Genomic DNA, 115,343 nt, shown 5'->3' on the forward strand with positions numbered 1-115,343 from the left:
AAGATTCTAAGCTAGAATAATTAGAGGGGTTTAGCCAGATGTCTGCATCTTTTGCTTTTACAAGAACAGATTCAAAATTTAATTTCAAACTACCAGAACCTTTAGTATCGCTCCAAAGATAATTTACATTGGCATCCTTTAAAAGTTGAGCTTCTGTGCTAGTTCCGTTTGGTAAATACCAAATATCGCTGTGCATGGCTCCACTCAAAATACTTGGTTTGGTTTTTACATTTTGGGCTAATAACTTTGCATCCATATAGTTCTTTTCAATATGGTTAAAAATAGAATCAGCTTCCTTTTCTTTATTGAATAAAGCACCAAAAAACTTTATCCATTCAGCTTTTGCTAAAGGTGAATTTTCAACCCAATCGCCATTAAAAACTACAGGAATTCCTGATTTTTTAATAGTTTCTAAAGAACGATTATTACCATCAATGCCAAAGCCTACAACCAAATCGGGATTTAATTCTAATAGTATTTCGGTGTTTAATCCATCATTTTTTCCAAGCTCTCTTATCTTTTTCTTATGTATTAGCTGCCTTACTTTTTTAGATGAAATAAAATCTATTCCAGGAAACCCAATTAAAGTTTGCGCTTCATTCAATAATTCTAAAGCAGGAATATGTGTGGTAGAAGTAACTACTATTTTTCTGATTGGTAGATGTATGATATTATCAAAACGGTTTTTTTTAGAATCCCAAAAAGCAACATCAGAATTATCTTTTAATAAAGCAAAACGATATTCTTTTTCTGATTGAGGCCATGGCCTTTTTATTTCTAAAACTTTATAGGTTCCGTAATCTTTGATAGAAAAACCTTTGGCATACTTTAGATTAAGAGTAGTGCTTTTTACGGGTTTTTTTGATTGTTTTCCAAGTTCGTTTTTACAAGAAATAACCAGCAATACTATTAATATAAAAGTAATCTTCTTCAATGTTAATTTTTTTATTGATTCAAAAGTAAGATTATTTAATGTTTTTAATGAAAGATTAAACATAATGTTTACTTTCGCAGAGAATTTTGGTTTCGTTCAATTTTAATTGAATGAATTAAAAGGGAATCTGGTGAAGCCATTTACGATTACCGATTTTAGATTTACGATTTTTATTGAGTATTAATTCGAAAATCGTATATCGTAATTTCTAATTCCAGAACTGTTCCCGCAACTGTAAGCTATCAAGCTTCATGTTCAACTTCAAGTCACTGAAGATTTATGCTTTGGGAAGACAAACATGAAGACGCAAGTCAGGAGACCTGCCATTTTTCACAATTCAAAACAACTTTCGGGAGAAAAGTATTTGAGATTATGAAATTAATTATTGGCATCTTATTTATTTCTGTTTTTAGCATATCAATTCATGCTCAAACTTTTGTGGATTCTATTCAGAAGCTAGATGAAGTTGTATTGAGTGATGTTAAACTAAAACGTTATGCTACAGGGTATAAAGTAACAGTGCTTAGCGATTCAATTCTTAAAAAAAACAATACGTCTTTAACAGATGTTCTGCGGTTTAACTCAAATATTTATTTAAAAGAAAATGGTTATGGTATGGTGTCATCTCCCTCATTTAGAGGGACTAATGCCTCACAAACTGCCGTTGTTTGGAATGGTATAAATATTAATTCTCAACTTAATGGGCAAACGGACTTTAATACCGTAAGTACATCAAATTATAATGCCATAGCTATTAGAAGTGGAGGTGGAAGTGTACAATATGGTAGTGGTGCTATTGGAGGAAGTATTCATTTAAATAATGAATTAAAGTTTTATTCACATGCTGAAAACAGATTAAAATTGGCTTATGGAAGTTTTAACACCAAACAAATCGCATTAAATTCTTCTTTTGGTAACAACTTATGGACTGCCACTATTGGTGCCGCTTATAATCATTCAGATAATGATTATAAGTTTTTAGGAACAAATATGAAAAACGAAAATGCGGCATTTGATAATTTAGATTTAAACTTCAATCTTGGTTATGTGGTTTCCAAAAAAGATGTTTTAAAATTGTATCATCAAAATTTTAAAAGTGACAGGGAGTTTTCATCAACATTAGTAGCGCCCTCAGATAGTAAATATATAAGCAAAGACTATCGTACCATGCTGGAGTGGGTAAGAATTTCTGGGAGTGTAAGTTCTAAGTTGAAAGCTGTTAATTTACTAGAAGAGTTTAAGTATTTTGAAAATAAAAATAGTTCTAATTTTTCCAAAGGAAAGGCAAATACATGGTTGTTTAAGTATAATTTTAACTATAAGTTTTCTGAAACTCTAGAGTTAAATGCTATTTCAGATTACAGCTATATTACAGCAAGAGGAAATAGTTTTAGTAATCCCAAACGCAATGCATTTTCCGTTACTACTATTTTAAGTCATAGACCCTTACCAAAACTACAATATGCGTTAAGTGTTAGACAAGATGTTATTTCGAATTTTAAAAGCCCACTTGTTTATTCCGTTGATGCTAGTTTTAAAGCAACAAAGCATTATACCTTAAAAATCAATGCTTCTAAAAATTATAGAGTACCAACATTTAATGATTTGTATTGGCAACCTGGTGGCAATTTGGATTTAAAACCAGAATCATCCTTTCAAATAGATTTAGGTCAGGAGGTTTTTGTTAAAGATTTTAATTTTAGCCTGAATGGATTTTACATCAAGAGTTCAGATTTAATTCAATGGCGCCCAAATAGTAGTTTAGGTTATTGGAACCCTGTTAATATTGCAAATGCCGACCATTATGGAATCGAATTTGGCTTAGATGTTAATAAGAAAATTAATAAACATAGTCTTAATCTAAATTCTAATTACTCCTATACGATTGCAAGAGATTTAGATAAAGCACAAGATTTATTTTATGTGCCAACTCATAAGGCAAATGCAGCTGTTTCGTATAACTACAAATTCTTCACAATGTTTTACCAGCATTTATATAATGGAGAAGTTACCATTATTGGCGATGAATTAAAGGGTTTTGATGTGGGTAATCTTGGACTTTCTTATGCATTTAATGCAAATAATTCCTGGGAGTATATATTGGATTTTAAGCTTAACAATTTATATAACGTCTATTACGAAAATGTGTCATTAAGACCCATGCCAAACAGAAATTTTACTATACAATTAACATTTAAATTTTAAACTATGAATTTTAAAAGAATTACAGTATTACTATTAACAATAACATTTATTTTTACGTCTTGTAGTAGTGATGATGATGCGAATATACCAGTTCCTAAGGGCGATTATGAAAATGGTATTTTAATTTCTCATGAAGGGAATTTTGGACAAGGAAATGCTTCAGTTTCATTTGTGTCTTATGATTTAGACACCGTTGAAAACAATTTATTTAACACCATTAATGGTTCGCTTTTAGGAGATACTGCGCAAAGTGTAGCATTTTATAATGATTTGGCATATATCGTTTTAAATGTTTCTAATACAATAGAAATTGTTAACCGTTATACGTTTGAATCGGTTGCAACGATTAATTCTGGATTAAGCAACCCAAGATACATTGCTTTTTCAAACGAAAAAGGCTATGTTACGAATTGGGGAGATGGAGGTAATGCAGCAGATGATTATGTGGCTATTATAAATTTAAGCACGAATACTTTAGAGGCTAATTCCATTTCAGTTGTTGAAGGACCAGAAGAAATTATTGCCACAGGTAATACAATTTATGTAGCGCAACAAGGAGGGTTTAGCCAAAATGATAAAGTATCTGTTATTGATACAACAACCGATACCGTTACAGCAACTATTACTGTAGGTGATGTTCCTAACTCCTTGCAATTTGATACTTCTGGAAATTTGTGGGTACTTTGCGGTGGGAAACCTTCATGGACAGGAAGTGAAACTGCTGGAAAACTATTTAAAATAAATACAGCTAATAATGATACGACGTCAATAGATTTTGCTACTACAGAGCATCCAAATTTTTTATCTGTTGAAAATGATAATATATACTATCTTCTTGGTGGGGCTGTATATAAAATGGCTGCTTCTTCAACCGTTTTACCAAATGCTTCAGAGATTACAGGACTTAATTTATATAATATGAATGTAAATAATGGAATATTATATGGTGTTGATGCAGGAGATTTTACAAGTAATGGAACGGTAACATCTTACGATTTATCCACAAATACATTAATCAATACAGCTACTGTAAATATTATTCCAGGAGGTATATATTTTAATTAAAAGTCTAAGATTAAATATAAATTGATAACCTACAGGGGATTAAAGCCTTGTAGGTTTTTTATTTTAGGAGTCTTTAAAACTTTAAATAATTTTGATTTATAACGATTCAGGAATCAAATCACAATACCAAACCCCATATTTTTCAGAATCACTTTTACAAATAGAATCGTTATTAGATTTAGGGGCGTTATATTCACGATACACTTTTTCGCCTATGCTAAAAGCTATAGGGTTTTTAAAAATAGGACCATCAAAACAAAAGGTGTGAAATTCGCCATTTTCCCCACAAGGGTCAACGCCTTCCGGTAAATTATCAATAAAGTGTTTGTCTATAATTGTTCCAACAAATTCTTTGCCAAAATATTTAGAATTGGCACAAACAATAATGGTTTTAAACCCCAAATCTAAAAACGTATTAAGAAGTTCTTTAGTGTCTCGTTTCCAAATAGGGAAAACAGCTTTAAAACCTTGTTTGTCTAATTGTTCTTCTCTATAAACCCTGAGGTCTTCAAGAAAAATATCACCAAAAGCACTATGGGTATAACCATCGTTTTTTAACTTGGTAACAGTTTCAAGCATTTTTTGTTCATAGATGTTCATACTTGGCATTTCTGGCAATTCTATTAAACTGGCAGGAATATTTAAAGCCTTGGTTTGGTCTATTAAGAGTTCTTTTCTTAGCCCATGCATAGACACCCGATTATAATGGCCATTTACAGTGGTAATCAGCTCACCAACACTATAATGTTCATCTTGCAATAAATAATATAATGCTAAAGCGGAATCTTTGCCTGAACTCCAGTTGAAATAGGTTTTGTGTTTATTCAACTAAAAAGCGATTTAAAAGATCTAATGGTATTTCTTTTTCAGTATACATGCCTACTTCAAAAGGTTCAAAATCTTCACTTCCATGGGTGACTTTAAGAAAACTGGATTTTAATTTAGGAAAACGTCCCGTACCCATAATACGAGAAATAGCAGCTGCCAAAAGTGGTTCATTTACATTTCCTAAAATACCTAAATTATTAAATTGTTCCCCTAAAACAATATCAGGATCAAGACCATTAAAATAGTCTGTAACCCCATTAATATTAAGTGATTTGTAAATTAAAGGCTGCATAGCATAAGCATGACGCTGATTAACACCTTGTCGTCTAAAATTTGGGGAGTCATATACGGTAATTGACGCTTGGTATTTTCCAGCCGTTGCTGTACCTATTTGAACAACATCAATATAAGGCCTTAACGAATTAATAACCAGTTCGCTTGCAGAAGCACTGCTTTTAGTTGTTAAGACATAAACTTTAGTAAGGTTTAAGTTATTTAAAGACGCGTCATTATCATTATTTAAAAATCTATTTATTAATTGCTCAGGATTTTGGTCTTGTAACGCTTCTTGGAACTCTGGATTCCACTGTTCCGTATTAAAAATAGCGCCAGCAAATTGTCCAGTAATTAAACTTGATAGCAAAGTGGCTGTGTATACAGACCCACCAGGGTTATAGCGTAGATCTAAAACCAATTCATTGATGTTGCCACTTTTAAATGTTCCAAAAACAGCATTTAATTCAGAATTAAATTGGTCTGTACCTGTAAATCCATTATACATTAAATATCCAATTTTTGTGTTACTAAGATCTAGAATGGAATGTATTAGAATTGGATTTTCAGTATAAGTTGATTTTGATAACGAAATACTTTCTGAGGTTTGATTTACAGAATCATCATTGGTTTCAGGGGTGCTATTATCATCATAAGCCCCTAAATTGATAGTGTAACTGTTCTGCCTTAAAAGTTGTGAGGAATTGCTGCTTGTAAGCGGTATACCGTCAATTCCATAAAAAATATCACCGCGTTTAATGCCCTTAGATTCGGCATCCGTATTCGGTAATACATGCGTAACAACACCATATCGATTGGTATCTGTTTCCGAAAATTTAAAAAGCTGATACTCCATACCATTATTGCTTGTAGTACCACTTAAGAATTGCTCTAAAGCAATATAATCATCAACGATCCAACTAAACCTATCTACATTTTCTCGATTATAAATTAAGTCTTCAAATAAGCTTTTGGGGTTTTGAAAACCATCCAAATAATCTAAATAGTCATTACTGGTCGAAAAACGATTATTTGCTAAATTGGGAACATCCTCTTTATATAAATAATAAAGGTTCATCCCTTTCCATACAAAGTCATTTATTTCAGCTGTAGTAATTGGAATATCATCATTATCTTCAAAACAACCAATATTAGAATATGTAACTAAAAGGAGTAGGGCCAGGGCTTTAAAATTTTTCATAGCGTTTTCAATTTCAAGTTTAGTCCTTAAAACCCTAAATTTACTTACATTATTGTTTAATACCAATTATTATTTAAAATTGTTATTTAAGACTATTTAACCAATACACGAGGACTTAGAGTGATTGATGGTGTTTAACCATAACCTTTAGGCAGCCCTCTGCGTAAGGGATTGAGCAATTGTTGGAGCTCCTCGCAGAGAGCGACTTGTGAAAGCCCGACCCGATAGGGTTACGCCCTAATATTTATTTTTTTTATTAGTGATGTAACAAAACATATATGTGGTCGTCGTAATATCAAATAGCCATAACTAAGCTGTTTTAATTAAACCAAACCAAAATGACTCAAACAGAGTTTTTAAATATTGTAATGCCTTTTAAGGATAAAGTATTTCGTTTAGCTAAGCGATTGCTCGTATCTACAGAAGAAGCTGAAGATGCAACGCAAGAGGTTTTGTTGAAATTATGGAAAAATAAAGCAAAAATACAAGATTATAAAAATGTAGAAGCGTTTTCGATGACCATGACCAAGAATTTTTGTTTTGATAAATTAAAATCTAAACAAGCACAAAACTTAAAAATTGTTCATAGTAATTATGAAGAGAAAAATACACCATTACAAAAACAAGTTGAATTAAATGATAGTGTAAACTGGGTAGCAAAAATTATAGAAGATTTACCTGAACAACAAAAAATGATCATTCAACTTAGAGATATAGAAGAATATGATTATGATGAGATTGCCAAAATGCTGGATATGAACAATACAGCAGTACGTGTAAACTTATCTAGAGCAAGAAAAACAATACGAGAAAAATTAACTAATACACATAATTATGGTATTAAATAATATAGAAAATTTACTTGAAAAATACGAGAACGGGGAAACCACTCTACAAGAAGAGCAAGTGTTGAAAAACTATTTTTCCAGCGACACTGTAGCACCTCATTTAGAAATGTACAAACCCATGTTCGACTATTTTTTGGTAAACCAGCAAGAACAATTTACTAAAGACGTTCCATTAAAAACTAAGACAATTTTTAATTACAAATGGATTTCTGTTGCAGCAGTAGTAGTTCTTACATTAGGGTTTTATTTTGGCAAATCATTTAACAATGATTTAGGTACCATTGAAGACCCACAATTAGCTTTTAACGAAGTTTCAAAATCATTAGAAATGATTTCCAGTCACTTTAATAAAGGCACATCAACCGTTGGATATTTAAATGAAGTCAATAAAGGTACTTCAACACTTGGGTATCTTAACGAAATTGAAAACACAACAGGTATAATTTTTAAAAATTAGTTAATCAAAAAATGATGAAAAATTTAAATACATTAAAAACAAGAACAATGAAAAATAAATTAATAGTATTCGTAATGGCCATAATGTTATTACCATTAACAGGGATGGCTCAAAAAAATATCTTTGAAAAATATAGTGATGACTCAGATGTTACCTATGTGTCTATAAAACCCAAAATGTTTCAAATGATAGCCAAAATGGGTATTAATGTTGAAGATGAAGAAGCAAAGGCGTATATGGATATGGTAAAAAGTATCACGAGTTTTAAAACTATAGTAACAGATAATACATCCATTTCAGCAGATATTTCAAAGTGGGTAAAATCGCGTTCAAGTGCCTTAGAAGAATTAATGGAAGTTAAGGATGATGGTACCGAAGTGAAGTTTTATGTAAAAGAAGGTAAAGATGCAGACCATGTAAAAGAACTTTTAATTTTTGTAAATGGTGTTGATAAAGTTATGGAAGATAAGATTGAAATTAACGGAAAGGAACGTAAAATTGAAACCGTAATAGTTTCACTTACTGGCGATATTGATCTTAATGAAATATCTAAGCTTACCGATAAAATGAATATCCCAGGCGGAAAGCATTTAAACAAAGCTAACTAAGTAAGTCATCAATCATGAAACGAACAATCATATATTTAGTATACACCTTATTAACCGCAGTTGTTTTAACAAGCTGCGGTAAAGGTGAAAGCTTACAGCGTTATTATGTAGACCATCAAGAGGCAAAAAACTTTATATCGCAAGATATTCCTCTGTCTATGATGAAAATCGATAAGACCAATTTTACAGAAGATCAAAACGAAGCTTATAAGTCTGTAAGTAAGTTGAATTTTTTGGGTTACAAAACCAATGAAACAGATACTGAAACATTTAACGCAGAATTTGCAAAAGTTAAAACGATTTTAAGTGATAGTAAGTATAACGATTTAATGGAGTTTAGCGATAAAGGCAATAAAATTTCAGTAAAGTATATTGGTACAGATGATACTGCCGATGAAGTGATTGTTTTTGGAAGCTCTAAAGAACTAGGTTTTGGAATTGTTAGGATTTTAGGTGATGATATGAGTCCTGATAAAATGGTAACCTTAATAGGAGCGTTACAAGAAGCCAATATTGGCGAAGATCAAATAGAAGATATTATGAATTTCTTTAAGTAATTTATAGTCCATTATATCAATAAAAAAGCTTCCATTTTGGAAGCTTTTTTATTTTATCTCTTTTTGTTTATCAACATCTTTTTTGGGTTTGTAGTTCAAATAAAAAAGGTTGATAATAATGCTAAAAAATATAATGGTAAGAGCTGTTAAAACCACAAAATTATTTAGAACATCTAGTATGCCGAACACAAAAAAACTTATGGTCAAAATACCCGTAAGAATTAAAGCTTGCTTATCGTTTAACATAAATATTATATTCCAGTATAGTTACTAGGTGTAATACGCTTTAATTCTTCTTTTATTGTATCAGAGACCTCTAAAGTGTCAATAAAATTGGAAATAGAATCTTTATTTATTTTAGAATTTGTTCGCGTTAAGCCTTTTAAAGCTTCATAAGGATTTGGGTAAGCCTCACGACGCAAAATGGTTTGAATGGCCTCGGCCACAACAGCCCAGTTGTTTTCTAAATCCTCAGCAAACTTACTTTCATTTAGCAATAACTTATTTAAGCCTTTTAAAGTAGATTTAAAGCCAATTAGAGTATGCCCAAATGGAACACCAACATTACGTAAAACGGTGCTGTCCGTTAAATCACGTTGTAATCTAGAAACAGGTAGTTTAGCAGAAAGGTGTTCGAAAATGGCATTGGCAATCCCTAAGTTTCCTTCAGAATTTTCAAAATCTATAGGGTTTACTTTGTGCGGCATTGCCGAACTTCCAACTTCACCAGCTTTAATCTTTTGCTTAAAGTAATCCATAGACACGTAAGTCCATATGTCTCGGTCTAAATCAAGGATAATGGTATTAATACGTTTTAAAGTATCAAACAGGGCAGCCATGTGGTCGTAATGCTCAATTTGAGTTGTTGGGAACGAGTGCTGTAACCCTAGTTTTTCTTGTACAAATGTACGACCAAAAGCTTTCCAGTCAATATTAGGATAAGCCACATGATGTGCATTAAAATTACCCGTTGCACCTCCAAATTTTGCTGCGCTTGGTATATCATTTAATAAATTAAATTGTTCTTCAAGACGTACTACAAAAACCTCAATTTCTTTACCAAGTCGCGTTGGGGAGGCTGGTTGCCCGTGTGTTCTTGCCAACATGGACACTTCAGTCCAATCTTTAGATAATTCCTTAAGTTTCCTTAAAACTATTAAATATTCAGGAACATAAACCGTGTTCATGGCTTCCTTAATACTTAAAGGAATAGCTGTATTGTTAATATCTTGAGAGGTAAGTCCAAAATGAATAAACTCTTTGTATTCTGATAAACCTAAGGCGTCAAATTTTTCTTTTATAAAGTACTCAACCGCCTTAACATCATGGTTAGTAATGCTTTCGATTTTTTTAATAGCCAGCGCATCTTCCGATGAGAAATCGTTATAAATAGCTCTTAAATTATCAAAAATATTAGTATCAACAGATTGAAGTTGTGGTAACGGGATTTCACAAAGTGCAATAAAATATTCTATTTCAACTAAAACACGATATTTTATTAAGGCTTCCTCAGAAAAATAAGGAGCTAACTCGCTAACTTTACTTCTATATCGTCCATCAATTGGAGAGATGGCGTTTAATGCTGATAATGACATATTAGTTTGATTTTTTAAAGTTGCAAAGATACGTTTTTGATTTACGTTTTACACTTTTTGATTTACGATTTTTGACTCAAATATTGGAATGAATAGAATTTGATATTTAAGGCTTGGGATTTTTTTTGATTTTTTTTAAAATATGTTTGGCTCTGGCCTTAAAACCAGAACTTTGCATTTGGAAATCGCGTTCAAGAATAAGTGCCAATTCAGGATGTACCCAATCGTATTCTTTTCCAAATAAAAATAAGGTATTCATAGAATAAGCCTTTGGTGCGATTTTTTCATCATTAATCATGTAATCAAAACAGGTTTCAATAATACGCTCCTTGTGTATTTCGGTAAGTGCTTTTTTGATGTTATTATCTGTTTTAGAGGTGTAGGCTTTTGCCAGAAATTCACAAATTTTAGCCACTGGTCGAACCGCAGAGTCTAAATGAATTTTTTGCATGTTTTTGGTAAATATATCTAAGTACGGTATTATGGTGTCAATATCATTGTTACACATAAATTCAAAGACCCATGCGGCTCGAGGCGATATTTTGTCATCAACCATAAAGAGAATCTCCAATAATTTGGGAACCAAACTAGGATTGTTTTGCATTAAATGGGCATAATGTAACCGTTTTTCACGTGAGTGATTTACATAGTTTAATTCTTTGTATAGTTCAGTTGTAGTCAAAACGATTTTCTTATTTTTATACAATAAAAGTATTAAAATGAAAATTATAAAAAAAGGAGGCATTCTATTGTTAATTGTGTTTGTGCTAATCCAATGTTTTGGCCCTGAAAAAAATGTTGGTGATTTAAGTTCTATAGATGCTTTCTTAGTTGAAACTAATCCGCCAGAAGACGTAAAAAATATTTTAAAAGAAACGTGTTACGATTGCCATAGTAATGTAACCAGATACCCTTGGTATAATAGTATAACTCCAGTAAATTATTGGTTGGCAGGACATATAAAGGACGGGAAAAAGCATTTTAATATGTCTAACTGGGCAGACAATTCTACAAATCGAAAAGACCATAAATTTGAAGAACTTATAGAAATGGTTGAAGCTAAAAACATGCCTTTAAAATCATATACATGGACGCATACTAAAGCCAAATTGACAGATCAACAAATAAAATCTGTTTTGAATTGGGCCAAACTCGTGAGGCTAAAATACACTTTAGCCCCCAAACCTGAGTAAAGCTCTAATATCAAAAATATAAACTTTAAACTCCAATATGGACTGTTTTTCATTTTGAATTTAGTTTTTTTGAAATTTGGATATTTTGGAATTTTTTATGAATAAAAAATTATTGATTATAGGTTTTGTATGGCCAGAGCCCAAAAGTTCTGCAGCTGGTAGTAGGATGATGCAGCTTATTGAAGTTTTTCAATCTGAAAACTATCAAATAACTTTTGCGAGCCCTTGTGCGAAAAGTGATAATGCTTTTAATTTAGAGAGTATTGGTATTTTACAAGCGGCTATAGAATTAAATAATTCTTCTTTTGATGGTTTTGTAAAAGGCTTAAATCCCGATGTGGTTCTGTTTGACCGTTTTATGATGGAGGAACAATTTGGATGGCGAGTTGTGGAGCATTGCCCTAATGCTTTACGACTTTTAGATACCGAAGATTTACATGGTTTAAGAAAAGGGAGACAACAAGCTTTTAAGGATGGTAAACCATTCGATACAACCTATTTATTCAATGATACCGCAAAACGCGAAATAGCAAGTATTTATAGATGTGATTTAAGTTTGATTATTTCTGAAGCTGAAATGGATATTCTTAAAAATGATTTTAAAGTTGATGAATCCTTATTGTTTTATTTACCTTTTATGTTAGACAAAATTTCAGATGAAGCCATTAAAAGCTTACTAGAATTTGAAGACCGAAGTCATTTTGTAACTATTGGTAATTTTTTGCATGCCCCCAATTATAATGCCGTTTTGTATTTAAAAGAAACTATTTGGCCATTAATTAGAAAGCAATTACCTGAGGTTAATTTAAAAATATATGGCGCTTATGCATCTCAAAAAGTAAATCAGCTTCATAACGAAAAGGAAGGTTTTTTAATTATGGGTTTTACTGAAGATGCAAGTGAAGTTATGCAACAGGCTAAAATTTGTTTGGCACCCGTTCGTTTTGGAGCAGGTTTAAAAGGCAAATTAGTAGATGCTATGCAAAATGGAACACCATGTATTACATCAACAGTTGGAGCAGAAGGGATGTTTGGTGATATTGAAACTAATGGTTTTGTTGAGGACAGTCCACAAGAATTTGCAAATAAAGCTCTACTGTTATATGAAAATAAAAACCTTTGGAATGAAAAGCAGGCAAATGGGTTTAGTATTATTAATACACGTTTTTGGAAAGCAGCACATCAAAACAAATTTTTAATTTCAATTGAAGAAACGGTTCAACAACTCAATGAAAAACGACTTAACAATTTTACAGGTCAAATGTTGCAACACCATACCTTACAAAGCACTAAGTTTATGAGTAAATGGATTGAAGAGAAAAATAAAAATTAGACACCGAATTGTAATGAAAAACACATTGTTTATCCTTAGTTTTTTGATTTTATCGTCATGTGCTTCATATAAATTAAAAACTATTAAAGTTGTTAAATTAGCCGAGACTTCTAAAAGTTGGAATGGTGATGTGCTTCCTAATTATCCAAAGGGTAAACCAAAAATTACTGTACTAAAAATCACTATTCCTCCTAAAACAAAACTTCATAAACACTATCACCCAGTAATTAACTCAGGGGTTTTGCTAAAAGGAGAATTAAAGGTTGTAGATATTAATAATAATATTTTAATTTTAAAGGAAGGTGATGTTATTGTTGAACTTGTAAATAAAATACATTATGGTATAAATGAAGGTAAAAAACCTACTGAAATTGTTGTGTTTTATGCAGGCACACAAGATTTGCCCATTACTGTTTTAGAAGTAGATTAATTTTTTAAAAAGGTATTTAATATTTTCATTCCAACCGTAGCGGTTTCAGCAATAACCGTTAAACCTGTTTTGCTATCTATATTAGGTTTGGGATCAATAAAATAAGCAGGTGTATTTTCAGGAACATAATGCATCAAACTTGCTGCTGGGTAGACTTGCATAGACGTTCCAATAATGATTAATATATCAGCGGTTTCACAAATGCTTACTGCTTTTTCAATCATGGGAACATCTTCACCAAACCAAACAATATGAGGTCTAAGTTGATGCCCTTTATCACATAAATCACCTAAAACTAAATCAGATTTCCATTCCTGTATAGCGTTTGTATCAATAGTACTTCTAGCTTTAAGCAATTCGCCGTGCAAATGAATCACATTCGTGCTTCCGGCACGTTCATGTAAATCATCAACATTTTGGGTAATAACAGTGACTTTAAAATCGGTTTCAAGTTCAGCTAACTCATAGTGTGCTTGGTTGGGTTTAACTTCAAAAAGCTGCCTTCTGCGTTGATTATAAAAATCTAAAACCAATTCTGGATTTGTAGCAAAACCTTCAGGTGTAGCAACTTCCATAACATCGTGACCTTCCCACAACCCATCAGCATCCCTGAAGGTTTTAATACCGCTTTCTGCACTTATACCAGCTCCTGTAAGTACTATGATGTGTTTCATAAAATTGTTCTTTTGTCATTCCTGTGACGATGATAATCTCATCAAATTTAATAACTTAGATAAAATTTTACTAATAATGACAGACTTAAAGCTCCTAAATCATCTCGAATCTTATCTAACTGAACATAGAAAAGATCGCTTTGAAAGCGTTTTATTGCAGCGTACCAAGCATTTTACGGTAGCTACAGAAGATGTGTATCAGCTCCATAACACAAGTGCGGTAATACGCAGTTGTGATGTATTTGGTATACAGGAAGTCAATATTGTGGAAGAACAAAATTCAAAACGTATTGATAAGGAAATTGCTATGGGAGCTCAAAAGTGGGTTGATTTAAACCGATATCATTCTGTAAATAATTGTATTTCGGATTTAAAAAATAAAGGTTATCAAATTGTGGCAACAACACCGCATGCTAATAATTGTGAATTACAAGATTTTGATGTTACTAAAAAATCATGTTTTTTCTTTGGAAGAGAAACGGAAGGGTTATCTCAAGACGTTTTGGACGCTGCCGATTGTTTTTTAAAAATACCTATGGTTGGTTTTACCGAGAGTTTGAATATTTCGGTATCTGCAGCTATAATTTTACAGTATGTTACTTCAAAACTAAGACAAACGGATGTTAATTGGCAATTATCTAAAAACGAAATGCATGATAAGCGTTTAGATTGGTGTGAAAAAACAATAAAGAGTTATGATGATATTGTAGATCGTTTTTATAATCCGTAATAAATTTATTAACTTTAAAGCTTTAATTAACAAGTTGTTATCATGTATATTGTGCTTTATGCTATTATTGTCATTGTTACTGTATTTGTGTTTTTAGTGTTAATAGCACCGAAAAGTTATGAGGTGAATAGAAGTATTGTTATTAAAAGGCGACTTTCGGAAGTGTTTCAATATTTAAAGTATATTAAGAACCAAGACTATTGGTCGCCTTGGAAAAGAAAGGATCCAAATATGAAACAAGAGTATTTGGGAAATGATGGGGAAGTAGGGTTTATTGTAAAATGGGAAGGTAATCATGATGTTGGAATTGGTGAGCAGGAAATACTTGAAATTAAAGATAATGAAGAAATAAAATCGCAATTAAGGTTTTTTAAACCTTGGAAATCAGTTTCAGAGGCCCATATAAGGGTTCTTAAACTCGACAGAAACCAAACTGAGGTTACTTGGGGCTTTTCTGGAAATAACCCTATTCCGTTTAATATTTTCATGTTGTTTTTTAACTTTGAAAAAACAGTTGGAAAAGATTTTGAGGAGGGTTTAGCTAGCCTAAAAAACATATTAGAAGATAACTAATTAAGCAATGAATATGCTAGGCTAGTTTCAAGACATACTTTCTTAAATGTTTTTTAGAATTATAATCTTTTACTTCGGCCTCTACTAAGTAATTTATACTCTTCATAACATTCGCTAATGGCATCTAGAATTTGTAAATCGTTAGCAGTTTGTATAAACCCTTTTGAATAGTTGCACTGGCTTACAATTTCATCTAAATCAACACGATCCACTTGGAGTAGTACGGTAAGCATTTCCCTATCAAATCGCGATGCTAATAAATTTCTTATTTCATCATCTTGCTTCATTTTTTTAAGTTTACGCAACTCGTTTGGTTTCTTACCAAACATACGATGTAAAAAGTCTGCAGGGTTAAAAATAGAACCTATGACTTTGGTTAAACCCGATTTTTTGCTAGCTTCATATCCAGTACCTTCTAATCCAGAAATACTGTAGCGGTAATTATCATTAATGATAGGGACTTGTTTTATATCAACTTCTAGATAACCTGTTAATTTTAATTGATTTACAACAACTTCTTCAAGAGCAAGCGCTAATTCCGTTAATTCAATTTTTGAACTTCCAAATTTTAACCAGTCATTGGTTACCCTAACTTTAATGGATTTAAAACCTAAATATGAAAAGTGAAGAGTATCGTTAACTTCAGCAGAAATACTAAATTCTCCTTTATTATTAGTAGTTGTACCTATAACCTGATTAAGATTAACGATGTTTACGCTTTCAAGAGCGGAATCGTCTGCTGAATTAATTACAACTCCTAAGACTTTGTCTGCTTCTTGAGCTATACAAATAGTAGAAGTTAACAGAAAAGTAACGAATAAGATGTAATTCTTCATAGGCTTAAGTTCAATACCAAAAATACTAAACAAAACGGCAAAAAATACGGTAATGTTTTATTTTTGACTTAAAATTAACAAAAAAGTTTAGGCTTATCTTCTAGAACGCCTCGGTCTAGAGCTTCCAAAATCACTAGAATTTGAACGTCTAGGTTTTGAGTCGCTTTCGTTTCTGCGTCTATCACCTCGGTTTCCAGAAGCTCCTTTTTTATCATCGCGTTTACCACCACGTCTATCGTCACGTCTTCTTCCATCATCACGTTTTCCACCTCGTTTTCCGTCACGACGTCTTCCGCCGCCGCCACGGTTTTCAGACACTTCAACATTTACAAAACGCCCTTCGTGCTTAAAGTCGGTAAAATGTGCTAAGACTTTCTCTTTTAATTCATTTTCAGTATTAAAAAATGAGAAGCTATCTTTAGTTTCCACTTTAAAAACATCATCTCTACCCAGGTTTAATTGTTCTTTTAAGAAGTCTTTTAACTTCATCCAATCAAAGCCATCTTTACCGCCAACATTTATAAAATAGCGCGTAGAATTTTTACTGCCTCCAAAATCGCGTCCGCCTTCTCTGTCTCTAGAGTCTTCAGAAACATTTAAGTTTTTAGATTTGTTATAGTAGTTATAAAAACGTGTAAACTCAACCGAGAAGAATTTTTTAATCAATTCATCTTTATCCGTATCAGCAAATAGCTCGTTAATGTTAGCTAAATGTTTATCAATTTCATGATTAATCTCTGTGTTGTGTATTTTGTTAGCAAGTGACATTAATTGCACTTCGCAAATATCAGCACCATCAGGAATTTCTTTTTTATCAAATTGGCGTTTAATAATGCGCTCAATACTTTTAATTTTACGCACTTCACTTTTAGAAACAATGACCATTGAAATCCCGTTTTTACCAGCACGTCCAGTTCTACCAGAACGGTGAGTGTAGGTTTCAATCTCGTCAGGTAATTGGTAATTTATAACGTGTGTAATATCATCAACATCAATACCACGAGCAGCTACATCTGTAGCTACCAACATTTGGATTTGTTTATTTCTAAACGATTTCATCACGATATCACGCTGATTTTGACTCAAATCTCCATGTAACGCCCCAGCGCTATACCCATCTTCAATCAGTTTTTCAGCAACCTTTTGTGTATCACGTTTTGTTCTACAAAAAATAACCGAAAATATATCAGGATTAGCATCACTTAAACGTTTCAACGCTTGGTATCTATCTCTAGCATTTACTAAATAATATTCATGAGACACATTACTTGTACTCTCATTCTTATTTCCAACAGTAATTTCCTGTGGGTTATGCATAAAGTTTTTAGCAATTCTAGATACTTCTCTGGGCATAGTTGCTGAAAATAACCACGTGTTTTTATCTTCTGGTGTGTGCGATAAAATATCAGTAATATCCTCTTTAAAGCCCATGTTTAACATCTCATCAGCCTCATCTAAAACCGAATACTGGATTTTAGAAATATCAACCAAACGTCTGTTAATCATATCTTTCATACGTCCCGGAGTCGCCACAATAATTTGTGCACCACGTTTAATCTCACGTGCTTGGTCTGTAATACTAGACCCACCGTAAACTGCCACCACGTTAAGTCCTTTACAATATTTACCATACAATTTCATCTCGTTGGTAATCTGTAAACAAAGCTCTCTGGTAGGCGATAAAATTAAACCCTGCGTGGTTCTGCTAGCCACATCAATTTTCTCTAACATCGGAAAACCAAATGCTGCTGTTTTGCCTGTTCCTGTTTGGGCTAAAGCCACTAAGTCGGTTTCAGATTCTAATAAAATGGGGATTGCTTTTTCTTGTACTTCACTAGGTTTTTCAAATCCTAAATCTGTAATAGCTTGTAATAGGTCGTCATTAAGACCTAAATCTTGGAATGTGCTCATTCTTGTTTAATGTATGCGATTATGTTATGTTGTGTTACATAAAGAAGTGCATCGACATACTTAACCTTAAACTTCTAGCAACACATCCTCACCCTGAGGAATTTAAACTCGTCTTGAGTTTCAAGGCGCAAAGATACACTATTATTTGGATTATTTTTATTTGGGTGTTTTAACACGCTTTACTCATAGATTTCTATTGTAAATTTTGGAATTTGTGAATATGAATATTTCACTACTCAATCTTTTTGCTGAAAAGTAAAAAGAATTTCAAACATGCCGTTCAATCGTTAACGCACTTGTCCGCTAACCAATAGTTTTAATTATATGTATTTTCCTTTATAGAGGGGGTTCGTTTAGTGCAAAGATAAAGTTTCATTTCAATGAACTTTATCGATTGTTAAACGAAGTTAGCCGAATTTTTTTATAAAACTAAATTTCAACCAAAACAAAAACGACTTAGCTAAGCACATATGCACTAGAAATCTACTTTCTCAAATTCATAATTCGTTCCAAAAGCGTTGGATGCGAATAATGCATAAATACATAAGCAGGATGTGGTGTTAAGTTGCTTAAGCTGTTTTTAGAGAGTTTTTTAAGCGAGGTAATAAGTGGTTCGCCTTTATAGGTGTTTTTAGCATAATCGTCTGCTTGGTACTCAAACCTTCTAGAAAACAGATTCATAACTAAACCTGTAATTTCAGAAATAGGTGAGTAGAGGAGTCCAAAAGCAATCAATCCAATATGAAAACTAGGCGTCTCAACACCCAAAGCCTGAGATAATAAAGGGTTCGAAATAAATAAGGATAAAATATATAGTGTTAATCCTGTCAATAAAATAGAGGCGAACAAGTTAAAAATGATGTGTTTCTTTTTATAATGTCCAACTTCATGTGCTAAAACAGCAACAATTTCTTCATCATCTAAATCATTAATCAAAGTGTCGTAAAGTGTAACGCGTTTTTCACTGCCAAATCCAGAAAAATAGGCATTGGCTTTGGTACTGCGTTTAGAACCATCAATCACAAAAATTTTATCCAGCTTAAAACCAACTGTTTTGGCATAGGCTGAAATTTTATTACGTAAAGTCCCTGCTTCTAAGGGCACTTGCTTATTAAAAAGTGGTACAATAAGTTTAGAATAAAACATATTCATAAACAAGGTAAAAACGGCAACTAATGCCCAAGCATATAACCAAAAGTGTTTACCTGTTACTTGATAAAACCAAATAATCAAAGCTAAAATACCACCACCAACAATAGCCATCATAAGCCACCCTTTTATCTTATCTAATAGGAATGTTTTAATGGTTGTTTTGTTAAATCCAAATCGTTCTTCAATAACAAAGGTGCTGTAATAGGAGAAAGGTGTGGTTAAAATATCGCTACCAATCATAATAATACCAAAGAACATAAGGGCAACTATAATTGGGTTTTCGCTGTAACCTCTAGCTATGTTATCTACAAATTCAAAGCCATCAAATAGTAAAAATCCTAAGGTTAATAAAATAGAAAAGGTTGATGTAAGTAATCCAAACTTATAATTAGTCGCTTTATAATTTTGCGATTTTTTATATTCTGATTCATCATAAACATCCTGTAAATCTTCAGGAAGTGTATCGTTAAAATGTTTGGCGTTTAGGGCATCTAAAATTTTATCAACTATGAAATTGATTATAATAATACCGATGATTATATAAAATAAAGTGTTTGCTGTCATATAGTTCAAATTCCAATGATTAAATTCCAAACTCCAAAAGTGTACTTAATTGAAATTTGTATTTTGGTTATTACGATATTTTCAAATAAAATTTCGCTGTCTTTTGGCTTCAAAAATAAGAATTCCTGCAGCAACAGATACATTCATAGAATCTATTTCACCTTGCATTGGAATAATAATGTTTTGAGTAGCATGTTCCAGCCATTCGTCACTTAAGCCTGTAGCTTCAGTTCCCACAATAATAGCTGTAGGTTTCTTGAAATCTTGAGTATGATAATTTACAGAAGCTTGTAACGCAGCACAGTAAATATTAATGTTTTTGGATTTCAAAAATGTAATAATTTCAGATGTATTTCCAGTAGCAATTTGATTTGTAAACAGACAACCCACACTAGAACGAATAATGTTTGGGTTGTATAAATCGGTTTTTGGGTTGGCTATAATAACCGCATCCACATTAGCTGCATCTGCAGTTCGCAAAATCGCACCTATGTTCCCAGGTTTTTCTGGAGCTTCAGCAACTAACACTAATGGTTTTTTAGTTTTGAATTCTATATCTGAAACCGAATGACTTTTGTTTTTTGCTATAGCTAAAACACCTTCAGTAGTATCTCGATAAGCCAGTTTTTGATACACTTCTTTTGAGATCTCAATAGTATTAATTTGTTTATTGGTTAAATCATTTAATTGTTCATGAGAAAATAAATCGGGATAAAACAAAATAGTTTCCAATTCATAACTACCTTTTATAGCTAATGAAATTTCGCGTTTGCCTTCAATTAAAAACTGACCTGCTTTTTTACGCTCGCGCGACTTGTCTTTTAATTGAGCAAGTTGTCGAATAAGGGGGTTTTGTATGCTTGTAATCTGTTTGTTCATTGGAGCAAAGGTAGATTATTTTTTAGCTAAATATTCTACAAATTAGTAGAGTCAAAATAATTAACCAATAAGGCCACCACATAGTTATAGCTTTGCATACCCTTATCCTGTTTGTTTGCTTTTAAAAAGTTACTGTAAAAACCTTTAAAGAAGGGTTCTGCTGGATTTTGGTGTGCATCCCAAAAGTCTCGGACTTCTTTATAGTTTTTTAGAATTCCTGGATTGACTGTTTCTACTATGGTTTCATATAAGGCCTCATCGCGTCTGTAAATTTCATTCAAACAGAAACGCAAACTAAAGGTATAGCCTGCGTATTTAAAATACATATTATCATGATTAATAGTTGCCATAAAACCAATAAAATTAGCTTCGTTTTCTGCAGCATAGCCAAGTTGATGTGCGATTTCGTGAGCCGATGTTGTTGGAAATTTATAAATAGGGATTAAACCATCAACTTGAGCTTCGTTGGTAAAAGGGTTTAAATACCCGCTAAAGCCCATATAAGTTAGTGGGTAGCTATATATGGATGTTTTGATACTTTTTGGGCAGTATTTAAAATGTGGAAAATGGATTTTTAAATTATCATAACCAATTGATGTCATTTTAAAAATCTCATTTTTACTAAAAGGCAAATCTATTTTAATCGTATCGTTTTTTGATAGTTTAGAATGTAATGTATTTGATTTTTTAATCAACATATTAGTTACTTCTACTAATTGTTCAGTTGTGTATTTACTTTCAATATTTAAACTTTTATGCAATGGCAAACGATGATAATTCATACCCCAAAATAAGTGAAATGCAAAATAAAAAATCGCCAAGGCAGCAAATACATCAGTCAGCCAGTTTTTGGTATTTGTTCTAAAGCGTTTTCTATTTAAGTAAAACCATCTTATGGCATAAATTATGGTAAACGTATACACTAAATCACCAAATGAAAACGGAAACCATCCTAATATAAATCTAAAAATTTTTGAAATATATTGGTACAAACCATTACTGTAATACTGCTCTATAAATTTAGGAAAATTTGAAAGTAACTTCACCAAAAAGTATTGAGGTATTAAGCTTATAGCGATTAGTAATTTTGTGTTCTTCAGCATACATCAAAAATAGGAAAATGTTTATTAATCCTATGAAGTAAAATGTATCTTTGTGCTACTATAATTTTTAAGATTATGAGCTCTGAGATAAGACAACTTCAACCCCAACAACTTTGGAATAAATTTGCCGATTTAAACGCCGTACCTCGTGCATCAAAAAAAGAAGAGCGTGTTATAGCTTTTATGAAAGGTTTTGGTGAAACTTTAGGTTTAGAAACCATTGAAGATGAAGTTGGAAATGTGATTATAAAAAAACCAGCAACTACAGGCATGGAAAACAGGACTACTGTGGTTATGCAATCACATTTGGATATGGTACACCAAAAAAATAACGATACCGAGTTTGATTTTGAAACCCAAGGTATTGATATGTTTGTAGAAGGCGATTGGGTTCGAGCAAAAGGGACTACGTTAGGTGCTGATAACGGACTGGGTGTTGCTACTATTATGGCCATTTTAGAAAGCACTGACATTCCGCATCCTCCTATTGAAGCTTTGTTTACTATTGATGAGGAAACAGGTATGACAGGCGCTATGGGATTAAAAGGAGGGCTATTAAACGGCGAGATTCTTCTAAATTTAGATACTGAAGAAGATGATGAAATAGGTGTTGGTTGTGCAGGCGGTATTGATGTAACCGCAACTAGAACTTATGAAGAAGAGGATACCCCCGAATTTAAAATAGGGTTTTTAGTTACTGTTAAAGGTTTGCAAGGCGGACATTCTGGTATGCAAATCCATGAAGGTTTAGGGAATGCTAATAAAATTATGAATCGTTTGCTTTTTGATGGTTTTGAGAATTTTGGGCTACGTATTTCTGAAATTAATGGCGGTAGTTTAAGAAATGCTATTCCACGCGAAAGTAATGCCATTCTGGCTATTGATGCTATTCATGAAGAAGTATTTTTATCGGAAATGAAATTACAAACAGAAACCATAAAAGTAGAACTAAAAACTATGGAGCCTGATTTGGAAATTACTATTTCTAAAACTGAAACACCAAAGTCAATTATGGATTTAGGTGTTCAAGAAGGTTTAACCAGAGCATTGTATGCGGCTTTAAATGGGGTTTACAGAATGAGTGCTGATATTCCTGAATTGGTAGAGACCTCAAACAATATAGCTAGAGTTATAGTTAAAGAAGGACATATTAAAATAGAGTGCTTAACACGCTCATCGGTAGAGAGTTCTAAAATGGATTTAGCAAATACACTTCGTGCTACTTTTGAACTTACTGGTTGTGAGGTTAAATTCTCCGGAGATTATCCTGGTTGGGCACCAAATATGGATTCTGATATTTTAAAGGTCATGGCAAAACTTTATGAAGAGTTAAATGGCCAAAAACCTCATGTAGCTGCCTGTCATGCAGGATTGGAATGTGGTATTCTAGGGACTAATTATCCAGATATGGATATGATTAGTTTTGGTCCTAATATAAAGGGTGCACACTCACCAGATGAACGTGCGCAAATATCATCTGTTCAAAAGTATTGGAACTTTGTTTTGGAGATTTTAAAGCAGATTCCAGAGCATTAGAACAAGATAAAAATTGCGTTTAATCGATATTATTTGTATTTCAGCTGATTTTTGTATATGTTTGATAAATGATATCATTAAAAACTTTAAAAGCATTATTTGCGTGAAACATAAAGTAAGCACCCCAAATCGCCTCTAAAAAGAAACATTAAATAATAATGCTTTTGTGTTTTTATTCATTTTAGTTCTAAGGAACCGAATCATGACCAAAACCTTGCTATAGGTTATAAGCTAAATTGCTTATTGTTCTAAAACAACTTGTATAGCTTTTTCTAAAAACTCATCCTTACCAGATTTTACACCTTCAATAGTTTTATTAACATATATATTTGGTAATATGCCAATGGCATGATGTTGAGACCCATCATGTTTTATAACCTTCATGCCTGTCCAATTAACATTAAAGTTCCCTAGAAGTTTAAAAGGATTTATATTACCATTTGTTCCAGCTGTGGGTTGTCCGACAATGGTAGCCAGTTTGTAACCTTCAATGAAACTCATGTAGCTTTCGGCATAACTTATTGCTCTACTATCTATAATAAACACAATTTTCTTGTCACCTAGGTAGGGCTCTTTAGTCTCGATTTCCCAACCTGTATCTTCATACCCAACAATTTTATTTTGATTTGGATAGATGATTTTTGGGATTCTTAGCCACGCTTTTGAGGTGTCATTTTCTTTCAACAAATGAGAAATGAAATCGTGGTTACTGTTTGGGTAGCCCCTCATATCGCATATAATACCTTTTGATGTTTTTAATTGAGGCATAAGGCTAGTAATGGTGTCCATTTCAATGGTATCTAGATTGAGATAGAATATATTATTGTCTAATAATTTGTATTTGTTTTTTTGTATGGGTATGCTTACGCTTGTATACGTATAGTTTTTATCGCGTTTTAAGTTTATAGTTTTACCATTTACTTCTAAAACCAATTTACTGTCTTTTTTACCAAATAGGCTTAAATCTTGTGCTTTAAAATCTAAAGATCCTTTTGTTCCTGCTGAAATTCTTGAATTAATGTCTTCAAAATAGTTTTTAGGTAATTGCTTATCAATCTTGGTAACGATATCTCCAACTTTAATGTTTAAAGTATCGTTTTTTACTTCTGTAATGATTAATTTGTCTTCTACCCATTCCCAATTAATAGCTGGTACATAAGGAACAGCATTGCCCATCCAAACACGTACATGTCCGTCTTTTAAGGGCGCCATAAATTTTTGTAATGTTATTAAGTGGTCGTCAGCAGTTTGGTCACTGAAACTTTGTTTTAAAGCTGTTTCTAATGCTTTGTCCCAATTTGTTTCCGCTTCTTCAAAATAGGGATAAAAATGTTGAATAACATTATATGTGTTTATAAAATTGCCTATACGCATTGCTAAATTTTCAGGACTGTTGTCTAAAACTTTTAGACTGTCTTGAAGCGTACTTGCTATCTTGCTTTTAGGAAAAGTGTTTTTATCATCGCCAAATAAGTTTAAGGGTATTTGGCAGTATATTCCTTTGCCAATTTCTTCTTCTATAAGTTCGCCAAATTTTGGATGTGCTTTGAATATGGCTTCGCCTTTTACTTTTTTAATTGCGCCTTCGTAGCTTATAACAAGGCAATTTTTACCTTCCATATTTTCAGAGCTTGAAACATTATACGTATAGCCTTTACTTTTGCCTATCCATTCAGACTGTTCTGTTTTTTCTCCAATACTACTCGCTTCAAAATCACTATTTTTTATTGGTATTTCTACCCATTCATTATTGTCTTTATAATATAAGTGTACATCATCTAAATATAAGGTCCCTTTGCCACTTACATAACTACCAAAAGCTAGCTTTGATCCAAGTGTATCTATTTTTCCGATAATTTCATATGGCTTCCAATCACTACTTTTTATAGGTTTGGCATCCATAGTTTCATAGAAACCAAGTGACCTATCCGTGTTTTCAACCCACAAGGATAAGTGCCCAGAAGCATTAGCGTTTTTGTTAAGCTTTACCCAACCTGTATATTTAATTTCCTTACCTCTATATTTTTTAGCATTGATTGACATTGAGATGTTCCCGTAATTACTTGACTCATCAATTTCTGAATACCGATTTACTCTAACACTACTGTAAACATAATTTTGATATGTCATATCTTTAGAGACACCTTTATGTTGCCAATAGGTTGGTTTAAAGTTCTCTGGGCTTTCTGGTGTTATGGTATTTAAATTAAATGCTTGCTTTTCTTCTGAAAACACCACACTTGGTGCAATAGGTTTGAATAAGCTATTTAATGTGTTAATGACTTCGGTTTTGCTTTGGCACTTTACAATTTGTTCAGCACCATAAGCGGCAAAGCTATTCCAATCTATTGCAGAAGCTTCATCACTTGGATGAAAATATTTTACATAGCCATAGGCTTTTGCAAATGTTTTTAGATTATTGATAGTATCTTGCTTTTTTTTACAGGAAATAGTCATTATTAATAATGAGCATACTAAAAAAAATGTTCTTTTCATAGATTATAACTTTGTTGCTAATTTTGTAAAAATGAGTTGTTTTTTACCAAAAACAATATGGTATTGGGGTTTATTTCCGGTGTTAACGAAGTTATCATTTTTTTCTGACTAAGTCAATTCTATAATTAATGGTGTATTTTAAAGATTAGGGTACAGGGTCATGACCTGATCCGCCCCAAGGATGACAGCTAAAAATGCGTTTTATAGCTAACCAACCTCCTTTAAATAACCCATGTTTTTGTAATGCCTCTTTAGAGTAATGTGAGCATGTTGGATTGTATCTACACGTTGCTGGGGTTAATGGCGATATTAAAGTTTGATATACTTTTATTAGAAGCAAAAATGGAGCTATGAGTAGTTTTTTTAGCATTTATTTGTCATTTCCTTACCTGTTGGCAAACAGGATAAGGCTTGTTATTTTGAGTCTGAATTGTAATAGATTCTGTATCAATCGAATAATGACAGAGCGATCTAATTTGTAGAGAACGTTGTGCCGTCCTTACCATCTTTAAGTTGAATACCAACTTCTGCCAATTCATCACGAATTTTATCAGATAAAGTAAAATCTTTATTTGCTCTAGCCTCTTGTCTCAATCGAATTAAAACATCAACAGCACCTGAAAGCTTATCGGTTCCAGAATCACTTTTTACAGTGTTTTTAAGACCTAAAATATCATAAACAAAAATGTTTATGGTTTCTTTTAATGTATTTAAATCTTCAGTGGACAAGGTTTCTGAACCTTCCTTAACTTGATTAATATATTTTGCAGCTTCAAATAAATGAGCGATTAAGATTGGGGAATTAAAATCATCGTTCATAGCATCATAACATTTCTGTTTCCATGCCGTGATGTCAATCGATGATGCAGTTGAAGCTTTTAAATCGTCTAAAAGGTTAACAGCATCTATTAATCTGTAAAACCCTTTTTCGCTTGCTAATAATCCATCGTCAGTTAAATCTAAAATACTTCTGTAAGATGATTGTGCATTAAAAAACCGAATGACACTTGGGCCATAAGCTTTACTAAAGAACGAATTGTTTCCAGATAGTAATTCATCTGGATTAACTGTATTGCCTGTTGTTTTAGACATACGCTGCCCATTCAGTTCCAACATATTGGCATGCATCCAATAGTTGACAGGGCTTTTTCCTATAGCAGCTTCATTTTGAGCAATTTCACATTCGTGATGTGGAAATTTTAAATCCATACCACCACCGTGAATATCAAATTGTTCGCCTAAATATTTAGTACTCATAGCTGTACACTCTAAATGCCAGCCAGGAAAACCATCACTCCAAGGCGAAGGCCAGCGCATAATGTGCTGAGGTTCTGCTTTTTTCCAAAGGGCAAAATCCTGTGGATTTTTTTTATCACTTTGTCCGTCTAGTGTTCTTGTATTATGTATTAAATCTTCAAGTTTGCGCTTGCTTAATTTACCGTATTCGTTTGTTTCATTAAACTTATGGACATCAAAATATACAGAGCCATTAACTTCATAAGCAAAACCATTTTCAATAATTTTACTAATTAATTCTATTTGTTCTATGATATGTCCAGTCGCAGTAGGCTCTATACTTGGAGGTAAAAAATTTAATGTGTTTAATATATTGTGAAAATCAACTGTATAACGCTGAACCACTTCCATGGGTTCAATTTGCTCTAAACGTGCTTTCTTAGTGATTTTATCTTCACCAACATCGGCGTCATTTTCTAAATGACCAGCATCAGTAATGTTACGAACATAACGCACTTTATAACCTAAGTGCTTAAGGTACCTGAAAATCATATCAAAAGACATGAAGGTTCTAACATTACCTAAATGAACATTACTGTAAACCGTAGGTCCACAAACATACATACCAATATGACCTTCGTTAATAGGTTTGAAAGTTTCTTTTTTTCCAGTTAGTGAATTGTATATTTTAATTGGATTGGATTGGTATAACTGCATTTTGATTTGTTGATGAGTTATTAAAAAGGCGGTTTATTTTAAAACTTTGTATCTAATTTTATATAATCAAGAAACTCGCGACGAGTAGCCATATCTTTAAATTTACCTCCAAATTCAGAAGTAACCGTGCTGCTTTCTATATCTCTTATCCCTCTTGAATTAACGCAAAGATGCTTGGCATCAATAACACAAGCTACATCTTTTGTACCTAAAACATCTTGAAGTTCTCTAACCACTTGAATGGTTAAACGTTCTTGTACTTGTGGACGTTTTGCAAAATAATCAACAATACGATTCATTTTAGATAAGCCTACTACGGTTCCATTAGAAATATAAGCAATATGAGCACGTCCTACTATGGGTAATAAATGATGCTCGCAAGTTGAATACACCGTAATGTTCTTTTCAACCAACATTTCGCCGTACTTATATTTGTTTTCAAATGTTGAAGCACTTGGTTTTTTATCAGGGTCTAAGCCTCCAAAAATTTCATTAACAAACATTTTAGCGACACGGTTTGGGGTGCCGTTTAAACTATCATCAGTTAAATCTAAACCTAAGGTTTCCATGATGTGACGTACATCATCTTTTATAATGTCTATTTTTTCCTCGCTATTTAATTTAAAAGCATCATTTCGCATTGGTGTATTTTCAGATGTACCAATATGTTCGTTTCCTAATGCATCAAAATCTTCTATATTACTGTCAAACGCCATGATTTATAAGTCAAATTTTAATTTGCAAAGATAAGCATTTCACTTTTTGTTATACTTTTTGTTTGCAAATAATTAATTATTTAAGTTTTTATCGAATCGAGGTTTCGATTGAACCTGCCTGCTTGCCTACAGGATTTTTATTCTCGCAAAAGCAAGAAAACAATTTAGTCTCATATTTTGTTATGAAATTACACCAAATCAAAAAAAGCTCGAACCTTATTAGGTGCAAGCTTTTTTGTAATGTTTGCTTATGATTAAATATTAAAACTTAAAGATAATGTAATGTTAGAGTTTGTTTGATCTATACTTGCGGTATCGATTAATCCAACATTATATAATGGTGTTGCAAAAGAGCGCTCGGATTGATCATAAGTAATATCTAATTTTGTGTTTCCAAAGTTAAAACCTAAACCTAACGAATAACCATTTAAATCGCTAACGGTAACACCATCTTCATAAGGGCTTTCTTCAAAACGGTAACCACCTCTAAAGCTAAACTGTTTGTGCTTGTATTCGCCACCAATTCGATATGTTGCCGCATCTGTTAATACATTGCCAATACCTGCATTTAAGTCTGTATAATCAGATTCTGGCTTAAACTTTGTATTGCCATAATTCTTTTTAGAGTAATCAAAACTAATCAAGCCTTTTTTTGCAAAAATGTAAGCTAAACTTCCCGTTATTTTTGCTGGAGTTTGGAGTTTATATCGTGGGTAAATGTTTACTACATCTGGGTTGATGACTTGAGTAGCATTAGTGCCGTTATCGTCTCTTACAGTAGCTAAATATTGAGTTGTCTCTTCTTCTATAGTGTACCAAGTTGGAGAATCATAGGTTACACCAACTCTAAACTCCGGACTTAATTTCATAATACCACCTAGTTGAAACGAAAATCCAGTACCTGTGGTTGATAGATTGTTTTCGAACTCTACAGCACTTACAATAGATCCTGGATTTGAATTATTTTCAAATAAAAGTGTTGAACGTTGATAGTCTATAAAATGTGAATTTAAGTTTATTCCTAAATATAAATTGTCTTCATATTGCGTAGCCACATTAAAGGTGATTTTTCCATTATATCCTGTAGCTAGATATGAATAATCATGATTGAAGTTCCCAGGAGATATATTTGAGGAATAAAGTGTATTGGCATCATCATTTATATCATCTGGTTCAAGAATAAAAGATTCAAAACCTAAAAACGCTTGTTGGTTTCCAAAGCCAAAAACTTCACCGATATCTTGATAGGCTTCTGATAAAGATTCACCTGGTAAGGTAGAAATTTCATCTAGCCTTTTTCCATCAGCATAATCATAAAAATAACTAGCTATGGAATTGCTGAAATTACCATCATCATTGGTGTTTAACCCAATAGCATTCCAATTATCATCATAATTATTAGTTCTGTCGTAAGCAATAGCTAAGGTGAATTTTTTCCAAGACGAATTAGTATTACGATTAGCAAACACAAATGCAGCGCCACCTTGATTTATGTCAAAAGTAGATTCACCAGAATTGGTTATACCATTAAAATACTGAGTGTTGTTATCAACATCTACATTTGAACCTGTGAAAGATGCATGACTTCTACTAAAAATGGCAGAGCCAGCAGGGTTTGCGCTAACGGCACTCATATCACCTCCTAGTGCACCAAAAGCACCACTTAGAGCTCTAAAACGAGCCGTTCCTTGAATTTCACTCTGTGAATATCTTAGTGCATCACTAATATCCTGTGCATAAACTGTAGACATAGATAGTAAACCTATGAATAGTACATTTAACTTTTTCATATGATATGTTTTTCTCTTTTAATAAAAATAAGATTAACGTCTTCCACCTCCACTTGAAGACCTTGAGCCACTTGAACTTCTACTACTTGATGAGGATCTTGAAACGGATCCACTAGACCTTGAACTAGAAGAGCTTCTGCTTGGCGTATAGCTTCTATTGTTTGAAGATGATCTTCGGTAAGTTGAGTTCCCAGAACTAGAGCTACTTCTGTTGGGTTGTCTGTAAACTGTACTCGAACTTCTTCTTACTGTTGAAGATGAAGACCTAGCTGTAGAATTTGAAGAAGGCGTTCTTCTTACACCTGTTGATTGTCTTACAACACCTGAATTTGTGCGGGTTCCGTTCGTGTTATAACTTCTTCTGGTGGTGGTTGCATTTGGATTTATACTGCTTCTTCTAGATGTATTGTATTTTGATGTTGCTCTGTTTTGTGAACTTATGGTACCGCGTCTACTTATATTTCTGTTAAGGTTTCTAGAATTACTAGCTAAATAACTACCTCGTCTACTAGCACTATATGAAGCATTTCTTCCGCTGTAAAAGCCTCTGTTTCCGTAAAATCCTCTATTATAAAACCTGTTGTAGCCCCAACCATTATTAAAAGCCCAACCGCCATAAAAGCCGCCACCATAAAAAGGAGGACACCAAAACGGGTCATAAAAACCCCAATTGTTCCATCCCCAGCGGTTCCATGAGTTGCCCCAGCCCCAGTTGTTCCATCCAAAACCAAAACCAGCATTCCAGCCCCAATTGTTCCATCCGTTGTCAATATAGTTTATCGTTACACTATTACTATTTTGACCCCAACCAGCATAGCCTTGGTAATCATTTACTAAAGTGTCGTTTTCAACATAATTTGGACTTTCATAGGAATCAATATCTGTAAAAATAGCATCATCATTATACAGTAGATTTTCAGACTCAATAGATTTGGTTTTAAAATAGTTTTTGTAGTAGTTACTATTTGATTCGTTAGGCACTTCAACAACTTTCTCTTGATTTTGTACTACGGGTTCGCCATAAATACCATCACTGTCCACACCAACGTATTGATAAGAACCACATGAAACTAAACCAAACAGCAGACCAAATAGGGCTACAAATGGCACTTTTCCTTTTAAGTAGTTGTTAAATTGCATATCTCTATAATTTTATTGTTGAACATCACAAAAATAGTTAGTTTTGCTGAACTATTTTTCTATTTAACTTATTCACAATATTTGTGCCAAAACATTGATATGAGCAAAAAACTTACCAGTAGATCAGAGGATTATTCAAAATGGTATAACGAATTGGTTGTCAAAGCAGACCTAGCAGAGAATTCGGCAGTTAGAGGGTGTATGGTCATTAAGCCTTATGGTTTTGCTATTTGGGAGAAAATGCAGGCGGAATTGGATAAAATGTTTAAGGAAACAGGACACCAAAATGCCTATTTCCCATTGTTTGTACCTAAAAGCTTATTTGAGGCCGAAGAAAAAAATGCTGAAGGATTTGCTAAAGAATGTGCTATCGTAACCCATTACAGGTTGCAAAATGACCCAGATAAAAAAGGGAAATTACGAGTTGACCCAGAGGCTAAGTTAGAAGAGGAACTTATAGTAAGACCAACTAGTGAAGCGATTATTTGGAATACCTACAGGGGGTGGATTCAGTCTTATAGAGATTTACCACTTTTGATTAATCAATGGGCCAATGTGGTGCGTTGGGAAATGCGTACGCGTTTGTTTTTGCGTACTGCTGAGTTTTTATGGCAAGAAGGGCATACCGCTCATGCAACTAAACAAGAGGCATTGGCTGAAGCCGAATTAATGAATAACGTCTATGCGACGTTTGCCGAAAAATTTATGGCTATACCTGTTATTCAAGGATTGAAAACGGAAAGTGAACGCTTTGCTGGAGCAGATGAAACCTATTGTATTGAAGCATTAATGCAAGATGGGAAGGCTTTACAAGCAGGAACCTCTCATTTTTTAGGGCAAAACTTCGCCAAGGCTTTTGATGTGAAGTTTGCCAATAAAGAAGGTAAGCAAGATTATGTTTGGGCAACATCTTGGGGTGTTTCAACACGATTAATGGGAGCACTGATTATGACTCATAGTGATGACCACGGATTAGTTTTGCCGCCAAGTTTAGCGCCAAATCAAGTGGTTATTGTACCAATATATAAGAGTGAAGATGATTTAAATGCTATTACTGAAGTTGCTAACGGTATTTTAAGGAATTTGAGAGAAAAGCATATTACAGTTAAGTTTGATAGTAGAACTACGCATAGACCAGGAGCTAAATTTGCACAGCACGAATTACAAGGGGTACCACTACGAATAGCAATTGGAGCTAGGGATTTAGCAAATGGAACAGTTGAAATTGCAAGACGAGATACCCTAACTAAAAAAGTTGTTGCATTAGAAGATCTAACTGAAAAAATTGAAGGTTTATTAGAGGAAATACAAGCCTCTTTATTTAATAAGGCTTTAGATTTTAGAGATAATCATATTACTGAAGTTGATACTTTTGACGAATTTAAAAAGGTTTTAGAAACTAAAACAGGGTTTATATCAGCCCATTGGGATGGTACAAATGAAACTGAAGACAAAATAAAAGCGTTAACTAAGGCTACGATTAGATGTATTCCTTTAGAAGGAGACGTAAAAGAAGGTGTTTGTGTGTATACAGGAAACCCTTCAAAACGTAGAGTATTGTTCGCAAAAGCGTACTAATATAATTTTTTTTAAAAAAAGATTATATAGCACTTGCAACATTTAAAAATAGTTGTATTTTTGCATCCGCAATGGAAACGTTGTATGTTATTTGAAAGGTGTTGTGAGTTTAATATATTGTAATTTAAATTTGCACACAGAAAAACAAATGGCCCGTTCGTCTATCGGCTAGGACGCCAGGTTTTCATCCTGGTAAGAGGGGTTCGATTCCCCTACGGGCTACATTAAAAAATTAAGAAAAAAACAAAATGGCAAATCATAAGTCAGCATTAAAAAGAATTAGAAGTAACGAAGCAAAACGTTTAACTAATAAATATCAGCATAAAACAACTCGTAATGCTATCAAGAAATTACGTGAGTTAACTAATAAGAAAGAAGCTGAAAAAATGTTTCCTTCAGTAGTATCTATGTTAGATAGATTAGCTAAGAAAAACGTTATTCATGCTAACAAGGCGGCTAACCTTAAATCAGGTTTAGCAAAACACGTTGCAGCGCTTTAATTTGTTTTAAAGTTTTAAAATATTTAAAAGCTTCTCAGAAATGAGAGGCTTTTTTTTTGAATTTTTTTAGTGCGCTTATAGTGTAAAAAGGATTTTAAAAATATAAATTTGCAAGTATTAGAAATTAATTAACCTTTAATAATATTACCCTTTTGGAAAATCAAAAAGCAATTAAATTAATCGATAAAATTCTTAACAACCTTGATAAAACAGGGATTAATACAGATACATTAATTGATGATATTAAAGAATTAAGAACCTATGCCTTAGAAGCACAAATTCCTTTAGTGGTAAAAGTGCTTAGATTAACGTGTGAGCATATTGAATCAACAGAATCCTTTATGATTCCTATTCTTAATGATGAACCTATAGAAGAGGATGGGACTATTGAAGAAGGGGAGGTCGCACCTATTGAAAGTCTAAAGTATTTAATAGCCCTTATTAAAAATCTTAATAACAAAATGAATATTGCAGACTTAAAAGAATATAGAGACCTTTTAAATAGTTACTGATTTTAAAATAGTAAGGTTATTTTTCTTGAATAACATAAAAAAAGCCTTAACAAATTATTTGTTAAGGCTTTTTTAGTTAGTTATATTTAGTTTTGTCGTCTACACGGGAATGCATATTAGCCATTCATTGATATTAAAAACTCTTCGTTGTTTCTAGTTTGTTTAAAACGGTCGTTAATAAATTCCATAGCCTCAACCGGGTTCATATCCGCAAGGTATTTACGCATAACCCACATACGTTGAATTGTATTGTCGTCCAGTAAAATATCATCACGTCTCGTACTTGAAGAAGTCAGATCTATAGCAGGGAAAATTCTACGGTTAGAAATTTTTCTATCCAATTGAAGTTCCATATTACCTGTTCCTTTAAATTCTTCAAAAATAACTTCATCCATTTTAGAACCTGTTTCTGTAAGCGCGGTTGCTATAATGGTTAATGATCCTCCATTTTCAATATTACGAGCTGCACCAAAGAAACGTTTTGGTTTGTGTAGTGCGTTAGCATCAACACCACCACTTAATATTTTACCAGAAGCAGGTTGAACCGTATTGTAGGCTCTAGCTAAACGTGTTATAGAGTCTAATAGAATAACCACATCATGACCGCATTCTACCAATCGTTTTGCTTTTTCAAGCACAATATTGGCGATTTTTACGTGCTCATGTGCTTCTTTATCAAATGTAGAAGCAATAACTTCACCACGTACATTACGTTGCATATCCGTTACCTCTTCAGGACGTTCGTCAATTAATAAAATCATTTGATATACTTCTGGATGATTTGCAGCAATAGCATTGGCAACATCCTTTAGTAACATGGTTTTACCTGTTTTAGGTTGTGATACAATCATACCACGCTGCCCTTTTCCAATAGGAGAGAACAAATCCATAATTCTAGTGGAAATTGTACTTTGACGTTCTGCTAAATTGAATTTTTCTTGAGGGAACAATGGTGTTAAATGCTCAAAAGACACGCGATCTCTTACTACATTTGGGTTTTGGCCATTAATTTTACTGACTTTAATTAAAGGAAAGTATTTTTCGCCTTCTTTTGGTGGACGTACATGTCCTAAAACCGTATCACCCGTTTTTAAACCAAATAATCTAATTTGTGATTGTGAAACATAAATATCATCAGGAGATGATAAATAGTTATAATCTGAAGACCTTAAAAAGCCATAGCCATCCTGCATGATATCTAGAACACCTTCACTTTCAATAATAGCATCGAATTCAAAATCTGGTTCGCGATAACGATTCCTATTATCTTTATTCCCATTGTCAACATTTCCGTTCTTTTGGTTTTTATGTTGATTTTTGTTTTGATTATTTCTAGGATTAGGCTTTTTCTGGTTGTCGTTTTGCGGCCTAGGGTTCGGTTTATGAACTGGCTTTGGCGTTTCTTTAGCTTGTTTCTCAGGTGCTAAAGGCATTTCTTTAGTTTCAGAATTTTCTGTTGGATCCTTTTTGTTTTCTGTATCTGAAGTTTCTTCAGCTTTTGGAGATGTATTTCTGGTAGGTTTTTGAACACGTTGCCTAGGTTTCCTAGCTATTGGCTTTGCATCTGCCTTTATTTCAGTAGGCTCAGCAGTTTTAACAACCGCTTTTACTGCTGTTGGGTCTGCAGCTTGTTGATCTAGTATTTGGTATACTAAATCTAATTTTTTTAAGGAACGATATTTAGGAACGCTCAATTTTTTAGCTATCTCCTGCAAGTCAGAGAGCTTTTTTTCTTTTAATTGTGAAATTTCAAACATTGATGTTTAATTGAATATTTTTTATTTTGAATACAAACTTGAGTTATTCTGAAAAAATGATTTTTATTCTGAAGATTAATCGCTTGTTTTTGCGATTGTTGAGAATTATTACTGCAATTATACAACTTTATTTTAATTTTTAGCATTAATTCTAGTATTTTTGCCGTCTAGTTTTACAAAATTATATGTTACAACGTATTCAAACCATATATCTTTTAATTGCAGCAGGTGTTTCTGCAGGGTTAATTTATGTATTCCATTTATGGATTACAGATAGTGGTGTTAGAGTGTTTGCAGATGATGTTAATTATGTATATGCTGCTTTTTTAGCATCGGCATTTTTTTCAATCGTATCAATATTTAGGTATAAAAACAGGAAGTCTCAATTTATATTGGGGCGACTTAACATCATATTAAACTTTTTTTTACTAGGATTTTTCGTGTATCAATCACTAAATGTATCTGGAGAAACGGCGGTTTCTGAGAAAGGTATTGGGATGCTTCTCCCTATTGTTTCTATCGTGTTGTTGGCATTAGCCAATAAGGCCATCAAGAAGGATGAAGAACTTGTAAAATCTGTTGATAGATTACGATAAACCTAACATCTTAGTAGTATTAGTGCATAAAACCCAAAGTGAAAGCTTTGGGTTTTTTTAGTGAAACACTGTATTGTAGAACCTTAAAGGCGAATACAATATAACATGTTGAATTAATTCTGCTGAAAAGCATAATCTGTTTGTCTTTTAGTTGATTTGTGATTAATGACAGTAAAAGTAAGTTATGAAAACATGCTGTCATTTTCGCCAGTTGAAAAACTGGGATTAGCGAGTAGAATGTTATATCTAATCTTAATTAGTCTTTTATGATTTGAATGAGTTTAATTAGGCTCTCTATTTTTATATCAGACCTATTAGCGATAACTAGCATAACTACAATTAATCCAAATTGCCACCATGTCCAATTTGTAAAGGGATTTTTAAATATTTTGGTTTGCTTTGCTTTTTTTTTACTTCATCAAATTTATTGAAATAATATCAATTACCTGAAAATCAATATGGTATTGTCTTTTTAAAATTTTGTACTACTAATATAAAAACATATTTAAGTACAAATTAAAACATACATTTTTATTCTATTAAAACCTCAAAGCTTATTTTAATAAGTTTCGATTATGTTGTATAACTTTTTTACTTTTATAAAATGAAGTATTCACCTATTTTACTTTTAGTGTTTTTAACATTCAGTTGCAACAATTCAAAAGAAAAAGCAACGAGTACAGATTCAAAAATCAACTCTGGCATTAGTTCTGATACCCCGAAACTAGATTTAGAACAAGCAAATGCCTTAGCAGAACTCCCTTTAAACTGTATAAATACTGAATATCCAAACCGTTTATCACAAACTTTAGGAAGTCATGAAGACTTAAAACAGCCAAACGAATTACATCCCGCATTTTATGGTTGTTTCGATTGGCATTCGGCTGTTCATGGCCATTGGAGTTTAGTAAGTTTGCTAAAATTATTTCCGAATATTGATAATGCGGAAGGGATTAAACAAAAATTGCTTAATAATATTTCAAAAGAAAAGATAGAGGCTGAAGTTGAGTACTTTCATGGCAAGCATAACAAATCATACGAGCGAGCCTATGGTTGGGCATGGTTATTAAAATTAGCAGAAGAAATCCATACTTGGGATGATGATACTGCCCGATTATTAGAAAACAATTTAAAACCTTTAACTAATTTGATAGTTGAAAAATATATCGAGTTTTTACCTAAATTGAACTATCCGCAACGTGTGGGAACACATACTAATACTGCTTTTGGACTGTCGTTTGCGTATGACTATGCGGAAACTCTAAACCACGAGGCGTTAAAAATAAACATTAAAAATCGGGCGATGTTTTTCTATTTAAAAGATGTAAACTGCCCGATGTCTTGGGAGCCAAGTGGTAGTGATTTTTTATCACCTTGTTTAGAAGAAGCCGCTTTGATGAAACGTTTATTGTCAGCAACAGATTATAAATCTTGGTTCGAAGCATTTTTGCCACAGCTAAAAGATAAAAACTTCCAACTAGAAGTCGGTGTAGTGTCTGATAGAACCGATGGTCATTTAGTGCATTTAGATGGTGTTAATTTTTCGCGTGCGTGGAGTTTAAATAAAATAGCTAAGGGTTTACCAGAATACGAGCATCTAACATATATTGCAAATCAGCATATCAACTACTCCTTACCAAGTCTAGTTGGCGATAGTTATGAAGGTGGCCACTGGTTAGGAAGTTTTGCTATTTATGCTTTAAATTCTACTATAGAATAACTAAATTAGTTTAGTGAAAAATAGAATCATAGATATTAACGTTGATACAGGTGAGGGCATAGGTAATGAGTCTCAACTTATGCCATATGTGTCCTCATGTAATATAGCTTGTGGTGGTCATGCAGGAGATTTAGAAACCATGCGAAAGGTGGTTGAACTAGCAAAAGAGCATAGTGTTAAAATTGGTGCGCATCCATCCTTTCCTGATAAAGAACACTTTGGGCGACAGATTATAGACATGCCTTGCGTAGTGCTATATACCTCAATAAAAAAGCAGATTAAAGATTTAATAACAATCCTAGATGACACTCATCTTACATTACATCATATAAAACTTCATGGTGCCTTATATAATTTAGCAGCGGTTGATAAAAAAACAGCCAATGTTATTGTTGAGGTTATAAAAGCTCTAGCTTTATCTTTAAAATTATATGTGCCTTTTAATTCTGTTATAGCCAAAGTTGCTATTAAAAATAATATCCAAATTATGTATGAGGCTTTTGCTGATAGAAATTATAATGAGGATTTAACATTGGTTTCAAGACAAGAAAAACATGCTGTAATTCATGATGCTAATACAATGTTTAATCATGTTTATAATATGATTGTTAATCAGGAAGTTAAGACTGTATCAGGTAAATTAGTACTGCTTAAAGCAGAAACATTTTGCGTTCATGGTGACCATCCTGAAGCCTTAAGTTTAATTGCTAATTTAGTAACTCGCTTAAAAAATAAAGGTATTAAAATCAGATAAGTAATAATTGACTTTTTCGCTCACATATAAACCTTTTGGAGAGCGTTCTATTTTAATAGAATGGCCAGCAAAAATTGAGACTCATATTTTAACAGAGATACTTCATTTTAAAGAAAAAATCGAAAGTAAAAACATTGAGCGTATATCAGCGTTGAGGTCTGCGTACCATTCATTATTAGTTGTTTATGATAAATTTGAAATTGGTTTTGAAGATGAGGTTAATCTCCTTAAGAAGCTATATGCATCCAATGAAGCCTTACCAAAAACAACATCTTATTTATGGAAAATCCCGGTGTGTTATGATATTAGTTTTGGAATAGATTTAGAGGCTATTTCAGAAGAAAAAAGTATATCAAAAGAAGCTATTGTCACATATCATTCTAGTCCAATTTACACTATTTATTTTATTGGCTTTTTACCCGGTTTTCTATATTTAGGGGGTTTACATGAAAGATTATTTACACCAAGAAAGGTAACACCAAGATTACAAATAAAAATTGGTGCTGTTGCTATAGGCGGAAACCAAACAGGAATATACCCTCAAGAAAGCCCAGGAGGATGGAATGTAATTGGAAACTCACCAATTAATTTTTTTGATAGCTCTAAAGAACAACCCTGTTTTGCAAAAGCAGGGGATAGGCTTCAATTTTATCAAGTATCATTAAAAGAACACCAAAACATTAAGGCATTAGTGGATGCTAAGGTGTATCAATTAGAAAGCGAGGTGCTAGATGGTTGAGGTGCTAAACTCTGGTTTTTATTCAACCATTCAGGATTTTGGGCGTGTGGGTGTTCAAAACTATGGGGTACCGCATTCCGGCGTTTTGGATAGATACGCGGCATCAATGGCAAATATATTGCTAGGTAATGATGAAAATGCAGCGGTTATTGAAATGACTATGACTGGCGCTAAATTGCAATTTAATTGCTCTACATTAATTTGCTTGTCTGGAGCAAATATGAGCCCGAAGTTAAATAATTTATTCATAGAGAATAATAAGGTTTTTAAAGTTCATAAACATGATGTTTTATCATTTGTAAAGTTGGAATCTGGTTTTCGATCTTATCTGGCCGTGCTCGGAGGCTTTCAGACTGAAACTATAATGGGGAGCAAAAGCATGTATAAAGGTATTACGGCTAAGTATGACTTGCGGAAAGGGGATGTGTTAGATGTTTTAACTTGTTCTTTAACTAATACAGAGCATCACGCTAGATTAAAAATTGATAATTTTTATTTAAAAACATCAGTTATGGCTGTTTTTAAAGGCCCGGAATTCAATTTACTTTCAAATGAACAACAAGACAAATTGTTTTCAAATTCATTTACTATTTCAAAAGAAAACAATAGAATGGCTTATCAATTAAAAGAGCCTTTAGAAAATAATTTAAAGCCCATAATAACATCTGCTGTACTTCCTGGAACAGTCCAGCTAACACCTTCAGGAAAATTGATTGTTTTAATGCGAGATTGCCAGACTACGGGAGGTTACCCTAGAGTGTTGCAGTTAAAGGAATATGCTATTGATGTGTTGGCACAGAAGTTTACGGGTAATATGCTTAATTTTAGTCTTAAATTATAAACTATGCTAATTCCAAAGCAATTTCAATCATCTCTTTGAATGTTGTTTCGCGCTCTTTACTAGTAGTACTTTCACCAGTTACCAAAGAATCAGAAATGGTTAAAATTGAAAGTGCATTAACATTATGTTTTGCTGCTATGGTATATAAACCAGCAGTTTCCATTTCAACACAAAGGACTCCAAATTTTGACCACTTTTTATATGACTCAAAATCATCTGCATAAAATTCATCAGAAGTAAATACATTACCAGCTTTTAGCGAAATACCTTTTGTTTTTGCAGCTTCAATAGCTTTTTGAAATAATTCAAAGTTGGCTGTAGGTGCATAGTCTGCACCTCCAAAACGAAGCTCGTTAACTCCAGAATTTGATGATGCTGCCATAGCTAATACAATATCCCTAAGCTTTACATGGTTTTGGTAAGAACCAGCACTGCCCACACGAATTAGGTTTTTTACGTTGTATTCATCAATAAGTTCATGTGCATAGATAGAGATTGAGGGAACGCCCATACCTGTTCCCATTACGGAAACTTGTTTACTATGATATGTGCCTGTATAACCTAACATACCTCTTACTTTATTAAAACAAAATGGGTTTTCTAAAAAGGTTTCAGCTATCCATTTAGCTCTTAAAGGGTCACCAGGCAATAAAATAGTTTCAGCAATCTCTCCTTGTTTTGCTTCAATATGTATACTCATTTTTTTAGTCGTTTGAATTTGATGATTTACCAGAAACAATAGCAATACCAGATGATGTGCCTATACGTTCTACACCCAAATGAATATAATCTAAAGCTGTTTTAGTATCCTTTATTCCGCCAGATGCTTTTATTTTAACTCCGTTTTTAGTAACACTTTTCATCAGTTTTATATCATGTAAAGTAGCGCCTTCAGTTCCAAAACCTGTAGACGTTTTTATAAAATCGACACCACTTTGTATGGCAAGTTCACTGGCTTTGATAATTTCTATGTCTTCCAGATAACAGGTTTCTAAAATAACTTTCAATGTGTTATTGGGCATGTTGTTTTTTACGGCTTCAATATCCTTCCAAACACCATCAAAATCTTTGCTTTTTAGTAAACCAAGGTTAATAACCATGTCTATTTCATCAGCACCATCTAGTAAAGCAAATTTTGCTTCAGAAACTTTAGCTTGGGTACTCATAGCACCAAGTGGAAACCCAATAACTGTGCAGATTTTTACTTGACTGTTTTTTAGTTGCTGCTTTGCTAAACTTACAAAAGCACTGTTTATACAGACTGAAAAGAAATTGTGCTTTTTTGCTTCATTACATAATTGGATAATGTCTTCTTTTGTAGCAGTTGCTTTCAAAAGGGTATGGTCTATATAGTTATTTATTAATTTCATATGCATGCTAAAGTTAAGTTTATTTTTTCAAATATAATGGCTTTTTAAAGCACTAAATCATTAGTGTTAAAATGCCGATTTTAATTATTTACAAACAATGATTTTAATCAGTTTTTAAGGGTTTTTTATAGCTTAATTTTGCTGAAATTATAAATAAACAATCATGAAAAAAACAATTATTACGGCTTTGTTATTATGTTTGGCATTTACAGGAATTAATGCTCAAGAACAGGAGCAAGAAACGTTTAGTAAGTGGCAAGTAAGATTAAGGGGGCTTGCAGTTGTACCAGATGAATCGGCTACAATTCAAGCTATTGGTGGTGACACACAAATATCTAATGCTTATGTACCAGAATTAGATTTCACTTATTTTTTCACTAAGAATATAGCGGCAGAATTAATTTTAGCAACGGCTAAACATGATGTAGAAGCTATTTCTACAGCAGCTGGTGATATTCCATTAGGGGATGTTTGGTTGTTACCTCCTACATTGACTGTGCAGTATCATTTTAATGGTGATATGGTTCATCCCTATGTAGGTGCAGGAGTAAATTATACTTTGTTTTATAATGAAGATAATGGGCCTGTTGCTGATGATGTAAGTTATGAGAATAGTCTCGGTTTTGCTTTTCAGCTTGGTTTCGATATCGATTTGGATGACACTTGGTTTATTAACCTAGATGCAAAGTACTTATTGTTAAATACAGATGTTACAGTTAATGCAACCTCTGCTCTTGGAGCAACGGTTGGGGCAGATGTAGATATAAACCCTTTTATTGCTGGTATTGGCTTTGGAATGCGGTTTTAAGTAAAGTATGTTTAATTAAAAAGCCCTACAAATCAATTGATTTGTAGGGCTTTTTAATTTTAATTACATGTATTTTTAATAATGAAGTTAAACTTCTTTTTCTTTAATAGTGTTGTTGGGCTTAGCGCTATCGGTTGTTTTCTGAATAGTTTCTATGTACTTTCTATATATTTTGGTATTTCTTATTTGATGCGCATGGGTTGAAGATTTTATAAGGGAAGAGGTTCCTATTCTATCTGCACCGGCATCAATATATTTTATAGCAGTTTCATAATCTCTTATACCGCCAGAGGCTTTTATTTTAGCATTATTTTTTATCGTTTTTTTAATGATTTTTACAGCAGTTAGCGTAGCGCCTCCTTTAGAAAAACCAGTTGAGGTTTTAATAAAATTGGCATTGGCATCTAAACAGATTTCGCAAGCTCTGATAATTTCGTTTTTATTTAATTCAGAAATTTCTAAAGTAACTTTTAAAGGCGTGTCTCCAATAGCAGATTTTACATCGCTAATATCTCTTAAAACCGATACATAGTTTCTGCTTTTAAGAAACCCGATATTTATTACCATATCAATTTCATCAGCACCATTTTCCAATGCTAGTTTAGCCTCATAAACCTTAGCTTTAGTGGCCATTGCTCCAAAAGGAAAACCGATTACAGAGCATACCTTCACATCTGTTTCAACTAACAGTTGTTTGGTCACAGCTACATACGAACTATTGACACAAACAGAATAAAAATTATTTTCTTTTGCATTATGACAAAGTTCTATAATTTCATGTTCAGTAGCAGATGGTTTTAAAAGGGCATAGTCTATGTAATTGGAAATATTCATTGTAATATGAAAGTGTTTTTAATAATCAGTATTTATGTGTGATAGTAAAACTGAAGTTTTAATATATATATTGTTTTGGGATAACAACGTAGCTAATTTATCAATTTTAATTCAGAAAGCTATACAAAAATTACAATTTTAGATGAACTACATTTATTATTAAATAATAACAACTTAGTTTGACAAAAAGTATATTGTTAAATTTATTTTCTATAGAATTAAGTTTTAGTTGATTTAATTGTTGTTTAAATCCTTTAGAAATCAATGGTTTAATTGGTTTTTACCATTTCATGAAATCACTTAAATATGTTTCCTTCTTTGTGATAATAAGTCAAATTGAATACTTCTATACCGTTTTATAGCTGTTAAATGAGTTTTGTTTTTCAATAGTATAGGCTGTTAAACTGTAAATTTATAGTCAATAATATACCAATCGGTATATTTTTAATATTTTGTTTTTTAATTAAAAGGAAAAGCAACAATCATTTCATTATTGAGATTCATGTTGCTTTTCAACTAACCAACCAACTAATAGACTATTTGTAAACACTTTTGTTACAAATGAAGCCTAGAAATTTTAAAACTCTTCGGTAACTAAATTGCTTTGGTTTCTAAAAACTAACTCATCATCAAAGGCATCTAATAAAATAATACTATCCGTAGTGACTTTACCTGCTAAAATTTCTTTACTTAAAGCATTTAAAACTTCTTTTTGAATAACACGTTTTACAGGTCTGGCACCATATTCTGGATTATAACCCTTTTCGGCTAAATAGGCTATGGCTTCTGGTGCTGCATCAAAAGTAATACCTTGTTCTGCTATCATTTTAGTAACACTTTTTAGCTGTAAGCCAACAATTTCTACAATATTTTCTTTACTTAATGGTGTAAACATAACCGTGTCATCAATTCTATTTAAAAACTCAGGACGAACCGTTTGCTTTAATAATGCCAGAACATCTACTTTTGCAGCTTCAATCGCTGAATCTATATCTTTTGTTGCTTCAAAACGATCATGAATAATATTACTTCCCATATTTGAGGTCATAATAATTATTGTGTTCTTGAAATCGGCTACACGTCCTTTGTTATCTGTTAAATGTCCTTCGTCTAAAACTTGTAACAGAATATTAAATGTATCTGGGTGTGCTTTTTCAATTTCATCTAAGAGTACTACAGAATATGGCTTTCTTCTAACCGCTTCTGTAAGTTGCCCACCTTCATCATAACCAACGTATCCTGGAGGAGCTCCAACTAATCTACTTACGGCATGACGTTCTTGATATTCACTCATATCAATTCTTGTCATGGCATTTTCATCATCAAATAAATATTCAGCTAAAGCTTTAGCAAGTTCTGTTTTTCCAACACCTGTAGTCCCTAAAAACAGGAAAGTGCCAATAGGTTTTTTCGGGTTTTGTAAACCTGCTCGACTTCTTCTCACAGCATCACTTACAGCTTCAATGGCTTCTTCTTGTCCAACTACGCGCTTATGTAGCTCGTTTTCTAATTTTAAAAGCTTTTCTCGTTCGCTTTGTATCATTTTGGTAACAGGAATCCCTGTCCATTTAGCTACGACTTCAGCAATATCATCATATGTTACCTCTTCTTTTATTAAAGATGTTTCAGACTGTTCTTGTAATTTCTTTTGAAAGGTTTCAAGCTTTTCTTGAGTTTCTTTAATTTTTCCATAACGTAACTCTGCAACTTTTCCATAATCGCCTTCGCGTTCTGCTTTTTCTGCTTCTAGTTTGTAGTTTTCAATATCTTGTTTTGTGTTTTGGATATTATCAACAACCTCTTTTTCAGACTTCCATTTGGCATTAATCTCATTGCGTTGGTCTTTTATATTTGCTAGATCAGAACGTAAAGATTTTAATTTACTTTCGTCTTTTTCTCTTTTAATAGCCTCAATTTCAATTTCTAACTGCATGATTTTACGATCTAAAACATCGAGTTCTTCTGGTTTAGAATTAATTTCCATACGCAGTTTAGACGCTGCTTCATCCATTAAATCGATAGCCTTATCTGGTAAAAAACGATTTGTAATATATCGTGTTGAAAGTTCCACAGCTCCAATAATAGCTTCGTCTTTTATACGTACTTTATGATGTGTTTCGTATTTTTCTTTAATACCTCTAAGGATAGAAATGGCACTCTCTGTATCAGGTTCATTTACCATTACTTTTTGAAAACGACGCTCCAAAGCTTTGTCTTTTTCAAAGTATTTTTGATATTCATCTAAAGTTGTTGCTCCAATAGCGCGTAATTCCCCGCGAGCCAACGCTGGTTTTAGGATGTTTGCGGCATCCATAGCGCCTTGACCACCACCAGCTCCAACAAGTGTGTGAATTTCGTCAATAAAGAGTACAATATCGCCATCGCTAGTTGTTACTTCTTTAATAACGGCTTTTAGGCGTTCTTCAAACTCACCTTTAAATTTAGCGCCAGCAATTAGTGCACCCATATCTAAAGCAAAAATTTGCTTGTCTTTTAAGTTTTCTGGAATATCGCCATCAATAATTCTGTGAGCTAAACCTTCTGCAATAGCGGTTTTACCTGTTCCAGGCTCTCCAACCAAAATGGGATTGTTTTTTGTTCTTCGTGATAGAATTTGAAGTATTCTTCGGATTTCTTCATCACGGCCAATAACAGGGTCTAATTTCCCGTCACTAGCTAACTGATTTAGATTTTTTGCATATTTATTTAGTGCATTGTAAGTTTCTTCTTGACTTTGCGAAGTTACGTTTTCGCCTTTTCGCAATTCATCAATAGCTGCTTTTAAGCCTTTTTCGGTAACACCTTGGTCTTTTAGCATCTGTGCTATTTTGCTTTTCGATTTAAAAACGGCTAAAATTAAATGTTCTATGGATACAAAATCATCTTTCATTTTTTTGGCAATAATAGAGGCTTCGTTAAGAGTTTTTCCAGCTTCACGAGATAGCATCAATTCGCTACCCGATACTTTTGAAAAGCTTTCTAATTGCTTATTTAATGCTTGTTCTAGTATTGAAACGTTTACGTTTAACTTTTTTAAAAGGAATGGTAGTACGTTTTCGTCAACCTCAAAAATGCCTTTAAAAATATGTTCATTTTCTATTTGTTGATGCGAAAATCCTTGAGCAAGTTGCTGTGCTTGCTGAATCGCTTCTTGTGATTTTATTGTATAATTATTGGGGTTCATATTGTTATGATTTTTATTTCTGTAGACTAAAAGTCAATAACCTTACCAAGTGATTTTATAGGACAAAATGTCTTTATATCCGATAGATAAAGCGACTTTTTGTCAGTAATCGCTTTCTTTTTATGAAAAACAGAAAGATGTTTGGCTGATGTATTGGTTGGTTTTTTTTTAAATCAATTTTAGTAATTTATATTTGAAAGAATTCAAAATCTTATGATATGCGCGGTACAGCTTTTTTAATGGTCTTATTTTTTCAATCCTTTTCTATTTTAAATGCTCAAGTTGTTGAAAGTAAAGCCCTGAAAGACGACAATAAGGTGTCTAAATTTAATAATTTGGTTTGGTTTGATGAATTTGATGATGCCGGCGTGATAGACAGTACAAAATGGTTTCACCAAACAAAGTTGATTTTTGGGAATAGTTGGGCTAATAATGAAGAACAGCATTATACAAACAGAAGTATAAATTCTTTTGCGGATCATGGTACATTGAAAATAAAAGCAATTAAAGAGAAACATACCGATCAAGGCCATGAAAAAGCATATACTTCGGCTAGGTTAAATTCTAAATTTGCATTTAAATATGGTCGGGTAGTGGTTCGTGCTAAATTGCCTTCGGCGACAGGTACATGGCCAGCTATTTGGTTATTAGGAAAAAATATTAAAGAACTTGGGGGCTATTGGTATAATGAGGGGTTTGGCAAAACAGTTTGGCCCTTGTGTGGTGAAATAGACATTATGGAGCCTAATGTTCCAAAAACAGAGACTTTGGCTACATGGCACTGGTATGATGGTGTTAAGTATCAAATGAATTCAAAAAGTGTGCCTTTATCAAATTTGGATGCTTCTCAGAATTTCCATGATTATATTCTAGAATGGGACTCAACATCAATGCGGATTTATTTAGATAACACCTTGGTTAATGAAATGCCTACGGTAAAGCCTTATAATCAAGAGTTTTATATCCTTTTGAATGTAGCAATGGGTGGTAATTTGGCTGCAGATATTGATTCCGGTTTTACCAATGATACTATGGAAATTGATTATGTAAGAGTCTATCAATAAGATTCTTTTGTCTTAAATGAAACGATATTTGTAAGCTTTAGTTAAAAATTCGACTTTTAGTCTATGGGATTAATAAATAAACTATTTGGTGGTTCGGCTGAACCAAAAGAAGAAAACATATTGCCTTGGATTCCTTTAAGCGAATTAGCGCAATTAGATACTGTAAATGAAAAATCGAATACAAAAACTCAGGTTGTTTTTAAGCATTCCACCCGTTGTGGTATTAGTAGAATGGTCATGAACCAATTTGTTGATGCTTATGAACTTACTGAAAATCATTTAGATTTATACTATTTAGATTTACTTAACTACCGCGACGTTTCAAACGAAGTAGGTTATAAGTTTCAAGTCATGCATGAATCCCCACAGCTTATAATAATTAAAAATGGAACAGTTGTGGCACATGCCAGTCATGGGCAAATTAATGCGATTGACCTCAATCGGTTTATATAGACTTTTTTTATTTTTTTTAGTATTAAGTAAATAGTATATTTAGAAGGTATTTTTTAATATTCTATATATGCGATCATCGTTATTAATATTCTTACTGCTATTTCTTTCTTTTTCAACTACACAATGTGCTAAATCTAAAGACAAATCAAACACTAAATTCGAAACATTAGTTTGGTATGATGAGTTTGATATACCCGGTGCTATAGATAGTACAAAATGGTTTCATCAAACACAATTGCCCGCAGGAGGTGATTGGTATGGAGGGTTAATAAATCATTATACGGATCGATTAGAAAACGCCTATGTTAAAGATGGTTTTTTAAACATTGTTGCCAAGAAAGAGGTGTTTAATGATCAGGGTGAAATCAAGGAATATACATCAGCCAGGTTAAATTCAAAATTCGCATTTACCTATGGTAGGGTTGAAGTTAAGGCAAAACTACCCAAAGGAATTGGAACTTGGCCAGCCATTTGGATGTTAAATAAAAATATCGATGAACCCGGTGCGTATTGGCAAAAACAAGGCTTTGGTACAACGTATTGGCCAGTTTGTGGTGAAATTGATATTTTAGAACATTGGGGTAAAAAGCAAAATGATATACAGAGTGCCGTTCATACAGCATCTAGTGCTGGAGATGATGTTGTGAATCTGGGTGGTAGACTTATAGAAAATGTTTCAAATCAATTTCATATCTATAGCCTTGAGTGGTATAAGGACCGAATGGTGTTTCGGGTTGATGATCTAGTTCATTATACGTATAAGCCAGACTCGATAGAAAATCCTGAAATATGGCCATTTAATTCAGATCAATACCTATTGCTTAATATTGCTATTGAACCGGATATCGACCCTTCTTTTATTGAAGACTCTATGGTTATAGAGTATATAAGGGTTTATCAATAACACTTTTATGAAAAAAAGAATGAGCTTACATAACCCTATAGGACTTGTTTATCTTGTTTTATTTTTTCTGTTTTTTTGTTGTGAAAAAGACCCAATAAAAAAGGAGGAAGTCATTGAAATTGATAAAAAATGGGATTTAGAACAAATTAAAGCTTCTGGTAAATTAAGAGCTTTAACTATTTATAGTGGTACAACTTACTATTTGTATAAAGGGCGTCCCATGGGGTATGAGTTTGAGCTACTGGAGCGGTTGGCTGAGTATTTAGAAGTAGATTTAGAAATGATTGTTGCAGATAATGTTGATGCGCTTTTTGAAAAACTAAATAATGGTGAAGGCGATATTGTGGCACATGGCTTAACCATTACTACAGACAGGAAAGAAGATGTTTCTTTTACTGACCATTTGTATTTAACTAAACAGGTTTTAGTCCAAAAAAAGCCAGATAATTGGAGAAGTATGCGTTGGGGAAAGTTAAAGAAAGCTTTAGTACACGATCCCATAGGTTTGTTAGGCGATACCATTTCTGTTAAAGATAAGCCGTTATATAAAGAGCGCATATATAATTTATCTGAAGAACTCGGAGGCATTATATATTTAGATATTCTTCCTGGTGAGTTGGCTACTGATGAAATTATAGAAAAAGTGGCTAATGAAGACATCAAGTATACCATTGCTGATAATAATATAGCAGGTATCATGTCAACCTATTACCCCGTTTTAGATGTTAAAGTGCCTGTTAGTTTTTCTCAACGTAAAGCTTGGGCCACAAGGCACGATTCTCAAAATTTACTAAAAGCTACAAATAATTGGTTAAAACAGATTAAAAGAAAAGTAGATTTTAATGTTATTTACAACAAGTATTTTAAAAACAAGAAATATTTTAGAAGACGCATAAAAAGTAATTTTTATAGCTTAAATAAACAACAGATAAGTCATTATGATGGTTTAATAAAAAAGCATTCAAAGACCATAAATTGGGATTGGAGACTTGTGGCTTCACAGGTTTACCAAGAGTCTAAATTTGACCCCAGAGTAAGTTCTTGGGCAAAAGCCTCGGGACTTATGCAATTAATGCCAAAAACAGCTGAAGAACTTGGGGTAACCAATAGATCGGACCCTGAACAAAGTATAAAAGGTGGTACTAAATATTTGAAACGTATATGGAAGAATTTTGAACATATTCCAGATTCTATTCAACGTATTAAGTTTACCATGGCATCCTATAATTGTGGTATGGGGCACGTTTTTGATGCACAACGATTAGCAGAAACAAGAGGTTTAAATAAAGATGTCTGGGATGATAATGTTGAAACCATAATTTTATTGTTAAGCGAGCCCAAGAATTATAATCACCCTGTTGTAAAATATGGTTATGTTCGTGGTTTAGAACCTTATAATTATGTAAAACAAATTTTTGAAAGGTATCAGCATTACACAAAGTTTATAACTAAATGATAATTAATTACGAAAAAATCTTATAAAAAATCTCTAAGAATTAAATTTGGAAGGTTCTTCTTTACTGCCTAATCGTATAAGAATTAATAATATCCTTTAACTGGAATTTTAAATCTTCGCCGGTATCGTAAACCATTTGCTCATTGCTTGGGAACGGAACACGTCGGTTATTGAGCAAATTTCTATCGTCTGCATTTAGTGCACGTTTATCGCCTCTAGATCGTGCAAAAGCATATTCAAATACAAACTCACTGTTAATAGGGAAAGCGTTCAAGGTTTGTTTTGAGAGTAAATCGACATAAACCACATCAGCAATCACTTGAGATGACTTGGTCTGAATTGTTTCTAATAATCGACATTTTACTCGAATAATTTTATCGATTTTAATGTATTTACCTAAACTGTCTTTTACAGCATTACCATCTTGGTCGAGTTTATATTCCCAACCATCTTTGATGTCTTTTTCTCTTAAATACTCACGTTCATTGATACGTTCAGGTGAAATATTTATCTGTTTTAAATTAAGCTGCATGGCATAATCATACTTTAGGTTTGCAACACGATTAGCGTGATACACGCTCCAAAATTTGTTGAGTCCGTAAGTATCAAAATTTAATAAATCGGCTTCTAAACGACTAGGAATAATTTGTTGCGTTTCATTATTAATAGAAACCAAGACATAGTCTGTACCACGTTGATGGGCTTCATCTAATAACTCACGTGTATTTTCGTAATTTGGGTTAATACGTTGCAAGTATTCAAGTGTATTATAAGCCTCCCTAATTATACGTTTGTCATCGGATTCTAAAAGGTCAATACCTTTTTCATACATATAATCAGATAAATTTTCTTTAGCTTCTAATATATCGTCACTATAATTATTAAAGTCAAAGGGTATGTTTTTACCATTAACTGATAAAGGTAAAATAGGTTTAATAGCTTCTTGACGTGCGTTTAAATCTAGATACAGTTCGTATATCTGTCGTAATGTTTCTGAGTTATTATCCTTTTTAAGATGCTCTATTGTGTTTAAATCACGTTCAACAACTTTGTAATAAGCATCTTGAAGCATTAAAACATAATCGTATTTGCGTTTTTTGTTTTTATTCGTTTTAAGCTTATTGAGTGCTGTTGTTATTGCTTGGTCATAATTACCAGAATGCACAGCCTTTTCAACTTGCTTTCTCGTATTACATGCCAATAAGGCTAAAAACAGAACTGTTAGGAGTAGTCCTTTTTTCATAGGTTAAAGGTTTTGGTTTATTGGGGTGCTATTTCAATAGTGATGCCAAAAGTAATCAAAACTTTTAAATATTTTTTAATGTATTGATATTCAGTATTTTATTTTTTAGAATAAACAGGCAGCAATTGAGTGGATACTTCCCCAAAACCAATACGGGTACCATCTTTTTCACAATAACCACGCATAATTACGGTATCGTGGTCATTTATAAATTTACGTTCTGTACCATCATTCATTTTAAGCGGTTTTTCACCTCTCCAAGTCAGTTCTAACATAGAGCCATAACTATCTTCAGTAGGACCAGAAATGGTGCCGCTTCCCATCATATCACCAGAATTTACTGGACAACCATTAACAGTATGGTGTGCTAATTGTTGTACCATATTCCAATACATATACTTGAAGTTAGAATTACTAACCACAGTTTCTTTAGCACCATTTGGTTGTATAGATACTTCTAAATTAATATCATAGCTCTTTTTCCCTTTGTATTGCAAGTAGTCTAATTGCTTTTTTAAGGGTTTGGGGCTTTCTACACGATACGGTTCTAAAGCATCTAGAGTTACAATCCATGGGGAAATTGAAGATGCAAAATTCTTTGCTAAAAAAGGCCCTAAAGGCACATATTCCCATTTTTGAATATCTCGGGCACTCCAATCGTTTAATAATACCAACCCGAATATATACTCTTCAGCTTCTGCAATAGGAATGGGTTCTCCTAAATCATTGGCATCAGTTGTAATAAAAGCCATTTCTAATTCAAAATCGATTAACTTACTAGGTCCAAAAATAGGTTTGGTAGCATTGCCAGGAAGTGTTTGACCTTGAGGTCTGTGAACTGGAATTCCTGAAGGAATAATAGACGAGCTTCTACCATGATACCCAACAGGTATATGTAACCAATTTGGTAAAAGTGCATTATCTGGATCTCGGAACATGGTACCTACATTGGTTGCGTGTTCTATACTGGAGTAAAAATCGGTATAATCACCAATTTGAACAGGCAATTGCATTTCAATTTCATCTAAACGAAATAAAACAATCTCTTTATGTTTTTTATTATCTTTTAAACTTGTGTTTTCAGCATCAAAAACCTGAGCAATTCTATTTCTAACAGCTCGCCAAGTTTGTCGCCCGTCAGCAATAAAATCATTTAAGGTATCTTGAAGAAAAATGTCATCAGTCAATGGAATCCCTTCAAAATAACCTAATTGATGTAGAGCCCCTAAATCTATGGCGGTATCACCAATGCGTGTACCTATGGTAATAATATCATCGCGAGTTAAAAAAACTCCAAAAGGAATGTTCTGAATTGGGAAGTCTGAATTTTTATCGACGTGTAACCACGATTTTCTGTCTGGATTGTTAGCGGATAATGGCATAGCTATTTTAAATTATTGAATTCTTATCAAACGTACACATTTTTTTTATTTTAATTGAAAAAATCAAATAAAATATGCGTTAATAGTAATCGTTAATAAACCGTTGAAAACTTAAAAGTAAATCTGCAAATTTTAATACTAATAACTAATCTATTTCATATTTTTGCACATTATTTAATTAGAAACCAATTTTATGCAACGCGACGAACAAATTTTTGAACTTATTCAAGCTGAAAAAGAACGCCAATTACACGGTATAGAACTTATTGCATCAGAGAATTTTGTAAGCCCACAAGTCATGGAAGCTGCAGGCTCTGTATTAACTAATAAATATGCTGAAGGGTATCCAGGAAAGCGTTATTATGGTGGTTGTGAAGTGGTTGATGAAGTTGAACAAATTGCCATTGATAGAGCCAAATCTTTATTTGGAGCCGCTTACGTAAACGTACAGCCACACTCGGGAAGCCAAGCCAACACAGCAGTATACCATGCATGTTTAAAACCAGGAGATAAGATTTTAGGTTTCGATTTGTCTCATGGCGGACATTTAACGCATGGATCACCAGTAAATTTTTCAGGGAAACTTTACAATCCTGTATTTTACGGTGTGGAACAGGAAACAGGTGTTTTAAACTATGATAAAATACAAGAAATTGCTACAAAGGAGCAACCAAAATTAATAATTGCAGGCGCATCTGCATATTCTCGTGATTTAGATTTTAAACGTTTTAGAGTTATTGCTGATAGCGTAGGTGCTATTTTAATGGCAGATATATCGCATCCAGCAGGATTAATTGCTAAAGGTATTTTAAATGATCCACTTCCTCATTGTCATATTGTAACAACTACAACGCATAAAACATTAAGAGGTCCAAGAGGTGGAATGATTATGATGGGGCAGGATTTTGAAAACCCTTTCGGGATTACACTTAAAAATGGAAACTTACGTAAAATGTCATCGTTATTAGATTCTGCAGTTTTTCCAGGAAATCAAGGTGGACCATTAGAGCATATTATTGCTGCTAAAGCTATTGCTTTTGGTGAAGCTTTAACGGATGATTTTTTACACTATCAATTGCAAGTCAAGCAAAATGCTGCGACTATGGCCGATGCTTTAGTTGAAAAAGGATATAATATTATTTCCAGTGGAACAGATAACCACTGTATGTTAATTGATTTGCGTAACAAAAATCTATCTGGTAAAGATGCAGAGAATGCTTTGGTGAAAGCAGATATTACAGTAAACAAAAACATGGTGCCTTTTGATGATAAATCACCATTTGTAACTTCAGGAATTCGTTTGGGGGTTGCTGCAATTACAACACGTGGTTTAAAAGAAGACGATATGGGTGCTATTGTTAATTTGATTGATGAAGTCATTACCAATTTTGAAAATGAAGCCATTCTTGAAACTGTAAAAACTAAAGTGAATACAATGATGAAGGATAAACCTTTATTTGTCTAGAGTAAAAGGTTGTAACAAGAACCTAAAACAAGATTAGGTTGACAAGAAAATCCTGCTTTATGCAGGATTTTTTGTTTTGCACATTTTAACTATTCATATACTTTTATAAGATGTGTTCTAACTTTTAAAGCCATAATAGAATCCCTTTCTTGACCATTAATTAGCAATTTAGAAGATGCTTGTACAGGCATATGGCATTTTATACAATCTAAATCCTGTAATGTTTCACGATGCGTTAATGTTTCCAAATCATGACAGCCAATACACTTTTGGTTAAACGTAGAAACAGCACCCCTTTCATTTTTATGCGCATTATGGCAAGTAGTACAATCCATTTGATCAGATTTTACAAAACATTGACTTTGGATTAATAATCCATATTGATTCCCGTGAACATCCAAATTTTGATTATTTGTAGTATGGTCTGACTTATGAAATAAGGTGTCACCAGCTTTAAAATTTAAAATACCCCGTTTTGTTTTTTCCGAAAGTCCCGAATGGCATAAGGCACAAGCATCTAATCGTTGTTGCCTTGTTAAGTTTTTAAACCCAATAATGGCATTGCCTTCAGATTTTAATCGATCCTGTCTGGCTAAGGCTACATGATTTCCAGCTGGGCCATGACATTTTTCGCAATCAATACCAAAAACAATATTCTTCTTTTTATACCTGTTATTCGTTTTGTCTATTAAATAGTTACCCAAAGGTTCCACGTAAGTTGTATGACAGCCCAAACATTTTGGTATGACTGGTCTAGGTTTGATTTTGTATAGAGGATATTGTGGGCTATTTACCCAGCTATCAGTAGGTGTGTAATAAGAAATTTGCTGTTGATAAAGTCTATTTTTGTCCCAAGTTAAATACGTCTGTCCTTTGGTTCCAGAACCAATAGTTATGTCAAATTTAGAACTACTGATTTTTTTATTGTCTTTTGAATGGTAAGCTTCTTGAAATGCTTCATTTTTATTTAAAACCATTTTATAAAAAACGGCATCATTTAGCTTAAAAGTGTTGGCGCCTTCTAAAAAACTTCCAAGTATGTTATTTTTACTGGATATTGAAGAGGACTTAAAATGGGCCGTTTCCAAATGGGTTTTTACAATATCCAAATGGCATTCAATACAAGTGTCATGGCCAACATATTTTTCTCCTAAAGAATTAACAGCTATAGGTTGAATGGGAATATAATCCAACTTATTTTTATTCAATTTAATTATAGCATAGGCCGTTATAGCGAGAATTAAAATAATCACTAATACCTTTCCAGTTCTATTAAAAATTTTATTATACAATATATAATATCAATAAACCCAGTGAATTTTTATTTCTAGCAACAAAAGGTAGTATGCCTTAGTTAGCTAGCAAGGATTCCAAAGGTAGAAGAAACTTTTTGCAAAATCAAGTTAATTAAATCTATTTAATTGGTGTTTTGTTGTTTATAACTACCTCTCAAATAACTAAAAACATTTCGCTAATAACTATTTTAATTTTGTAAATTTGCCTGCGTTTATAAGCGCAACATGACAACTACAGCAAAATACATTTTCGTAACCGGTGGGGTTACATCATCCTTAGGAAAAGGCATTATAGCAGCATCTCTAGCTAAACTTTTACAAGCACAAGGTTACCGAGTTACAATTCAAAAATTAGATCCATATATAAATGTCGATCCAGGAACTTTAAACCCTTACGAACATGGCGAGTGTTATGTTACCGAAGATGGTGCCGAAACCGATTTAGATTTAGGGCACTATGAGCGATTTTTAAACCGACCAACAAGTCAGGCCAATAACGTAACCACAGGACGTATTTACCAAAGTGTGATTCAAAAAGAACGCCGTGGCGAATTTTTAGGAAAAACAGTTCAAGTAGTTCCTCATATTACCAATGAGATTAAAGAACGTATTCAGATTTTAGGAAAATCTGGTGATTATGATATCGTGATTACTGAAATTGGCGGAACGGTTGGTGATATAGAATCCTTACCATATATAGAAGCTGTGCGTCAATTACGCTGGGATTTAGGTGAAGATAACGGTATTGTTATTCACTTAACTTTAGTGCCTTATTTATCTGCTGCGGGCGAATTAAAAACAAAACCCACACAACATAGTGTAAAAACACTCATGGAAAGTGGGGTACAAGCCGATGTTTTAGTTTGTAGAACAGAGTACGATTTGCCAAAAGATTTGCGCCGAAAATTAGCATTATTCTGTAATGTTAAAGAAGATGCAGTAATTCAATCCATAGACGCATCTACAATTTATGATGTCCCTAACTTAATGTTAGATGAAGGTTTAGATAAGGTGGTTTTAGAAAAGTTAAACTTAAAAAACACAAAACCAGATATAGACTTATGGAATAAATTTGTTCACCGTCATAAAAACCCAAAAACAGAAATCACCATTGGTTTAATTGGTAAATATGTAGAATTACAAGATTCCTATAAATCTATATTGGAAGCTTTTATTCATGCTGGTGCAGAAAATGAAGTAAAAGTTAATGTTGAGTCGGTACATTCAGAATATATAAATAGCGATAACGCCAAATTAAAATTAGGACATTTAGATGGTGTTTTGGTAGCACCAGGTTTTGGAGAACGTGGTATTGATGGTAAGATTGATGCTGTTAAGTACGTCCGAGAAAACAATGTGCCTTTTTTAGGAATATGTTTAGGTATGCAAATGGCTGTTATTGAGTTTTCTAGACATGTATTGGGGATTTCTGATGCAGATTCAACCGAAATGAAACCAGATACCAAGAACCCTGTAATTGATTTAATGGAAGACCAAAAAACTATTACAGAAAAAGGTGGTACCATGCGTTTAGGAGCTTGGGCATGCGATTTAAAAATAGGAAGTAAAGTTCGGGATATTTATAAAGCAGAAAATATTACCGAGCGCCACAGACATCGTTACGAATTTAATAGCAAATATAAATCACAAATTGAGGCTGCAGGTATGAAAGCGACAGGCTTAAATCCAGAAACAGGATTAGTAGAAATTGTTGAAATACCTGAACACCCTTGGTTTGTTGGCGTACAATATCACCCAGAATATAAAAGTACAGTAGCAAATCCGCACCCATTGTTTGTGGCATTTGTAAAAGCTGCGTTTACATATAAGAAAAAAAAGAAAAGTGCCACTATGGCATAAAATAAATTGTGGATAGCTTATTGATAAGCTATTGTCATTCCAGCGTATGCTGGAATCTTTTTAACCGATACGGAAAGAATACATGGAAGAAAAAAAATTAGATATTAATTCGATTATAGGCTTTATACTTATATTCGGAATATTAGCATACATGCTTTGGCAAAACCAACCAACGGCAGAAGAAATTGAAGCTCAAGAAAAAGCAAAGCAAGAGCAGGTTGAAGCTGAGAATAAAGCCAAATCAGAAAAAGAAACATTGGTAACCACTGCTAACGATTATGTGGTTGGCTCAGGTGCAGATTCTCTTGAAGTTGTTCAGTTAAAAAACAAATTAGGAGCTTTTGCGTATTCAGCATTACAATCATCTGATGAAGAAACTATTGTTGAAACCGATTTATTGGCGCTTAAGTTTAGTAATAAAGGAGGATACCTTTCTGAAGTAAGGTTGAAAGAGTTTGTTGATTTTGATTCTATCCCTATCTATTTAATTAAGGATAACAATGCGTCTTTTAATATCAATTTTGGAACTAACGATAGTCGAATTTTAAATACTAAAGATTTACCATTCATCCCTACAGTTATACAAAATGGAGATGTTACAGTGGTGTCCATGAAACTTAAGGTTTCAGAAAGGCAGTTTCTAGAATACCGCTATGAGCTGAAAAAAGATGATTATATGATAGACTTTGCTGTCCGTTCTCAAGGATTAAGCAATGTTATTAATAGTTCACAAGCTATTAATTTAGATTGGAAATTGAAAGGGTATCGTCATGCTAAAAGTATTTCTTATGAAAATAGATACACTGATATTCATTACGATTATGAAGACGGAAAAGCAGATTACACTAGAGAAGGAGAAGATGATATAAAAGATGTGGCCTGGGTTGGATATAAACAACACTTCTTTTCTTCTGTACTATTAACAGATAAGCGTTTTAAAAACGTAAAAGTAAAAACTGAAAATTTAGTTGATGATGAAGTTGTAGATACTGTTTACATCAAAAGTTTTGCAACAACCATTCCTTTAGAATTACAAGGTGGGGAAATAAATCAAACCATGGATTGGTATTATGGCCCAAGTGATTTTAAGGTTTTAAATAAGTACGATAGAAACCTTGATGAATTGGTGCCTTTTGGCTGGGGTCTGTTCGGGTGGATTAACCGTTATATATTTATGCCTTTATTTGGCTTTTTAGGTGGTTTTATGCCCTATGGTATTGCAATTGTAGTCATGACTATTTTGGTAAAAATCCTATTGTCATTTGTACAATACAAACAGTTTTTGTCTCAAGCCAAGATGAAAATTTTAAAGCCAGAACTTGATGCCATAAGAGAAAAGCATAAGGATAATAAAATGAAGGCACAACAAGAAACCATGGCTTTGCAAAGTAAGGCTGGAGCCAGTCCAATGGCGGGTTGTTTGCCAGCATTAATTCAGCTACCTGTGTTTTATGCCTTGTTTCAGTTTTTTCCATCTGCGTTCGATTTAAGACAAAAATCATTTCTTTGGGCTGATGATTTATCATCTTATGATGTTATAGCAAACTTGCCGTTTAATATACCTTTTTATGGTAACCACGTGAGTTTGTTCCCGATATTAGCATCAGTTGCTATTTTCTTTTACATGCGATTGACTACGGGACAGAACATGGCATCGCAACCGCAACAAGAAGGTATGCCAGATATGGCAAAAATGATGAAGTACATGATGTATTTCTCACCAATAATGATGTTGTTTTTCTTTAATAACTATGCATCAGGTTTGAGTTTGTATTATTTTATTTCAAATTTAATTAGTATTGGAATTATATTAGTTATTAAGAACTATATTCTAGACGAAGATAAAATTCATGCCCAAATTCAAGAGAAGAAAAAGAAACCTAAAAAACAAGGGCGTTTCCAAAAGAAAATGGCAGAAATGATGGAGCAGGCAGAAAAACAAAAGCAAGCCCAGAAAAAAAGAAAATAATTTATCAATCTAAACTTGTTTTAAGTTCAGGTTATAAACTTATAAAGCTGCTAATTTGTTTTGGCAGCTTTTTTGTTATAAGAAATTAAAAATATAATCGTTTGTTATGTATAATTCCAGCAAAACCAAGACAAATACTTTTAAAATGAAGACATTTTATGGATTTATGTTTATTCTATCTTCAGTTAGTTTACTAGTTGCACAAGATATTAATCAATTTGATGGTAACGGAAAGCGTCATGGTATTTGGAAAAAGAACTTTCATGATACCCAAGTTTTGAGGTATGAAGGCGCTTTTTTTCATGGAAAGGAAATAGGGCTTTTTAAATTTTATAAAAACATAAAAAAGAAAGCTGTTTTAACAGCTACAAAACAATTTAATAAAGCCAATAATATTACGGATGTTAAGTTCTTGACTTCAAATGCTAAGGTGATTAGTGAAGGGCAAATGCGTGGTAAAACATATATAGGTACTTGGAAGTATTATCAAAAAAACTCAGATAGACTTTTAACTTTAGAGTATTATGATGATTTTGGTAAATTAACCGGTAAGCGTTTGGTGTATTACCCTAACGGACAAATAGCAGAAGAACAACATTACTCGGAAGGTAAATTAGACGGTAACTCTTTTTGGTATTCTGTAAATGGTGTCCTTTTAAAAGAATTTATTTATGTAAATGGTGAATTGCATGGGATATCAAAATTTTATAGCCCAAAAGGCGAATTAATATCTGAAGGTGCTTATAAAAATGGTAAAAAGCATGGTATTTGGACATACTATAAAAATAGTAAAATGGTCAATAAAAAAGACTTTACTTATAAACCTAAATACATAAAAAAAACGCCTTAATTGCTTAAGGCGCTCTCTTTCTCATAGACAATTTTAAATAGTTGCCTACAATCAACAAATCAAACTAAACCTTTTTAATTAGCAGGTAATAAAACACTATCAATAACATGAACAACACCATTGGTTGCATGTACATTTAATAAAGTGGTAACTAAACCTGCAGGAGTTGCTGATCCAGCTGCATCTTGAATTGTTAAAGTATCTAAGTCTATCGTTACGTTTTGTCCATTTAGCATCGGCGCTTGTAGGTCATCTGTTAAATCCGTTGAAAAGATATATACACTAGGTTGTACAACATGATGCGTTAATATTGGAACTAAAGCTTCAGCAGATGTTGCATTAATAGCGGCTACGTCTGCAAAACCAGCGGCCATAAAAGCAGCATCAGTTGGAGCAAATACCGTAAAAGGTCCAGCAGTACCAAATGTATCACCTAAACCAGCTTGTGCTAGTGCAGCAGCTAACATTGTAAATTCTGCAGGATCTCCTGAAGCAAGGCTAGCAACTATTTCATTAATTGTATTCGTAGGTGGGATTAAAGTTCTGTCAATGACGTGAACTACACCATTTGATCCTGTAATGTTAGTATCAACAACTTCAGTTGTTCCGTTTATAAATACACCGCTTCCTGCATTGGTTACATATATATTTCCACCAACAGTTCCAACTTCTGCGGCTGATCCATCAGTAGTTGGTAGCATAGAAGCCATAATGGTAGCACCATTAATAACATGATAAGCTAATATGGCATCTGCACCATTAACATCTGTAATTCCAGCAGCTGCAAAAGCGTCATTAGTAGGAGCAAATAGTGTTAAACCATTTCCATCAGTACCATCACTTAAAAGTAATTCTAATATACTTGGGTCAGCTGCAAGAACTGCAGCAATAAGCGTAGTAAAGTTTTTATTAAAGTAAGCAGGCGCTACAATAGTTCCTACTATAGGTAACATAGATGGTGGTACAAGAACACTATTTATTATATGAACAATACCATTGGTACCTGATACATCTGGCATAGTAACTTGGGCATTATCTAAGAATACACCATCATTATTTACTAGCACTTCAACAGTTTCGCCACCAGCCATAGTTATGGTTCCTGATGTTACCGCACTAGCTTCTAATGCAGCAGAAGCAAAGACATGATGCTGTAATACACTTTTTAATACATCTTCTGGAATATCATCAATAGAAGTTTGTCCTATAGCAGCTAATAAAGCAGTAAAGGCAGCATTATCTGGAGCAAATACTGTAAAAGTACCGTCACTACTTAATAAGTCTACTAAATCTGGATACTTTATAAGTGCAGATGCTAAACTAGAAAGTTGTGGTGTTGCTTGTGCAAGATCTACAATACTATTAGTAGGAACAGGTGCTACTATATTATTATCATCATCACTGCTACATGAGGTTACTAAAATAAATCCTATTAATAGGAAAGTTAAATTTGTGATATTTTTTAATGTTTTCATTGTTTTTATGTATTAGTTATACTTTGTTTAACAAAAATAATAAATAATTAAACAAAAAAACAAATTTTGTTGAATAAAATTTTAAAATAATTAAACAAAAGTGTATTTCATCGATTTTTTAAAACTTTAAGACATTATGAAATACTGTTATAATATGTATCTTTGTAGACTAATTTTTTTAGAATGAAACGTGTTGTTATTGGTCTTTCAGGAGGTGTTGATTCTAGCGTTGCAGCTTATTTATTAAAGCAGCAAGGCTATGAGGTTATTGGATTGTTTATGAAAAACTGGCATGATGATTCGGTGACTATATCAAATGAATGTCCTTGGTTAGATGATAGCAACGATGCTATGTTGGTTGCTGAAAAACTGGGTGTTCCGTTTCAAACAGTAGATTTAAGTGAACAATATAAAGAACGTATTGTTGATTATATGTTCCATGAATATGAAAAAGGCAGAACACCAAACCCCGATGTACTTTGTAATAGAGAAATAAAGTTTGATGTTTTCATGGACATAGCTCTTGAGTTAGGTGCTGATTTTGTAGCAACAGGACATTATTGTAGAAAAGGAACAATTCAAAAAGAAGGAAAAGATATTTATCAATTATTGGCGGGTGTAGATGGTAATAAAGATCAATCCTATTTTTTATGTCAGTTGTCACAAGAACAATTAGCAAAATCGTTATTTCCAATTGGAGAATTAACAAAACCTCAAGTTCGAGAAATAGCAATGGAATTGGATTTAGTTACAGCAGAAAAGAAAGATTCTCAAGGCCTTTGTTTTATAGGTAAGGTGAAATTACCTGATTTTCTTCAACAACAATTAAAACCAAAAGAAGGCGTTATTGTAGAGGTTCCAAAAGAACAAGACGTTTTTGTGCAAGCAGAACCTGAGTTTAATTCGACTGAAGAAAAACTAGCGTATTTATCTCGAAAAATTGACTACAAGATCGATGATGGTAAAATAGTAGGTAAACATCAAGGCGCGCATTACTTTACAAAAGGACAACGAAAAGGGCTAGCCGTTGGTGGTACTATAGAACCATTATTTGTCATAGACACTGATGTTGATGAGAATGTGATTTATACAGGTCAAGGAAAAGAACATCCAGGATTATATAAAAAAGCCTTATTTGTAACTAACGAAGAATTGCATTGGGTTCGTGAAGACTTGACTTTAAAAGTTGATGAAACCATGACTGTTAAGGCACGAATTCGTTACCGTCAAGCATTAGAAAGTGCTACATTATATAAAGTCGATTCAGGCTTGTACGTCGAGTTTGATAATCCACAATCTGCAATAACCGAAGGTCAATTTGTTGCGTGGTATAAGGAAGATGAACTTATTGGTTCAGGAGTGATTTCTTAATATAGCTCATGCTAAATTTGCTAAAGAATGCATGCAGAAATTTAACTTAAAATGCGTAAATTTCTGCATTCTTATTATAATTTTATGGCAAATAGAATAACAGAACTTTTCAATATAAAATACCCAATCATTCAAGCTGGAATGATTTGGAATAGTGGTTGGCGCTTAGCATCAGCATCAAGTAATTCTGGAATATTGGGACTTATTGGAGCAGGTTCCATGTACCCTGAGGTGCTAAGAGAGCACATTCAAAAATGTAAAAAAGCGACAGATAAGCCTTTTGGGATTAATGTGCCTATGCTATACCCCAATATTCAGGAGGTTATGGATATTATAATACAAGAAGGTGTCAAGATTGTATTTACTTCAGCGGGCAATCCAAAAACATGGACGTCTTGGTTAAAAGAACATGGCGTTACGGTTGTACACGTTGTAAGTAGTGTCAAGTTTGCTTTAAAAGCACAAGAGGCAGGTGTTGATGCCATTGTGGCTGAAGGCTTTGAAGCTGGTGGTCATAATGGGAGGGATGAGACTACAACATTGGCGCTTATTCCTATGGTCAAAGAAAAAATTCAAATTCCATTAATAGCCGCAGGTGGTATTGCAAATGGAAAAGCCATGTTGGCTACAATGATTTTAGGAGCAGATGGCGTACAGGTAGGAAGTCGATTTGTAGCCAGCGAAGAGAGTTCGGCACACCAAGCCTTTAAACAAACTGTTGTTGATGCCAAAGAGGGCGATACACAATTAACCTTAAAAGAATTAGCGCCAGTAAGATTAATTAAAAATAAGTTTTATGATGATGTTCAAGAACTCTATAAAACAGCCCCGACACCAGAACAATTAAAAACCTTATTAGGACGAGCACGCGCAAAAAAAGGTATGTTTGAAGGCGATTTAGAAGAGGGAGAACTTGAAATAGGTCAAATTTCTGGGCTGATTCATGATATTAAACCTGTTTCTAAAATTGTAAACGATATTATAAACGAGTTTGAAGATGCTAAAAGAATGGTTTCTAGTTTATAAATTTTTGGTTTTAGAAATTTGTCAATAGAAATATTATAATAAATGCGATTATAGATTAGTGTAAAAGGAATATTAATGTGTTAAATAAAAAGGAGGAAACTAATGTTTCCTCCTTTTAAATATCGAAACTAAAGCGGTTGTATTTTTAATCCCTATAAAATATGTGCTAATGGTTTCTATAAGTGCTATATGTCTTAGTGAGATCTTTCTAAAGCCATGCAAATGTATGAAAACACAACTCTGTAGAAAATAAAACCTGTATGAAGTTATTAACAAATGTTAATAGTATGCCTTGATAAAAAAGAATACTATGCTATAATTAAAAATACGAGGTCTAAAGTTTACTTTTGCTAAATGCAATTAAAGAATTACACCAAAGAGTTTAGATACAATTGGAAACTTGCTGCACCAGTTATGTTGGGTATGCTAGGCCATACTTTTGTTAGTTTTGTGGATAACATTATGGTAGGACAATTAGGTACAGCAGAATTGGCTGCGGTATCTTTAGGTAATAGTTTTATGTTTATTGCTATGTCTTTGGGTATTGGTTTTTCTACCGCCATTACGCCCTTAATTGCGGAAGCAGATTCAGCTAATGATTTTATTAGAGGAAAATCATCTTTCAAACACGGTCTATTTTTATGTACGGTTTTGGGTGTGTTACTTTTTTTAATGGTGTTTTTTGCTAAGCCTTTAATGTATTTAATGAAACAACCTGTTGAAGTTGTTGAGCTAGCCATTCCGTATTTGGATTTGGTAGCATTTTCATTAATTCCATTAATTGTTTTTCAAGGATTTAAGCAGTTTAGTGATGGTTTATCTATGACTAAATACCCCATGTATGCAACGCTTATAGGGAATGTTATTAATATTATTTTAAACTATGTATTTATTTTTGGAAAATTTGGTTTTCCAGAATTAGGCATTGTTGGAGCAGCTTATGGCACTTTAGCTTCTCGGATTATTATGGTTTGGTATTTATGGCTTTTATTAAGAGGGAAAGAAAAATCTAAAGCTTTTGTTACTCAAATTAAATTCTTTGTTTTAGATAAGTTGATGCTTAAGAAAATCATCAATTTAGGTGCGCCAAGTGCCATGCAAATGTTTTTTGAAGTCGCCATATTTACAGCGGCTATATGGTTAAGTGGTTTATTAGGTAAAAACCCGCAAGCCGCAAATCAAATAGCACTTAATTTAAGTTCAATGACTTTTATGGTAGTTATGGGACTAAGTGTAGCTGCTATGATTCGGGTTGGTAACCAAAAAGGCTTAAAAGCTTATTTTGAATTACGCCGTATTGCGTTTTCGTTATTTTTAATGGGTATGTTATTTGCCATTAGCTTTGCTATTATTTTCTTTGTATTCCATGATTATTTACCAAGAATTTATGTGGATTTTGATGACCCAAAGGACTTAATGGATAATACCGAAGTTGTAAAAATAGCATCAAAATTACTGATAGCGGCTGCTATTTTTCAAATAAGCGATAGTATACAAGTCCTTGTTTTAGGGGCTTTACGTGGATTACAGGATGTTAAAATCCCAACTATAATTACTTTTATTTCCTATTGGTTAATTGGCTTTCCAATAAGCTGGTTTTTAGGCAAAGAAGATGCTTATGGTAGTTTTGGTATTTGGTTAGGACTTCTTGCAGGTTTAACAACAGCAGCAATTTTATTGTATATTCGATTTAATTATTTGACAAAAAAACTAATTTTGTCTAACAAACAACAATTAACAACTAAAATAGATGACACTCCCAAAATTTATACTAGGTGATAATACGGAATATCCAAATGCTATTTATGTCATTCATACAGAATTCCCGAGGTTTATTATAAATCTAGAAAATGATGAAGTGGAATGGTTTGAAGATTTTGATGCTGAAGATCAAAAAGAATTAGAAATCGAAACTGAAAATGCTATTAAAGAAGCTACCGATTTTTATGATAATGAAGTAGCAAAATACGATGCATAATTGCTTTAGTATTTTGATAACTATTAGGGTTTGTAATAAAAAAAAATAAATGATTGAACAACTTCTAAACTACGACACCAAACTGTTTTTATTCTTAAACAGTTTAGGATCCGAAACATGGGATTATTTGTGGTTAGTAATAACTAACAAACTTACTTTTATTCCATTATATGCTATTTTATTATTTCTGTTGTATAAAAAATATGGTTTAAAATCATTGTTGGTCTTTGTTGTTGTAGTTGCTTTAATGATAACCTTTACAGACCAAATCACAAATGTTTTTAAGCGTGGTTTTCAGCGTTCAAGACCATGTGGTGAAGCAGATTTAATAGATCAAATACGCTTTATTGCAGTACGTTGTGGTAAGTATGGCTTTTTTTCTGGACATTCATCAAACTCCATGGCAGCAGCAGTATTTGCTGGTTTAATGTTGAAAACATACTATAAAAATTTAATATTTATATTGTTGTTTTGGAGTGCAATTGTAGCTTATAGTAGAATTTATATAGGCGTACATTATCCTTTAGACATTGTTTGCGGATTAACTTTTGGAGCTATTTCTGGATTCTTGTTTTATAAACTAAGTCATTATTTGCTAAAACGCTTTGTGAATGATTAATTGTTTATTGAAAGCAAATAATCGGCAGCAGCAAAAGGTGTGGTTTGATTGGTTTCAATGAGTTGCAATTGGTTTTTTAATGCGCTTTTAATTTTAGGTGTATTAAAAAAATCTGATTTTAATTGATCTTCTATAGTTTGAATAAGCCAAAATTTATTCTGTTCGTTTCGTTTTGTGTTGAAGTAATTATTTTCAGAAGTGATTTTAACATACTCTAAAATAATTTCCCAAATAGCATCAATGCCTTCATTTTTTAGAGCACTACATAGTGTTACCTTTGGTTGCCAATGTGATGATTTTTCTGGGTAGAGGTGAAGCGCTCTATTAAATTCTACTTTAGCTAGTTTTGCTTTTTTTAAATTGTCACCATCAGCCTTATTAATGGCTATAGCATCGGCCATTTCTATAATACCACGTTTTATACCTTGCAATTCGTCACCTGCTCCTGCTAACTTTAATAATAAAAAGAAATCGACCATACTATGCACAGTGGTTTCACTTTGACCAACACCAACCGTTTCAATAATAATGACATCAAAACCTGCAGCTTCACATAAAATAATAGTCTCTCTGGTTTTTCTGGCTACGCCTCCTAAAGATTCACCCGAAGCAGATGGACGAATAAAAGCATTATCATCTTTTACTAAATTTTCCATTCTGGTTTTATCACCTAAAATACTACCTTTTGTAATCGAGCTACTTGGATCTATAGCAAGAACAGCAACACGTTTCCCTATGGCTGTTAAGTGTTTTCCAAAAACCTCGATAAATGTACTCTTACCAACACCAGGAACACCAGTAATACCAATACGAACAGCCTTATTAGAATAGGGTAAGCAGCCCTTTATGATAGTATTAGCTTTTTCTAGATGTTTAGGGTTTTTACTTTCAATAAGAGTGATAGCACGACTTAATGCTGTAATATCTTTATTTAAAATAGATGCTACCAGTGCATCTGTATTAATTCCCGTTTTGCGTTTGTCCTTAATAGATTTGATTTTAGAAGTATTGGTGATTTCTGATATAGAAACCCCTTTTTTATTTTCTAATGCCGATTTAGTTTTTTTTGCCATAACTATCCCCATGTTTATTAGGAATGTATAAATGTTTGTCTAATTTACAATTTATTTTCTTTAGGATTCTTTGTTACTATGAGTTGTTTTCAATGGTATAAAATATTACGATTATCCTAATATTTAAATAGAATCCAGTGGTTTTTTCCCAATAATAAATAAATAATCCCCTAAATCGTTTTTAAAAGAATTAATAATCTTTTGAATGGTATTATTTGCAATATCTTTATGAAGTTCTATTAATCCTGTTTCAACTTCAGTTGTATTGGCAAGTGAAGAGAAAGAGGAAATACCTTGTCTTATTTTTGGGCTCAAATAAAGTTTAGGATTATGTTTTCCGCAGTATAAAAATAAATCTTTAAGGTCTGGCTTTACATTATATATTTCGGTTTTGCTTATCAAAAACCCAGAATGATTCATTACGTTTTCTATAGTTTTTAAAGAAGGCATTTGAGTCATGGAATCTTCAAGCATTTTTGGGAAATAATGATTCAACCAGTAGCCTTTCATTTGTTTTGGAGTAGAAGTAAAAATAACAATCGTACCATTAGGCTTTAATATACTATACAGTTCTGAAAACCCTTGTTCAAAATCTTTCCAATGATGAATAGTTAAGCTTGCCATAATACCGTCTATACTATTAGGTTTTATTTTGGTATTCTCTGCTTGTCCTTGTCGCCAATCTATATTGGGGTTTTTCAGCTTTGCCCTTTCGAGCATTTTATTAGAAGGGTCAATACCTATAAATCGGAATCCCTTTTTTTGAAGCGCGTTTGTATAGTTTCCTGTGCCACAACCAATGTCTAAATACACGCCATCTGCTTTTGGGTTTAGGTTTGTAAAGAGGCATTCAGCTATAAACGGATCGGCTTTACGTGTTTTATTATAATTTAAACCAATACTATCGTATTTAGCTGTCATGTTTTTTGGTATAAACTTGTCCTCTATGAGGTTTTAAAGTATCTCTAATGGGTTTCATTTGGCTTTCATCAACAACTAAAAAAGCTATAGTATGTATATTGTTTAAGCTTTCAACCCCAGTAATCGTAATGCTCAAACGTTCCGATGCGATGTATTCTTTTAAATGAATTTCGTGGTGTTGAGCTATTTTGTATGCATCAGGTCCGCGAAAGTCCCAGATTAATTTTAGTTTGCGCATATTTTTTTAAAACATTCTGTGTTAAAAAAGGTTATAAATGTACCATCAAATGTAATCATAAAAAATATAATGAACTCATTTGAATTTATTGAGTTAAGCCGAAAATTAGGCCTTTTGTGACCAATTGAAGGCTTTTTTTGTTACATAGTATCGCTACGGAACAAAAAAAAGACAAAAAGTGACTGCAAAAGGGCAATTTTTAGCTAATTAAAAGGTTTGAATGGGTGCAACATTTACTTTCTTTAATCGTTTGTAAAACAACTTGTATTATAGCTATATATTATTATTTTTGTAACCATTCAATTAATTTTTTATTCCATGAAATTAAATTTTTTTTTCATTTTATTTTTAACGTTATCAGTATTAAATGTAGATGCACAATCTAACAATGAAGATATACTTTTCAGTGTTCAAGGAGAGCCCGTTTACACATCAGAATTTTTAAGGGTTTATAATAAAAACCTAGATTTAGTTCAAGATGAATCTCAAAAAGATGTTGATGAATATTTAAAATTATTTACGAGCTATAAGCTAAAGTTAAAAGAAGCTAAAGCCTTAGATTTACATAAAAAGACATCATATTTAAGAGAATTATCCAATTACAAAAAACAACTTGCTAAAAGTTTTATAACAGATACGAAAGTTACAGATGCTTTGGTTAAGGAAGCTTATGATAGACTGTCGCATGATGTAAAGGCCAATCATATTTTAATAAAAGTATCTGAAAATGCTAGTCCAGAAGATACACTTGTGGCTTTTAATAGTATTATGAAGTTGCGTAACAGAGCTTTAAATGAAGGCTTTGAAAAAGTAAGGGCAGAAGTTCATAACGGACAAACCGTTTACGGAGAAAAATTAGGGTATTTTACAGGCTTTAAAATGGTTTATAAATTTGAAACTGCAGCTTTTAATACCAATGTTGGTGATATTTCCCAACCATTTAGGACGCGTTTTGGATACCATATCGTTAATGTTTTAGATAAACGAAAATCAAGAGGCGAGCGTACAGTAGCGCATATTATGGTTGTTAATAAAGAAAAGGATTCATTGGCCGAAAAGCCAGAAATTAGAATTCAAGAATTATATAAAAAATTAAATCAAGGTGAAGATTTTGAATCTTTAGCAAAACAGTTTTCAGATGATAAAAATTCTGCGCAAAAAGGCGGTATGTTATCGCCAATTTCCAGTGGTCAGTTAAGTGTACAAGAGTTTGAAGATGTTGTTTTTAATTTAGATAATATAGGTGATATATCTGAGCCTTTTAAAACCAATTATGGTTGGCATATTGTTAAGTTATATGGTAAAAAACTTGTACCTGACTTTGAAATCATGAAACCTGAATTGGTAGAAAAAGTAAAACGTGATGATAGGTCTAAATTGATTGACGAGGCTTTGGTTGATAAACTTAAAAAGCGTTATAATGTTGATAACGAGTTTTCTGGAATAGATTACTTTATTTCTATATTTAATGACGATTATTTTAAAAAAACATGGAAGCTTCCAGCAGATTTTAAAGAAAATGAACCTTTGGTTAAAATAGGAAAAAAACAATTTTCTTATAAAGATTTTGGAGATTATTTGCAGAAAACACAACGCAATCGAACCCAAAAGGGCCCATATAAATCTATAATTTCTAGAAAGTATGAATCCTTTTTAAAGGATAATTTAATTCAGTATCAAGAGAATAATTTAGAAGAAGAGAACGAAGAATTTGCTCATATTGTCGGTGAGTATCGAGATGGTTTATTATTATTTGAATTGATGGAAACAACAATTTGGAATACGGCAAAAACAGATTCTATTGGTATTCAAGACTATTACAACAATCATAAAAATAATTATGTTCTACCAGAACGGATTGATGCTGTAGTGGCTTCATCAACAAAACAAAAAACACTTAAAAAAGTGTCTAAATTATTGACTGATGGTATGGCTCTAGATCAAATAAAATCACTTGTAAACAGTAACAATGAAATAGAAGTAATATTTACATCAGACATAATGGATGGCAAACATCAAGCGCTTCCTACTAATTTTAATTTTGAAAAGGGGATTTCTAAAATATACAAACACAATAATGCTTTCGTGTTGGTTCAAGTTAAAGAGGTCTTGCCACAAACTCAAAAAACATTAGAAGCGGCTAAGGGAACTGTTATTAGCGATTATCAAACTTATAAAGAAAAAAACTGGATTAAGGAGTTGGGTGAAAAATATAAAATAGTCATTAACCAAGAGGTTTTAACAAACGTAAAATCTCAACTTAAAAAGTAATAAGTGCGGACTAAAATCATCTTATTATTTCTGCTAACATTTGTGGTTTCATGTGATATGTTTAAAGTATTAGATGAAGGCAAACCTTTGGCTAGAGTTAATGAAACCTATTTATACCATGACGCTATTAAAGATTTAGTGCCAGAAGGAACACTAAAAGAAGATAGTACATTAATCATTCAAAATTTTATTAATCGATGGGCTACACAACAATTGTTTGTTGATGGTGCCAAGCTAAATTTAAACGAAGAAAAACAAGCTGCCTTTGATAAATTGGTAGTCCAGTATAAAAACGATTTATACTCCAAAGCCTATATAGAAGCATTGGTTAAAAGAAATATAGATACATTGGTCAATACCCAAGAAGCTGACATTTATTATAATAACAATAAAGAAGTTTTCAAGTTAAACGAAGAGTTACTTAAATTCCGTTACATACATGTAGATGAAAATATTATTGATTTTAAGACTATTAAAGAAAAATTCAAGCGGTACAATACCCAAGATAAAGAGCTTTTAGATTCTATATCCATACAATTTAAATCTTACTCATTAAATGATTCTATTTGGATAAAATTGAGTCATGTTATAAAGAAAATTCCAGCAGTTACTCCGGAAAATAAAAACCAACTGTTAAAAAAATCTAATTTTGTACAACTCAAAGATTCATTAGGAGTATATTTGATGCAAATTAATGATGTTCTGGTTAGAAATGACACTGCTCCGTTGGAATATGTTAAGCCAACTATAGATCAAATAGTCATTAACAAACGTAAGCTAGAACTTATTAAAGAATTAGAAAAAGATATCACAAAAGATGCTATTAAAAATAAACAATTTGAAATTTACAATTAATTTGAAACATACATTGCTTTTAGGTATAACTTTACTAACTCTAAATGTTCTATCTGCACAAGAAATTATAGAAGACGAAGTTAAAGAGGTCGTTAAAAAAGTCGATACAACACTTGCAAAAAATGCTAAAAAAATTGACGGGGTAGCTGCCGTAGTGGGGGATTATATTATCTTGGATTCCGATATAGACAAGGCCTATTTGCAATTACAAGCACAAGGTGTCAATACAAACGACATTGGAAAGTGCGAATTGTTTGGTAAGTTATTAGAAGATAAATTGTACGCACACCATGCCGTTCAAGATAGCATTCCGGTTTCGGATGCAGAGATCAGAAAAAATGTAGATTATCAGATTCAACAATTTTTACAGCAAACCAATGGATCTATGGAAAAACTTTTGGAGTTTTATAAAAAAGATGATGAAAAAAGTTTTAGAGATGAAATGTTTGAGATTAATAAATCCAATCAGCTGGCAGCTAAAATGCAATCTAAAATTGTTGAAGAAATAGAGATAACTCCAGAAGAGGTGAGAGATTTTTTTAATAAAATACCCGAAGAAGATAGACCTACTTTTGGAACAGAACTTAAAGTGGCTCAAATTGTAGCAGAACCAAAAGTTTCTGAAGAAGAAAAACAAAAAATCATTGACCGTTTAAAACAATTTAAAGCTGATATCATAGAAAATGGAGCTAGTTTCCGTTCTAAAGCTGTATTGTATTCTGACGACCCAGGATCCGCAAGTAAAGGGGGTAAATATACTTTAAATAGAAAACAACCACGAATGGTAAAAGAGTTTAGACAGGTTGCATTTTCTTTACAAGAAGGCGAAGTTTCAGAACCTTTTGAAACAGATTTTGGTTTTCATATTGTTACTTTAGAGAAAATAAGAGGACAAGAATATGATGTTGCCCACATATTATTAATACCAAAAGTATCTAGTGAAGCAGTAAAAGAGGCTAAAGAGCGTTTAGAAAAAACTAGAAAGCGTATTGTAGACGGTGATATTTCATTTGCTGATGCAGCTAGGGAAATTAGTGATGAAAAAGAAACAAAGAATGATGGAGGACAATTAATAAACCCAACCACACAAGACTATAATTTTGAATTAACGAGAATGGATACAGAACTATACGCTCAAATTCAAAATTTAAAAGATGATGAGATTAGTTTGGTTTTAAGTGAAGAAGACCGCAACCGTAAAGTTAAATTTAAAATATTAAAAGTTACCGATAGAGTTGATGAACATGAAGCAGATTATGCTCGCGATTATTTGAAAATAAAAGAACTAGCATTAGAAGAAAAAAAGATAAGAGCAATTGAAAAATGGCAAGAAGAAAAAATATTAGATACCTATATAAAAATTAGTGGAGCACACAGAACCTGTCAATTTTCTGGTAACTGGTTAAAAAAATAAGAATATGTCCGATGTAGCTGCTATCGAAAGATTTGTAAAACAATTTAAGACGTTAAAAACTGAAGTAGCCAAAGCTATTATAGGTCAAGATGAAGCCGTTACTCAAATTTTGATTTCTATTTTTTCAGGCGGGCACTCACTATTAATTGGTGTTCCAGGTTTAGCAAAAACCTTAATGGTTAATACTATAGCACAAGCTTTAGGACTGGACTTTAAACGTATCCAATTCACACCAGATTTAATGCCTAGCGATATTTTAGGAAGTGAGATTCTAGATGAAGATCGCCATTTTAAATTTATAAAAGGACCAATTTTTGCTAACATTATTTTAGCAGACGAAATAAATAGGACACCACCAAAAACACAAGCAGCTCTATTAGAAGCTATGCAAGAACGTGCCGTCACTGTGGCAGGACATCATTATAAACTAGATTTACCTTATTTTGTTTTAGCAACACAAAACCCTATTGAGCAAGAAGGGACCTACCCCTTGCCAGAAGCACAGTTAGACCGTTTTATGTTTGCTATTAATCTAGATTACCCTTCTTTTGAAGAAGAAGTGCAAGTTGTTAAATCAACAACAAATGATATTCAACCTAAGGTTAACGCTTTGTTTTCGGCAAAAGAAATAGTGGACTTTCAACATTTAATACGTCGTATTCCAGTAGCAGATAATGTTGTAGAATATGCGGTTTCAATGGTTGGAAAAACAAGGCCTAATTCTGATGCCGCTCCAGATTTAGTAAAAGCCTATATAGATTGGGGAGCAGGACCAAGAGCATCACAAAACTTAATTTTGGCAGCTAAAACACATGCCGCTATTAGTGGCAAGTTTTCACCAGATATTGAAAATGTACAAGCCGTTGCCCATAGTATTCTAAGGCACAGAATTATAAAAAATTATAAAGCCGAAGCAGAAGGTGTTTCAGAAGAACAAATTATTAAAAGTTTGTTTTAATAATTTCGTTTTCTGTCGGAACAGATAAAAAACCATCTTTCTGGTTTTTAGTTCTAAGCACTGGCGTATAATGATAATACGTTTTAATGTAATTAACTTGTTTTTTGTTTACACAAGGTAAATTACCATTACCAGTACCCCAAATAAACATATCTGAATTAGGCGAGTAAAATTCAAAACCATTAATAGTTTCTTTAGTGAATTTTGTTGTTGTTTTGGAAATACCTGCTGGAACAATAATATGTTTTATACTAAAACTATTGGAATCCATGGCAAGCGCATTATCTGTAAAATGTTTTAAGTTAATATTGAAAAAAACAGAAAAAGCACTAGCAACTATAGCGATACAAACAAGGTAGAAGCCTATCATTTTGTTTTTAAAAACAGAAATAAATATTTGTACAGACAAAAACATAATGAAGGCAAAGAAGAATCGATATTGCGGCGAATTATTCCAAAGAAGAATTAATTGCAAAATGGATAACGTATAAATAATAAATAGTCCAGATGCCTTGTTCTTCTTTAAAAGAAACCAAGGAAATAAAATAAGAAGTAAAATATAAAACGAATTAAAAAGACCGTCTAATTTTGGAATAGTAAGCCAATATTTAAAGGTTTCAAAAAAGTTTAAATGACTCGTGTCTACATTATTCATGCCATCCAAATAAGTTCCTCTTTTGTAAAAATTCAAGAGTGCTTTAGGTTGTTTCCATTCAAAATTTAAAAAATCAAATAGTTCAATAGGGTAAAAAAGATATCCAGAAATAATAGCGTTTTTACATAAAAATAAAATAAGCATGGTGCTACTAATGGCTATATAAGAAGCCAAACTTCCTTTTAGCGTTTTAAAATTTTGTACAAACAAAATAATACTGAGAACAATTAAAATAGCCATAGTCACTTTTACAAAACATAAAAAAAGAACTAAGCTTAAAATTATTTTAAAATCATTTATGGATATCGTATAGCGCTTTTCAAGAAATAAAAATAAGATATAAGGCGTTACCAAAAAGATGATAAGGTCTGGGGAAGGCGCATTTATAAATTGCATTAAAAAAATGGAGAATATTAGCGTTAAGCCCAAGTAAAAATTCTGAATGCTTTTGCTCGTCTCGTAATTATTCAATTTTTCCAAGTAAAGCAGTGACGCTAATATGAATAAATAACCATTTATATCATTAAAAATAGGGCATATAAAAGAAAAATTAAAACCAGCTTGTAAAGTGTGCCACGAAGAATTTTGTCCAAAAAAAGGATGTAAATTTACAAGGCCTTTCACATAACCATATTCATTAATCCATTTTATGGTTTGAATATAATAAGATTCGTTATCTAAAAGAAATGGTTTAGTTGAACTTTGAGCCAATACAATAATCAAGATAAGAATAAAAAGAAACCGGTATGATGTTTTAAGATTGAAAAAAGTTTTAACGAAAGAATTAAAATGAAACCTTGTTAAATTTCGAAATTTAAAAACAATAAAGACGTTAATAATAAAAACAAAAAGATAAAACTCAATATTTAGTCTTATAAAAAAAGCAGCAAGGCTACATAGTAGAGTGTAAAGTAAAAGCCCTAAAAAATGATGGATTATAGGGTTGCACTTTTGGATTCCAAAAACCTTTTTAAGGAGTATTCCAAAATTTAAAGTGGTAAAAAAAATATAAATCCAACTTAAAAGAATAAGTAACATAACCTGTAATTATTAGAACAAACATAGATAATTAATTTAACTATTAGCATACTATGTTTAGACTGGATTTAAGTCGCTTTTTTTAAATAGTGTGCTTTAAAAATAAGCACTCAATAATCAACCTTATTAAATCATCATTTTCACCAAAAATTAATGCAAAAAAAGAAATCATACTAAATTATAATATCACTATAATAATTTAGTATGATTGGGTGTATTATTGCGATGTTTATTTTTAGAACTTTGTATTAATTTTGTATTTTGCGTTACTTTAAAAAACAAAACTTAAATTATATTTTATGGCATTTGACATCAGTATGATAAAAGGTGTTTACACCAAAATGGCTGACCGTGTAGATAAAGCACGTGAGATTGTAGGGAAACCACTAACACTATCTGAAAAGATTTTATATTCTCATTTATGGGATGGAACGCCTACAAAGGCCTTTACCAGAGGAAAAGACTATGTAGATTTTGCTCCAGATAGAATTGCGTGTCAAGATGCAACAGCTCAAATGGCATTATTGCAGTTTATGCAAGCAGGAAAACCTAAAGTAGCAGTTCCGACTACGGTGCATTGCGATCACTTAATCCAAGCTAAAGAAGGTGCGGCAACAGATTTAAAACATGCAAATAGCGTAAGTAGTGAGGTTTTTAATTTTTTAGAATCCGTATCAAATAAATACGGTATTGGTTTCTGGAAACCAGGTGCTGGAATTATCCATCAAGTGGTATTGGAAAATTATGCATTCCCAGGAGGAATGATGATTGGAACAGATTCACATACTGTAAATGCAGGAGGATTAGGTATGGTTGCTATTGGAGTTGGAGGTGCTGATGCTGTAGATGTTATGGCTGGTATGGCTTGGGAACTAAAATTCCCTAAACTAATCGGTGTTAGATTAACTGGAAAATTATCTGGTTGGACTGCACCAAAGGATGTGATTTTAAAAGTAGCAGAAATTCTGACTGTAAAAGGAGGAACTGGTGCTATTGTTGAATATTTTGGACCTGGAGCAACATCTATGTCCTGTACAGGAAAAGGAACTATTTGTAATATGGGTGCCGAAATAGGAGCAACCACATCTACATTTGGATATGATGAATCTATGGAGCGTTATTTACGTGCTACCGATAGAGCAGATGTAGCAGATGCAGCCAATGAGGTAAAAGAACATTTAACTGCTGATGCTGAGGTTTATGCAAATCCAGAAAATTATTTCGATCAAGTTATTGATATCAATTTATCTGAGCTAGGACCACTTTTAAACGGGCCGTTTACACCAGATTTATCAACAGAAGTTGGTACAGCTATGACCGAAAAAGCCAAAGCTAATGATTGGCCAATTGTTGTAGAGTGGGGCTTAATAGGGTCTTGTACAAACTCGTCATATGAAGATTTGTCAAGAGCATCATCTATAGCCCAACAAGCTTTAGATAAAGGCTTAAAAATGAAAGCAGAATTAGGGATTAACCCTGGTTCCGAACAAGTTCGATATACTGCAGAACGTGATGGTATTCTTGATGTATTTGAAAACTTAAACGCAAAAATATTCACAAATGCATGTGGGCCTTGTATTGGGCAGTGGGCTAGATATAGCGATCCAAAAAATGCACCAAAAAATAGTATCGTACACTCTTTTAACAGAAACTTTGCAAAGCGTGCCGATGGTAATCCAAATACACACGCCTTTGTAGCATCACCAGAATTAACAGCAGCAATAGCTGTAGCTGGACGTTTGGACTTTAATCCACTTAAAGATAAGCTGATTAATGAAAATGGCGAAGAAGTGATGTTCGATGAACCAACAGGTTGGGAATTACCTCCAAAAGGTTTTGATGTTAAAGATAACGGTTATCTAGCACCAGAAGCAGATGGTAGCCATGTAAAAGTATCTGTAAGCGATGAATCAGAACGTTTACAATTACTAACACCTTTCCTACCTATTGGAAACTCTATTACAGGTGCTAAATTGTTAATCAAAGCTTTAGGTAAATGTACAACCGACCATATTTCTATGGCTGGACCTTGGTTGCGTTTCAGAGGGCATCTAGATAATATTGCTAACAATACCTTAATAGGAGCTGTTAATGCATTTGGTCAAAAAACAAACTTTGTTAAAAATCAATTGACTGGTGAGTTTGGTGGTGTGCCAGATACAGCACGAGCATATAAAGCAGCAGGAGTTAAAACAATAGTTGTTGGTGATCATAATTACGGCGAGGGCTCCTCTCGTGAGCATGCGGCCATGCAACCAAGACACTTAGGTGTCGCTGCGGTTATTGTAAAATCCTTTGCTCGTATCCATGAAACAAACCTTAAAAAACAAGGGATGTTAGGCTTAACCTTTGCAAATGAAGCAGATTATGATTTAATTCAAGAAGATGATACATTCAACTTCACAGATTTAAATGCCTTTGCTCCAGGTAAACAATTAACCTTAGAAATTGTTCATGCCGATGGTGCAAAAGATACTATTAAATTAAACCATACGTATAACGAGGCTCAAATAACTTGGTATAACGAAGGTTCAGCACTTAATTTAATCAAGAAGCAAAATGCGTAGTTTTTATAAGACTATAAATTATAAAAATCCAGCTTTTTAGCTGGATTTTTTGTTTTTGTAAAGGGCTGTTTAATGTCTATGCATGAAACTAGTTATTTAGATTAAGCTAACTGTTCAGTAAGCACAAAATAAACCTGTCAATGGTCAGGCTAGAAAATCCGTGAGTCTCTAATTTTATATGCTGTTAGCAATGTTTGTTTTTGAAAAACATGCTGTATTCTAATTACAAATTGAATTTAATTCTTGATAATCAGATTTTATAATATATGGATTTTGGTCATCCTGAATTTTAATACAAGTTAACTCTGGGTTTCTATCCACTCTTAAATCCACCAATTCAAGGTTGTTGCTTACATCAAGACTAGTAAGTGAATTGCTTGTAATATAAAGGTGCGTTAAATTTGTATTGCTATCAAGATCAATGTGTTTAAGTTTATTGCCAGAAATTAGTAAAGTCTCTAATGATGTATTGGTGCTAAAGTCTACTGCCTCAAGTTTATTAGATGGCATAAACACGTGTTGTAAATTTATTAATCCGTCCGTATCAATGAATTTCAAATCATTATGGCTAATATGTAAAACTTCTAAAGATTCATTATGAATACTAAAGTCCTCTAGATAATTCCAAGATAAGTCCAGATCCTTTAAATTTGTTGCGTTAGATAGTCCACTAATTGAGCTACTCGAACTAAATTCATTAGATTGTAGATCTACAAAAATTAAATTAGGATTATTACTAAAGTCAATACTGGAAATCTTATTTCCCGTAAGATATAAAGTATCCAATAAGGTATTATAACTTAAATCAATATTCTCTAATTCTTGATTGCCCACAGATAATAGCTTTAAGTTTACAAAGCCCTCAATGCCTGTCAAATCACTAATTTCACCAAAGTTGTTATGAAGATTTAAATCCAAAACACTTATAGCCTCTGCATCCGCCCTTAACATTTGTTGGTTAACAATACCGTCTGAATCTATATTCTGATTAATCAACTTTGTTTCAAAATGAATATCTGGAATTCTTAGATAAATATCATTTATCGGGATTGGCATTTCATCTTTACTTGAACACGATATAATGGTTAACAATGTTAAGACAAAGATTAGGCAGGTAATTTTATTACTGCAAAAAGAAAATTTCATTTAAGTTATTTTTAGTTATGATTTAAAAGACGGCTCTGAGGTTAAATTGTTACAGCAAAACCAAACTTTTTTTGATGTTATATAAAACTATTGCAGATACAAAAATAATGTCCCTTTTCAATACCGAAATAGACTTCGGCCCTGGTCAGTATAAAAGTCCTTGATTTGTATTTTCAATGTCATTTTAAATATAATATTATCAATCTATGGAAAGCAAAATTGTATTTTTACAAAAACTTCAAAAAATGAATTCTAGACAAGACCAACTTAAAGCATTTGATCGCTTGTTAACCATAATGGATGAGTTAAGAGAGCAATGCCCATGGGATAAAAAGCAAACCATGGAAACATTAAGGCATCTTACTATTGAAGAAACCTATGAGCTTGGTGATGCTATTTTAGACAAAGATTTAGAAGAAGTTAAAAAAGAATTAGGCGATGTGCTTTTGCATATTGTGTTTTATGCTAAAATAGGAAGCGAAACCCATGATTTTGATATGGCCGATGTGTGTCATACCATATGTGATAAACTCATACACAGACACCCACATATTTATAGCGATGTTAAAGTTGAAAATGAAGACGATGTCAAACGAAATTGGGAAACCCTAAAGCTAAAAGAAGGCAAGACTAGTGTTTTAGAAGGCGTGCCAAAAAGCCTACCTGCATTAGTAAAAGCCAATAGGATTCAAGAGAAAGTTGCAGGTGTTGGTTTTGATTGGGAAGCACCAAATCAAGTTTGGGAAAAAGTAGAGGAGGAGCTAAAGGAGTTTAAAACAGAATTGAAACTAGGTAACCAAGATAAAATGGAAAGTGAGTTTGGTGATGTTATATTTTCTATGGTAAACTATGCTCGGTTTTTAAATATAAATCCAGAAAATGCTTTGGAGCGTACTAATAAAAAATTCTCAAAGAGATTCCAATATCTTGAAGCTAAAGCAAAAAGTTTAAATAAGCCCTTAAAAGATATGACCTTGGCTGAAATGGATGTGTATTGGGAGGAGGCAAAGCAACTCCCAAATAAGACATTGGAAAATCTGTGATTTTCAAATTCAAACATTGGGAGGTGGTTTAAAATCTTTAGCCGTTTTATAGCGTTTTTTGTCCTAAATATGTGTAATACATGCTTTTTTGCCATATATTTATATAAAAAAGTCTATAAACCTTCCTAATGTATAACAGAACAAATGGCATAAATTATTATGCTATACTTTTATTATTGGCATCTCATTTATGTTATTCTCAAAATGTGGCACCTACATTAACAGCTATAGGAAATCAACTATACTGTCCTAAAAGTCAAATACATATTGTAACCGATTTTGACATTGTAGATCCAGACGACACAGAAATTGATGCGTTGTTTATACAAATATCTACAGGATATGTTCAAGGCGCAGACACTTTAATACTAACAGGCGACCACCCAAATGTATTAGCTGTATGGAATGCTACAGAAGGTAAACTAATACTAATAGGGAAATCGTCATCTCCAGTTAGTTATACGGAGTTAATTACAGCAGTAAAAAACATTGTCTTTCAAAGTATAAGTAACAACCCATCTAACAAAACGTTTTCAATAACTATTGGAACAGCTAACTTTTTGCCTTCAACAGGTCATTATTATGAGTTTGTTTCGTCAATTGGTATTACTTGGACAGAAGCTAAAACGGCTGCAGATAATAGAACCTATTTTGGCTTACAAGGTTATTTGGCTACAGTTACATCAGCAGCAGAAGCGCAATTAACAGGCGAACAGTCCTCTGGTGCAGGTTGGATTGGTGGTAGTGATGCTGAAACCGAAGGCGTTTGGAAATGGGTAACAGGACCAGAAATGGGTACTGTATTCTGGAATGGTTTAAGTAATGGATCGACACCTAATTATGCATTTTGGAACACAAATGAGCCCAATCAGGCTGGCGATGAAGATTATGCACATATAACGGCACCAACTATTGGGATACCAGGGTCTTGGAACGATTTAAGTAACACTGGAGCACCTAGTGGCGTTTATCAACCCAAAGGCTATATTATGGAGTATGGTGGGCTTCCTGGCGACCCTATTTTAAATATTTCTGCAAGTTCAAGTATATATACGTCACGTATTATAGATACCAAGTCAGCAACCATTTGTGGTAGTGGTGCCCTTAGTCTGGAAGCTACAGCTTTGGAAGGCGATGTATTATGGTTTGATACCCTTATAGGAGGTACTCCATTATATAATGGACAAGTCTTTACTACGCCAACTTTAAATTTCACAACAACATATTATGCTTTAGCTTCCGTAAATGGATGTTTAGAAGGCGTAAGAGTACCTGTTACTGCTACAGTTGTACAAAGACCAAGTATAGTTTCAATAAATAATGATTTAATTTGCGATTCCGGGTCAGGAGTTTTATCGGCTACAGCATCTACTGGCATTATTAATTGGTATGATGTTCCTACTGGAGGGATGTCGTTACATACGGGGGCATCTTATACTACACCAACCCTAAACGCAACAACAACCTATTACGTTGATGCTACAATTAATGGATGTACAACTTTGACTAGAACCCCAGTTACAGCAAGTGTGCAGGTTACATCTTTACCAACAGGAAATACCATACAAAGCTTTTGCGATATTGAAGAGGCTACCATTTCTAATCTTGGAATAACTGGAGATTCAATTTTATGGTACGCTTCAGCCTCTGGAGGTGTCCCGCTTGATACTTCAATACTGTTAACAACCAATACGTATTATGCCACCCAAACAATTAATACTTGTGAAAGTATGAATAGGTTGCCAGTAAATGTTACTGTATACGAAACAGTTGTTTTACCTCAAACTTCAAATATTCCTGATTTAAGTGTATGTGATTCTGATTTGGATGGTGATGACACGAACGGTTATGCAACATTCGATTTAACAACCAATGAGTCAATACTATTAAACGGAAAATCAAGTTCAGATTTTACATTTTATTATTTTACAGATGCGGCTTATACGAATTTAATTCAGACACCTTCAAACCAATTTATAAACACCATTCAAAACAATCAAACGGTATATGTTAGGATTGAGAATAATCTTGATGCGACCTGTTATACAGATATATCATTTGATGTTAATGTATATGAACTTCCTGTAATTCAACCTTCAATAACACTTATTAACTGTGATGAAGATACTGATGGTTTTACAAATTTTAATTTAAATGAAGCCAATGCTATTATTTCTAACAATAGTGAAGAATTAACCTTTACTTATCATCTATCACTATCTGATGCCAATACTAACAAGGTTAACACAATAAATGCATCATCATTTAATAATACTATAGCAAATGTGGTGTATGTTCGTGTTGAAAGTATTGAGGGATGTTTTAGGGTGTCTACCATAAACTTACAAGTTTCTACAACGTCTTTTCCACAAGGATTTTTACAAGAATTGGAAACTTGTGATGAAGATGATGTAAATGATGGATTTTATGTTTTTGACTTAAACCTAGCTTCGGAATTGTTTATTGCTGAATTTCCTAGTGGTCAAAGCTTAAGTGTCCATTATTATAGAAATCTAAATGATGCCCAGTTAGAACAGAATGAAATAGTATCGACTAATGCTTATAAAAATGAAGAAGCGTTCTCGCAATTACTATATGTACGTGTTGAGAGTGATGATAATGGTGCATGTTTTGGACTTGGACCTCATTTGTTATTGACTGTGCATCCTAGACCAGAATTTGAAATTGATCAAACTGGAGTGTATTGTTTAGATAATAATCCAATTTCACTTTTTACCTTTAACCCGAAAGGAGCATATAGCTACGAATGGTATGATGCTAATGGTGGTATTGTGAGCACACAGTCTAATGCTATTGTGACTGTTGGAGGGCTTTATTCGGTTAAAGCGACTTCTAATTTTGGTTGTGAGTCTTTTGTGGAATCTTTTGAAGTTGTTGAATCTGCTAAAGCGGTTATAGAACGTGAAGATATTGCCATTGTTGAATTATCGGATAATAATAGCATAACAATAAATAATGAGAATAACAATTTAGGTATTGGTGATTATGAGTTTGCATTAGATGATATAAATGGACCATATGGAGATGAACCTTTTTTTGATAGGGTAGGCGCCGGTTCACATATTATTTATGTAAAGGATAAAAATAGATGCGGTATTGCCGAGTTGGAAGTTTTTATTCTGGGTTTCCCTAAGTTCTTTACACCTAATGCAGATGGATATAATGACGTATGGAAAATTAAGGGTTTAGGTTTAGATTTTTCAAGTGTTTCAACAGTTCGTATATACGATCGCTACGGGAAATTAATTAAGCAGTTAAATGCTAAAAATGGTGAATGGACTGGTCAGTTTAATGGTGAATTATTGCCAGAATCAGATTATTGGTTCATTGCGGAATTGGTTGAAATTTCTGGACGTATTAAAACGTATCGTGGGCATTTTAGTTTAATCAGATAAAAAAAGCAACTGAGTTTTACCCGTTGCTTTTTGTAATTATTATTGTGCGCTAACCCTTAATAGAGTTCTTTAATTTTACTAAGTTTATTTTTCAAGAGATTTAAAGATTCCTTGTGCGCCTTAATATTATTATGAACGTCTTTTACTAGTGGATTGTCCTCGTCAACATTAGTAAAAAATTGTAAATTGTTTTCCAACTGATTAATCTGACTATTGACTTCGTCAATTTTTTTACGAATAAATGAGTGTTCATTATCTAAATTTCTATTGTCATCAGAAGTATTAAGGGAATCCAGTTTGTTTTCATACTTAATCATTTCAACCTCGTTCTTATCCATTTTCAAACGGGTTAATAATCCATCAATAATTTTCTGAAATTTACCTTCAATATAACGTTTGTCATTAGGGACTCTACCCAATGTTTTCCATTGCTTTATATATTCTTTTATAGTAGCTAGACCTTTGTCTTTATCACTTGGCAGTTTTAGACCTTTTAAGGTACTTAATAATTCATTCTTTTTGTTGTATGCATCAACTTGTTCTTGACTTGCGGCATTTCTTTTTGCATGTATTCTGTCAAAATAATGGTTGCAAGCTGCTTTAAATTGCTTCCAAATTTTATCGCTGTCCTTTCTTGGAACGTGACCGGTTTTTTTCCAATCACTTTGGATTTTTTTCATCAAAGGTGTGGTGACTTCAAAATCGTCACTATCTTTATTGTCTTCAGCAATTTTAATCAAATCTAATTTTAATTGAAGGTTTTTATACTGATCTTTTTTAAGACCTTTATAAAACGCATTCTTTTGTCTGTTAAATGTTCGTACAGATTCTTTAAACTTGGTCCAAGTATTTTCATTTACTTTTATAGGTACTTTTCCAGCATTAAAAAAAGCTTCTCGTTGTTCTTCAATAGCTTTTATTTTCTTTTGCCATGCACTATGAGATTTGCTTTCTTGAGCATTTATTGCATCAATATTAGCAATGATTTGAAGTTTGACCTCCAAGTTTTTTTCATGAATTTTATCTATATCCTTATAATAGAGTTGGCGCTTGTCGTTAATTGTTTTTGTAGCGGCTTTAAAACGCTCCCAAATGTCTTCACGATGTTCTCTTCCAACTGGTCCAAGCTCTTCTTTCCACATTTTGTGCAATTCTTGAAGTTCTCTAAAGGATCGCATAACATTATCATCTTTTGCCAACTCCTCTGCACGCTCAATAATTAGTAATTTCTTTTCTAAATTATGTTTGAAATCTAAATCGCGTAAATCTCTATTTAAGTGTAGAAAATCGTAAAATCGTTCTACATGGTGGTGATAGCTATTCCAGGCATTATTGTATTTGTCTCTAGGGATTGGTCCTGTATTTCTCCAACGGTCTTGTAGTTCCTTAAAGTGCTTATAAGTAGTATTTATATTTTCTTCTAAGTTGAGCAAACCTTTTAATTCTTCTATAATTTCAAGTTTGTCAGCTAAATTTTGCTTTAAATTTTTCTCTAAACTTTGGTAATGCTCATTGACTTTTTTTCTATAGGCTTTGTAAGCCTCTTTATATCTTTTTTGAATGGGTGAAGAATAATAAAAATCAATTTCGTTACCACCATCATTTACAAAATCTTCCTTTTTTTCATCAAGTAATGCTTGGAACTTTGTTTTAAATACGGCATTTATATGATCAACATGCGATTTTATAGCTTGAACTTTTTCATTCTTTAAAAGCTTTTCTAGTTCAATAGCAAGTGATTCTAAAGACATGGTGTCGTACTCTTTTACCTTGATCTTGTGTCTGTCTTTATTGCCTTCATCTTCAGCGTCTTCAGCATTGGATTCTTCAATTTCATTTATAACTTCATCTTGCTCTTCAACACTATTTGGGTTTTCCTCTTTTTCGTTTTCTGTTTTGCCTACTGCTGCTTCAAGCTTTTTATCTCCTTCAATAGCATCATGAGTTGTTTCTGCATCTTTAAGCGATGCGGATTCAACGTTTTGATTTCCATCTAATTCTATTGAGTTTTCATTAGAATTACTTTTATTGGTTTCCTCTGCTTCAGGCAGTTTATTAATATCAGACATTTTAAAAAATGTTAAGGTTCGTTATATTACTTTTGACTTTAAAGATACTAACAAGTAAAGTATTTACAAAGTACAGTAAAGGGTTTTAATGTTTTGTTTGGAAGTTTTATTTTAAATTCCAGATAGACCAGGCTTTTTCGGCTTGCAATTTTAGCATGTTTAACCCATTTATAATGGTGGCTTGGTTTTGCTCACCTTGTTTTAAAAAACTGGTTTTTTCTGGATTGTAAATGAGGTCGAATAGAATATGGTTTTTGTTTATGGCATGATAAGGAATACTTGGACAATCATTAACATTAGGAAATGTGCCTAATGGTGTGCTGTTAATAATGATTTGATGGGCTTTAATATCGCTTTCTTGTAAGGTGTCATAAGAAAAGTCAATATCTTTTTTGAGTTTTCTTGAAACATATTGATATGAAATCCCCATTTCTTTTAAGCTATAAGCTATAGCTTTACTAGCACCTCCTGTTCCTAAAATTAAAGCTTTTTTATGGTGCGATTTAATAAATGGCTTTAGTGTATTTTTAAAGCCGTAACAATCGGTATTGTAACCTACTAATTTCCCTTTTTTTGTTATTTTAATGGTGTTTACTGCACCAATGGCTTTAGCTTTTTTGTTTATTTTATCTAGATAAGGAATAACTTGTTCTTTGTAAGGAATGGTAACATTTAGTCCTTTTAGCCCTTTGGTGTTTTTTATAATTGAAGGAAATAAATCAATGTTCTCAATATCAAAATTTTCATAAGACGTATTATCAATGCCTTCATCTTCAAACTTTTTTTTAAAGTATGATTTTGAAAATGAATACGATATATTTTTGCCTAAAAGCCCTAATTTATTCATTTGGTTTTTCTTGTTTTTTGCCCGTACCATTCTAATGCTAACACTATTAAAATGCCAAGGAGGATAAAACCAATGGCATAATAAGTTTCTGTATTTAAGTTTGGAATAAAACGTTTGTAGTTTTTTATAACTTTAGATCCAGTAGAATCTAAGAGAAAACTATGGTCTTCATTTAATTTATAAATTGTTTTTTTCCATGGCCATACAACTCCTAAAGACCCTATAATAAAACCAATAATGGCAGATAGGGTAATACTTTTGAAATGCTTTAATATGTAACTTAAAAAATGCGAAAATGTAACTAAACCAGTAACGGATCCTAGAGTAAATACACTTAAAACTTTAAGCATTCGGATGCGTTCTGCGTCTTTGAAAAAGCTAAAATCTCCACTTAGAACATCAGAAAGAGTATCGTATAATGCATTGACAGAATCTACTAAAAGCAGCACATAGTTTCCTAAAAGAATGAGAATGAACGAGCCAGAAAAACCAGGAAGTGTCATTCCCGAAACACTAATAATACCACAGAAAAAAACAAACCAAAGATTATCATTTTCTTTGGCGGGATTAAAAAAACTAATGCTAACACCAAGTATAATACCTATGGCTAAAACCACGTACGTTTTATAATTCCAATCTTTAAAATCTTTATTGATATAGTAAATAGAACCTATAATCATTCCAAAGAAAACACTCCAAACATAGAGCTCATAATGTTTTATTAAATAGTCCAGAACTTTAGATATACTAAAATAACTAACGATCATCCCAAAAAAAAGTAAGCTTAAAAATCGCCCATTTATATATCTATAAAAACTTTTAAATCGCCCATTTATTAACAGTTTAAAAGCCTTTCCATTTACTTTTTTAAGCGAATAGATAAACTCTTCATAAAAACCTGCTACAAAGGCCACAACTCCACCAGAAACCCCAGGAACTTTATTGGCAGCACCCATCCCTAATCCTTTTAGGATCAGAAAAATTTTATCGGTAACCGTTCTAGTGCTTTCCATGGTTATTCCTTAGACCCTAATTTTTCAAGAATAAAAATAGTTGAAAATCCAAGAACCATCAAAATGACTGCAAATAGTATTTGGCTGTCTCCATCAAATGAAAACGGAGATATGCTTTCTTGTAATAATGGTTTTTCTATACCTTTAGAATTTGTGTGCCATGATATGGTTTTTTTCCAAGGCCAGACTTTATTTAATGACCCAAAAATAAAACCAGTAAGTAAGGCTAATGTAATATTATGATAATGTTTAAAAAGCCATTTTAGTAAGTGGCTAAAACTTAACAGGCCAACAAGGGCACCAATGGAAAAAACCATTATTTTTTTTAGATCGATGTGATGTATAGCATCACTTAAGGCTTTGTAAGCGCCAAGAATTATTAAAATAAATGAACCGGATATACCAGGTAATATCATAGCACAAATGGCAATAGCTCCAGCAATAAATAGAAACCAAGGACTTTCATTCGTGTCTAAAGATGGAAGTTTGCTAATATAAAAGGCAATAATTGCTCCAATAATTAAAAAAATACTAACTGCAATATTCCATTTTGTAATTTGTTTTCCAACAAAATAGATACTGGCCACAATAAGACCAAAAAAGAACGACCATATTAAAATGGGATGAAACTCAAGTAAATATTTTGCAAGTTTCATAAAGGAGACAAAGCTGATTATAATTCCAGACATAAGTGCCAGAATAAAATTTCCATTGAGTTGCTTCCAAAAAGGTTTGATGCCTTTACTGAAAAGTGTCTTAAAAAGTGAAAGATTTACATTGCTTATTGTTTCAATTAATTCTTCATAAATACCAGAAATAAATGCGATAGTTCCTCCAGAAACTCCAGGAACAGCATCTGCGGCACCCATTGCTAATCCTTTAAAAGAAATGATTAAGTAATCTTTGAGACGTCTTTGCATATTGTAATTTTAATAGAAAACCAAAGGTATACATTTGGCAACTAATAAAAAACTAATATGTGTGAAGTACAACGGTTAACTTATGGATTTGTTTTAAGTAAGTTTTTTACAAATAGTTTATTGGATACTTTGGGAAAAAGTTCTTCAATGATAAAAGCGTATTCTTCGTTTAGTCTTAAACCATTTTTTAGATGGAAAGTCCCTTTGTTGTTTTCATTTAAGGAAAAATATAATCCAGCCAAACGATATTCTAACTCCGCACTTTCTGGATAAAAATCTAAAGCTTGCTCAAAATTATATATGGCAGCCTGTGGTTCGCCTAGCTTAATCAATAAATCGCCACGTGATAGCCAAGTGTTTAATTCGTAGTTGCCTAGCTCCAAAGTTTTTTTAAAACCACGTTCTGCTTCTTCGTAAAAGTTTAGTCTGTGGTTAATTTGCGAATACAATTTCCAATAAGTAACGTTTTCAGAATCTATATTTATAGCTCTATTAATAAAATATAAAGCTTTTTGGTAGTTCTTTTTTCTGTTGTAAAACCTAGTAATGGCAATCCAACCTTTGTCTAATAAAGGGTCTTCATGGACTGTTCTGTCGTAAAATTGAAGTGCTAAATCATCATTGTTCAATTTTTCGTAACAACTACCAATACGTAATAGTGCAAAAGATGTTGGTTCGTCTAATTGTAATGTAATGGTATAATTTTCTATAGCATCTTCATAACGCTTTAATTTTTCTAAAACTTTACCGCGTTCAAGATAAGCCCCAACAAAAGTATCATCCGAAATAATGGCAAAATCAAACGATGTTAATGCTTTGTTATAATCTTTTAAAGTGAAATATTGTTTACCTAATTGATGCCATGCCACTTCGCAGTATGGGTTTTTATCTAAAAACAGATTTAGATATGAAATGGCTTCTTCATGTTGTTTTAAAAACTCAAAGCAATATATAATATTGTATAGCGCAGAGTAATCATTTAAATCGGATTCTAAACATTTCATAAAGTATGTTTTGGCCTCTTCAAATTGATCTAGAAAAAGGTACTCCATTCCAATTAATGAATATAAATCAACCACATCATCAGTGAGTTGTAATGCTTTTTTTAGAACTTCAATAGCTTGTTCATGATTGTCTTTTTTAGAGTATACATTGGCCTTTTGAATGTATATTTCTTCATTCATTGGGTCTAAACTGTGCAATTCGTTTAATAGGGTATCTGCTTCTGGGAGATTATCTTCAAAAACAAAAACTTCAACTTTAAAGAGTTTCAAATTTATAGAGGTGGGGTGTTGGTCTAGACCTAATTTTATGGCTTTTTTCGCTAAGGCGATTTTACCTTGGTTTAGATAGTGGTGAATGATGTTTTCAAATTCTTCGGAATCAAAGAACAAAACATGATTTGTTTTTAACATCGATTCAAACTTAGTAAGAGGCAAATTGTTGTTGTCGTTATGACTAAACTCCATAAGCACATTTATAAGATTCTATATCAATAAATTTAAGCTTCTATTTGCCTTTTAGCTTAAGAATAGATAAATGTTTTTAACAAAGTAATCAACATTTATTATGTTTATGTGGGTTTTTACTTCTTTTTGTTTGATAATCAGAAAGTTGAATGCAGACTACTGCGTTTGTATTTCATCCAAAAGGGCAATAATTATTTGGCATCCTTTAATTATTTCATCGTTTGAGATGGTTAAAGGTGGGGTTATTCTAACTGCTTTAGGTTCAAAAAGCAACCAAAAAAGTATTAATCCTTGGTCTTGGCATTTGAGAATTAATGTATTTGTTATATTTTCTGAAGCTGTGATTAAGGCTAGCATAAGTCCTTTTCCTCTAATTTCCTTTATGAGCGGATGTACCAAAAGTTTACGGAAAAGTTGTTCTTTTTCTAATGCGTTTACCATTAAATTACTTTCTGTAATTTCTTTTAAAGTTGCTAATGCTGAAGTTGCAATTACAGGATGTCCGCCAAAAGTTGTTATGTGTCCTAGTTTTGGATGGTCTTGGAGCAAATCCATGAGTTTGCTAGATGCTGTAAAAGCCCCAATGGGCATACCGCCTCCTAAACCTTTACCGGTTACTAATATATCTGGAATACAGTTGTAGTGTTGAAAACCAAAAAGCTTACCTGTTCTACCTATTCCTGGTTGAATTTCATCTAAAATTAAAAGTGCCCCAACTTTGGTGCATTGTGCCCTTACTTTTTCTAAATACCCATTTTTAGGTTCTATAAAACCTGCTCCACCTTGTATGGTCTCTAAAATGACACAGGCTGTTTTGTCTGTAATATGCTGTAAATCGGCTTCAGTATTAAAGGTGATAAATCTAACATTTGGTAAAAGCGGTCTGAAGGCTTGTTTCCGTTCTTCATACCCCATAACGCTCATAGATCCCATGGTGCTACCATGATAGGCTTTGTGTGCTGCAATTATTTCGCTTCTTCTGGTAGCGCGTTTTGCGAGTTTTAAAGCACCTTCAATAGCTTCGGTTCCAGAATTTGTTAAGTATGTCTTTTCTAGAGGTTCTGGGAGGTTTTTTGCAAGTAATGTGGTGAGTTGTACTGCTGGCTTTTGGATATATTCACCATAAACCATAACATGCATATATTTGTCTAATTGTGCCTTAATGGCGTTTACAACTTTTGGATGGTTGTGGCCCAAAGGGCAAGCGGATACTCCAGCGACAAAATCTAAATGCGCTTTATTATTGGTGTCATAAATATAGGAGCCATTAGCATGCGAAATTTCCATAGCTAACGGATGGGGTGTGGTTTGTGCTTGATATTTAAAAAAATCAGACTTCATTCTTTTTATTTATTTGAAGTCGGTTTTTTTATTGAAGGTTTCTTTTGCTCCTTTTTTTTTATTGTATTATTTTTCAAAGGTTTTGGTAAATTCCTTGATGCTTTGGATGCTTTTCCTTTACTTAATTTTACATTGTCATCAGCTTCTTTAACACGTTCCAGCATCGCTTCATCAACAAAATCCTCTTGTGGGATATAATCTTCCAAACCTTTTATGATTGGTAATTCCAAAGGCGGGTCGTCATTAAATAAATCGTTAACGCTTAATGGGCGTTCTTCTTCACGCCAATCAAAACCTTTCAAGAATTTTTCTTTTTCCGGGTATTTAGATTCGGGATACATGTCACCATCTACTTGATTAAACCTTGTGTATTCATCAATATCACCATTAGCAAATAAAATAGAAATGCTTCCAGATTTTGCTTTGTCAATACCAATAAGTTCTTGCTTGTCATTTCGAGCATAAAAAATGGATTGTGCATTTTTAGTAATATCTACCTGTCGTAATTCGTTTTTATCATTAAATAAACCTACCAGTCGCATACCATTAATTTGATTGTACCCCGTTTTACTTATGGTGTCTTGGCTAATAACGAAGGCATTGTTAAAAACGAGTAGGGAGTCTATTTTTTCAGTCTCGTTATTGGATATTAAATGGATGGTATCACCAGTCATTTGATTTTCTAAATTCCACATGATGGGTTTGCGTGCGGTAGAAAATTTATCACCAGAAGAAAAACGAGGAATGTTTATGAGTTTGGTAACACCTGTTTTTTGACTGGTATGAATGGAATCTGCTTTTCCGCTTAGGTCAGATTTAAATAGTTTGGCATTATAGTAAGCATTGATAATTCTGTTGTCTGGCTTACCTGTTACCATAATTTTATCGGCATGCAGGTAAACTGAATCTTTTTCTTGAATGGTTATGGCCAATGCACGTTTGGTTATGAATAAAGAATCCTTTTCTTTGAAAACTTCGGCATAATGTCCTTTAATGATACTTTCATTTATGGTATCTGTTACTTTTATATTATTGGTTGCTGAAGCAAAACTGATATTATTGTCAAAATATAAACTATCTCCTTCAATAATCCTGTTATCGTAATCGATTCTTGCGTTTTTTATAGCATAGCCTACTTTGTTTTCGGTGTCATAAAACCCTTTTTCGCAATAGGTTTTACTGTCTTCTGTAGTTATGGTTGATGGACCAAATAAATAGGCGTAACCCGTATCTGAATAAAAATCGAAAAAGTCTGAATTAATAGTCGATTCCTCATTTACCAAAACAACATCTTTAACAAATTGATACTTTTTTATATCCATATAATACCGACCAATTTTACTGGTAATAGTCCCTGACGAATCTTTTACAACCGTACCTCCGCTTTTATAAAAGGCTTGTTGTTTAAAACGATCCATATATAAGGTATCTGAAGTTATTGTAGAATTGGGGTCTTTTAAAACCACATCGCCACTAGCAAAGGCCAATTCGGTAATACCACTATATTCAATATATTTTGAGGTCATATTAATGGTGTCTCCCTGTTTTAATATAACATTACCATAGGCCTCAATAAAATTTTCTTTGCTGTAATGTATGGCTTTATCGCACCACATATTGGAACCTCCGTGTTCTATATGAACTTGTTGGGCATCATCGCGTGTTAAGATTTTTGCACCAGGATAATTGGCTTCATCTATGGTTAGTTTACCAGCATATTCAATTTTAATTTTCTTTTTAGATTGAGCATTGGATATGTAAACAACGCCAATAAAAAGCATAAAAAGTAAAACTTGTAGTTTGTTCAAAATATAAAAAGTTTGTAGCAAAAATAACGATAATTATAATGTATAATTGTTTTGAAACAAAAAACGCTCCAAAATATTATGGAGCGTTTTTTTAGTGAATTTATTTTAATTCAATTTTCCTTTGCTTTTTTATGAAAGGCATAGATTTTAAAGAATAATTAGATATTTTTATTATTAGTCCAATGACAAATCTAAGGCATATAAAATATCGTCCAGTCCAAAATAAATGTAAATTTTACCGTTAGGTTTTATTAATAAATGATTTATCTTAAAATTGGAATTCTGAAAAAATAACTTCTCTAATAAATTGTATTCATCTAGATAGATGTGTTTCTCTTTATTCGATTCAATTTGTAAGCCTTTGGAACCAATTAAGAAAGATTGATACCTATTGGAATTGTTTTTTACCCATTTCCAATATTTTTTGTGTTTGGAATCTTTATAGATTTTCTTGTCATTTCCTCTATACAAATGTATCATTGTCTTTTTTCCTTGGTCAAATTCTGAGCCAATTATTTTTGTCAAGAACATTGTTATTTGCTGATGCTGAACCGAATCAAGTTTTCCAGTATTTTTATGAAGGTATATATTTTTAACAATTGAAGAGTCATTTTCAATTTTTCTTGTGTAAATTTTTCTATCATCAAAAGATTTAAAGTCTGCTTTGGTTATTTCATTATTTTGAAAATAATAGTAAGTCTTTTTGTTGGAATTTTGACTAAAGCAGATTATTGAAATTAAAAATATTAAAGTCGTTGTATTTTTCTTCATAATTATAGGTGATACAAAGACAAAGTTTCATTATAATATACTTTATCTAATCTTAAACAAATGTTTAAGACTTGTTGGTGACCGTATTTTAAACCAATGTCCTTTTCTTTTTTCTAGCTTTCCTAAGCTCTTTTCTTTTTCTTCGTTCTCTTTTTTTCTTTGCTTTTTTTTCTTTTGTGTAAGCTGTACTGGTTTTTTCATCAATACACCCTGTTATATCAACATCGTAATTTAAATTCTTTAATTTATATTGTAATGAAATTACCGCGTCACTTTTTAATTTTATTAATTCACAATCAACCTCTTTCCATTCTGTTTTTGAATTTTCTGTTGATCTACAATAGCACTTTCCAATTTCAGTTTTTCCGGGTAGGCTGAAATCTTGAGCCTGAACGAAAAAGGAGTAAGTTAAAAGTGTAATTAGAAATATTTTTCCATAAAAACATTAAAATTTAAATTATCCACAACACAAATATAAAGAAAAAGACTACTTAAAAAGTAGTCTTTAATTTAAAATTTATGTGAGATTATATTTTAGTGTTCTCTAAAAATAGTTTGTTTTCTATCTGGTCCTACCGATACAATGGTAATAGGAATTTCTAATTCTTTTTCTAAAAATGCTATATATTCATGCAAAGCTTTTGGAAGTTGCGATGCTTCAGACATTTCAGTTAAATCTTCATTCCAGCCATTAAAATCCGTATAGATAGGCTCTACGTTTTCTGGTTCAATATTGTATGGCAAATGTTGAATAACTTCACCTTTATATTTATAGGCTGTACATACTTTTAAAGATTTAAAACCAGAAAGCACATCGCCTTTCATCATCATGAGTTGGGTTACACCATTAACTTGGCAGGCATATTTAAGTGCAATTAAGTCTAACCAGCCACAACGTCTGGCTCTACCAGTAGTGGCTCCAAATTCGTTTCCAACTTTAGCCATGGTTTTACCATCTTCATCAAATAATTCCGTTGGGAATGGGCCAGAACCAACACGGGTTGTATAGGCTTTAAATATACCGAATACCTCGCCAATTTGATTTGGTGCGACACCTAATCCTGTACAAGCTCCAGCTGCAGTGGTGTTACTTGATGTTACAAACGGGTAGGTTCCAAAATCGATATCTAATAACGACCCTTGGGCACCTTCGGCAAGTATGGTTTGTCCAGATTTTTGTGCCTGATAGATGTATTCTTCAGAATCAATAAATGTTAATGATTTTAATACATCTACAGCTTTAAAAAAGTTATCTTCCAATTCAGCTAAGTCATATTCTATATCGACATTGTAATAATCGACCATAGATTCATGCTTATTAGCCAATGCTCTATAGCGTGCTTTCCAATCACTTAATTCTAAATCACCCACACGAATACCATTTCTACCGGTTTTATCCATATATGTTGGACCAATCCCTTTTAAAGTCGAGCCGATTTTAGCTTTCCCTTTTGATGCTTCACTAGCCGCATCAAGCAATCTGTGTGTTGGTAAAATAATATGTGCTTTACGAGAAATCAGTAAAGATTTTCTATAATCGACACCTTGTTCTTCAAGTTTGTCTAGTTCGCCTTTAAAAATCACGGGGTCTATAACAACGCCATTTCCTACTAAATTAGTTGCGCCATCATGAAAAATTCCTGATGGAATAGTGTGCAAGACATGTTTTCTGCCATTGAAAACCAATGTGTGTCCTGCATTTGGACCACCTTGAAAACGTGCTATTATATTGTAGTTAGAGGTTAGTACGTCAACAATTTTTCCTTTGCCTTCGTCTCCCCATTGTAATCCTAGTAGTAAATCTACTGCCATTGTAATTTCTTGTTTGTTAGTTATTTATCCCGATGGTTATCGGGAGATTTTCTATTTCCGTAAAAATAAAGTGAATGGTTATTAATTTCAATATCGAAAACTTCTTCGATTGTTTTTTTTATAGATTGAATTCTAGGGTCGCAAAACTCAATAACTTCCCCAGTGTCTGTAAGTATAACGTGATCGTGTTGTCTATCAAAATACGATTTCTCGTAATGTGCTTGATTTTGACCGAACTGGTGTTTTCTAACTAAACCACATTCTAAAAGTAATTCTATGGTATTGTATAGTGTAGCGCGAGACACACGATATTTTTTGTTTTTCATATTTAGATATAGGGATTCTATATCAAAATGCTCATTACTGTTGTAGATTTCTTGAAGTATAGCATAGCGTTCGGGTGTTTTTCGATGCCCGTTGGTCTCTAAAAAGCTAGTAAATACGCTTTTGACTATATCTTGGTTTTTTGTGTCTGCCTTTGCATTCATAATTTCGTCGCAAATTTACACTTTTTTTGGAGACTGTTTAAGATATAGGGTTGGAATTTTTATTTACTATTTTTATTGTTGTATGGCGCAAAATTTTTAGGTGCCGCGGAGTCTGGTTTTTGTTTAAATTTTTAGAGAAATAGTATACTTTAAATATGTACTTATACTCTGGTAACCTTATCAATACCATTAATTTTTTTAAGTTTTTCTAAAAGCTTTTTTATGATGGTATTATTTTTCACAACAACATTTATTTTCCCAGAAAACAAGCCATCATGACTTTCGAAACTAATACTCTTCATATTTACATGCATATTTTCTGAAACAATACTGGTTATGTCGTTTACCAAACCAATATGGTCTATACCAGTGAGTATTATTTTTGCAGAAAACTCTTGTTGTGTGGAGTCAATCCACTTTGCGGGCATAATTCTATAGGCATAATTAGATTGTAAGCTTACTGCATTTGGGCAATTGTTTTTGTGCACTTTTAAACCTTCATTAACGGTTAAAAAGCCAAAAACGTTGTCGCCAGGGATTGGGTTGCAACAATTTGATAATTTATAGTCTAATTTTTCTTCTTCCTTATTAAAAACAATCGAGTCGTATTTTAGTGTAACTTCATCTTTTTCTAACTCCTCTTTTTTTATAGGTGTTTTTCTTGAAATTTTATTTTTAATATAACTCATTAAAGCATTGCTTCTTGATGAAGCGTAGCTTTTAAGCATAGTATTATCAATTGAGCCAATCCCAATTCTATAAAATAAATCCAGACTGGTTTTAAGCTTAAAGAAACGAACCATTTCGTTTGTAGACTGCTCATCAAGCGTAATTTTTAGCTGTTTTAATTTACGACGTAAAATTTCTTTACCATCTTCTCCTATAATTTTCCGGTCTTCTTTTAGAGCCGATTTAATTTTACTTCTAGCTCGTGCAGTTGATGCATAATTTAACCAGTTAGGGTTTGGTTTTGCATTTTCTGCAGTTAAAATATCGACTTGATCGCCACTTTTTAACTCATGGCTTAATGGTACTAATTTTCCGTTTACTTTAGCGCCTCGTGTTTTCATACCTACTTCGGTATGAATATTAAAAGCAAAATCTAATGCTGTAGCACCTTTTGGGAGTGATTTTAATTCTCCTGTAGGTGTAAAAACAAAAATTTCTTTGGAGTATAGGTTGAGTTTAAACTGCTCTACAAAATCAACGGCATTGGTTTCAGGGTTCTCAAGCGCTTCTTGAAGTCTGTTTATCCAACTTTCTAAATTGTCTTCTTTTTCGTTGCCTTGTTTGTATTTATAGTGGGCAGCATATCCTTTTTCGGCAATTTCATTCATACGGCTACTACGAATTTGCACTTCTACCCAACGACCTTTTGGTCCCATAACCGTAATGTGTAAAGCTTCATAGCCTGTTCCTTTTGGTGATGAAATCCAGTCACGTAACCTAATAGGGTTAGGCCTAAAATGATCGGTAACTACGGAATAGATTTTCCAAGCTATAAACTTTTCATTTTGAGGGTCATTATCACATTCATAGATAATCCGTATGGCAAACTTATCATAAACTTCATCAAAAGGCACGCCTTGATTAGTCATTTTCCTGCGGATTGAGAAAATAGATTTTGGCCGCCCTTTTATAGTATATTTAAGTTTTTCTTTATCTAAAGAGTTTTTTATAACCTCACTAAATTGGGCAATGTACAAATCTTGTTCCTCCTTACTATCCTTTATTTTATCAAAAATATCATTATAAACATCAGGTTCAGTGTATTTTAATCCTAAATCTTCTAGTTCGGTTTTTATATTATAAAGCCCAATTCTGTGTGCTAAAGGAGCGTAAATATATAGTGTTTCTGAAGCAATTTTAACTTGTTTGTCAGCACGCATCGCATCCATTGTTTGCATGTTATGGAGTCTGTCTGCAATCTTAATTATAATAACCCGTACATCATCATTAAGTGTGAGTAGCATTTTACGGAAATTCTCTGCCTGTAACGATACATCCATATCTTTCTCCTTACTTAAAGAAGATATTTTAGTAAGCCCATCAACAATAGTGGCAATAGTTTTTCCGAATAGTTTTTCTATATCTTCAATGTCGTAATCTGGACTGTCTTCAACCACATCATGAAGAAGTGCTGCTGCAATGGAAGTCGCATCTAAACCAATTTCCTGCGCTACTATTTTAGCAACAGCTATGGGATGGAAAATGTAAGCTTCTCCAGATTTTCTGCGTTGATTTTTATGCCCGTCCAAAGCAATTTCAAAAGCACTACGAATGAGTTTTTTGTCATCTTTAGAAAGTGTTGTGTAGCTAACTTTTAGTAACTCTTTGTAGGCTTTGGCAATGGCTGCATTCTCTTTTTCTATGGCTTCCTCTGTCATAGATTAAAAGTAACATAATCTATACGAACCACCAACCCGAAATTTATTTTTTTATGACTAATTTTTAAAGTACTATGAGTTTAAGAATTCAATAAGTTGAAATATGGCTTTTCCACGATGTCCGATACTGTTTTTAAGTTTTAAGTCCATTTCGGCAAAGGTTATTTTATGGTCTTTTGGTTTAAATATGGGGTCGTAACCAAAACCTTCTTTACCATGTTTTTCCTCAGTGATTTCGCCTTCACAAATACCAGTGAATGTTAATTGCTTTTTGTTAAGCTTTAAGGCAATAACCGTTTTAAATTGTGCTTTTCGGTTTTCAATGGTATTTAATTTTTTCAGTAGTAAATTCATATTATCTTCAGCATTACGTTGTGTCCCAGCATAACGCGCTGAGTATACACCAGGAGCTCCATTTAAAGCATCGACTTCTAATCCAGTATCATCTGCAAAACAATCGTAACCATAATTTTTTTTAATGTATTCTGCTTTTTGAATGGCATTGCCTTCTATAGTGTTTTGTGTTTCTGGAATATCTTCAAAACAACCAATGTCTTTTAGGCTTAGTAGCTTAATATTATGGGGAATTAAAGCTTGTACTTCTTTAAGTTTATTTAAGTTATTGGTGGCAAAAACTAGCTGCATGCGAATATGGATTTTTAATATTCAAAAGTACTATTATATATGTTTATATGAAATAGTTTAGATTTAATAATACAAAGGACGATTTTACAACTATTTTATGACTTTTGTTCTGTGGGGATGTTTAAAAAAATATTATCTTAGAATAAAATTAATAACGTTAAAAAAAGACGAATATGACAGTTAGCATTCAGTATGTAGGTGTAGATGTAAGTGGCACACTATCAGCTTTTACGAAAGAGAAATTAGAGAAATTGTTTAATAGGTATGAGTTTTTAATAAATGCAACCGTACATTTCAAACAGGATGAGAAACAGGACGATATTGGCAAGATTTGTAATATTGAGTTAAGTTTACCAGGACCAAGAATTTTTGCTACATCTAATGAACGTAATTTTGAAGTATCGGTAAGAGAAACAATTAGTGATTTAGAACGTCAGCTTAAAAAGCGAAAGGAAATTTATAAAACACATTAAAAAATAATTGTAGGAAGACTTAGGACCAAAGATGAAAGATGACTAAAAACTAGTTTTTAGTCATCTTTTTATATTTTACAACAACAACTCTACACTAGGACTGAAATCTTATCTGTGATGATAAGGTTCATTTTTTAAAATAGTAAATCCGCGATACAACTGTTCAATAAAAAAGAGACGAATCATTTGATGTGAAAATGTCATTTTAGATAAAGATAGTTTTCCATTTGCCTTTTTGTACATATCTTCAGAAAAACCATAAGGGCCTCCAATAACAAATACCAATTCCTTAATTCCAGAATTCATATACTTTTGTAAGTAAGATGAAAATCCAACAGAATCCATTTGTTTGCCATTTTCGTCTAATAAGATTAAAATAGCATTGGTGTTTAGTTTTTTCAAAATAAGTTCACCTTCCTTTTTATTTTGTTGCACTTCACTTAAATTTTTGCTGTTTTTTATATCAGGAATAATGTCTAAATGGAATTTAATATAATAGCCTAAGCGTTTTGTGTAATCATCAATTAGGCTTGTAAGTTGTTTGTTATCAGTTTTTCCAATGGCAATAAGTTTAATAGTCATAAAAGCAAAATTACTGTTTAGTAGTTATGAATAATGTATTTAAATAACAAAAAATTATAAAATTCGTAAATGTAAAATATAATTTAGTAAATCAATTTCTTATTTTTGTTGCAAACCAAAAATAAATTATGATTACACAAGAGCAATTTGACACGGAAGTTAAGATGATAATTTCTAATGCCATAAGGGAAGATGTTGGAGATGGTGACCATAGTTCGTTAGCTTGTATTCCACATAATGCTAGAGGAAAAGCTAAAATTTTGGTAAAGGACAAAGGTGTTATAGGCGGTGTTAATTTTGCTAAAAAAGTCTTTGCATATGTTGATAAAAATTTAAAATTAGATGTCCGTATTGAAGACGGGACTGAGGTTACTTTTGGCGATGTTGTTATGTACATTGAAGGATCATCGCAATCGATATTAAAAGCTGAGCGCACTGTTTTAAACGCTATGCAACGCATGAGTGCCATTGCTACCAAAACCAGAATGTTTGTTAATTTAATAGATGGCACCAAAACTAGAATTTTAGATACGCGTAAAACAACACCAGGTATTCGTGTGTTGGAAAAATGGGCGGTAAAAATTGGTGGTGGCGAAAATCATAGATTTGCGTTATATGATATGATTATGTTAAAAGACAATCATATAGATTTTGCAGGTGGAATTACCAGAGCTATTGAAACCACAAAGCAATATTTAAAAGAAACAGGAAAGGATTTGAAAATCATGGTGGAAGCCAGAGATTTAATTGAAGTTGAGGAAATTTTAAATAACGATGGTGTTTATAGAATCCTGTTAGACAATTTTGATTATGAAGATACCAGAAAAGCTGTTAAATTAATAGGCGATAAATGTCTTACCGAATCTTCAGGTAACATAAATGAAACAACAATAAGACATTATGCTGAATGTGGTGTAAATTATATTTCTTGTGGCGCCTTAACACATTCTGTACATAATATGGATTTAAGTTTAAAAGCTATAAAGTAATTTATTGAATACTTTATAATAGCTGTTTTATACTTAAAAAGACAATCTTAATTTTAATAGCTTTGCAGTAAATCGTAAATGCAAATTATTAATGACCAAACCTATTGAAGACAAGCTTGAAAAAATCCCTGTGATTAATGTCTTGGTGCGGTTTTTTAAAAGAATAAAATTACCTGGGTTTGAAGGCCTCTCTATATACGACCTTCTTGAAATGTATATTATAGGTATTGTTGAAGGAGCTGTAACAACAAGAGCTAGTGCTATTGCCTTTAGTTTTTTTACAGCTATTTTTCCTTTTTTACTTTTTATTATAATTATAATTCCTGTATTGCCTTTTGATAATTTTCAAACTGAGTTCTTGGCTTTTTTAGATTCTTTTTTACCGCCTCAGACATCAGAATTTTTTAATGAAAATATTTTTAATAATATTAGTACAAGTAAACAAGGGCGTTTACTATCATCAATATTCATTTTATCAATTATCTTAATGACCAATGGAGTTAATGCTGTGTTTTCAGGATTTGAACATTCCTATCATAAACAATTGGTTCGTAACGTGTTTAAGCAATGGTTGTACGCATTGGGAGTTGCTATTATTTTGGCTTTGTTGCTTATTATTACAGTTGGGGTATTTGGGTATTTTCAAATATATATTATTACACCTTTGTATGAAAGTATTAGTGGTAAGCTTATAGATGAGTCCGATTCTGGAATAGCATGGATTCTATTTTCAAAATATGCCTTTTTCATACTAATGGTTTACATAGCAACAGCTACACTTTATTATTTTGGAACAAAAGAAGGTAAGCACTCAAATTTCTTTTCAATTGGTGCTTTATTTACCACTTTTCTAATTATTTTAACATCATATTTGTTTGGTATATATATTGAAAATTTTAGTCAGTATAACAAGCTTTATGGTTCTATTGGAGCTTTACTAATTCTTTTATTCTACTTATGGCTTAATGCCAATATTTTACTTTTAGGTTATGAGTTAAATGCCTCGTTGAACAAACTACGAAAAACATACTAGTTTATGGCATATTTTATTGATGTTATAATACCCATTCCTCTAAAAAAGTTATTTACTTATAGTATAACCGCATCTGAATCTGATTTTTTAAAAGTCGGTATGCGCGTAGCTGTACCTTTTGGGAAATCTAAAATATACACAGGTATTGTTTATAATATACATAATCAGAAACCAAGGGTATATGAGGCTAAAGAGATTCAGCAAATTTTAGATGACAAACCTATTGTAAGTGAAAAACAATTACAGTTATGGCAATGGATAGCTAGTTATTATATGTGTACATTGGGAGATGTTATGCGAGCTGCATTACCAAGTGCTTTTATTTTAGAAAGTGAAACTGTGGTTTCTAAAAATAACTTAAAAAACATTGATGAATCTATTTTAAAAGATGATGAGTTTTTGGTTTTTGAAGCCTTACACCATCAATCGTCTTTAAAGATTCATGATATTTCTAACATTCTTGATAAAAAGAATGTGTTCCCAGTAATTAAAAGACTTATTGAAAAAGAAGCTATTTCGGTTGAGGAGGAGGTTTATGAAAAGTACAAACCAAAATTAGTTAGATATGTAAAATTACATGCTCATTTTTCTTCGGAAAAAGCACTTCAAGAATTGTTGAATGATTTAAGTAGAGCACCAAAGCAACGCGAGGTTATAATGACTTTGTTTTCGGTTTCTGCCACTACAAAAAAGCCTGTGAAAGTTAAGGACTTGGTCAATGTAAGTGGTGCATCTTCATCCATTATAAAAGCACTAATAGGTAAGAATATTCTTGAAGAATATCATATCCAAACAGATCGTGTTCAGTACTCGGGTGATGAAAATGAAGCCACCAAGAATCTTAATGAGTATCAAAAAACAGCTTTAAGTGAAATAAAAACAGCTTTTGAAACTTACCATACGACTTTGCTTCATGGAGTAACATCTTCTGGAAAAACCGAAGTTTATGTAAAGCTTATTGAAGATACTATAAAAGAAGACAAACAAGTTTTATATCTGCTTCCAGAAATAGCCTTAACTACCCAATTGGTTAGTAGGCTTCAGAATTACTTTGGAGAACAGGTGGCTGTTTTTCATTCTAAATATTCAGTCCATGAGCGTGTTGAGGTTTGGAATAACGTTTTGCATAAGTCCCCAAAAGCAAAAATAGTATTGGGAGCACGTTCATCTATTTTTTTACCTTTTAATAACTTAGGCTTAATTATTGTTGATGAAGAGCATGAGCAATCTTTCAAACAATTTGATCCAGCACCACGTTATCACGCACGGGACACAGCAATTGTATTAGCGCATATGCACAGTGCAAAAACTCTTTTAGGCTCTGCTACGCCAAGTTTAGAAAGTTATTTTAATGCCAAGCAAAATAAATATGGACTTGTAGAAATAACAAAGCGATATAATGATGTTTTGATGCCGGATATTGAATTGGTGGATATTAAAGATAAGCTTAAAAAGAAATGCATGAAAGGACATTTTAGCGATAGGCTTATTGAAGACATGACCGAAACGCTTAAAGTAGGACATCAAATAATTTTATTTCAAAACAGACGTGGGTTTTCGCCAATTATAGAGTGCAAAACCTGTGGGCATTCACCACAGTGCCCTAACTGCGATGTGAGTTTAACCTATCATCAATACAGGAACCAATTACGCTGCCATTATTGCGGTTATAATTCTGCAATGATGCAAGACTGTGTGGCTTGTGGAAGTCAAGATTTAGATAACAAAGGTTTTGGTACAGAACAAATTGAAGAAGAAGTAAAACTGCTATTTCCAGATTATAAAGTGGCGAGAATGGATTTGGATACCACCCGTGGAAAATATGGCTATGAAAAAATAATCACAGCTTTAGAGCAGCGCGACATTGATATTTTGGTTGGCACACAAATGCTAACGAAGGGGTTGGATTTTAGAAATGTAAAGTTGGTGGGTATTATGAATGCTGATAATATGCTAAACTTCCCTGATTTTAGAGCACACGAGCGCAGTTTTCAACTCATGTTACAAGTGTCGGGTAGGGCAGGGCGTACTGAAGAACGTGGTAAAGTATTGATTCAGACCTACAATCCACATCATAATATATTGCAACAAGTATCTACCAATAGTTATATGGATATGTTTAATGAGCAAATGAATGATCGGTATAATTTTAAATACCCTCCAGTGTTTAAGCAAATAAAAATCACATTAAAACATAAGGATTATAGTCGGGTAGAAACAGCTTCGATTTGGTACGCTAAATCGTTAAGGCAACTATTTAAAGATTATGTATTAGGTCCAGAATCACCACCAATAGCTAGAATTAGAAATCAATTTCATAAAAATATTTTAGTAAAAATTCCAAAGCAACAATCGTTACCAAAAACAAAAGAAGCTATTATTAAAATTAATAATAGCTTCCAGAGTATAAAAGATTTTCGGTCGGTTAAAGTAATTTTAAATGTCGATAACTTTTAGTAAAACACATCAAATGAAAGTCAACAGACGTACATAAGTTGTGTTTGTTGGATTAATACCGCTACAAGAGCGGTATTATTTAATTTAGTTTATGCTTTTAAATATTATTTAGAGCATCAACAAGTTGAGTCTTTTTGTTTCTACTTAAAGGTATTTCATAAGCACCAACTTCAACATTTTTACTGTTAAATCTGTCAATTTTATCAAGATTTACAATATATGATTTATGGATTCTTAAAAATTTACCTTCAGGTAATTCAGCTTCAAAAGATTTCATTGTAGATAATACTACTAAGCTGTTTTCTTCTGTAACAAGTTTTACATAATCACCAAGGGCTTCAATCCACTTAATGTCCTTAATATAAACTTTACGTTTTTTAAGGTTACTCTTTACAAAAATATGCTCGCCTTCTTCCTCGTTAAAGTCTAAAGTCAGTCTATGCTGCTCTAAGGCTTTATCTACAGAGGTATTAAAACGTTCTCTTGTAATGGGTTTATGCAAGTAATCGGTAGCGTCGTAATTAAATGCTTTAAAAGCATATTCGGTTTTACCGGTTACAAAAATAATTTGGGGTTTGTTGTTTAATACGTCTAAAAGTTCAAATCCATTTAGCACTGGCATTTCAATGTCTAAAAAAATTAAGTCTACTTGATGCGTATTTAAACCATTTTTAGTTTCTAAAGCACTACTGTACTCTGCAATTAAGTTGAGAGAGGGGTGATTCTCTACTAACTTAACAATAGAGAGACGTTGTATTGCTGAATCGTCTACTACTACACAGTTTAAAGTCATAACATTTTATATTATTTCGGTTAAGATATCGACAATAGTACAAAAAATTCGGCTAAAAACCAAAAATCATCGGTAAACTGCTTAATTTAACATAATTTTAACACTTTTTGTTTACCATGGTTTGTGTTCAAAATTTGGCCTTATAATATTGTGTAATATATAGAAATTAATTATTTTTGCAGCCAATTTTTAACAATAAAAACGATTTTTATGAATCATTATGAAACTGTTTTCATCTTAAATCCCGTTTTATCTGAAGATCAGATAAAGGAAACAGTAAAGAAATATGAAGATTTTCTTGTTTCTAACGGCGCTAAGATGGTATCAAAAGAAGATTGGGGGCTAAAAAAGTTAGCTTATCCAATACAAAACAAAAAAAGTGGATTTTATCACTTATTTGAATATCAGGTAGCTGGTGAGGTTATTAACCCATTAGAAGTGGAATTTGGACGTGATGAGCGTTTTATGCGTCATTTAACGGTTGCTTTAGATAAGCATGCCATTTCTTGGGCAGAGAGAAGAAGAGATAAACTTAAACAAAAAGCTTAATTATGTCATCAATAGAACAACAGTCAAAAGGAAAAAAAGACGGTGAAATTAGATATTTAACGCCTTTAAATATTGATACAAACAAGAAAGCTAAATATTGTATGTTTCAAAAATCTGGAATCAAGTATGTTGATTACAAAGATCCAGATTTCTTAATGCGTTTTATAAACGAGCAAGGTAAAATTTTACCACGTCGTTTAACAGGAACATCATTAAAGTATCAAAGAAAAGTTGCTGTAGCTGTAAAACGAGCACGTCACTTAGCTTTAATGCCTTATGTAGCAGATTTATTAAAATAAAATACCGATAACAATGGAACTTATATTAAAACAAGACGTTGAAAATTTAGGATTTAAAGACGATGTTGTAACGGTTAAGAACGGTTATGGTAGAAACTTTTTAATTCCTCAAGGGCAAGCTATATTAGCTACGGTTTCTGCAAAGAAAGTTTTAGCAGAAAACTTAAAGCAACGCGCTTTTAAAGAAAAGAAAATAGTTGATGATGCTAATAATATTGCTGAAGCAATTAAAGCATTAGAAATTAAGATAGCATCTAAAGTGGGGTCAGGTGACAAATTATTTGGATCTGTAAACAATATTGATTTAGCTGCTGCTTTAGAAAAAGAAGGACAAGCAATAGATAAAAAATTCATCACAGTAGCTGGTGGAAATGTTAAACGTTTAGGTAAATATAATGCCGTAATACGTTTACACAGAGAAGTATCTGTTGATTTACCATTTGAAGTTATTGCTCAAGCAAACTAATTTCAAATTTTAAAAAATTACTAAGCCGTTTAGATATCCTCTAAACGGTTTTTTTGTTGAAAACTAATTTTATATTCAAATAAAATGAAATACAGCAGACTTACCAAAGAACAGTTTGAGGAATTACATCAAGAATTTATTAATTTTTTAGCAACCCAGTCTATAACTCATGACGAGTGGACCAATTTAAAAGCGAACAAACCAGATCTAGCAGAAATGGAATTGGATGTGTTTAGTGATTTAATCTGGGAAGGCGCTTTAAATAAAGCTGGATATTTAGAACATATTTCTGCAAAGCATATGTATCTCTTTCAGTTAGGTGAAGATAAAATGCATGCTATTGTTATTAATATTAAAAACGATGTGGATATAACAACTAAAGAAGGCTACAATTGGTTAAGGGAAAATTTAATGGATGAAAATATTGAATTTTTACAGGCTGATAAAGAGTATACCGATGATAAAAACTTAGATAAGTTTAGAATGATAGAACAAGGTGCCGTCATTACAAAAGGCGATTTATACATCTATTTTGATAATCTGATTAATTAAGTTTTAATAATCCTGCAACTTGTTATGAACAGGTTTCAGTAAGAGAGGAATCTATTTTCAATTAAAACTATTATTTTTGTCATTCCTCATCATACAATTGTTTCAGTATTATCATGATGTGGAATCTATATTGAAGAGAAACATTTAATAATTTTAAAAAGATACTTGCTTTTGCAGGTAATATTATGGCTCAAAAACCAAGCATTCCAAAAGGCACCAGAGATTTTAATCCAGAGCAAGTCGCAAAGCGAAACTATATTTTTAATACCATTCGTGGTGCTTTTGAAACCTTTGGATTTCAGCCTATTGAAACTCCGAGTTTTGAGAATTCGGATACCTTAATGGGGAAATATGGTGATGAAGGGGATCGTTTGATTTTTAAGATTTTGAATTCTGGGGATTATTTATCAAAAGCTAATGGACAAGCTTATACTGAAAAGAATTCTAATAAGTTAACATCTTCAATATCCGATAAAGCGCTTCGTTACGATTTAACTGTGCCTTTTGCTCGCTATGTTGTACAACATCAGAACGACATAGAATTTCCGTTTAAACGTTACCAAATCCAGCCGGTTTGGCGTGCAGATAGACCACAAAAGGGACGTTTTAGAGAGTTTTATCAGTGTGATGCCGATGTGGTTGGAAGTAAATCGCTTTGGCAAGAAGTCGAGTTTATTCAATTATATGACAGGGTTTTTTCAGCATTAAACTTAGAAGGGGTTACCATAAAAATCAATAACAGAAAAATACTTTCAGGTATTGCAGAGGTTATTGGAGCAAGTGACAAATTGATTGATTTCACAGTTGCTTTAGATAAGTTGGATAAAATAGGCGAGGAGAAGGTAAAGGCGGAAATGCTATCTAAAGGTATTTCGGAAGTTGGTATTTCTAAATTACAACCTCTATTTACATTGTCGGGTTCTTTTGAATCGCAAATAAAAAGTTTAAAAAATATTCTAAACACATCTGAAGAGGGGCAAAAAGGTATTGAGGAATTAGCCTTTATAAATAATGCTATTAGTGAATTAGGTTTATCGACAACAGTCTTACAATTAGACGTTACATTGGCTCGTGGATTGAACTACTATACAGGTGCTATTTTTGAAGTCGCTGCTCCAAAAACAGTAAAGATGGGTTCTATTGGCGGAGGTGGTCGTTACGACGACTTAACAGGTATTTTTGGAATGAAACATGTTAGTGGTGTTGGTATAAGTTTTGGATTGGATAGAATTTATTTAGTGCTTGAAGAATTGGACTTGTTTCCAGAAACGGTTAGTAAGAATGTTGAAGCCTTATTTATAAATTTTGGTGATAAAGAAGCCTTGTTTAGCCTAAAAGCGATTAAGCAATTACGTTTACAAGGGATTCATGCCGAATTGTATCCCGATGCTGCTAAAATGAAAAAACAAATGAACCATGCTAATAAGCGAGCTATTCCGTTTGTGGTGTTGGTTGGTGATCAAGAAATAGCATCTAATACCTATACGCTAAAGCAGATGATTTCTGGAACGCAAGATACAGTAACATTAGAAGCTTTGATTTCTATAATAAAAAAGTCCTGAACGTCAATTCAGGACTTGAAGTAAGTTAAGTAAAAAGTAGATTTGGGGATCTGATTAACTAAAAACTAACTCAACTAACTATTTTATTAATACTTTTTTAGAAACGATTCCGTATTCAGTTTCGATTTTTATAATATAATTACCCGCTTTAATTTGGCTAGCATTATATTTTAAATGCTTGTCATTAGCGTTTATTTCAAATTTAAATAAGGATTGCCCAAGTATGTTAAACATTTCAACAGACTCAATCATTTCTGAATTAGGGTTATTGATAACAATACTATTTTTTTCATTAGAGAAATACACTTCAATCTGTAAATTATCAATGTCTTTAACAGTCAATGTTTGCGATTTAGAAAAGGTGATTTCAAAACGATCTAAATAATGTCCAGCTTCTAAGTAAGTTTCGTAGTGGTTTTGTTTTAAATCTTGATAAATACTTAATTCTTTATCATGTAAATAGATTTTTAAGCTTTCAGGTGTGTTTTCTAATTTATCAATGGTAATACTGTTATAGCCAGGTTTTTTTGTGTGAATACCTATTGGAATAATAGTTTGCTCATTAATGTCATTAATACCTTGAATGGTAAATTTTCCATTATTAATCATCCAATACATGTCATCTTCTTGAGTGTCAATATATTTTGAGTCATAACCCCAGTCATAGCCAGCGGTACAATTTGGGTCTACAGTAATTAGTATTTGTCTGTGTAAGGTGTTTATGGAGTTAAAACCAAGTCTTAATTTCATTCTGGTATCCAGACTTTTATCTGAATTTGTTGTATTTGATTTTTTAGTTTTTGTTGATTTGGTAAATACAGAATTGCTGCCATCTTCGGTTTGAAATACACGCTGACCATTATTAAATTGTATGGTACCTCCAGTTTCGGCAGTAACAAAAAAGCCTTGTGCAACAGGTATATAGCGTCCTGGTGTTTTGGTAGGTGTTCCTCCTGTACCTACATCTGGGTCGTTTGTTCCTTTTGAAGCTGCTGGTACACCACCGGCCAATGAATAAGTGGCATATCCACCTTGATATTCAGCTAATACGTGTGAGCCTCCACCCCAATGTTCCCAGAAATATAATGTTCCATTTATATTTGGGCCAACGTCAGCATCAGCAATAGTTGGACCATTATCTGTAATAAATTGATGTGCATCTATAGCGGAAGGGTAAGGGTTACCAACTAAGTAATCATTACCCGCACTAATGGTTAAATTAATGTTTCCATTATTTGGTTTACCTCTAAGCACATAGTTTTGAGGTGTGCTGATTGAACCTGTGCCAGGGCCTTTCATGGTAAAACCTTCACCAATAAGTAATGAGCCAGTACTGCGTACATGTTGCCATGAAGCATAATTATCACTTAGTTTGTTGGCGAATTTCCAAATCCAATAATCAGAGATTTGAATAGGAGATGGTATGCCATTGTATCCGGATGTTAAAAAGGATACATTGGTAAAAATATCTGGTAAGCTATAACTGTTATTGTTGGTTGAGTTATTAGGCATTCCGACCGGTGATGACCAATAATTGTAAGTATAAGTGTCGGCAGTTCCTTGTTGGTCTTTTTCTAAGGTTCCAGAACTTGTGGGGTCTAAAGTACTATCTTCAGTTTGAATTAATTGCGACTCGCCTTCTAAATCAATATCGCCATCAAGTTTTAAATACCAAGAATTAAATAAACCAGAATCGCCATTAACTTCCAGTTTGCTTCCGCTATCAACAATTAATCCAATGGTTCTTGTATTTGTGTTTACTTGCATGTTGCCTTTAATTTGAACAATAGCAGATTCAGGAGGGTTACTGCAAATAGCCCATACATCTCCATGAACCCAATTGCTTGAACTGGTCCAATTGCCGTCGCAAGATGATGTTGTGGTATATGGCAAAGGAGCCGTGTATTCTTGATACGTTCTCATATTATTGAGTTTACCATCTACATTGGTATTGGAATCATCAGGTGTGTATCCTGTCTCAATAACTCCCATTTTATAATAGAGCTCTAAATCGTTCCATGATAAACCTTCTATATCTTTTGGAATAACAGTGCCTCTAACATTACCAGAATTATTTTCAATTTCTTGATTTATTTGTTTTTGTAATTGGTCTTCAGTTAAAGCTTTGTTATAAACTCGAGTTTCATAAATAGAACCTTCAAAATAATTATTGTCTAACTCTGTATTTCTGCCAATTTCAAAATCATGGTCAGAATTCCAAGTGGATTCGTTATTAAGTGTAGTGCCTACTAATGAAGCATCGGTATAGGACCAAACATTGTTTCCATTGAGATATAGATCAATAGATCCAGTATTACCATCATATTTTACTGTGACATGATACCAAAGGTTAGTACTCAATAGAGTATTTATTGAATTTGTACTAGAGGTGCTAATGGAATTATTGGTTCTAACAAATGCATTTATATGTTTATTTGAATCTACATAGAGCCTAAAGTTGCGTTGTCCCATAATTTCACCGCCGTCGGATCCGTTATCTAATTTAATCCAAGACATCATGGTCGTTTCTAATTTGCCACCTAAAAATGCTGATCGGTTTATATAATCATTTGTGCCATCAAAATCTAGAGTTTGTGGTATGCAAAAACTAAAATTACCTAAACCTGAACCGTGTACTGCATAATTTGAACATGTTGAACAGTTTTGCCATAAAAAAGTAACGCTGGTTATGTAGTCTGGGTCTAAAAAGTTAACACCAACCATGGCATTTGTACCACTTGTTGAAGGCGCATTGGCATCTACTACTCCAGTTGTATTATTTACAGTATATGAAGGTGTTGCCGAACTCGTAAATGTTGGATAAATAGTATCGCCATTAGTTGTTTGCGCTGTTATGGTGTACATGTCTCCATTTGTTCCATTTGAATTTACATGTGATAGATCAAATGATAAGGCATAAATTGGAGAGCTAAATGTAATGGTACAGGTAATTCCCGTTGCATTAAATCCATTAGTTTTAATATCTAAACTTTCAGTGGTTGAACCCGTTGCCGAAGTACCAACTTTTGGTGTTTGGCTACCTCCCCAGCTTCCTAGGGTGCTAGTTTCTCCTGTAAAGGTTACGGTAAAGTCTATACCTGAATCATCAACATTATTAAATGTATTTGATAAGGCACCAGCTGATAACCAGTTGAATTCATTTGATGCAACGGGTGTTGATGACCAATCTAGTGTGAAGTTTTCTCCACAGCTTGGGGGGGCGTGTAGTTGAGCTGTACTTTTTATTGTAAAAAGTATAAATGCAAATACCCATACAGAGTTTACAGTAAGTTTTTTCATAAATAGGTTATTTAGTTTGGGACTAAATATTTGCTCATCAAATAGTATTGATTAACAATATGTAGGACAAATATACACTTTTATTTTGGATAAACACGATAAAGTGTGTTAAAAATACGATTAAGTGTATAATAATAAAGCCTTGAATGAAATTCAAGGCTTTATTAAAGCATGATTAATATTGTAAATAGAATAGAATTTAGGTAATATTAATGTATTTGTACTTTTTTAGAAATGATACTGTTTTCTGATTTTAATTTAATGATATAAATTCCTGTATGAATTTGTTTTTTACTTATTTCTAAATAGTTTTCATTAGAATTTATATTGGATTCTAAAACTAATTGCCCTAAAATACTATACATTTTTATAGATTGTATGTGCTTTAAGGTTGGATTATTAATAATAATACGTTCTTTTTCATTAGAATAATAAACCTCTAAATTGTCATTTAATACGTCATCGGTACTTAGTAATTGAGGATTTGAAAATGTTATTTCAAAACGGTCTTGATACTCACCTGAATCTAAAGATAATTGATAGCTACTTTCGTTCAAATTATGGTAAACGTTAAGTTCTTTGTCATGTATATAAATATCTAAATCACTTACATTTTCAAGTTTATCAATTCTTATAGTAGCAAGGCCATTCTTAGCTATTTTCATGCCTAATGGTAATATTTGATCAGGGTTGAAATTGTTAACGGCTTGAATAACTAAATTTTCAGGTCCTAATTTCCAATACATATCTTCTTTATTGGATTCGTTTAAAGGGCCATCATACCCCAAATCAAAATCGTTAGATGCATTTTGATCTACACCAACTAATAGTTGTCTGTGGTATCCTTTAGGAGAATCAAACATTAGTCTTATTTTTTGTCTAGTGTCTACTGCTTTACTCTTGATTACATTACCTTTTTTTGTGGATTTTGTAAATACGGAACCTGTGTTGTCTACTGTAACTTCTTCTTTTTGAAAAACTCTTTGGCTATTTTTAAAAAGAATAGTACCACCATCTACTGGGCTAACATTACCGGTAACATCGGTATCTAAAATAGCTGACACAAAAAAGCCTTGGCCAACAGGAATATAGCGTTCTGGTTCTTTTGTTCCAGAGCCTCCTGCTGCAGAATTAATTCTAACATCATTATTTACTGCAACTGCACCACCCATTAAGGTGTAGGTTGCATAGCCACCTTCGTATTCTGCTAGTTTATGTGTATTGTCTGAAAAATGATCCCAGAAATATAAAACACCATTGATGACATTGTCAGTGTTACCCGCTTTACCGCCATCTGCAGCACTTATGTTGTCTTTTATAAATTCATCTGCATCAAGGGCAGAAGGATATGGATTTCCTATTAGGTAGTCACTTCCAGCTGCTATTGATAAGGAAAAATCGCCATTATTTGGTTGTCCTTGAAGTATGTAGTTTTGATCTGTTGTTACGGTGCCTGGTCCTTTCATAGTAAAGCCTTGACCTACTAATAATGACCCCGTACTTCTTACATGTTGCCATAGGGAGTATGTGTCTGCAGTTAAATTGGCATATTTCCAAATCCAATAGTCTGCATTTGCAGGTGCTGTAGTACCATTGTACCCTGAGGTTAAAAAGCTTACGTTATTAATTATATCGGGTAGTGTATAGCTACCGTTACTTGTTGGAGCTACTGGCGAACACCAATAGTTATAAATATAAGTACTTGATGTGCCTTGTTGGTCTCTTTCTAAAGTACCAGTACTTGTGGTATCAAAATCACTGTCTGTAGTTTGAATTAATTGAGATTCTCCCTCTAAATCAAGTGTTCCATCTATTTTTAAATAATGGGATACTGTAAGTGCATTACCTTCACCAGCTGAGGTATCACCAACAACTTCCAAATCTCCACCGCTATTTATCATTAATCCTAATACCGTTCTATTATCATTATTTGCAGCAGG

General features: G+C 32.7%; 98 protein-coding genes, 1 tRNA gene and 1 riboswitch (2 of these 100 running past the window's edge). Of the genes, 51 read left to right on the plus strand and 48 right to left on the minus strand.

Features of this window, described 5'->3' with window-relative positions; all coding sequences use genetic code 11:
- Positions 1-934, minus strand: the 5' portion of a protein-coding gene (locus ABD941_RS14090; protein ID WP_345274778.1) for an ABC transporter substrate-binding protein. Its footprint begins 212 nt before the window's first position; the window shows 934 of its 1,146 coding nt (coding positions 1-934); it begins with the start codon at positions 932-934; the stop codon falls past the left edge of the window.
- 70 nt (positions 935-1,004) lie between these two features.
- Positions 1,005-1,276: riboswitch (cobalamin riboswitch) on the plus strand.
- A gap of 30 nt (positions 1,277-1,306) precedes the next feature.
- Here ABD941_RS14090 and ABD941_RS14095 point away from each other — a divergent pair.
- On the plus strand, positions 1,307-3,139 hold the full coding sequence (locus tag ABD941_RS14095; protein ID WP_345274779.1) for a TonB-dependent receptor plug domain-containing protein: 1,833 nt from the start codon (positions 1,307-1,309) through the stop codon (positions 3,137-3,139).
- Positions 3,140-3,142: 3 nt separating this feature from the next.
- Positions 3,143-4,204: a YncE family protein gene (locus ABD941_RS14100; RefSeq protein ID WP_345274780.1), complete on the plus strand. Its 1,062-nt coding sequence runs from the start codon at positions 3,143-3,145 to the stop codon at positions 4,202-4,204.
- Positions 4,205-4,300: 96 nt separating this feature from the next.
- On the opposite strand, the gene ABD941_RS14105 is transcribed toward ABD941_RS14100, so the two are convergent.
- Together ABD941_RS14105 and ABD941_RS14110 are read right to left on the minus strand one after the other, a co-directional pair.
- Positions 4,301-5,032 (minus strand): Dph6-related ATP pyrophosphatase, encoded by a 732-nt coding sequence (locus tag ABD941_RS14105; RefSeq protein WP_345274781.1) that lies wholly within the window; start codon positions 5,030-5,032, stop codon positions 4,301-4,303.
- Complete coding sequence (locus tag ABD941_RS14110; protein ID WP_345274782.1) at positions 5,025-6,506, minus strand: S41 family peptidase; 1,482 nt, start codon at positions 6,504-6,506, stop codon at positions 5,025-5,027. The genes ABD941_RS14105 and ABD941_RS14110 overlap by 8 nt, the downstream gene beginning before the upstream one ends.
- 338 nt (positions 6,507-6,844) lie before the next feature.
- Here ABD941_RS14110 and ABD941_RS14115 point away from each other — a divergent pair, with 338 nt between their 5' ends.
- The 4 genes from ABD941_RS14115 to ABD941_RS14130 are packed head-to-tail and all read left to right on the plus strand — an operon-like array spanning position 6,845 to position 8,976.
- Positions 6,845-7,354: an RNA polymerase sigma factor gene (locus ABD941_RS14115; protein ID WP_345274783.1), complete on the plus strand. Its 510-nt coding sequence runs from the start codon at positions 6,845-6,847 to the stop codon at positions 7,352-7,354.
- Positions 7,341-7,811 (plus strand): hypothetical protein, encoded by a 471-nt coding sequence (locus ABD941_RS14120; RefSeq protein WP_345274784.1) that lies wholly within the window; start codon positions 7,341-7,343, stop codon positions 7,809-7,811. Before ABD941_RS14115 ends, ABD941_RS14120 begins: the two co-directional genes overlap by 14 nt.
- A 47-nt stretch (positions 7,812-7,858) precedes the next feature.
- Positions 7,859-8,419, plus strand: coding sequence for a DUF4252 domain-containing protein (locus ABD941_RS14125; RefSeq protein WP_345274785.1), 561 nt, complete (start codon positions 7,859-7,861; stop codon positions 8,417-8,419).
- A 14-nt stretch (positions 8,420-8,433) separates the two neighbouring features.
- Positions 8,434-8,976 carry a DUF4252 domain-containing protein gene (locus ABD941_RS14130; protein ID WP_345274786.1) on the plus strand — a complete coding sequence of 181 codons (543 nt, stop codon included), beginning with the start codon at positions 8,434-8,436 and terminating at the stop codon, positions 8,974-8,976.
- Between the two features lie 251 nt (positions 8,977-9,227).
- On the opposite strand, the gene purB is transcribed toward ABD941_RS14130, so the two are convergent.
- Both purB and ABD941_RS14140 read right to left on the minus strand, forming a co-directional pair.
- Positions 9,228-10,571: an adenylosuccinate lyase gene (purB, locus tag ABD941_RS14135; RefSeq protein ID WP_345274787.1), complete on the minus strand. Its 1,344-nt coding sequence runs from the start codon at positions 10,569-10,571 to the stop codon at positions 9,228-9,230.
- 106 nt (positions 10,572-10,677) lie between these two features.
- On the minus strand, positions 10,678-11,253 hold the full coding sequence (locus tag ABD941_RS14140; protein WP_345274788.1) for an adenylosuccinate lyase: 576 nt from the start codon (positions 11,251-11,253) through the stop codon (positions 10,678-10,680).
- Between the two features lie 37 nt (positions 11,254-11,290).
- Between ABD941_RS14140 and ABD941_RS14145 the strand changes: the two genes are divergently transcribed.
- From ABD941_RS14145 to ABD941_RS14155, 3 genes are all read left to right on the plus strand, one after another.
- Positions 11,291-11,764: a heme-binding domain-containing protein gene (locus ABD941_RS14145; protein WP_345274789.1), complete on the plus strand. Its 474-nt coding sequence runs from the start codon at positions 11,291-11,293 to the stop codon at positions 11,762-11,764.
- Between the two features lie 97 nt (positions 11,765-11,861).
- Complete coding sequence (locus ABD941_RS14150) at positions 11,862-13,097, plus strand: glycosyltransferase family 4 protein (protein WP_345274790.1); 1,236 nt, start codon at positions 11,862-11,864, stop codon at positions 13,095-13,097.
- A gap of 13 nt (positions 13,098-13,110) precedes the next feature.
- On the plus strand, positions 13,111-13,527 hold the full coding sequence (locus ABD941_RS14155; RefSeq protein ID WP_345274791.1) for a cupin domain-containing protein: 417 nt from the start codon (positions 13,111-13,113) through the stop codon (positions 13,525-13,527).
- On the opposite strand, the gene ABD941_RS14160 is transcribed toward ABD941_RS14155, so the two are convergent.
- Positions 13,524-14,201, minus strand: coding sequence for an SIR2 family NAD-dependent protein deacylase (locus tag ABD941_RS14160; protein ID WP_345274792.1), 678 nt, complete (start codon positions 14,199-14,201; stop codon positions 13,524-13,526). The genes ABD941_RS14155 and ABD941_RS14160 overlap by 4 nt on opposite strands.
- Positions 14,202-14,277: 76 nt before the next feature.
- On the opposite strand from ABD941_RS14160, the gene ABD941_RS14165 reads away from it, so the two are divergent.
- Entirely contained in the window at positions 14,278-14,931 is a 654-nt protein-coding gene (locus ABD941_RS14165; protein WP_345274793.1) for a TrmH family RNA methyltransferase, read from the plus strand.
- Between the two features lie 42 nt (positions 14,932-14,973).
- On the plus strand, positions 14,974-15,504 hold the full coding sequence (locus ABD941_RS14170) for an SRPBCC family protein (RefSeq protein WP_345274794.1): 531 nt from the start codon (positions 14,974-14,976) through the stop codon (positions 15,502-15,504).
- Positions 15,505-15,563: 59 nt separating this feature from the next.
- Here ABD941_RS14170 and ABD941_RS14175 read toward each other — a convergent pair whose 3' ends face one another.
- The 5 genes from ABD941_RS14175 to ABD941_RS14195 form a co-directional block, all read right to left on the minus strand.
- A complete protein-coding gene (locus tag ABD941_RS14175; protein WP_345274795.1) occupies positions 15,564-16,340 on the minus strand; it encodes a carboxypeptidase-like regulatory domain-containing protein in 777 nt (258 codons plus the stop codon).
- A 93-nt stretch (positions 16,341-16,433) separates the two neighbouring features.
- Entirely contained in the window at positions 16,434-18,251 is a 1,818-nt protein-coding gene (locus tag ABD941_RS14180; protein ID WP_345274796.1) for a DEAD/DEAH box helicase, read from the minus strand.
- Between the two features lie 483 nt (positions 18,252-18,734).
- Positions 18,735-19,967, minus strand: a complete 1,233-nt coding sequence (locus ABD941_RS14185; protein ID WP_345274797.1) for a M48 family metallopeptidase — start codon at positions 19,965-19,967, stop codon at positions 18,735-18,737.
- Positions 19,968-20,048: 81 nt separating this feature from the next.
- A complete protein-coding gene (locus tag ABD941_RS14190) occupies positions 20,049-20,846 on the minus strand; it encodes a TrmH family RNA methyltransferase (protein ID WP_345274798.1) in 798 nt (265 codons plus the stop codon).
- 35 nt (positions 20,847-20,881) lie between these two features.
- The gene (locus tag ABD941_RS14195; RefSeq protein ID WP_345274799.1) at positions 20,882-21,949 is read right to left on the minus strand and encodes a DUF3810 domain-containing protein; all 1,068 of its coding nucleotides are present in this window, start codon (positions 21,947-21,949) and stop codon (positions 20,882-20,884) included.
- Positions 21,950-22,024: 75 nt separating this feature from the next.
- On the opposite strand from ABD941_RS14195, the gene ABD941_RS14200 reads away from it, so the two are divergent.
- Positions 22,025-23,485, plus strand: a complete 1,461-nt coding sequence (locus ABD941_RS14200) for an aminoacyl-histidine dipeptidase (RefSeq protein ID WP_345274800.1) — start codon at positions 22,025-22,027, stop codon at positions 23,483-23,485.
- A gap of 240 nt (positions 23,486-23,725) precedes the next feature.
- Here the strand turns inward: ABD941_RS14200 and ABD941_RS14205 are convergent, their stop codons facing one another.
- From ABD941_RS14205 to ABD941_RS14230, 6 genes are all read right to left on the minus strand, one after another.
- Complete coding sequence (locus tag ABD941_RS14205; protein ID WP_345274801.1) at positions 23,726-25,981, minus strand: S41 family peptidase; 2,256 nt, start codon at positions 25,979-25,981, stop codon at positions 23,726-23,728.
- A 145-nt stretch (positions 25,982-26,126) separates the two neighbouring features.
- Complete coding sequence (yidD, locus tag ABD941_RS14210; RefSeq protein ID WP_345274802.1) at positions 26,127-26,351, minus strand: membrane protein insertion efficiency factor YidD; 225 nt, start codon at positions 26,349-26,351, stop codon at positions 26,127-26,129.
- Positions 26,352-26,452: 101 nt separating this feature from the next.
- On the minus strand, positions 26,453-27,934 hold the full coding sequence (cysS, locus tag ABD941_RS14215) for a cysteine--tRNA ligase (protein ID WP_345274803.1): 1,482 nt from the start codon (positions 27,932-27,934) through the stop codon (positions 26,453-26,455).
- Between the two features lie 38 nt (positions 27,935-27,972).
- A complete protein-coding gene (gene folE / locus ABD941_RS14220; RefSeq protein WP_345274804.1) occupies positions 27,973-28,650 on the minus strand; it encodes a GTP cyclohydrolase I FolE in 678 nt (225 codons plus the stop codon).
- Between the two features lie 254 nt (positions 28,651-28,904).
- A complete protein-coding gene (locus tag ABD941_RS14225) occupies positions 28,905-30,440 on the minus strand; it encodes an OmpP1/FadL family transporter (protein WP_345274805.1) in 1,536 nt (511 codons plus the stop codon).
- A 33-nt stretch (positions 30,441-30,473) separates the two neighbouring features.
- On the minus strand, positions 30,474-31,580 hold the full coding sequence (locus ABD941_RS14230) for a hypothetical protein (RefSeq protein ID WP_345274806.1): 1,107 nt from the start codon (positions 31,578-31,580) through the stop codon (positions 30,474-30,476).
- A 99-nt stretch (positions 31,581-31,679) separates the two neighbouring features.
- Here ABD941_RS14230 and proS point away from each other — a divergent pair, with 99 nt between their 5' ends.
- From proS to ABD941_RS14250, 4 genes are all read left to right on the plus strand, one after another.
- Positions 31,680-33,158: a proline--tRNA ligase gene (gene proS / locus ABD941_RS14235; protein WP_345274807.1), complete on the plus strand. Its 1,479-nt coding sequence runs from the start codon at positions 31,680-31,682 to the stop codon at positions 33,156-33,158.
- Between the two features lie 150 nt (positions 33,159-33,308).
- A tRNA-Glu gene (locus ABD941_RS14240) sits at positions 33,309-33,380 on the plus strand.
- Positions 33,381-33,406: 26 nt separating this feature from the next.
- Positions 33,407-33,658: a 30S ribosomal protein S20 gene (gene rpsT, locus ABD941_RS14245; RefSeq protein WP_345274808.1), complete on the plus strand. Its 252-nt coding sequence runs from the start codon at positions 33,407-33,409 to the stop codon at positions 33,656-33,658.
- 152 nt (positions 33,659-33,810) lie between these two features.
- A complete protein-coding gene (locus tag ABD941_RS14250; protein WP_345274809.1) occupies positions 33,811-34,170 on the plus strand; it encodes a hypothetical protein in 360 nt (119 codons plus the stop codon).
- A 116-nt stretch (positions 34,171-34,286) separates the two neighbouring features.
- Here ABD941_RS14250 and rho read toward each other — a convergent pair whose 3' ends face one another.
- Entirely contained in the window at positions 34,287-35,927 is a 1,641-nt protein-coding gene (gene rho / locus ABD941_RS14255) for a transcription termination factor Rho (RefSeq protein ID WP_345274810.1), read from the minus strand.
- A 185-nt stretch (positions 35,928-36,112) separates the two neighbouring features.
- On the opposite strand from rho, the gene ABD941_RS14260 reads away from it, so the two are divergent.
- The 5 genes from ABD941_RS14260 to ABD941_RS14280 all read left to right on the plus strand — a co-directional run bounded on the left by ABD941_RS14260 (position 36,113) and on the right by ABD941_RS14280 (position 40,577).
- Positions 36,113-36,523 carry a DUF4293 domain-containing protein gene (locus tag ABD941_RS14260; RefSeq protein WP_345274811.1) on the plus strand — a complete coding sequence of 137 codons (411 nt, stop codon included), beginning with the start codon at positions 36,113-36,115 and terminating at the stop codon, positions 36,521-36,523.
- Between the two features lie 604 nt (positions 36,524-37,127).
- Positions 37,128-38,243, plus strand: a complete 1,116-nt coding sequence (locus ABD941_RS14265) for a DUF2891 domain-containing protein (RefSeq protein WP_345274812.1) — start codon at positions 37,128-37,130, stop codon at positions 38,241-38,243.
- A 13-nt stretch (positions 38,244-38,256) separates the two neighbouring features.
- Complete coding sequence (gene pxpA / locus ABD941_RS14270; protein WP_345274813.1) at positions 38,257-38,997, plus strand: 5-oxoprolinase subunit PxpA; 741 nt, start codon at positions 38,257-38,259, stop codon at positions 38,995-38,997.
- A 7-nt stretch (positions 38,998-39,004) separates the two neighbouring features.
- Positions 39,005-39,736, plus strand: a complete 732-nt coding sequence (gene pxpB / locus ABD941_RS14275) for a 5-oxoprolinase subunit PxpB (RefSeq protein ID WP_345274814.1) — start codon at positions 39,005-39,007, stop codon at positions 39,734-39,736.
- On the plus strand, positions 39,729-40,577 hold the full coding sequence (locus tag ABD941_RS14280; RefSeq protein ID WP_345274815.1) for a 5-oxoprolinase subunit C family protein: 849 nt from the start codon (positions 39,729-39,731) through the stop codon (positions 40,575-40,577). Before pxpB ends, ABD941_RS14280 begins: the two co-directional genes overlap by 8 nt.
- A 1-nt stretch (position 40,578) precedes the next feature.
- Here ABD941_RS14280 and deoD read toward each other — a convergent pair whose 3' ends face one another.
- Both deoD and deoC (ABD941_RS14290) read right to left on the minus strand, forming a co-directional pair.
- Complete coding sequence (gene deoD / locus ABD941_RS14285; RefSeq protein WP_345274816.1) at positions 40,579-41,277, minus strand: purine-nucleoside phosphorylase; 699 nt, start codon at positions 41,275-41,277, stop codon at positions 40,579-40,581.
- Between the two features lie 4 nt (positions 41,278-41,281).
- Positions 41,282-41,947 (minus strand): deoxyribose-phosphate aldolase, encoded by a 666-nt coding sequence (gene deoC / locus ABD941_RS14290; RefSeq protein WP_345274817.1) that lies wholly within the window; start codon positions 41,945-41,947, stop codon positions 41,282-41,284.
- Positions 41,948-42,110: 163 nt separating this feature from the next.
- On the opposite strand from deoC (ABD941_RS14290), the gene ABD941_RS14295 reads away from it, so the two are divergent.
- Complete coding sequence (locus ABD941_RS14295; protein ID WP_345274818.1) at positions 42,111-42,755, plus strand: OmpW/AlkL family protein; 645 nt, start codon at positions 42,111-42,113, stop codon at positions 42,753-42,755.
- Between the two features lie 87 nt (positions 42,756-42,842).
- Here ABD941_RS14295 and deoC (ABD941_RS14300) read toward each other — a convergent pair whose 3' ends face one another.
- Together deoC (ABD941_RS14300) and clpB are read right to left on the minus strand one after the other, a co-directional pair.
- Entirely contained in the window at positions 42,843-43,589 is a 747-nt protein-coding gene (gene deoC / locus ABD941_RS14300) for a deoxyribose-phosphate aldolase (protein WP_345274819.1), read from the minus strand.
- Positions 43,590-44,166: 577 nt separating this feature from the next.
- Entirely contained in the window at positions 44,167-46,773 is a 2,607-nt protein-coding gene (clpB, locus tag ABD941_RS14305; RefSeq protein ID WP_345274820.1) for an ATP-dependent chaperone ClpB, read from the minus strand.
- A gap of 218 nt (positions 46,774-46,991) precedes the next feature.
- On the opposite strand from clpB, the gene ABD941_RS14310 reads away from it, so the two are divergent.
- From ABD941_RS14310 to ABD941_RS14325, 4 genes are all read left to right on the plus strand, one after another.
- The gene (locus tag ABD941_RS14310; RefSeq protein ID WP_345274821.1) at positions 46,992-47,837 is read left to right on the plus strand and encodes a glycoside hydrolase family 16 protein; all 846 of its coding nucleotides are present in this window, start codon (positions 46,992-46,994) and stop codon (positions 47,835-47,837) included.
- A 63-nt stretch (positions 47,838-47,900) separates the two neighbouring features.
- The gene (gene ytxJ / locus ABD941_RS14315; RefSeq protein ID WP_345274822.1) at positions 47,901-48,290 is read left to right on the plus strand and encodes a bacillithiol system redox-active protein YtxJ; all 390 of its coding nucleotides are present in this window, start codon (positions 47,901-47,903) and stop codon (positions 48,288-48,290) included.
- Between the two features lie 67 nt (positions 48,291-48,357).
- Positions 48,358-49,194 (plus strand): glycoside hydrolase family 16 protein, encoded by an 837-nt coding sequence (locus ABD941_RS14320; RefSeq protein ID WP_345274823.1) that lies wholly within the window; start codon positions 48,358-48,360, stop codon positions 49,192-49,194.
- Between the two features lie 7 nt (positions 49,195-49,201).
- Positions 49,202-50,650, plus strand: a complete 1,449-nt coding sequence (locus tag ABD941_RS14325) for an MltF family protein (RefSeq protein WP_345274824.1) — start codon at positions 49,202-49,204, stop codon at positions 50,648-50,650.
- 61 nt (positions 50,651-50,711) lie between these two features.
- On the opposite strand, the gene ABD941_RS14330 is transcribed toward ABD941_RS14325, so the two are convergent.
- Both ABD941_RS14330 and fahA read right to left on the minus strand, forming a co-directional pair.
- On the minus strand, positions 50,712-51,893 hold the full coding sequence (locus ABD941_RS14330) for a hypothetical protein (protein ID WP_345274825.1): 1,182 nt from the start codon (positions 51,891-51,893) through the stop codon (positions 50,712-50,714).
- Positions 51,894-51,991: 98 nt separating this feature from the next.
- On the minus strand, positions 51,992-53,275 hold the full coding sequence (fahA, locus tag ABD941_RS14335; RefSeq protein WP_345274826.1) for a fumarylacetoacetase: 1,284 nt from the start codon (positions 53,273-53,275) through the stop codon (positions 51,992-51,994).
- Positions 53,276-53,468: 193 nt separating this feature from the next.
- On the opposite strand from fahA, the gene glyA reads away from it, so the two are divergent.
- Positions 53,469-54,740, plus strand: coding sequence for a serine hydroxymethyltransferase (gene glyA / locus ABD941_RS14340; protein WP_345274827.1), 1,272 nt, complete (start codon positions 53,469-53,471; stop codon positions 54,738-54,740).
- Positions 54,741-54,829: 89 nt separating this feature from the next.
- On the opposite strand, the gene ABD941_RS14345 is transcribed toward glyA, so the two are convergent.
- The gene (locus ABD941_RS14345; RefSeq protein WP_345274828.1) at positions 54,830-55,948 is read right to left on the minus strand and encodes a multiheme c-type cytochrome; all 1,119 of its coding nucleotides are present in this window, start codon (positions 55,946-55,948) and stop codon (positions 54,830-54,832) included.
- A gap of 312 nt (positions 55,949-56,260) precedes the next feature.
- Here ABD941_RS14345 and pyrG point away from each other — a divergent pair, with 312 nt between their 5' ends.
- The 3 genes from pyrG (at position 56,261) to ABD941_RS14360 (ending at position 60,714) form a co-directional block, all read left to right on the plus strand.
- The gene (pyrG, locus tag ABD941_RS14350) at positions 56,261-57,895 is read left to right on the plus strand and encodes a CTP synthase (RefSeq protein ID WP_345274829.1); all 1,635 of its coding nucleotides are present in this window, start codon (positions 56,261-56,263) and stop codon (positions 57,893-57,895) included.
- Positions 57,896-57,977: 82 nt separating this feature from the next.
- Entirely contained in the window at positions 57,978-59,864 is a 1,887-nt protein-coding gene (gene yidC / locus ABD941_RS14355) for a membrane protein insertase YidC (RefSeq protein WP_345274830.1), read from the plus strand.
- A 145-nt stretch (positions 59,865-60,009) separates the two neighbouring features.
- The gene (locus ABD941_RS14360) at positions 60,010-60,714 is read left to right on the plus strand and encodes a toxin-antitoxin system YwqK family antitoxin (RefSeq protein ID WP_345274831.1); all 705 of its coding nucleotides are present in this window, start codon (positions 60,010-60,012) and stop codon (positions 60,712-60,714) included.
- A gap of 74 nt (positions 60,715-60,788) precedes the next feature.
- Here the strand turns inward: ABD941_RS14360 and ABD941_RS14365 are convergent, their stop codons facing one another.
- Positions 60,789-62,189, minus strand: coding sequence for a fasciclin domain-containing protein (locus ABD941_RS14365; protein ID WP_345274832.1), 1,401 nt, complete (start codon positions 62,187-62,189; stop codon positions 60,789-60,791).
- Between the two features lie 183 nt (positions 62,190-62,372).
- Here ABD941_RS14365 and mnmA point away from each other — a divergent pair, with 183 nt between their 5' ends.
- The 5 genes from mnmA (at position 62,373) to ABD941_RS14390 (ending at position 67,183) form a co-directional block, all read left to right on the plus strand.
- The gene (mnmA, locus tag ABD941_RS14370; protein WP_345274833.1) at positions 62,373-63,560 is read left to right on the plus strand and encodes a tRNA 2-thiouridine(34) synthase MnmA; all 1,188 of its coding nucleotides are present in this window, start codon (positions 62,373-62,375) and stop codon (positions 63,558-63,560) included.
- Positions 63,561-63,644: 84 nt separating this feature from the next.
- Positions 63,645-64,586 carry an NAD(P)H-dependent flavin oxidoreductase gene (locus tag ABD941_RS14375; RefSeq protein ID WP_345274834.1) on the plus strand — a complete coding sequence of 314 codons (942 nt, stop codon included), beginning with the start codon at positions 63,645-63,647 and terminating at the stop codon, positions 64,584-64,586.
- Positions 64,587-64,940: 354 nt separating this feature from the next.
- Positions 64,941-66,365 carry an MATE family efflux transporter gene (locus ABD941_RS14380; protein WP_345274835.1) on the plus strand — a complete coding sequence of 475 codons (1,425 nt, stop codon included), beginning with the start codon at positions 64,941-64,943 and terminating at the stop codon, positions 66,363-66,365.
- Positions 66,337-66,564: a hypothetical protein gene (locus ABD941_RS14385; protein WP_345274836.1), complete on the plus strand. Its 228-nt coding sequence runs from the start codon at positions 66,337-66,339 to the stop codon at positions 66,562-66,564. Before ABD941_RS14380 ends, ABD941_RS14385 begins: the two co-directional genes overlap by 29 nt.
- 49 nt (positions 66,565-66,613) lie before the next feature.
- On the plus strand, positions 66,614-67,183 hold the full coding sequence (locus tag ABD941_RS14390; protein ID WP_345274837.1) for a phosphatase PAP2 family protein: 570 nt from the start codon (positions 66,614-66,616) through the stop codon (positions 67,181-67,183).
- On the opposite strand, the gene meaB is transcribed toward ABD941_RS14390, so the two are convergent.
- The 3 genes from meaB to ABD941_RS14405 form a co-directional block, all read right to left on the minus strand.
- Positions 67,180-68,256 carry a methylmalonyl Co-A mutase-associated GTPase MeaB gene (meaB, locus tag ABD941_RS14395; RefSeq protein WP_345274838.1) on the minus strand — a complete coding sequence of 359 codons (1,077 nt, stop codon included), beginning with the start codon at positions 68,254-68,256 and terminating at the stop codon, positions 67,180-67,182. The two genes, ABD941_RS14390 and meaB, sit on opposite strands and share 4 nt — an antisense overlap.
- A gap of 123 nt (positions 68,257-68,379) precedes the next feature.
- Entirely contained in the window at positions 68,380-69,177 is a 798-nt protein-coding gene (locus tag ABD941_RS14400; protein ID WP_345274839.1) for a class I SAM-dependent methyltransferase, read from the minus strand.
- Positions 69,167-69,415, minus strand: coding sequence for a hypothetical protein (locus ABD941_RS14405; protein ID WP_345274840.1), 249 nt, complete (start codon positions 69,413-69,415; stop codon positions 69,167-69,169). The genes ABD941_RS14400 and ABD941_RS14405 overlap by 11 nt, the downstream gene beginning before the upstream one ends.
- A 318-nt stretch (positions 69,416-69,733) precedes the next feature.
- Here ABD941_RS14405 and ABD941_RS14410 point away from each other — a divergent pair, with 318 nt between their 5' ends.
- From ABD941_RS14410 to ABD941_RS14425, 4 genes are read left to right on the plus strand one after another with little or no spacing between them, the layout of a single operon-like run.
- A complete protein-coding gene (locus ABD941_RS14410) occupies positions 69,734-71,686 on the plus strand; it encodes a peptidylprolyl isomerase (RefSeq protein ID WP_345274841.1) in 1,953 nt (650 codons plus the stop codon).
- A gap of 57 nt (positions 71,687-71,743) precedes the next feature.
- Positions 71,744-72,541 (plus strand): peptidyl-prolyl cis-trans isomerase, encoded by a 798-nt coding sequence (locus ABD941_RS14415; RefSeq protein WP_345274879.1) that lies wholly within the window; start codon positions 71,744-71,746, stop codon positions 72,539-72,541.
- Positions 72,504-73,955, plus strand: coding sequence for a peptidylprolyl isomerase (locus ABD941_RS14420; protein ID WP_345274842.1), 1,452 nt, complete (start codon positions 72,504-72,506; stop codon positions 73,953-73,955). Before ABD941_RS14415 ends, ABD941_RS14420 begins: the two co-directional genes overlap by 38 nt.
- Before the next feature lie 4 nt (positions 73,956-73,959).
- Positions 73,960-74,913: an AAA family ATPase gene (locus tag ABD941_RS14425; RefSeq protein WP_345274843.1), complete on the plus strand. Its 954-nt coding sequence runs from the start codon at positions 73,960-73,962 to the stop codon at positions 74,911-74,913.
- Here ABD941_RS14425 and ABD941_RS14430 read toward each other — a convergent pair.
- Positions 74,897-76,606, minus strand: coding sequence for a DUF8201 family protein (locus tag ABD941_RS14430; RefSeq protein ID WP_425557112.1), 1,710 nt, complete (start codon positions 76,604-76,606; stop codon positions 74,897-74,899). The genes ABD941_RS14425 and ABD941_RS14430 overlap by 17 nt on opposite strands.
- Before the next feature lie 299 nt (positions 76,607-76,905).
- Here ABD941_RS14430 and ABD941_RS14435 point away from each other — a divergent pair, with 299 nt between their 5' ends.
- Positions 76,906-79,173 (plus strand): aconitate hydratase, encoded by a 2,268-nt coding sequence (locus ABD941_RS14435; protein ID WP_345274845.1) that lies wholly within the window; start codon positions 76,906-76,908, stop codon positions 79,171-79,173.
- Positions 79,174-79,392: 219 nt separating this feature from the next.
- Here the strand turns inward: ABD941_RS14435 and ABD941_RS14440 are convergent, their stop codons facing one another.
- Positions 79,393-80,319: a leucine-rich repeat domain-containing protein gene (locus ABD941_RS14440; RefSeq protein ID WP_345274846.1), complete on the minus strand. Its 927-nt coding sequence runs from the start codon at positions 80,317-80,319 to the stop codon at positions 79,393-79,395.
- Between the two features lie 245 nt (positions 80,320-80,564).
- On the opposite strand from ABD941_RS14440, the gene mazG reads away from it, so the two are divergent.
- Positions 80,565-81,362 carry a nucleoside triphosphate pyrophosphohydrolase gene (gene mazG, locus ABD941_RS14445; RefSeq protein ID WP_345274847.1) on the plus strand — a complete coding sequence of 266 codons (798 nt, stop codon included), beginning with the start codon at positions 80,565-80,567 and terminating at the stop codon, positions 81,360-81,362.
- Between the two features lie 128 nt (positions 81,363-81,490).
- Entirely contained in the window at positions 81,491-84,778 is a 3,288-nt protein-coding gene (locus tag ABD941_RS14450; protein WP_345274848.1) for an Ig-like domain-containing protein, read from the plus strand.
- A 56-nt stretch (positions 84,779-84,834) separates the two neighbouring features.
- On the opposite strand, the gene ABD941_RS14455 is transcribed toward ABD941_RS14450, so the two are convergent.
- The 13 genes from ABD941_RS14455 to ABD941_RS14515 all read right to left on the minus strand — a co-directional run bounded on the left by ABD941_RS14455 (position 84,835) and on the right by ABD941_RS14515 (position 100,348).
- The gene (locus ABD941_RS14455) at positions 84,835-86,847 is read right to left on the minus strand and encodes a DUF349 domain-containing protein (RefSeq protein WP_345274849.1); all 2,013 of its coding nucleotides are present in this window, start codon (positions 86,845-86,847) and stop codon (positions 84,835-84,837) included.
- 106 nt (positions 86,848-86,953) lie between these two features.
- On the minus strand, positions 86,954-87,694 hold the full coding sequence (locus ABD941_RS14460; protein ID WP_345274850.1) for a shikimate dehydrogenase family protein: 741 nt from the start codon (positions 87,692-87,694) through the stop codon (positions 86,954-86,956).
- Positions 87,691-88,707: a DUF368 domain-containing protein gene (locus ABD941_RS14465; protein WP_345274851.1), complete on the minus strand. Its 1,017-nt coding sequence runs from the start codon at positions 88,705-88,707 to the stop codon at positions 87,691-87,693. Before ABD941_RS14465 ends, ABD941_RS14460 begins: the two co-directional genes overlap by 4 nt.
- A 2-nt stretch (positions 88,708-88,709) precedes the next feature.
- A complete protein-coding gene (locus ABD941_RS14470; RefSeq protein ID WP_345274852.1) occupies positions 88,710-89,627 on the minus strand; it encodes a polyprenyl-phosphate transporter in 918 nt (305 codons plus the stop codon).
- 80 nt (positions 89,628-89,707) lie between these two features.
- A complete protein-coding gene (locus tag ABD941_RS14475; protein ID WP_345274853.1) occupies positions 89,708-91,096 on the minus strand; it encodes a tetratricopeptide repeat protein in 1,389 nt (462 codons plus the stop codon).
- A 156-nt stretch (positions 91,097-91,252) separates the two neighbouring features.
- The gene (locus ABD941_RS14480; RefSeq protein WP_345274854.1) at positions 91,253-92,437 is read right to left on the minus strand and encodes an aspartate aminotransferase family protein; all 1,185 of its coding nucleotides are present in this window, start codon (positions 92,435-92,437) and stop codon (positions 91,253-91,255) included.
- Positions 92,438-92,442: 5 nt separating this feature from the next.
- Positions 92,443-94,245 carry an OstA-like protein gene (locus ABD941_RS14485; RefSeq protein ID WP_345274855.1) on the minus strand — a complete coding sequence of 601 codons (1,803 nt, stop codon included), beginning with the start codon at positions 94,243-94,245 and terminating at the stop codon, positions 92,443-92,445.
- A gap of 174 nt (positions 94,246-94,419) precedes the next feature.
- Positions 94,420-95,016: a hypothetical protein gene (locus ABD941_RS14490; protein ID WP_345274856.1), complete on the minus strand. Its 597-nt coding sequence runs from the start codon at positions 95,014-95,016 to the stop codon at positions 94,420-94,422.
- Positions 95,017-95,058: 42 nt separating this feature from the next.
- Complete coding sequence (locus ABD941_RS14495) at positions 95,059-95,217, minus strand: hypothetical protein (RefSeq protein WP_345274857.1); 159 nt, start codon at positions 95,215-95,217, stop codon at positions 95,059-95,061.
- A gap of 333 nt (positions 95,218-95,550) precedes the next feature.
- A complete protein-coding gene (locus ABD941_RS14500) occupies positions 95,551-96,828 on the minus strand; it encodes an adenylosuccinate synthase (protein WP_345274858.1) in 1,278 nt (425 codons plus the stop codon).
- Between the two features lie 20 nt (positions 96,829-96,848).
- Positions 96,849-97,316, minus strand: a complete 468-nt coding sequence (locus ABD941_RS14505) for a Fur family transcriptional regulator (protein ID WP_345274859.1) — start codon at positions 97,314-97,316, stop codon at positions 96,849-96,851.
- A gap of 161 nt (positions 97,317-97,477) precedes the next feature.
- Positions 97,478-99,703, minus strand: a complete 2,226-nt coding sequence (locus ABD941_RS14510) for a RelA/SpoT family protein (protein WP_345274860.1) — start codon at positions 99,701-99,703, stop codon at positions 97,478-97,480.
- Positions 99,704-99,775: 72 nt separating this feature from the next.
- Positions 99,776-100,348 (minus strand): non-canonical purine NTP diphosphatase, encoded by a 573-nt coding sequence (locus tag ABD941_RS14515; protein ID WP_345274861.1) that lies wholly within the window; start codon positions 100,346-100,348, stop codon positions 99,776-99,778.
- 173 nt (positions 100,349-100,521) lie between these two features.
- Here ABD941_RS14515 and ABD941_RS14520 point away from each other — a divergent pair, with 173 nt between their 5' ends.
- Positions 100,522-100,821: an HPF/RaiA family ribosome-associated protein gene (locus tag ABD941_RS14520; RefSeq protein WP_345274862.1), complete on the plus strand. Its 300-nt coding sequence runs from the start codon at positions 100,522-100,524 to the stop codon at positions 100,819-100,821.
- A 108-nt stretch (positions 100,822-100,929) separates the two neighbouring features.
- On the opposite strand, the gene rlmH is transcribed toward ABD941_RS14520, so the two are convergent.
- The gene (gene rlmH / locus ABD941_RS14525; RefSeq protein WP_345274863.1) at positions 100,930-101,403 is read right to left on the minus strand and encodes a 23S rRNA (pseudouridine(1915)-N(3))-methyltransferase RlmH; all 474 of its coding nucleotides are present in this window, start codon (positions 101,401-101,403) and stop codon (positions 100,930-100,932) included.
- A gap of 128 nt (positions 101,404-101,531) precedes the next feature.
- Here rlmH and nadC point away from each other — a divergent pair, with 128 nt between their 5' ends.
- From nadC to priA, 3 genes are all read left to right on the plus strand, one after another.
- Positions 101,532-102,392 carry a carboxylating nicotinate-nucleotide diphosphorylase gene (gene nadC, locus ABD941_RS14530; RefSeq protein ID WP_345274864.1) on the plus strand — a complete coding sequence of 287 codons (861 nt, stop codon included), beginning with the start codon at positions 101,532-101,534 and terminating at the stop codon, positions 102,390-102,392.
- Positions 102,393-102,483: 91 nt separating this feature from the next.
- A complete protein-coding gene (locus ABD941_RS14535; RefSeq protein ID WP_345274865.1) occupies positions 102,484-103,425 on the plus strand; it encodes a YihY/virulence factor BrkB family protein in 942 nt (313 codons plus the stop codon).
- Between the two features lie 3 nt (positions 103,426-103,428).
- Positions 103,429-105,882: a replication restart helicase PriA gene (gene priA, locus ABD941_RS14540; protein ID WP_345274866.1), complete on the plus strand. Its 2,454-nt coding sequence runs from the start codon at positions 103,429-103,431 to the stop codon at positions 105,880-105,882.
- 97 nt (positions 105,883-105,979) lie between these two features.
- Here the strand turns inward: priA and ABD941_RS14545 are convergent, their stop codons facing one another.
- Positions 105,980-106,675, minus strand: a complete 696-nt coding sequence (locus tag ABD941_RS14545) for a LytR/AlgR family response regulator transcription factor (protein WP_019388305.1) — start codon at positions 106,673-106,675, stop codon at positions 105,980-105,982.
- A gap of 210 nt (positions 106,676-106,885) precedes the next feature.
- Here ABD941_RS14545 and rpsF point away from each other — a divergent pair, with 210 nt between their 5' ends.
- The 5 genes from rpsF (at position 106,886) to hisS (ending at position 110,103) form a co-directional block, all read left to right on the plus strand.
- Positions 106,886-107,224: a 30S ribosomal protein S6 gene (rpsF, locus tag ABD941_RS14550; RefSeq protein ID WP_345274867.1), complete on the plus strand. Its 339-nt coding sequence runs from the start codon at positions 106,886-106,888 to the stop codon at positions 107,222-107,224.
- Positions 107,224-107,523 carry a 30S ribosomal protein S18 gene (gene rpsR / locus ABD941_RS14555; protein WP_345274880.1) on the plus strand — a complete coding sequence of 100 codons (300 nt, stop codon included), beginning with the start codon at positions 107,224-107,226 and terminating at the stop codon, positions 107,521-107,523. The genes rpsF and rpsR overlap by 1 nt, the downstream gene beginning before the upstream one ends.
- A gap of 13 nt (positions 107,524-107,536) precedes the next feature.
- The gene (rplI, locus tag ABD941_RS14560) at positions 107,537-107,989 is read left to right on the plus strand and encodes a 50S ribosomal protein L9 (protein ID WP_345274868.1); all 453 of its coding nucleotides are present in this window, start codon (positions 107,537-107,539) and stop codon (positions 107,987-107,989) included.
- A gap of 84 nt (positions 107,990-108,073) precedes the next feature.
- The gene (locus ABD941_RS14565) at positions 108,074-108,541 is read left to right on the plus strand and encodes a DUF6495 family protein (protein WP_345274869.1); all 468 of its coding nucleotides are present in this window, start codon (positions 108,074-108,076) and stop codon (positions 108,539-108,541) included.
- A 185-nt stretch (positions 108,542-108,726) separates the two neighbouring features.
- Complete coding sequence (hisS, locus tag ABD941_RS14570) at positions 108,727-110,103, plus strand: histidine--tRNA ligase (RefSeq protein ID WP_345274870.1); 1,377 nt, start codon at positions 108,727-108,729, stop codon at positions 110,101-110,103.
- 78 nt (positions 110,104-110,181) lie between these two features.
- Here the strand turns inward: hisS and ABD941_RS14575 are convergent, their stop codons facing one another.
- Together ABD941_RS14575 and ABD941_RS14580 are read right to left on the minus strand one after the other, a co-directional pair.
- Positions 110,182-113,403, minus strand: a complete 3,222-nt coding sequence (locus ABD941_RS14575; protein ID WP_345274871.1) for a LamG-like jellyroll fold domain-containing protein — start codon at positions 113,401-113,403, stop codon at positions 110,182-110,184.
- A gap of 209 nt (positions 113,404-113,612) precedes the next feature.
- Positions 113,613-115,343, minus strand: the 3' portion of a protein-coding gene (locus ABD941_RS14580) for a DUF8202 domain-containing protein (RefSeq protein WP_345274872.1). 3,489 nt of this gene lie beyond the right edge of the window; only the last 1,731 of its 5,220 coding nucleotides appear in the window; its start codon lies beyond the right edge, outside the window; its stop codon occupies positions 113,613-113,615.

The organism is Flaviramulus aquimarinus, assembly GCF_039543205.1.
GTDB lineage: Bacteria > Bacteroidota > Bacteroidia > Flavobacteriales > Flavobacteriaceae > Flaviramulus_B > Flaviramulus_B aquimarinus.

What these genes read in the sequence shown, in the direction of transcription:
- ABD941_RS14095 (WP_345274779.1), top strand. Translation starts at nt 1,307, where the DNA reads ATGAAATTAATTATTGGCATCTTATTTATTTCTGTTTTTAGCATATCA.
- ABD941_RS14100 (WP_345274780.1), top strand. Translation starts at nt 3,143, where the DNA reads ATGAATTTTAAAAGAATTACAGTATTACTATTAACAATAACATTTATT.
- ABD941_RS14110 (WP_345274782.1), bottom strand. Translation starts at nt 6,506, where the DNA reads ATGAAAAATTTTAAAGCCCTGGCCCTACTCCTTTTAGTTACATATTCT.
- ABD941_RS14115 (WP_345274783.1), top strand. Translation starts at nt 6,845, where the DNA reads ATGACTCAAACAGAGTTTTTAAATATTGTAATGCCTTTTAAGGATAAA.
- ABD941_RS14120 (WP_345274784.1), top strand. Translation starts at nt 7,341, where the DNA reads ATGGTATTAAATAATATAGAAAATTTACTTGAAAAATACGAGAACGGG.
- ABD941_RS14125 (WP_345274785.1), top strand. Translation starts at nt 7,859, where the DNA reads ATGAAAAATAAATTAATAGTATTCGTAATGGCCATAATGTTATTACCA.
- ABD941_RS14130 (WP_345274786.1), top strand. Translation starts at nt 8,434, where the DNA reads ATGAAACGAACAATCATATATTTAGTATACACCTTATTAACCGCAGTT.
- purB (WP_345274787.1), bottom strand. Translation starts at nt 10,571, where the DNA reads ATGTCATTATCAGCATTAAACGCCATCTCTCCAATTGATGGACGATAT.
- ABD941_RS14145 (WP_345274789.1), top strand. Translation starts at nt 11,291, where the DNA reads ATGAAAATTATAAAAAAAGGAGGCATTCTATTGTTAATTGTGTTTGTG.
- ABD941_RS14150 (WP_345274790.1), top strand. Translation starts at nt 11,862, where the DNA reads ATGAATAAAAAATTATTGATTATAGGTTTTGTATGGCCAGAGCCCAAA.
- ABD941_RS14155 (WP_345274791.1), top strand. Translation starts at nt 13,111, where the DNA reads ATGAAAAACACATTGTTTATCCTTAGTTTTTTGATTTTATCGTCATGT.
- ABD941_RS14160 (WP_345274792.1), bottom strand. Translation starts at nt 14,201, where the DNA reads ATGAAACACATCATAGTACTTACAGGAGCTGGTATAAGTGCAGAAAGC.
- ABD941_RS14165 (WP_345274793.1), top strand. Translation starts at nt 14,278, where the DNA reads ATGACAGACTTAAAGCTCCTAAATCATCTCGAATCTTATCTAACTGAA.
- ABD941_RS14170 (WP_345274794.1), top strand. Translation starts at nt 14,974, where the DNA reads ATGTATATTGTGCTTTATGCTATTATTGTCATTGTTACTGTATTTGTG.
- ABD941_RS14175 (WP_345274795.1), bottom strand. Translation starts at nt 16,340, where the DNA reads ATGAAGAATTACATCTTATTCGTTACTTTTCTGTTAACTTCTACTATT.
- ABD941_RS14180 (WP_345274796.1), bottom strand. Translation starts at nt 18,251, where the DNA reads ATGAGCACATTCCAAGATTTAGGTCTTAATGACGACCTATTACAAGCT.
- ABD941_RS14185 (WP_345274797.1), bottom strand. Translation starts at nt 19,967, where the DNA reads ATGACAGCAAACACTTTATTTTATATAATCATCGGTATTATTATAATC.
- ABD941_RS14190 (WP_345274798.1), bottom strand. Translation starts at nt 20,846, where the DNA reads ATGAACAAACAGATTACAAGCATACAAAACCCCCTTATTCGACAACTT.
- ABD941_RS14195 (WP_345274799.1), bottom strand. Translation starts at nt 21,949, where the DNA reads ATGCTGAAGAACACAAAATTACTAATCGCTATAAGCTTAATACCTCAA.
- ABD941_RS14200 (WP_345274800.1), top strand. Translation starts at nt 22,025, where the DNA reads ATGAGCTCTGAGATAAGACAACTTCAACCCCAACAACTTTGGAATAAA.
- ABD941_RS14205 (WP_345274801.1), bottom strand. Translation starts at nt 25,981, where the DNA reads ATGAAAAGAACATTTTTTTTAGTATGCTCATTATTAATAATGACTATT.
- yidD (WP_345274802.1), bottom strand. Translation starts at nt 26,351, where the DNA reads ATGCTAAAAAAACTACTCATAGCTCCATTTTTGCTTCTAATAAAAGTA.
- cysS (WP_345274803.1), bottom strand. Translation starts at nt 27,934, where the DNA reads ATGCAGTTATACCAATCCAATCCAATTAAAATATACAATTCACTAACT.
- folE (WP_345274804.1), bottom strand. Translation starts at nt 28,650, where the DNA reads ATGGCGTTTGACAGTAATATAGAAGATTTTGATGCATTAGGAAACGAA.
- ABD941_RS14225 (WP_345274805.1), bottom strand. Translation starts at nt 30,440, where the DNA reads ATGAAAAAGTTAAATGTACTATTCATAGGTTTACTATCTATGTCTACA.
- ABD941_RS14230 (WP_345274806.1), bottom strand. Translation starts at nt 31,580, where the DNA reads ATGCAATTTAACAACTACTTAAAAGGAAAAGTGCCATTTGTAGCCCTA.
- proS (WP_345274807.1), top strand. Translation starts at nt 31,680, where the DNA reads ATGAGCAAAAAACTTACCAGTAGATCAGAGGATTATTCAAAATGGTAT.
- rpsT (WP_345274808.1), top strand. Translation starts at nt 33,407, where the DNA reads ATGGCAAATCATAAGTCAGCATTAAAAAGAATTAGAAGTAACGAAGCA.
- rho (WP_345274810.1), bottom strand. Translation starts at nt 35,927, where the DNA reads ATGTTTGAAATTTCACAATTAAAAGAAAAAAAGCTCTCTGACTTGCAG.
- ABD941_RS14260 (WP_345274811.1), top strand. Translation starts at nt 36,113, where the DNA reads ATGTTACAACGTATTCAAACCATATATCTTTTAATTGCAGCAGGTGTT.
- ABD941_RS14265 (WP_345274812.1), top strand. Translation starts at nt 37,128, where the DNA reads ATGAAGTATTCACCTATTTTACTTTTAGTGTTTTTAACATTCAGTTGC.
- ABD941_RS14280 (WP_345274815.1), top strand. Translation starts at nt 39,729, where the DNA reads ATGGTTGAGGTGCTAAACTCTGGTTTTTATTCAACCATTCAGGATTTT.
- deoD (WP_345274816.1), bottom strand. Translation starts at nt 41,277, where the DNA reads ATGAGTATACATATTGAAGCAAAACAAGGAGAGATTGCTGAAACTATT.
- deoC (WP_345274817.1), bottom strand. Translation starts at nt 41,947, where the DNA reads ATGAAATTAATAAATAACTATATAGACCATACCCTTTTGAAAGCAACT.
- ABD941_RS14295 (WP_345274818.1), top strand. Translation starts at nt 42,111, where the DNA reads ATGAAAAAAACAATTATTACGGCTTTGTTATTATGTTTGGCATTTACA.
- deoC (WP_345274819.1), bottom strand. Translation starts at nt 43,589, where the DNA reads ATGAATATTTCCAATTACATAGACTATGCCCTTTTAAAACCATCTGCT.
- clpB (WP_345274820.1), bottom strand. Translation starts at nt 46,773, where the DNA reads ATGAACCCCAATAATTATACAATAAAATCACAAGAAGCGATTCAGCAA.
- ABD941_RS14310 (WP_345274821.1), top strand. Translation starts at nt 46,992, where the DNA reads ATGCGCGGTACAGCTTTTTTAATGGTCTTATTTTTTCAATCCTTTTCT.
- ytxJ (WP_345274822.1), top strand. Translation starts at nt 47,901, where the DNA reads ATGGGATTAATAAATAAACTATTTGGTGGTTCGGCTGAACCAAAAGAA.
- ABD941_RS14320 (WP_345274823.1), top strand. Translation starts at nt 48,358, where the DNA reads ATGCGATCATCGTTATTAATATTCTTACTGCTATTTCTTTCTTTTTCA.
- ABD941_RS14325 (WP_345274824.1), top strand. Translation starts at nt 49,202, where the DNA reads ATGAAAAAAAGAATGAGCTTACATAACCCTATAGGACTTGTTTATCTT.
- ABD941_RS14330 (WP_345274825.1), bottom strand. Translation starts at nt 51,893, where the DNA reads ATGAAAAAAGGACTACTCCTAACAGTTCTGTTTTTAGCCTTATTGGCA.
- fahA (WP_345274826.1), bottom strand. Translation starts at nt 53,275, where the DNA reads ATGCCATTATCCGCTAACAATCCAGACAGAAAATCGTGGTTACACGTC.
- glyA (WP_345274827.1), top strand. Translation starts at nt 53,469, where the DNA reads ATGCAACGCGACGAACAAATTTTTGAACTTATTCAAGCTGAAAAAGAA.
- pyrG (WP_345274829.1), top strand. Translation starts at nt 56,261, where the DNA reads ATGACAACTACAGCAAAATACATTTTCGTAACCGGTGGGGTTACATCA.
- yidC (WP_345274830.1), top strand. Translation starts at nt 57,978, where the DNA reads ATGGAAGAAAAAAAATTAGATATTAATTCGATTATAGGCTTTATACTT.
- ABD941_RS14360 (WP_345274831.1), top strand. Translation starts at nt 60,010, where the DNA reads ATGAAGACATTTTATGGATTTATGTTTATTCTATCTTCAGTTAGTTTA.
- ABD941_RS14365 (WP_345274832.1), bottom strand. Translation starts at nt 62,189, where the DNA reads ATGAAAACATTAAAAAATATCACAAATTTAACTTTCCTATTAATAGGA.
- mnmA (WP_345274833.1), top strand. Translation starts at nt 62,373, where the DNA reads ATGAAACGTGTTGTTATTGGTCTTTCAGGAGGTGTTGATTCTAGCGTT.
- ABD941_RS14375 (WP_345274834.1), top strand. Translation starts at nt 63,645, where the DNA reads ATGGCAAATAGAATAACAGAACTTTTCAATATAAAATACCCAATCATT.
- ABD941_RS14380 (WP_345274835.1), top strand. Translation starts at nt 64,941, where the DNA reads ATGCAATTAAAGAATTACACCAAAGAGTTTAGATACAATTGGAAACTT.
- ABD941_RS14385 (WP_345274836.1), top strand. Translation starts at nt 66,337, where the DNA reads ATGACACTCCCAAAATTTATACTAGGTGATAATACGGAATATCCAAAT.
- ABD941_RS14390 (WP_345274837.1), top strand. Translation starts at nt 66,614, where the DNA reads ATGATTGAACAACTTCTAAACTACGACACCAAACTGTTTTTATTCTTA.
- meaB (WP_345274838.1), bottom strand. Translation starts at nt 68,256, where the DNA reads ATGGCAAAAAAAACTAAATCGGCATTAGAAAATAAAAAAGGGGTTTCT.
- ABD941_RS14400 (WP_345274839.1), bottom strand. Translation starts at nt 69,177, where the DNA reads ATGACAGCTAAATACGATAGTATTGGTTTAAATTATAATAAAACACGT.
- ABD941_RS14405 (WP_345274840.1), bottom strand. Translation starts at nt 69,415, where the DNA reads ATGCGCAAACTAAAATTAATCTGGGACTTTCGCGGACCTGATGCATAC.
- ABD941_RS14410 (WP_345274841.1), top strand. Translation starts at nt 69,734, where the DNA reads ATGAAATTAAATTTTTTTTTCATTTTATTTTTAACGTTATCAGTATTA.
- ABD941_RS14415 (WP_345274879.1), top strand. Translation starts at nt 71,744, where the DNA reads ATGTTTAAAGTATTAGATGAAGGCAAACCTTTGGCTAGAGTTAATGAA.
- ABD941_RS14420 (WP_345274842.1), top strand. Translation starts at nt 72,504, where the DNA reads ATGCTATTAAAAATAAACAATTTGAAATTTACAATTAATTTGAAACAT.
- ABD941_RS14425 (WP_345274843.1), top strand. Translation starts at nt 73,960, where the DNA reads ATGTCCGATGTAGCTGCTATCGAAAGATTTGTAAAACAATTTAAGACG.
- ABD941_RS14430 (WP_425557112.1), bottom strand. Translation starts at nt 76,606, where the DNA reads ATGTTACTTATTCTTTTAAGTTGGATTTATATTTTTTTTACCACTTTA.
- ABD941_RS14435 (WP_345274845.1), top strand. Translation starts at nt 76,906, where the DNA reads ATGGCATTTGACATCAGTATGATAAAAGGTGTTTACACCAAAATGGCT.
- ABD941_RS14440 (WP_345274846.1), bottom strand. Translation starts at nt 80,319, where the DNA reads ATGAAATTTTCTTTTTGCAGTAATAAAATTACCTGCCTAATCTTTGTC.
- mazG (WP_345274847.1), top strand. Translation starts at nt 80,565, where the DNA reads ATGAATTCTAGACAAGACCAACTTAAAGCATTTGATCGCTTGTTAACC.
- ABD941_RS14450 (WP_345274848.1), top strand. Translation starts at nt 81,491, where the DNA reads ATGTATAACAGAACAAATGGCATAAATTATTATGCTATACTTTTATTA.
- ABD941_RS14455 (WP_345274849.1), bottom strand. Translation starts at nt 86,847, where the DNA reads ATGTCTGATATTAATAAACTGCCTGAAGCAGAGGAAACCAATAAAAGT.
- ABD941_RS14460 (WP_345274850.1), bottom strand. Translation starts at nt 87,694, where the DNA reads ATGAATAAATTAGGGCTTTTAGGCAAAAATATATCGTATTCATTTTCA.
- ABD941_RS14465 (WP_345274851.1), bottom strand. Translation starts at nt 88,707, where the DNA reads ATGGAAAGCACTAGAACGGTTACCGATAAAATTTTTCTGATCCTAAAA.
- ABD941_RS14470 (WP_345274852.1), bottom strand. Translation starts at nt 89,627, where the DNA reads ATGCAAAGACGTCTCAAAGATTACTTAATCATTTCTTTTAAAGGATTA.
- ABD941_RS14475 (WP_345274853.1), bottom strand. Translation starts at nt 91,096, where the DNA reads ATGGAGTTTAGTCATAACGACAACAACAATTTGCCTCTTACTAAGTTT.
- ABD941_RS14480 (WP_345274854.1), bottom strand. Translation starts at nt 92,437, where the DNA reads ATGAAGTCTGATTTTTTTAAATATCAAGCACAAACCACACCCCATCCG.
- ABD941_RS14490 (WP_345274856.1), bottom strand. Translation starts at nt 95,016, where the DNA reads ATGAAGAAAAATACAACGACTTTAATATTTTTAATTTCAATAATCTGC.
- ABD941_RS14495 (WP_345274857.1), bottom strand. Translation starts at nt 95,217, where the DNA reads ATGAAAAAACCAGTACAGCTTACACAAAAGAAAAAAAAGCAAAGAAAA.
- ABD941_RS14500 (WP_345274858.1), bottom strand. Translation starts at nt 96,828, where the DNA reads ATGGCAGTAGATTTACTACTAGGATTACAATGGGGAGACGAAGGCAAA.
- ABD941_RS14505 (WP_345274859.1), bottom strand. Translation starts at nt 97,316, where the DNA reads ATGAATGCAAAGGCAGACACAAAAAACCAAGATATAGTCAAAAGCGTA.
- ABD941_RS14510 (WP_345274860.1), bottom strand. Translation starts at nt 99,703, where the DNA reads ATGACAGAGGAAGCCATAGAAAAAGAGAATGCAGCCATTGCCAAAGCC.
- ABD941_RS14515 (WP_345274861.1), bottom strand. Translation starts at nt 100,348, where the DNA reads ATGCAGCTAGTTTTTGCCACCAATAACTTAAATAAACTTAAAGAAGTA.
- ABD941_RS14520 (WP_345274862.1), top strand. Translation starts at nt 100,522, where the DNA reads ATGACAGTTAGCATTCAGTATGTAGGTGTAGATGTAAGTGGCACACTA.
- rlmH (WP_345274863.1), bottom strand. Translation starts at nt 101,403, where the DNA reads ATGACTATTAAACTTATTGCCATTGGAAAAACTGATAACAAACAACTT.
- nadC (WP_345274864.1), top strand. Translation starts at nt 101,532, where the DNA reads ATGATTACACAAGAGCAATTTGACACGGAAGTTAAGATGATAATTTCT.
- ABD941_RS14535 (WP_345274865.1), top strand. Translation starts at nt 102,484, where the DNA reads ATGACCAAACCTATTGAAGACAAGCTTGAAAAAATCCCTGTGATTAAT.
- priA (WP_345274866.1), top strand. Translation starts at nt 103,429, where the DNA reads ATGGCATATTTTATTGATGTTATAATACCCATTCCTCTAAAAAAGTTA.
- ABD941_RS14545 (WP_019388305.1), bottom strand. Translation starts at nt 106,675, where the DNA reads ATGACTTTAAACTGTGTAGTAGTAGACGATTCAGCAATACAACGTCTC.
- rpsF (WP_345274867.1), top strand. Translation starts at nt 106,886, where the DNA reads ATGAATCATTATGAAACTGTTTTCATCTTAAATCCCGTTTTATCTGAA.
- rplI (WP_345274868.1), top strand. Translation starts at nt 107,537, where the DNA reads ATGGAACTTATATTAAAACAAGACGTTGAAAATTTAGGATTTAAAGAC.
- ABD941_RS14565 (WP_345274869.1), top strand. Translation starts at nt 108,074, where the DNA reads ATGAAATACAGCAGACTTACCAAAGAACAGTTTGAGGAATTACATCAA.
- hisS (WP_345274870.1), top strand. Translation starts at nt 108,727, where the DNA reads ATGGCTCAAAAACCAAGCATTCCAAAAGGCACCAGAGATTTTAATCCA.
- ABD941_RS14575 (WP_345274871.1), bottom strand. Translation starts at nt 113,403, where the DNA reads ATGAAAAAACTTACTGTAAACTCTGTATGGGTATTTGCATTTATACTT.